Source organism: Peribacillus muralis, assembly GCF_001439925.1.
Classification (GTDB): domain Bacteria; phylum Bacillota; class Bacilli; order Bacillales; family DSM-1321; genus Peribacillus; species Peribacillus muralis.
Genome location: NZ_LMBV01000009.1, coordinates 1 through 115,343, shown reverse-complemented (window position 1 = coordinate 115,343; position 115,343 = coordinate 1). Strand labels below are relative to the sequence as shown.

Genomic DNA, 115,343 nt, shown 5'->3' with positions numbered 1-115,343 from the left:
AAGAACAAAGTTGAAGTAAAAATCACGATTGGTTCAAAAAGAAAAGAAATCTTTGTACCAACATAAAAAAGTAAAGATAATAATAGTAACTCTAACGTCCAAAAATGCAGTTTTTGTTTGAACAAATTATCTCCTCCACACTAGCCATTCTATATAACTCCTCATTTATATCGAAACAATATCATGACGAAAAACCTATGTATGATAATCGTTCATTGTTAGCAGTTTACCATACTTCCATATCTCGAATGTATATAACTACAATAATAAAAGAAAAAGCCTCATGATACAATTCCCTTTCCTTCTGTTAATTAAGCATGTTGAATCAATTATTTTTCAGGAAAAATGAGCTTAGAAGCACCGACGTAATCTTCCCTTTTTTTGCATAGCCACTTACTAACATTGTGCACCACGTCTATTACTTCTCACTTATTTTAACAGCTCGTTCGAAATTCTACCAGTAATACCCATATTCGTTTCGATTCGTTACAGGTTGAGCCATGAGGTTTAAACTGGACAATCGTATAAGTGGACACGAGGCCTGGCTCTTTCTCATCGACCAATGACTTCTTGAAACCTGGTAGGCGCATTTCTGGAGTTCCACTTTATCTTCCGTCATACTCACTTTTCATTACTTTGCGTGGACTTCTCTTTTGTTGTACCATTTGTTCATTAATCGTCGGGTGAATGTTCAAACTTCGCGTATAGTCATAGAAAAATTTCATTTTATCGTAGTCTTTGTTAAACTACTGACCCTTATAATAATTGTCTAACTTAGTGTAGCCAATTTAGAGTGGATTGAAACAGAGGGTGCGGTGCGACACTCCTGCGGGAAATGCACGTCTTCGTAAGAACTCGCAGGCTAAAGCCGAGGATACTTCAGGACCGCCTCTGGAAATCTAAGTGCCTGTAGTGCTATGAAACTTTCAATTTCCAAGTCCTCCAAAACTGTGAGCAATCTGGATTCAACTTTCGTTTTTACACAGAGTGGAATGAAACGGAAGGCGGCGACACTCCTGCGGGAAATGCGTGTCTTCGTAAGAACTCGCAGGCTAAAAGCCGAGGAGGCTCACGGACCGCCTCTGGATAAGGGAGCGCCTGCGGTGGAATGAAACGGTCTAATTACAAACCCTCCAAAAACTATGGGCAATGGAAATTCAACAAAAGTACCCTACAGGATAGACTTTTTTCAAAGTATCTATTCTATAGGGTACATTTTAAGCCTGGCTTTGACATTTATTTTCTAAACTTGAAGGACTGCTTCAAGCATCGTACCATTTTTCATTAGGTTCGTATGCCATGAGAATGCTTTTTCAAGAATATGCGGGGTTTGGTGTCCCCCAGTTAACGCGACGGCTTCCGTGAAATATGCACGAAGCTGCGGACGGTAGTCAGGATGTGCACAGTTTTCGATGATTAATTCCACGCGCTCTTTTGGTGCCAGACCGCGTAGGTCAGCGATGCCCTGCTCTGTCACTAATACATCCACATCATGCTCAGTGTGATCCACATGAGAAACGAAAGGAACGATACTGGATATATTTCCGCCTTTTGCATATGACTTCGTTACGAAAATACCGAGGCGTGAGTTTCGTGCAAAATCTCCTGAACCACCAATTCCATTCATCATTCTTGACCCAGAAACGTGCGTGGAGTTTACGTTGCCGTAAATGTCACACTCTAACGCTGTATTGATTGAAATCAAACCGAGACGACGGATAATTTCAGGATGATTGGATATTTCTTGCGGCCGCAGAACGAGTTTATCACGATATTTATCAAGATTACCGTAAACTTGTTTTCCTTTTTCTTCAGCTAAAGTAATGGAACACCCTGAAGCGAATTTAACTTTCCCAGCATCGATTAAATCGAATACCGCATCTTGCAGCACTTCTGAGTATACTTCCAAATCTGTAAATTCAGAATTCAAAAAACCGGCGAATACGGCATTTGCTACAGACCCGACACCTGATTGAAGCGGTGCAAGACTTTCCGATAAACGACCAGCCTTGATTTCTTCACGAAGGAAATTTATCAGATGATTGGCAATGGTTGCTGTTTCCTCATCAGGTGGCACAATTGTCGAAGGTGCATCAAGATCTGTTGAAACGACGATCCCCTTTACCTTTTCTGGGTCAACCGGGATGCCGATGGAGCCTAGGCGATCGCTTATGCCAGTCATCGGAATGGGTTCGCGTTCCCCTTGTCTAGCTGGTATATATATATCATGCATGCCCTCCAATCCTTCTGGATGAGACACGTTCAATTCAATGATTACATGTTTAGCTTCTTGAACGAAGATGGCCGAGTTACCTACAGAAGTTGTCGGGATGATTAACCCTTCCTCCGTAATAGCCAATGCTTCGATGATTGCAAAATCGATAGGTCCAACAATCCCTTGACGAACCTGTTCAGCTGTATGAGATAAATGCTGATCCACATACGTGACTTCATCGGCATTGATTTTATTTCGAATACCTTTATCCGCTTGAAACGGTAAGCGTTTATGGATGATACCGGCTTCCGCCATATGTTGGTCGACTTCCGGCCCCAACGATGCGCCCGTATAAACATCAACTTTAAACTTTTCAGTTTTAGCCCTTTCAACTAGAGCCATTGGGATTACTTTAGCATCACCAGCACGAGTGAATCCACTCATACCAAGCTTCATCCCATCTTTAATCCATGAAGCTGCTTCCTCCGCTGTAACAACCTTCCCCTTGAATTGTTCATTGCGGATTTTATTGAGAACGCTTTCTTTCATCTGAAAAACCCCCATTTCTTGCATTTCTTACACTCAATTTTATCAATCCAGTGTAATTGTCACATTCATTTCCGAATGAAATGCCTTAATTTGGGCATCAGACAGCATTTTCATCACATAAAGGAGAGCACTAAAAACCGAGTGCTCTCCTGAATTGACTTGCATATGTTTGACTGACTTGGATTTTGGAACTGTCCTTCATTATAAGTAAAAATGTTGAATGAAAATCAGGAAGGATTTCTTGAATATAATTGATATTGACGATATAAGAACGATGCACCCGAATGAATAAATCGCTCGGTAATATGAATTCCAAGTCACTTAAGTTCATTTTATGATATCCACTCACAACTTCGGACTGAATTTTCGTCTTCCTGTTTTGTGCTTCTAAATACATAATTTCATCATACGGAAGCGGAATCCAGCGGTCATCTATTTTAATGGTCAGGAATGATGTAGGTAAAATTAATGGCTTTGATGGCAAAATCGCCGTGACCGCCCCTAGAGGATTGCCCTCATTCATGATCGGTACACTCAACCCATAGTAAGGTACGCCAAATACATTACTCTCAACTTGCACCCCGATTTTTTTACGGACACTCAATGCCTTGTACGTAGCTGTATTTTCACTTATTAAATCACCCGGTTTTATCCTTAAATCGACTTGCTTGCTCGGCTGATAATAAATGTATTTCTCAGAATCAGCCACGGAAATTGAAGCATCCTTCGGTACAAACTCCCTGATGATATTTAAAACGGATTCGACCGTAAATTGGTCCATTTCCCTTCACCTCTTAATAAAACATATTAATAATTTCTCCATGTAAGAGAATCCTCGTAATAAATTGCACCGATTTTTAAAGACGTTACCCCTTCACTTTTTGCAAAATAAAGAAAAATGGAAGTAACTAAGCGAAAAGCGTCAAAAAAAGCAAAAAAATCGGATTAGAATTTATGTCCTTACCCATTATAGTTGGAAAACTCCCGGATTTCCATGGGTGATTCAAGAAAACGGTTCTTCAAACGATTATTTTCATCAATACATCATAACCAAAGCCGTTGATGTGATGGATGCAATAAGCAAAAAGAAGCCGCTCCAGGGGAACGGCTGATGCTTTATTTATTTAAACGGGGATTGCGGAAGGACGATTTAGTTCGAAGCGACAAAATTTCCTCTAGATTCTTTAATGGCAAATCCAATAAAAAAGATCGATCATCTGGTTGATAAATTCCTTCTGAAATGAGAGTAGCGGCAATCTTCTGTTTCTTCGCATTAACGATTCGGACCAGTCTCCCCATTTTTTTTGCTCCCTTTCTTCAATCTTCATTCTACTGAATCCTTCAAATAATGGTCTGTTTTCGCCTTAAAACTCGTTCTTCAGCGCATCATGTCCTTCTTTTCCGGTGCGGATATTCACCACATTCGCCAATTCATAAATGAAAATCTTACCGTCACCGGGTTTACCTGTGCTTAGGAATTTTCGTGCTACGTCCACAACTTCCTGAACTGGAACTTCACAAACGACGATTTCGATTTTCAAGCGGTCGTGCAAGAACATTTCCCGATTTTTGCCTCTGTACGATTCTACATAGCTTTTTTGAAGACCCGTTCCCTTCACTTCCGATACAGTCATGCCGCTTACCCCTATTTTTGCTAGTTCGGCTTTGAATTGCTCAAACTTGATTGGACGTGTAATGATTTCTATTTTCGTTAAAACCTCTGACATATAGCCACCCTCCTTTTATATTGATTCATGATAGGCTTTTTCTCCATGAAGTGTAAGATCCAATCCCATTGACTCATCTTCTTCACTGACACGTAATGGAACGAACACGTTAATGGCTTTAGCGATGACATAAGTGACCAAGGCAACGAAAATATATGTCGCAATGATTGCTACAAGCTGCTTCCACAGTAAGTTGAAATCCCCATAAAACAATCCATTTGCACCAGCTTCGTTAACGGAAGTCGTTGCGAATAAACCTGTAGCGATGCCGCCCCATGTTCCACCTATCCCGTGCAACCCGAAAGCGTCCAGTGCATCGTCGTAACCCAACTTATTCTTCAAGAAGAATACGCCCCAGAAGCAAATGGCTCCACCGACGACTCCTATAATGATGGAGGATGCAGGCGTCACGAATCCACAAGCTGGTGTAATGGCAACTAACCCGGAAATCGCTCCGGATACTGCTCCAAGCAATGTCGCCTTTTTATTAGCCATGTACTCAACGATCAGCCAGCCTATGATGCCAGCCGCTGCGGCAACGGCTGTATTGACGAATACCGTCATCGCCACTGCATTGATCGTCAAGGCGCTTCCAACGTTAAAACCGTACCAGCCGAACCAGATTAATGATCCTCCAAGGAACGTTAAGGGGAGATTATGCGGCGCACTGTCGCCCGATTCTTTCCTTTTCCCTATCATGATCGCTAAAACCAAACCGGCAACTCCTGAAGAAATATGAACAACGTTGCCCCCTGCAAAATCAAGCGTACCAAGCTGCGCAAGCCAGCCGCCTCCCCATACCCAGTGAGCAACCGGTGCGTATACCAATAAAGACCACAGGATCGTAAAAATTAAAAATGCTGAAAACTTCATCCGTTCGGCAATCCCACCTGCAATGATTGATACAGTTAAAACGGCAAAAGTCATTTGGAATAACATGAATAAGCTATGAGGAATAGTTTCGCTATATGGACCAGGTTCAAAGCCTACATCCTTTAATCCAACCCAATCCAGCCCTCCCATGAGCGTATTTCCCGGTGAAAACGATAACGAATATCCAATTAACACCCAAAGAATCGAAATGACAGCCAGCGGCATGTAACTATGCATGGCCGTATTCAGGACATTTTTACTTTTCACCATCCCCCCGTAAAACAGGGCAATCCCTGGTGTCATTAGCCAAACCATCATCGTAGCCAAAAACATAAAAACCGAATCCGCCATTTGCATATTATTTATCCCCCTTATTTTATATATGTTATGTTTTCTAACAATATATGTTATATTTTTTATCATATACTTAATATTCTATAAATTCAATATATTTTTTCCATTTAAATACCTCGGTGTAAGGTTACCTTACATCAATATAAATAAAGCGTGATAATACTGCTTACTTCCCACTACACTCATACGCAAAAAAAGGCCCCTCAAAATCGAGGAGCCTTCAAACGTATAATCAATTAACAGCATCTAGACACTTTGCCACCCTTTGCATTATAGCGTTCATCTTGCGCTTCACAGAAAAATTCCTTCCTGGTCTTTACGGGATCTTGTGGATGATGAACCTCCATGTGTGCCACATAGGTATCATAGCTGGGCACACCGACAAGTAAACTGACAAACTGTTTTCTGTAGCTGAGTATCTTGATCAATCTTTTCAACATTGCCACCCCTCCCTTATGATGTCTTTCTCGATACATAAGGCGATTCATGCAAATCTATTCTCTGGTTCTTCAGCACTTTTATCCACAGTTTTATTGCAGAAATAAGGACGGTGATTACAACGATCATGAAGATGGCACAAAGTGTAGCATCCACATAGTCATTGACGATGACCTGCTTCATCTCGGCTAAATCTTTTGCAGGGGCAAGGATTTCCCCTTTCTCATAGGCCGCTTTAAATTTATCCTTATGCGCTAAAAAGCCGATCGCCGGGTTTTCGTGAAACAGCTTTTGCCAACCAGCCGTCATAGTCACTATCAATATGAATGTAGTAGGTAAAAGCGTGACCCATGTGTACGCTTTTTTGCCCATCTTGAACAGGACTGTCGTCCCTAGCAGCAACGCAATGGCGGCAAGCATCTGATTGGCAATTCCAAACAACGGCCAAAGGGTATTGATTCCGCCAAGCGGGTCGATGACCCCTTGATAAAGGAAGTATCCCCAACCGATTACACAAATGGCCGTGGCAATAATATTAGGGAGCCATCTATTCGTTTCGGAAAATGGCTTGTAAAATGTGCCGATAATATCCTGGATCATGAAACGCCCCACCCTTGTTCCTGCATCAATGGTCGTCAATATGAACAACGCCTCGAACAGAATCGCAAAGTGATACCAAAACGCCATCAGCGAGGCTCCGCCGATAACTTGCGAGAAGATATGGGCCATCCCGATCGCAAAGGTCGGCGCCCCTCCAGTACGAGATAAAATGGTCTCTTCTCCTACATCATCTGCAAGATCTGTAATCATCTCAGGGGTCAAAATAAAACCCCAATCCGATATCGTCGCCGCAACTTGGGCCGGCTCCGTTCCGACAACCGCGCCTGGGCTGTTAATCGCAAAGTAAATCCCTGGAGTCAGTACGCAGGCTGCGATCATTGCCATGATGGCTACAAACGATTCAGTCAGCATCGCTCCGTACCCGATTGGACGTGCATGGGATTCGCGTTCAATCATTTTAGGAGTTGTACCAGATGAAACGAGTGCATGGAATCCCGATACCGCTCCACAAGCGATCGTAATGAATAGGAACGGGAATAAATTTCCGGCGAATACGGGTCCAGTTCCATCAACGAATTGAGTGACTGCAGGCATTTCAAGGCTTGGCATGACGATGAAGATACCAAGCGCCAAACCGATGATCGTTCCGATTTTCAAGAATGTACTTAAGTAATCACGCGGGGCCAATAACATCCATACCGGCAATACAGAAGCAACGAATCCGTAAACAATCAACATAATGGCAATCGTTTCGCCATTGAATGTGAACATCGGCGCCAATGTCGCGCTTTCCGCTACAAAACGACCGAAATACAAAGCAAGCATCAATAAGATGATGCCAATAATGGACCCTTCACCAACCCGGCCGGGCCTTATATAGCGCATGTAGATGCCCATAAGTACGGCAATCGGTATCGTCGCTGCAATCGTGAACATACCCCAAGGGCTCCCGACCAGTGCCTTTACGACAACGAGGGCAAGTACCGCCAATAAGATGATCATGATGCCAAGAATTCCAACCATGGCTATCAAGCCTGTAACGGGCCCAATTTCCTCTTTGATCATCTCTCCCAAGGATTTACCATTACGGCGCATCGAGCCGAAAAGAATGATGAAATCCTGGACGGCACCAGCCAACACAACTCCGACTACAAGCCATAGCGTCCCTGGTAAATATCCCATCTGGGCTGCGAGAATGGGGCCAACGAGAGGTCCCGCTCCAGCAATCGCTGCAAAATGGTGACCAAACAATACCCATTTATTCGTAGGCACGTAGTCCTTCCCATCATTATTCGCTTCTGATGGTGTCTGGCGATCATCATCCAGCTCAAACACTTTCTGTGCAATGAATTTACTATAAAAGCGATAGGCAATAGAATAAACACAAAGTGCTGCAGTGACAATCCACATGGCGTTAATGCTTTCCCCGCGATTTAAAGCGACGAAACCAAAGCTCACCGCACCGACAGCGGATATGATCCCCCAAAGAATGACCGATTTAAGCGCTTTCATTTTCCATCTCCTCTCATTGGAACGATTGATTTACTATAAAAATCTTCATTTCATATGGTGTCAGATCTCAACTCTCCTGCGACCATATAATTTAAAGAATTTTACGTATATTCTGAATTATATGTTACTACAAGGATTATTAGCAATATAAATTTAGTCAATTTGTAATGTATTTACAATTATTGTGTCGAAAAACCCTTTTTCTTCTACTTCGGATTTCTTGTGACTGAAATCATATTTCATTTTTTGAACGCAATGGTACGGAATCCTCACCATATATATGACAATCCTCGAGCATGAATGAGAGATGTCTTATATCTTGTCGGAAATTAGTGGATGAAAATGAGTGAAAATAAGTATAAGTATTTAATAGAGTGGATAGAATGATAAAAAAAGGAGTGGGAGATTATGGAGACTAAAACGAAAGATAGAATGCAAGAATTGTGGAGTGAAATTAATGAGTGCATCACTACAATAATCGATGAAAAGCATGATTTATCCTTCCAAAAGAAGAGCAACGATAATTATATGAATCTATATATCCAAACTGCTGTCTTACACACCTTATTCGGACTATCAGATGAGCTAAAGAAAATTGAAAGGAAGTATACCCGCTTGTGATGCATCCAACCCTTTTACCGTAAAAACTAGCATCACTATATCTTCCTGTCGATCATGCGAATATGTTTGATACGCTTCGCCATTTATCCAATACCGCTTAGTCAAAAGCAGAAAGCCCCCTTGCCATTTGGACAAGGGGGCTTTGTTTCAGGATAAAAAGAGATCGCACGAAAAGGACCGAATCATCGCGCTAAGCTTTCTGCCAATCGCTTTTCCTTCCAGATGACTGTAATGCCTAGACCAATCACGATAATGACCGCAGCAAAAAGATAAGGATAGTGGATGTTTATGTCAAACAGTATCCCGCCCATTGCCGGCCCGACTATATTCCCTAAACTCGTATAGGTTGAGTTCATACCCGCAACGAAACCTTGCTCTTTACCGCCCGCTTTTGATAAAAATGTCGTCAATGCCGGACGAAGCAAGTCAAAGGCAAGGAAGATAAAGCATGTCACCACCAACACGGCCATATAGCTCGAGATCAAGGTGGAGGCCACTGCAAATATGGCACCGACGATCAAGCATAATTGGATTAGTTTCTTTTCGCCGAGAATATCAACCATTTTTCCGAACATGAATACTTGGACAACCACTCCGAAGATTGAGCTAATTGTAATGATCGTTGCAATATCCTTCGGCGTGAAACCGAACTTATGATCAGAAAATAGGCTAAAAACAGTTTCATATGCCGATAATCCAAATGCTAGTACAAATACTAGAATGAAGGCAATAAAGTAAAGCGGATTTAGCGATTTTTTTAAATCGGTCATAAAATTCGTTTTCCCTACATCAGCAGAAACTGCTGCAAGCTGTTCTTTCGTCAGCGGCTCTTTTAAAATAAAAATGGATGTAAGGCAAGCTATAAAGGCAATCAGTGCCGCAAGGAAGAACGGCAAACGTATTCCGTATTCAGCAACGAACCCGCCGATGCCCGGTCCTATAATAAAGCCCAAGCTAATGGCGGCAGAAATATACCCCATCGCTTTTGGACGTTCCTGAACGGAAGTGATATCTGCAACATATGCAGTAACACCCGGCATAATGAAGGCTGCACTTATTCCTCCAAGAATCCTTGACAGATAAAACACGGAAACATTCGTGCCTAAACCAAAGATAAGCTCGGAAACACCAAAAAGGAATATGCCGATAATGATAATCTTCTTTCTGCCGTAACGATCGACCCAACGACCTGCGAACGGGGACATAACCAGTTGTGATACCGCAAATACAGCCACAAGATAGCCCATCGTACTTCCCGTTAAGTGCATAATGTTCATCAAGGATGGCATGACGGGGATAATGAGCCCGATTCCTAGAAAGGCAATGAAAATATTGCTTAGCAGTATGATCAATACCGCCTTTTGTTCTTTAATTGGTTTAACCATGTATTAACACCTCTTTCCCATGTAAATCATTTATGCGATACCCCTCTCCAAAAAACCGTCCAGGATGCTGCTATTTTATCATTCAGCCGTTTCTGATCATTGCCGTAAACAAGCTCCAGCATAATCGAATCGACTACTCCCAAGAAAGCGAATGTAGGCGTGATCACTTCCTCTTTGATAATTAACCCGTCATCGATCCAAGCCTGAAATTTTTCTTCAAGTATGACCTGGACCTTTTCCTCGATGTCCACGACTTCCTCAGTAATGGCTTTTTCCAAGTGAGCTGGCGGAAAAAAAGACATGCGCAGCCAAAACTTTACATGCTCATTTTTTTGGAAAAGATCGACGATCAGTTGTAAGAATCCGTATAAATCCTTTTCAGGATTCTCTGCATCGACTTTACTGAAATATTGAAGTTTGGAAGTTAGCTCCGTTTCTTTAGCATCACGCAAAACGTTCAGAAAAAGATCGTCCTTCCCTTTAAAATGAGCGTAAATTGATTGCTTTCTCATGCCGACTTCTTCAGCTATTTGCGAAAGGGATGCTCCTTCATAACCATGAATCGTAAAATATTTAAGAGCAGCTTCTTTAATTTCATTGCTTTTCAATACTATCACCTCTAATTTTTAACGAACGTTCGTCAGTTATATTAGCAAATAAATTACATATAAGCAAGTGAAAAATGTAATATATATAGTTAGTTTTCCATGTACATCGCAAAAAAATGCGCGCCTACCGGCGCACATTTCATCTATCATCCAGTCTTATTTTCCTTAATTGAACTGCGGTATAGCTCGTAATAAAAACCCTTTTGCCGCAGCAGCTCCTCGTGTGAACCTTTTTCGATGATCCTACCCTCATCAAGAACAAGGATCAAGTCACTTTGCTGAATCGTATTCAACCGATGAGCAATGACAAAACTCGTTCTTCCCTCCATCAAGCGCTGTAATGCTTCCTGGATTTTCAGCTCGGTGATCGTATCAATACTGCTTGTCGCCTCATCCAAGATCAAGAGGACGGGATCGGCTAAAATGGCCCTGGCAATCGATAAAAGCTGACGCTGCCCTTGACTGATCCCACCGCCATCTTGGCTCAGAATTGTTCCGTATCCATCTGGAAGCTTCATGATAAAGGAATGGGCATTAGCAAGTTTGGCTGCCGCCTCCACCTCTTCATCCCCCGCCTCCAAACAGCCATAGCGGATATTTTCACGAATCGTACCTTGAAACAAAAACGAGTCCTGCAAAACAAATCCCATATGCTTGCGGAGACTTGCCCGCGTTACCTCCTGAATATTCTGGCCGTCGATCAAGATCCGGCCGCTGTTCGGCTCGTAAAAACGGGCCAAAAGATTAATGATCGTCGTCTTACCTGCACCAGTCGGTCCTACAAGCGCGATGGTTTCTCCTTTTTCTGCATGAAAGCTAACATCGTAAATCGTTTGGTCCTCTTCATTATAGGAAAAGGATACCTCTTCAAAGTCCACCTCACCACGGACATCCTGAAGTTCAGAGGAATGTAACTCATCCACTTCTTCTTCTTTTTCATCCAAAATGGCGAAAACCCGTTCCGCACCGGCAACAGCCGATAGAAGTGTATTGAATTGATTAGCCAAATCATTGAGCGGACGGGTGAATTGCCTTGAATATTCGGTAAAGATGACAATCACCCCGATGGTGACCGTTCCTATCCCGCTCAATGCCAAAAAACCTCCGACTGCGGCTATCACCGTAAAACTTAAGTTGTTCAATAAATTCATTAGCTTCGGAATCAATCCAGAATAAGATTGCGATAAAAACCCGGCCTTCTTCAGGTTTTCACTTCTCGTGATAAAATCACGAATCACCTTATCTTCCTGGGAGAAAGCCTTTACGATCCGCTGACCGGATATCGTTTCCTCTATAAACCCATTCAGTTCCCCAAGGTTTTTCTGCTGCTCTTTAAAAAGCTTCCCAGTCCGGTTCGTTATCCATCTTAAGCCGAAGAACATGAGCGGAACGATGATTAAGGTTAAAAGGGTTAACAAGGGGCTCAAATAAAGCATGACACCGATTGTCCCGATGAGTGTAAGCATACTAGAAAAAATTTGGATGACAGAACTATTCAAAGTGGAACTTACATTCTCGATATCATTCGTGACCCGACTCATCAATTCCCCATGCTGACGGCGATCAAAGAAAGGAATGGACAGCTGGTGAAGCTTTTTGAATAATTGATTTCGCATAGCATAGACCGTATCCTGAGCAATCCCGATCATCCAATAATTCTGAAGCCACATCGATAGGGAATAGAATATATAAACCGCCAGCAGACCGATAAGAAGGCTAATTAGTCCTGTACTATCCCTCGTGACGATATAATCATCGATGGCCATGCCGACCATAAATGGGCCAAGCAAGCCCAGTACCGAGCTTACCAGCACCATGAATAGGACCCAAAATAGAAGGCCTTTATTTGTTGCCAGGTAAGGGATGATCCTTTTTATCGTACTCCATGAGTTGATTGGTTTTGGCTTATCGGGAGATATTCTTCGGCTCAAGAGAAATCCCCTCCTCCCCAAACTGTGAGTGAACGATTTTCCGATAAAGCCCACATGCTTGAATCAAATCATCATGTTTCCCTTCAGCAAGCACTTCACCATTTTCCAGCAATAGGATTTTATCCGCCTCCATGGCAGTACTGATTTTTTGTGTAATGATGATCGTCGTGCATGTATAGGACTTTAAAGCACTGAGTAATTTACTTTCCGTTTTCAAATCCAGTGCACTTGTACTATCGTCGAGAAGGAGAATCTTCGGTTTTCGCACCAATGCTCTCGCAATCGACAGCCGCTGCTTTTGCCCACCTGACAGATTCACTCCCTTTTGCCCCAACAGCGTTTCATATTGCTTCGGTAGCTTCATTACGGTCTCATGGACTTGGGCATGCATGGCCGCTGCCTTGATTTCCTCATCCGTGGCCCCTTCTTTCCCCCAAGCGATGTTATTTTTTATCGTTCCTGAAAATAGCAAGGCTTCCTGTGGTACATAGCCGATCCTTTTCCGCAGCGAATCCAAGGGAATATCCTTTACATCTTGTTCATCAATAAGGATGGAGCCGCCATCAACCTCATATAATCTCGGAATCAGCTGAAACAAGGATGTTTTCCCAGATCCCGTCGCTCCAATGATGGCAAGCGAACCACCGGGCTCGATAGAAAAGTTCAAATGCTTCAGTACGGCATGATCGGTACCAGGATAACGGAAAGATACATCGAGAAACTTGATCCCTCCTCCCTTGACTGAATCAGTGCCGCTTTCTGTCTTACCTTCGTCGATATCTATCGGCGTCTCGAATATTTCCGTTACACGTTCGGCTGAAGCCTTCGCTCGGGAAATGACCATGATCAGCCAGGAAAAAACCGAAAGAGATGCGGCAATCCTTGTTGCATAGTTAACAATTGCCACGACTTCCCCTACCTGGATATCACCAGATGCAATAAATTCGCTTCCAAACCAAAGAATGATCAAGATTGCCCCATTCATGACAAGCATCAGCACAGGCATGGTCGTTTCAATTAAACGAAGCGAAGTCACCGTCTTTCTTTTCAGTTCATCATTGGCGCCGTCAAACCGGGTTATCTCATGCTCCTTGCGAAGAAAAGCTTTGATCAAGCGCATGCCTGTCAAGTTTTCCCTCATAACGTTATTGACATCATCAAGCTTTTTTTGAACGAGCTTGAACAGCTTTGCTGCCCTTTTCATAACCCAAACGAGGAAGAAAACAAGAACTGGAATCGAAATCGCCAAAACGAGCGATAGCTTCAGATCAACCGTCATGGCCATGATCGCACCACCGATTACGATCAATGGTGCCCTTGCCATGATGCGCAAGCCCATGAACACCGTATTTTGAAGCTGGGTCACATCATTCGTCATCCTTGTAATCAACGAAGAAGTCGGGATATTGTTCAAATTGGCAAAAGAAAACGCTTGTATTTTACCAAATAGGCTTTTCCTCACATCATGCCCGAAACTTTGGCTTACATGTGAAGCAGTAAAGGAATTAACAATCCCGCCCAAAAATGAAAAAATGGAAAGCCCGACCATGATACTTCCCCATTTAATCACCACCGATAAATCTTTCTGTAAAATGCCATCATCGATTATCTTTGCAATGAATAGAGGCTGTAATAATTCTACACCAAGCTCGACAATCATTAAGAATAAAGCAAGAATGATCAGGAGCCAGTATGGCTTAAGGAATGAGGACAGTTTTTTCATCTATGACACCCTTCGATTCTTCATATGTAGGTAGCTTCTTTTTCATCTTTCCATTATACAATTTTATACAGAATTATTAAAAGATTTTAACTGATTTAAAGGATTGGTAAATTAATTGATTTTTTTCAACTAATACTCTTGACAAATAACAGGAAATAAGCGAAAATTCTAATTGATAATGATTTTCAATTTCATTATCGATCTCTGAAATTTGATAAACTTTTACGATATTCCCTTATCGTACCCTGTTGATGTTGTACATAGCTACAATGTCGCCCCGGCTTTCTCTGTGCCTAGAAAAATTTTATGCTCATTAGCGAATGCATGTCACTAGAATATTGCCCCCTCTTTATTCAAGTAATTTATTCACGTTGGAAGCATAAATTAGGCAGCCGGGGATTTTTTCTTTTTAAAACTTATAAACCTTACATATATATTAGAGGAGATTGATGAATATGAAACTGGAAGATATCATAAAAGCAAGGCGCAGCATTAAGCGCTTCAAGGACATCCCCGTTCCTCTCGATATCATCCGACCACTGTTGGAAACGTCTACATGGGCTCCGAACCACAAAATGACCCAGCCATGGCGCTTCGTCGTAGTGCACGGAGATAGCCGCCAAAAACTCGCAGAAGCAACCCGGGCTTTCATGGCTGGCAAGGAAAAGGATCCCGAAAAGAAGAAAGAAGCTGGACAGCGTGGATTCAATAAGCTGAGCGGTGTCCCGATGTTTATTGCAGTGATCATGGAAGAAAATCCGAACCTGATGGTACGGGAAGAAGATTATGCAGCTACAAGTGCCTTGATCCAGAATTTCAGCTTACTTGCCTGGGAACAAGGCATCGGGATGATATGGGAAACATATGGCATGATACATAGCACCGAATTCCGTGAAGCTTTAGGTGTGAAACCAGGAGAAAAAATCGTCGGCAGCCTTCACATTGGCTATCCCGATATGATTCCCACACCAAGATCAAGAAAACCTCTCGATCAATTACTTACAATCATGGACTAAAATAAAGTTAAGCCTCCAATTTTTAAAATTGGAGGCTTTTTTTGAGGTTCCATCGTCCTCGACAGCCGATAATGGTTGTAATAGCTCAGCTAACTTTTCACTTAGCGTTTCCAATCCTTATTTATAAAACGTCATATGGGATTTTTCCTGTTTATAATAATCCAGCCTTTCCTGCAGTGACCCAGTATGGAATTCAAACTTATGTCCATCTAAATCAGTAAAATAAATAGACTTTTTATCGCGCTCCTCTCTCTCCCTGCCTGTAAGGATATTCACCTTTAAGCTTTTCAATTTCGCATACATGTCATCATAGTCTTCTTCATCAATGGAAAACGCCACATGCGTATATGAGGCATTTATTTCGTTTCTTGAAATACCTTTTTCTAAATTCAAGGCGAGCCATATCCCATTCAAATCGAAGTAAGCTGTGGAATTCCCCTTTAAAAGCAGTTTGGCTCCAAAAACAGCTTCATAAAATTCGATGGATTTTTCCAGGTCGGATACTGAAAACAAAAAGTGATTCAAACCTTTTATTTGGATAATTCCCCTCTCCCTTCCAACATGTGGTCTCGGAACTGTCATTCTCAAAAAAACTCATGATATAAAGCCCGGATGGCCGTCTCCTCGCTGTGTTCTTTGACACCGAACATCATGCTTACCTCTGAAGAACCCTGGTTGATCATTTCAATATTGACCTTTGCATCAGCCAACGCTTTTGAGGCTCTTGCCGTCGTTCCGACATTATGCCGCATACCTTCGCCCACAACCATGATCAATGCCAAATTATGCTCCACAATCACTTCATCGGCATGAAGCTCTTGCTTGATGCGGGAGATGATTTTCTTCTCGGACTCACCATTCATCTGGTCCTGCCTCAGAATTAGTGTCACATCGTCAATTCCCGATGGAATATGCTCATATGCCACGCCGTAATCTTCAAGGATATGCAGCAGCTTCCGGCCAAAGCCGACTTCTCGGTTCATTAAATACTTACTAACGTAAATGCTGCAAAATCCTTTGTCGCTCGCAATCCCAATAACCGGTCCATTCGTATTATCACGGGCACTCACGATGCGGGTACCTTGTGCCGCCGGGTTATTCGTATTTTGGATATGGACGGGTATTCCCGCCCTGAATGCAGGGATAAGCGCCTCATCATGAAATACAGAGAAACCGGCATAAGAAAGCTCACGCATTTCGCGATAGGTTAATTCCCTGATTCCCTTCGGATTGGAAACCACGTTTGGATTAACCGCATAAACAGCATCCACATCGGTAAAGTTTTCATACAAATCGGCTTTGACGCCATTGGCAAGAATCGACCCCGTAATGTCAGAGCCGCTTCTCGAAAACGTTAAAACCTCACCATCTAACGTATATCCGAAAAAACCTGGAAATACGATGATTCCCGGCTCATCATGCAGAGCAAATAACCGATCATATGATTCTGGCAGCACTTGGGTATATCCACCTTCATCCGAAACGATCAAGCCTGCCCTCTTCGGATTGATATACTGTGCTTCGACACCGCGTTTTTGAAAATAAGCCGCAACCAGCTTCGCATTATTATCCTCGCCACTGGCCATTAAAGCATCCAAGTATCGCTTTGGGTTGGATTGATCTGCATGCAGCAGTGTTTGTAAATCTTCACGAATCGCAGCGATGACCTCCTCGGATATATCCAGCTCCTTAGCGATACTTCCGTAACGGGCGACTACATCTTCTATTAAAGGTTCGCCGTTGTCCCCACGCAGTTGCTGCTTTGCAGCCTCAATCAATAAATCCGTTACCTTTATATCATCGGAATTGCGTTTTCCGGGAGCCGAAACGACCACAAACTTCCTCTCCGGATCAGCTGCCACAATTTCGAATACCTTCTTTATCTGTTCACCTGACGCCAGTGAACTTCCGCCAAACTTCGCAACTTTCATCTCGACATCCCCTACTTTTAAAAAATTCTGTCAACATCAACTCACCCTATTATTACGTTTTTCAACGAAACAATCAAGCGATAATCCATTATAGGAGGACATTTGTATTTTTATAAAGGACAAAATAATAACAAAAGGAAAATAAAAAAAAGCGAATATGTAGGTTGTCTCCCTTTCCACGGGCAGTCCGTGAGCATCCTCAGCCTTTACGCTTGCCGGGTCTCACGTAGACGTGCATTTCCCGCAGGAGTCTCGCGCCTTCCGTTTCAATCCACTTTGCGGGCAAACAAAGTTATGGTATGGCCACAATAAACTAGACAGTTTTCTAAGATATATTAAATCTATGTATTCGTCGGTCATAATAAAATAGTTTTTCTTTGATAACGTTTCGAAATGGCATTTATCTTACAAACTCTGTCTTACTATTTTAAAAGGTTGCCTCTACCACTGGATTATGGGCAGACTTACATAATTAAAGAACGCTTAATTATAAGGGTTTCTAAGGCTTCATCTATTGATTAATTCTTGAATTCACTTCCAAGATCCGTGTGAAATAACTTGATCTTGAAGCGGTATGAAAAGATGCGATTAGCGGGTTTTCGTATATACAAATAAAGAACATGCAATTTAAAGGGGGACTAAGAAAAGCAAAAGGGCTTCGAAAGGAAAAGCCTTCGAAACCCTTTTGTCTGCGTTTATTAAACTTTAGCGATTATCGACGTTTTCAGGGTACAAGTCATGGTTCATCAAGCGGTAATCGGCCATTTCCTCGTACTTCGTCCCAGGTTTCCCGTAGTTCGTGTATGGATCGATGGAAATGCCGCCTCTAGGTGTGAACTTGCCCCACACTTCAATATATTTCGGATCCATCAATTCAATTAGATCGTTCATGATGATGTTCATGCAATCTTCATGGAAATCACCGTGGTTACGGAATGAGAATAAATACAGCTTCAAGGACTTGCTTTCGACCATCTTCACGCTTGGAATATAGCTGATGTATATGGAAGCAAAGTCTGGTTGTCCGGTTATTGGACATAAGCTAGTGAACTCGGGGCAATTGAATTTGACAAAATAATCCCGGTTAGGGTGCTTGTTATCGAACGACTCGAGAATTTCTGGTGCGTAGTCGAATGTATATGTTGTTCCTTGGTTCCCGAGCAATGTAATTTCCTTTAATTCCTCTTCTTTTCTTCCAGACATAAAAAGTCCTCCTCTTCCTCGCTTGTCGGGGAGATTCATAATTTGGGCCTCTATATAACAAAAACCATATCTCTAAAAAGATATGGTTGATTCGCAGAAAATAGCAAAGCCATAGTTTTTTTAAGAGGGTGATGCTATGAACCTCTCACGTTATCGGGAATATATATTTTAGAATAGTCATAGTAAATATAGAAAAAAATATTCAATCTGTCAATCCAACTCTTGTAAATTGAGTTTGATTCCTGCCTTTATTACGCTTAAAATGGAAATGCAGTTCATCCTAGTAGAAGGAAGAGATTATACAAATGTGGATTTTTGCAGCACTCATCACCAGCTTATGTTTCGGCATCAATAACAGCATTTTTAAATGGAGCAGCGGAAAAGGTTACTCCAAGATACAAATCCAATTTTTCTTTTATTTTACGGCCTTCATCATGGCACTATTGTATGGTGGAATTGTAGCTGGTTTGACAGTTAATTGGCTATCCATCTTGCTTGGTGCCGCAATCGGGATCCTTAATGCAAACGGGAATATCCAGATGGGCATTGCATTTGAAAAGGGTCCGGCAAGTTTGACATCACCGCTGATTGCAGCGAATGCCATATTCCCGATCCTGTGTGCTGCAATAATTTTTCATGAGCATATTTCTACGTTGCAGTGGGCCGGGATCGCCTGCATGCTCCTTGCTACCCTTGTCATACAGTACACCCCTAACGCCAAGGGCAATCATCAGTATTTGCCTTGGATGATGCATACATTATTTGCAATATTCTCATTTGGTGTGCTTGGAATCTTAATGACAACGACCACACGCCTGCATCTGAACTCACTTGACATCCTTGTATCGATGTATGGCGGTGGAACACTTTATTTGATGGCGGCATTGAGCATCAAAAAGGAAAAGCTAAAATTCAACGAAGTGAAAATCGGTTCCCTCGTAGGCTTATTGAGCATCATCGCCTATGTTTGTTACTTTTTCGCTTTAAATACCGGGATTGCCAGCATCATATTCCCCGTAGTGAGCCTGAACTGTTTAATCGTCGTTTTCGCTGGTTGTTACTTATTCAAGGAAAAGCTAAAGCCGTATCAAATTGCTGGTGTTTTAGCAGCCTTAATCGGAATTATCTTAACTAAAATATAAAGAAACGGCCTTGCTGCCAAAACAAAGCAAGGCCGTTTCTTTTTGATTTTTAATACTTAAATTTCACGTTTAATGCCGAAACCCTCATAAAAGGATTGACATTTTTCACTAAATATCTGATAATTAAGAATATTAAGTTATCATCCTCGTTACACTCGAAATGTTTGAAAAACCCACTCCCTTGGGTATGAATAAAACGTACAACCATCCTATTTAACTAAACATTCATGAATAAGAAAGGAACGATGATTGATGGTAAGTGTTACAGTGAAAGTCGATTATAAAGGGAAATCCTATCAAACGAACGTCCTCACAGATCCTAATGCAAATCAGGAACAGATTTTACAACAAGCGCTTCATCAAGTGCAGAAGCAATGGAGTGAATAATAAGAAGCAGGCATCGTTTTTAGATACCTGCTTTTTTTGTTGCCTTTAGGCTAAATTTACCAAATTATATGATCCGTGATTCTTTCTCATTTTATATATTAAAAAACAAATTAACCCCTTATAACCCTCATCTTAATGAATACCTTCAAAAGCAATATTATTCTAATGTAATTTTTTTGAATTTTTACCAATTCACGAACGGTTTTTTTGAGAACATATTTCAAATAAAAACAGCCTCAAATTCAGATAAACTAATACCCTATTATACTTCTTTTCTTATTATATATCCAACTAATAAGCTCATATCCCATTCTTTCACTATCTCTTCATGAACTTTTTGTGACATATGTCACTTTTGATTGTTTTTTTCCATATATGATACTAATATAGAGACGTCAGTTTGTGAACAATGTAACACTCACTCTGAATAACTTGTTATTTAGAATTTCCAATAAAGAAAGAAAGGGGTATCTATATGAAAATGAAATGGGCTTTATTAACTATAATTTTTTCCATCGCCACTGTACTAACTGGTTGCGACAACCCATTAGCTGTATTGGATCCAAAAGGACCTGTAGCAGCAAACCAAGCTAATGTGATCATGATTTCAATTTGGACGATGTTAATTATTGTCTTAGTCGTTGTCATTCTCTATGCAATTATGTTATTTAAATATCGCGCTTCCAAATCAAGCGATGACTATGTACCACCTCACGTGGAAGGAAGTCACGTTCTCGAAGCGATCTGGACAATTATCCCGATCCTTATCGTCATATTCCTTTCCGTTGTCAGTGTTCGCTCGACATATGAAGTTGAGGCTACACCAAAAGGATATGAAGATCAAGAACCATTAATCATTTATGCTGCATCTTCAAACTGGAAGTGGCATTTCAGTTATCCTGAAGAAGATATTGAAACAGTAAACTACTTGTTCATACCAACAAACCGACCAATCGAATTTAAGCTTTATTCTTACGGACCAATCTCAAGCTTCTGGATTCCGCAACTAGGTGGGCAAAAATATGCGATGAGTGACATGGTGAACACTTTACACTTATTAGCGGATACACCTGGTGATTATATGGGAAGAAACGCCAACTTCAGTGGTTCAGGTTTCGCTGAGCATACTTTCAATGTCAAGGCATTGCCTGAAGAAGAATACACGAAGTGGGTTGATGAAATTCACGGTACCGCTAAGAAATTGACGGAAAGTGAATTTGATGAACTATTGGAACCAGGTCATGTTGGACAATACACATTTAACGGAACACATCTTGACTTCAAACCTGCTCCTGAACATAATCATGGTGCTTCAGGCCAAGGTGAATCCAAACATTCAGAACATGAAGATTCAAAAGATGAAGCAGAAACAGAGCACCAACATTAAGACTTGACATTACAAACGGTTATATAGAATGACTTTTCGAAAGGAGTCACAAAGAGTATGGATTACTTTGATAGATTTGCCGTACCACACAGCTCCCCTATGATTGTCGGTTCACAGATCGCAATCGCGGTTACAGTCCTTGCGATACTAGTAGGCGTAACCTATTTTAAAAAGTGGGGCTACCTATGGCGCGAGTGGTTCACAACAGTTGACCATAAACGTATTGGTATCATGTACATTCTCGCTGCACTACTTATGCTTTTCCGTGGTGGTGCCGATGCACTATTGATGCGTGCCCAAACAGCAATACCTGATAATGGGTTGTTGGATGGTCAGCATTACAATGAAATTTTCACAACACACGGGGTCGTTATGATCCTGTTCATGGCCATGCCATTCATCATCGGTTTGATGAATATCGTCACTCCTTTACAAATTGGAGCACGTGACGTAGCTTTCCCTCGTTTGAACGCAGTTTCTTTCTGGTTGTTCTTCTGGGGAGCCATGCTATTCAACATCTCGTTCGTAGTCGGGGGTTCTCCTGATGCAGGTTGGACAGCTTACTTCCCGTTAGCGAGTGTCGAATTCAGTGAATCCGTTGGGATGAACTATTACGCGATTGCAATCCAAATCGCAGGTATCGGTACATTAATGACTGGTATCAACTTTATCGTAACAATTTTGAAAATGAGAGCACCTGGTATGACATTGATGAAAATGCCGATGTTCACATGGTCAATCCTTATCACGAACCTTATCATCGTTTTCGCTTTCCCTGTTTTGACAGTGGCATTGGCGTTAATGACAATGGATCGTATGTTTGGAACTAACTTCTTTACAATGGCTAACGGCGGATCTGATATGCTCTGGGCTAACTTGTTCTGGATCTGGGGACACCCTGAGGTTTATATCGTTATCTTGCCTGCCTTCGGTATATACAGTGAGATCATTTCTACTTTTGCACGTCGTAACCTTTATGGTTATAAATCAATGGTTGTCTCTATGGTTGCCATTTCCGTTCTATCATTCGTTGTATGGGCTCACCATTTCTTCACGATGGGTCACGGTGCAATGGTTAACGGTATCTTCTCGGTTACAACGATGGCGATTGCCGTTCCGACGGGAATTAAAATCTTTAACTGGCTGTTCACGCTTTGGAGAGGGAAAATCGAATTCACCGTTCCAATGCTTTACTCATTAGCTTTCATTCCGATCTTCACGATCGGTGGGGTAACGGGAGTCATGCTTGCAATGGCAAGTGCCGATTACCAATATCACAACACCATGTTCTTGGTGGCGCATTTCCACTACGTATTGATTCCGGGTACTGTATTCTCCGTACTTGCTGGGTTTACGTACTGGTGGCCAAAAATCTTCAACTTCCAATTGAGCGAAAGAATTGGGAAATGGGCTTTCTGGTTCATCGTAGTCGGATTTAACGTAACATTCTTCCCTATGTTCATCACAGGTTTGGATGGTCAAGCACGTCGTATGTACACATATTCGGAATCAACGGGATATGGTCCACTGAACATGCTTTCATTCGTCGGTGCACTTGGTTTATTGCTCGGTTTCGCCTTCCTTGTGTACAACATTTACTGGAGCACTCGTTATGCGCCAAGAAATGTTTCAAGCGATCCTTGGAATGCACGTTCATTGGAATGGGCTACTCACAGTCCAGTTCCGGAATACAACTTCGCTATCGTACCTGAAGTTGATTCTTCACAAGCATTCTGGGATTCAAAAAATAATGGTCCAGCATTGTTCAAAGGCAAGTACAAAGAAATTCATATGCCAAATAACAGCGGCGTTCCATTCATACTGGGTATCATCTTCTTCGTATGGGGGTTTGCAATGGTATTCAGCATGTGGATCTTCGCAATCATTGCAACGCTTGGAATCTTTGCTTGCATGGCCCATCGTTCATTCGAAAAAGATCACGGTCATCACATCACTGTTGAAGAGATAGAAGAAACAGAAAAAAAATTGCGAGGTGCTAACGCATGAAAATAGATAACTCGCTGCCACTTGAATATAGTACAGAAGAAAATCGACTAAAGATTTTAGGTTTCTGGATTTTCCTTGGAGCTGAAATCGCGCTTTTCGCAACACTGTTTGCAACGTACTTCACACTAGTTGACAGGACCGCCAATGGTCCTGTTGGTGGAGATATCTTCGAGGTTACACCAGTTCTAATTGAAACGATCCTGCTATTGACTAGTAGTTTCACCATCGGTCTTGGAATTAATGCAATGCGCCACGGCAGCAAGAATGCAATGATGATTTTCTTCATCATCACCCTTGCTCTTGGGGCAGGATTCCTTGGAACTGAGATCTACGAGTTCAAGCACTATGTTCATATCGGTGCAGGACTGCAAGTAAGTGCGTTCACATCCATCTTGCTAACATTGCTTGGAACGCATGGAGCTCACGTAACGCTCGGTTTATTCTGGGGAACATTCATCGTACTTCAAGTCAAGAAGCGCGGTTTGACACCGGAAACTACCAACAAAGCGTTCATCTACTCTCTATACTGGCATTTCCTAGACGTTGTTTGGATCTTCATCTTCAGCTTCGTCTATCTGAAAGGAATGATGTAATATGAATATGAAACAGCTATTCCCACGTGGACATGTTATGGGATTCATATTCTCCATGGTTCTTACAGCCGTTGCTCTTGGTGTAGTTGTATATGAACTTTCTTTTAAAACCGGGATGATCGTCCTTTTAGTGACAGCATTCATGCAAGCCGGCGTTCAGCTGGTCATGTTCATGCATGCTGGTGAATCCGAGGATAAGAAAGCCATCTACACAAACGTTTACTACGCTCTATTCATTGCTTTGGTTACCATATTCGGTACACTGCTTACAATGATTTGGGGCTATCAATAATAGTTTAAAAAAAGAAAGAAGGGTGTCATACTGACACCCTTCTTCTTTTTGTTTTCGCTTTTGTTTTTATTTTGATGATTTTGGTCGTCTCCGGTTCAACTCTTGCACCCTTATGTGTATTCATCACCATTTCTTCTGTCAGGACAAAAAATATACCAACTAGGAAAATGGCAGCTGCACTTAATGTGATGGCCATACCAACAGCGGTCAGTATATAATCTTTATTGTAATCGCTTACAAAAAAACTTAAACAAAAAATAAAAATTCCGATTACACAACCTGTGCCCGATATCCATCTCACTGCATCCAACATCTTCTGATTAGCTTCCATAATTTCATCCCCTTTCTTTCTATTTTATGACAATTCACAAATTTGTCAAATCTTTTCTAATTTTCAACATATAAACAATACAAACTCTTGACAAATAGACGAAGCCACTACTTGCCTTTAGGCATTCATGACTAGATGGGAGTTTCAGCAAAACAGGATAAATACCCTATCAATATTCCCGTTATCTTCCTCTTCTATTCAATCTATTAGGTTGGCTAAACTATTCAATAGAGGCCCCCTGAATGGTTCTTCAGGGGGCCTCAGCTCGTACTATGATTTTTGCAGCGTGATCGTTACCGTTTTCTCTTTCATGCCCCGATACACCTTGATTTTTACTTTTTCGCCGATTTTTTTATCATTGTATAAGTATTTCCTTAATTCTGCTGCCGTACTGATTTTCGTTCCGTCGATCTCCATGATAATATCCTGTTGCTTAAGTCCGCCCTTCTCGGCAGCTGATCCAGCTTCTATGCTCGTGATCATTACACCTGTTTTGGCAGCCTCTGGTACATTTTGAAGGTAATACTGAGGTAGCTCTTCGATACTGGCCAAGCTTACTCCCAAGTATGGACGGGTGATTTTTCCGGTGTCAATCAGTTCCGTTACGATCGGGATCACATCATTGCTTGGTATGGCGAATCCCAAGCCCTCCACGCCACTTTCGGATATCTTCAAACTGTTTATCCCGATAACCTCGCCAGCCGTATTGATCAATGCCCCACCGCTATTCCCGGGATTTATTGCGGCATCTGTTTGAATTACATCAAGTGCCCAAGCCCCATCCGATGTATCGACGGAAATGGAGCGCCCAGTCGCACTGACGATTCCCTGTGTAACCGAACGGGAAAAATCAAGGCCAAGTGGATTCCCGATGGCCAGCACCTCTTCACCTGGGCGCATGCTCTCCGAATTTCCAAACTTAATTCCATCCGGCGCCTTTGAAGCATCGATTGTCAAAACCGCTAAATCGGTCAATGCATCGGCTCCTACAACAACAGCTTTCGCCTTCTGTCCATCGTATAAGGAAATTTCTACTTCCTTGGCCCCTTCGATTACATGATTGTTCGTAATGATATAGGCCTTTCCATTTTCTTTTTTATAAATGACCCCTGACCCGGTTCCGGTCTCAACCTTTTCATTCTCCGTACTTTGCTGTTGGAATGGGTTTTGGTTCTGTGTTTCCTGTAAATTCACCACCCCTACAATCGATTTCGATGCAGACTCAACCATATTTGCCCGATCTTTTGAATCAGTGCTAGTCGACAACTTTTGCGGTGTGACCCCTCCATCCTTTTGCACGCTTGCCGTTTGAGCTGAATCATCCACTGAATTTTTTCCTTGATCGACGAAATCCCCACCAAACATAAATACAGAAGATGTAACCACGGAAGCAATCATGCCGGAAACAAGACTAGTCATCCAAAGCGATTTACCCTTTTTCCCATCTTGCTTCATCCGGACTTGCTCATTACTTTTATAATCCTCCATCTTAATTCCTCCTATGATTTTCCTTTGATTGGTTCCATCATAAAGGGCGATTATTAAAAAATTCTTAAGAAATTATAGGCTAGCGCAGTTTTTTCTAAAAAACTTGAAGATTCTTCACGTTTTATAGCGACGGCTGCAAAATAAAAAGGCCACATCAGCGGCCCTTTTTATTTTGCAGCCATTCATTTCTCCTTCATGACTTCATATACCTCCTTTGTCTCCGTATTCACACCATACCAGCCCCATGTCGCTCTGTGACCACTTCCCTTACTTCCTTGATCGCTTTCAAAAACTTGGAAAATAAAATCTCCCTTATTATCCTTATGAGTATATTTTATTTGTAAATGGGAGAAATTTTCCATGTCCACGTAATCTCTCACTAGCTTCTCCGCTTGAAGCTTACTCAACGTATTTACCTCACTTTCTTCTTTGTCTTCCTCCGGTTCAGCCGGCTGATCTTGGGCTTGTGGTTCATTTCTTCCTTGCAAGTCCGTTGTCGGCTCAGCAGCCCCTTCGGCTTCGCTCCCTTCACTTAGTTCTATGCTGGTGGTTCGCAATAAGGAAATCATGTCCTTTCCCTTTAAAACCAATTGTTTTCCTTCATCGGATTTTGCCTTATAGGATGATGCCAATTTAAATTCTACCTGGGCCGACTTAAAATCCTGTTCATCATATTTCTTCATTCCATTTGCAAGAAAGCCAGAAAGATCTCTTAACTCCTTCGCTTTTGTTGTTTGGGCTTCTTTATAGGCTGATTCAAATGCCTCGTGGGCTTCTAAGTAATTTTCCTCATGTAACTGGTCTTTTCCCAAATCCATATTCGAATCGAAATTTCTTGTTATGCAGCCTGAAGCAATCCAGGCCATCAAGACTATCATCACGAATGATTTCTTCACTGTATCACTCCCCATTTTTATTAATCTATAGACGATTGATCAGGATGAATTTTCTTTAATTTTTTTCGGAAATGTTCACTTTTATGATTAACTTTTACAAATAGTGGTACATCATAGATAAACGCTTGAAAGGATGATGAGCACAATGATGCAAGAAAGACAAACCTATCACGTCGATTTGGTCAGCGGCGATGTACTCGGACAAAAACTTGAAGAAAATCCAAGCTTCACGATACACGCAACAGATGAGGAACTGGCGGAATTGAAGCAATGCTTAGAGGAGCAACATAAAGATGATTCGGAAACATATGCACGTTCACATGTTCCCTATCTCCTCTATCATCATGACCGGGCAAATGATAAATACGATGCAGCCATGAAAAAACTTTATGCCATCATTTATCGATTAGGTGATGAAAATGCCCGCAATCATATAGAGGACATCGGCATATTGAAGGATAATAAATTCGAGGGCGATCAGGAAGTGCGAAATTTCAAATAGTACCATTGACAGAACCTGAAGTATAATCGGTTCTGTTTTTTTTATGACATGACACCCTTCTGCTTTCTTACCCTTCACATGCTTTAAAGGAAGGGGTCTTCTGGCGGGAAATGATGAAAATCCTTTAAGTTACCGCCTGATTTTATACCAACTTGACCATCAACCATTTTACAAGCAAACATACTATCATATATATCACACCAATTACCTTATATGGAAGTAATAGTTACTAACAAAGCCCCCTTGCTCGGGATGGCAAGGGGGCTTTACTATGACGTCTTGGATTACTTTTATTGTTTTTGTTTATAATAGGTAACTGCAAGCGCAAGGGCCAGCACTGTTCCTTTGACGATATCCATCGCATAATACGGGACGGACATCATGATCAGCCCATTTTGAAGGATTCCGATCAGGACCGCTCCAACAAAGGTTCCGAAAGCATTCGGCTTTCCAACCCCCAATACGGAGGAACCAATGAAGGCTGCTGCAACGGCATCCATTAAATACGGTGACCCTGAATTGATTTCGGACGTCATCACTCGTGAAGCCAGGACTATCCCTCCGATGGCGGCGAATAGCGCGGAAAGGAGATAGGCCAGCACCTTATATTTATTGACCGATATGCCGGAAAGTCTCGCCGCTTCCTTATTTCCCCCAATAATGTACATATAACGACCGTGCTTCGTATACGTCAAAAAAATATGCGTCGCCAACACTATGACTGCCATGATCAAGATAATCCATGGTACTTGGCCTACTTTGGCGAAAAGCGGGCTGATCGGTCCTGTTGCAAATGTCCCATCAGGCATGACCATATTTTGCGAAACCGTCGCTCCTTTTGTATAGGTTAGGGCAATGCCCTGAATAATGAACATCGTAGCCAAGGTCATCAGCATGTCGGGAATTCTCAATTTAACGATCATGAATGAATTCAAGGCCCCTACGACAAGTGAGGCGCCGATTGCAGCCAATATGGCAATCAGAGTATCCTGTGAAAACCAGACAAACATCGAAATGACGATTGCATTGGCCAATGAAGCGACAGAGCCGACTGATAGGTCGAATCCATCCACCGTTAAAGATATCGTTATGCCGATTGCAATGATGGTCACGATAGAAATCGAGCGCAGGATGTTAATCAGGTTGTTAGTTTGAATGAAAGATGGGTTGGATGCGGCAAAGACCCCAATCAAAAGGATAATCGTCAATATCGTGCCGTATTTATAGAAAAACTCGAACAACTCCACCTTTCGCTTTTTTGCGTCAGCTGTAACAGGAACGATTGTGCTCATCCTATTTTCCTCCTGTTGAATAGAATAATAGTTCTTCTTCATTGGTTTTGTTTGTTTGTAGTTCGATGACCGTTCTTCCATCGTATAACACGTATGTCCGATTGGTTATGCCCATGATTTCGGAAAGCTCGGAGGATGCATATATGATCGCTTTCCCATTGCTGGCAAGCTTCGCAATCAAGTCGAATATATCCTTCTTGGCACCAACATCGACACCTTTTGTCGGTTCATCGAATATGTATACATCCGCATCGGCTATCAGCCATTTCCCTATGGCGACCTTTTGCTGATTGCCGCCTGAAAGGTTTTCCACTTTTGCTTCACCCGAGGAGGTCTTGATGCCGAGACTCGCGATCATCTCATTCGCTGCTTCCTTTTCCGCGTTACGATCCACGAAACTGAAGGTCTTGCAGAACTTGCCGATACTAGCTGAAGTCAAGTTCGCCGTGACTGACTCCTGAATAAGGACTCCTTCTTTCCTGCGTTCCTCCGGTACCAGTGCCAAACCGCTTTTTACCGCATCATGCGGTGATTTCAAGGAAAGGCTTCTCCCATTCAGGATGACTTCGCCAGCACGTTTCGAAGTATGACCAAAAAGGACTTTACACAGCTCCGTTTTCCCAGCCCCGACCAAGCCTGCCAAGCCAATTACCTCTCCTGATTTCAAATGCAGACTGACATCCTTAATCTTCCCTGCATCTGTTAATCCCTTCACTTCCAGAACGACGTCACCAAATGCTGCATTCACTTCAGGGAACTGTTCATCCATCGTTTTTCCAAGCATGAGCTCAACCACTTCATTCTGGGTGATTTCACCCATTTTTCGATAAGTGACTCGCTCACCATTCCTCATGACCGTAATTTCCTCACAAATCTCAAAAATTTCAGGGAGACGGTGGGAGATGAAAATAATTCCCACGCCCTTTAGCTTTAATTCATTTACAATCCGAAAAAGTTCTGTCGTCTCCGTATGGCTTAACGGAGCAGTCGGTTCATCAAGAATCAATAATTTGCATTGAGTCGAAACGGCCCTTGCTATTAAAACCATCTGCTTTTGGGCCAAGGTGAGGTCCTTAACCAGTTTTTTCGAAGAAACCTCAATGTTCATATCTTTAAGAATAGTGTTGGCTGCATTGTGAAGATCTTTCCAATTTACTAGTTGTTTCTTCCCCATATTTTGGACCATTTCATTTAACATTACATTTTCACCTACGGTTAAATAAGGGATGAGTGCCGTATCCACTTCCTGATGCACGATTTGGATACCGTGATCCTGCGCCTCCTTAGGTGAACGGATTTCCCGCTTCGTTCCATCCAAGTAGATGTCACCTGTATAATGAACATGTGCCCCTGATAAAACTTTCATTAACGTCGATTTCCCAGCTCCGTTTGCACCGACCAATGCATGTGCTGTCCCTGAGCGTACCGAAAAATCCACTTCGCTAAGCGCCTTTACCCCGGGAAATTCAATCGATATTTTCTTCATTTCCAGTTGTGTACCCATGGCCATCCCCCCCAACCTGAACGGCCCCCTCATGAGAACGAGGGTGCCTCTTTTTACTTTTTGTAATGAGCCTTCAAGACTTTCATCCAGTCTTCTTCAAACTCGCTGGATTTGCCCCATCCATCGACAATGCCTGATAGGTTCGTCATGTTTACTGCTTCTTTTGAAGACTGGACTTGCTTCTGTGAAATAAGTGAAGCCTCTAAATCATATGTTTGCGGCGTTTCCTCGCCCGCTAATTTTTTGGCCAATATCCTCATATTCACTGCACCGATCAATTTGGGATCGACTGCGGCCGTGTAGGACCATGAACTATCAGCTGAGTGGATTTCCTGTAGATCTGCATTGGATACATCAATTCCGTATATCTTTACTTCATCCCGGCCAGCTTCTTTAATCGCGCGGGCTGCTCCAATCGCGAAGGCATCCCATGTTGCGAAAATGGCATCCAATTTACCTTTAGGATATTTATTCAGCATTGCGGCTACTGCATTTTGTGTCTGAACGGATGTATCGGCAGATGCCACCCCAAACCTTTCGACTTCTTTTATACCAGGGTTTTCTTTTAATTTTTCCTGATAGACGGCATTTCTTCTCACCATCGGGGGAAAACCATCCACCCACAGATAAGCGATTGCCGCTTTACCTTTCTGTTCTTCTATCAACTTATCCAAAGCAAGTGTTGCCAACGCCTCATCATCCTGTGAAGTCAATGTCACACCGTCTATCTTGGATAGATCTCCTATTGAATCGAAGGTGACAACGCTTTTTCCTGCATCAACCAGCTTCTGAACGTCATTGACTGTCGCTGCATCATCCCCATGGGAGATGATATAGCCGTCATAATCCTGCTGCATAGCCTGGGCTATCGCATCATGGAACTTGGCCGTATCACCGTTGGCAGTGTATGTATCCACTTGTAGCCCGAGCGATTCTCCTTCTTCCTTCGCTCCAGCCAGGTACTGGGCCGTATGATCGTCTCCGCCAATTTTACGGATCACTTTAATCTTCGCTCCCTGCCCATCGGCAAATCTTTCAGGAACATTTTCAAACGATACCTTTTCTTCTTTTTTCGATTCCGTGGAACTCTGTCCTGCAGAGCACCCGGTTAAAAGCAACGCCGAGGCGATAGCTGTAATGAATGCAGCTTTAATAGATTTTCTCATCCTGTTTTCCCCCTTAATATTTAATTATTCTTATCTGTTAAGTTGGTGTAAATCGTAAAATAAAAAACCTCTCTAGTAATAGAGAGGTTTAATCAGCTGTTTTGCAGACTTGTCCCTCTCTTATCTGTCAAAACATTTCTGTTTTGCAGGATTTAGCACCAATTCCTAATGGAACGGTTGCTGGGCATCTTAGGGCCAGTCCCTCCGCCACTCTTGATAAGAGATATATTGTGTTACGTTTTCGTAATTAACACTTTATCGGGATATAGTCGTAAAGTCAATAGATTTTTGAAAATTTGAAATGTTCATCATGACTATTTATTTTCTTTGCAGTTGGGCCAGGCGCTTTTTCTCTATTTTCTCAAGCCTTTCCAACTGTCTTAATTTCACTTCGAACAGCGTGATAGGATCTCGGTAAACTTCCGGATTTTCCTTCATATGCTCTAGTGCCGCTTGGTAGTCTTTAATTTCCGTCTGCGTTTGCTCTATCGTTTTTTGCAGTAAGGCAAACGAACTGCGATAGAAAAGTGAGATGTCCCGATCCAAGGATTTTTCAAACAATCCGAATTGGGTCAGGAAACGTTCCGTGATCATCTCCGCTACATCCAGGTAATCTTCACTCTCCAAGTATTTCTTATAACGATTGTACATATTGGCTTTATTTTGCGGTATCGCCCCAAACAGCTTTCCTGCTCCTTTAAGCAGCAGCTGCGAAGGTGTCCTGCGCAATAAGATATTGACGTTTTCGATGCGGATGCTGCTAGTCATCCGGTCCGCATCACGGCGCCAGTCATCCAATACCCGGAAGTCCCCGGCAAGCATGATCCGTTCTTCTTTGTATAATTCATTGAAACCTGAACTCATCTCATCCATAAACTGCTGGCTTTGTGAGAATTCCATTTGGGAGCTAGCAATCCAGTCTTGAAGAGAACGGTAATATTGCGGCATGATCTTATCAGAAATGAAATCTTGAATCCGGTCATTCATTTCCTGGTTTAACACGATATGAACCTGACTGAAATCACTGCTTTCCGTTAATGATTTAGAACAATCCCTCAGTAATTCGGGAATTTTAGAAAACAGCTGATTTTTCACTTCATCTTTAAGCGAACGGTACGCCCTTACGATATTTTCACTTTTTTCTTTTTCTAAATCCGCCAGCTGGTTGACCGCACCGTTCAGCTTGACCTCCATCTGTTCATTCCAAGAGATGGAATGCTCGCATTTCCGCTCGTTGGCTGCCCGTTTTTCCAACAGATAAGTTAATGTTTTGCGAATGAACACAAGGATTTTTTCAGATCTTCTCTCCATCCAATTGCCATCTTGATAATTCGCCTGAAGGAATGCTGAAAGGTCCTTCAACTGCTGCTTGTTATCATATAGCTTGGAGAAAGCAAATACTTTCGCATTCGGGAAGTACGCATTCACTTTATCCCACGTTTCGTCTTCCATCCTTACTGCCACTTGATCGCTGTATATCGTATCCATCTTATTCAATAAGAAATGGATTGGCTGCTTCGGAGCTAGCTTTTGAATCTCCAATAACAGATCTCGTTCACTGCCAGTAAAAGGAGCCCGGGCGTCAAGGACGAACAACAGGCCATCACTTCCATGCAAATAACTTTGGAAATCCGATTCCACGCTTTTTTCGCCATTGAATCCCGGTGTATCCATTAGCCGCAGACGATTATTCTTCAGATAGTCACTAATAAGGGTAACATCGATAATAGTCCCACGCTGGCGGCGAGTTTCATCCAACTCCGTCAATTCCAAAACAGCCTTGCGCTCTGCATCGGTGATTTCGAGGATTTCCAAATCATCTCCGTCTTTAACACTGACCAATGACGAATGATCTTCGGCGGCAATACTCTCGCCGACGATGGACTGGATGAAGGATGTTTTGCCATTGCCTGCACTCCCAACTAGCAGAAGATTGAAGTTCCCGGTTTCTTTAAGCCCCTCGACCATCCACTTCAGCTTATTGCCTACCTTTAAATCGTTCTCTTCAGCCCACTGGATTATCGCATTGAAAAGTTTTTCACCCGCTTCGAGCCCGCCTCCCATTTTAGGAGACTTCGCCAGCAGACTTTCGGCATCCTGGATGACCAATGCGTTGATGGTATCTGGAAAAATTTCATTCCACGACAACGCGGAAGCCGCTGCAAATAAAGAAAGCTCCCCATCTGCGATCTTCAGCCAGTTTTCCAGCAGCCTTGGCACGACAGGACTCAGATCCTTAATCAAATGTGTTCCTTCCAAAAGACCTGCATACGCATCCCGGTAATGGATGGTAAGCTCATCCCATACGTCACCTTGACTTAATTCAATCGAATCTATCAAGCTATTTATCACTTTTAGCCAATCGAAATAAGAATCGGTATATTTATAATTTTTCCAAAGGGTAACCGTCATCTTTTCAAAACGATCCTGGTCGAGCACATATAGCGAACCTAGTACCGTTGAAAAATAATCCGGAGCCATCGATTGAGCAACACCCTGCTGGATATATGTTTTCAGCACATCAAACCAGCCCATGGATTGCGTACGGATACTTTCATCCGACGCCAGCACCACCGCACTGTTCCAGTCCTTTTGTTCTTCAAAGAAGGCACGTGCGATTTCCGTAACATTCGGGTAATCTGGTTGAAACTCAACGGCTTCCTTCACGACTTTAGACGCCAAATCGTTTCTTGATTCCACTATGTAAAGGGAAAACAATTGCAAAAGAACTTCCGTTTTCAATACCGCTTCATCCGTATCGACGGATTTATAGATATCTTCTGCCGTTGAATACATTTCCAGTTCAAAATATGCATCAGCGATATTCTTCTTCGCCCACGAGCCTAGTTCTCCTTCTATGTTTTCCCATTTAAAAATGGCTGCTTCATAGTCATGGTGCTGAAAGTACACTTCACCTTGTGCATACCGGATTGCGGTTAAATCCGCTCTTTCCTTTTTTTGTTCCACGAGAAACATTTCACCCAACGCTTGAATTGGATGCTTCGATGCATCCTCGATCATCGTTTCATAATATTTTTTTTCGATTAGACGTTCGTCCATCTTTATTCCCCCGATATATTTCATATTTTCAATTAAAGGATGAACACTGATTTGCTTAAGCCTTCCTGAAGCTTCCCGAGCAAAGAGGTCTATACATTCCTTTAGTTAAGAAAATTATTGTTAAAACCTTAAAATATTATTTTAACAAAACAATATGGTAACAAGATGTCACCACTCTTACAATTTTAAAACAGAAGCCAACGGAATTGTAATGATTTTAACAAACAGTTATCAAGAGATCATTTCCATATTCGAGAGTAAATGTTTTATTTGGAATTCCTTCTCCAGCCCCTTACTCCTCCTTATACGAAAAAAGCAGCACCTTTTCATCATGAAAGGTCACTGCTCTTTAATAAGCTCCGAACAGTCGTTGTCCCTTGACGAATTAGGATTATACCCCTGTACGCTTACGTTGGTTATTCGGCTTTTTAGTCAATTGGCTTTTAAGCTGTTTCGTTTTCTTCACTACGCCGGTTTCCAGTTTATCTTTACTTGAACCTGCTTGCTTTTGAGCCAGTTTTTGTTTGACCGCATCCGCCAGGCTTAACTTTTTATTATCAGACATTGTGTTATCTCCTTTAGTGTTCTGCCTTCTATTATAATATAGTTGCGGTTAGAAAGATAATAGGGAGTTATTCCGGTTCCTTTATCCCTGAATAAATGAAATTTCGCCAACTGGTGACTATTTTCCTGCTCATCAGGGCAAAAAGTGAGGCGACTATTGTTTTTATCGTTTATTTTTATCGCGCTTCATATTGCTTTATTTTGGAAATTCCCATCTACTTTTTGTTATGATGAGTGAAAGGAGATGATAATCAGTATGTCAAAGCAAATCCGTATTGGCAAAACAGACTTATACGTTAATCCGATCGGCCTTGGCACGAATGCCATTGGCGGACATAACCTATTCCCCAATTTAAGCGAGGATACTGGAAGAGTTGTCTTAAGAACGGCACTTGAAGAGGGAATTAACTTTTGGGACACAGCTTTCATTTACGGGCCTGAGCGATCAGAGGAACTTATCGGAGAAATTCTGAAAGACACAGGCAAACGTGAAAACGTAGTCCTTGCCACTAAAGGAGCTCATAAATTCATCGATGGCAAAGTCGTCCTTGATAATTCTCCCGACTTCCTGAAAAGTGCCGTCGAATCGAGCTTAAAAAGGCTTCAAACCGATTATATTGACTTATTCTACATTCATTTCCCTGATGAAGATACACCAAAGGATGAAGCTGTAGGTGCCTTGAAGGAATTGAGGGATGCAGGGAAAATCAAGGCAATCGGCGTTTCCAACTTTTCGTTCGAGCAATTGATAGAAGCGAATAAGGACGGCTATGTCGATGTCCTGCAATCCGAGTACAACCTATTCAAACGGGAGGCAGAGCAAGACTTACTGCCATATACAGCCGAAAATAATATCTCTTTCATTCCCTATTTCCCTCTTGCTTCCGGTCTCCTTGGCGGCAAATATAATAAAGACTCGACATTCGAGGATGGACGGGCAAAAAGTCACCTGTTTCAAGGACAGGCCTTTGTAAGCAACCTGCAAAAAGTGGAAGAAGTCCGAGCGATCGCAAACAGGAAGAATGCCGATGTCGCCGATGTCGTCCTAGCTTGGTATTTAACGCGGCACTCGATCGATGTCCTCATTCCCGGAGCAAAAAAACCGGAACAGGTCACACGCAACTTAAAGGCATTGGAAGTCGAGCTTACTATGGATGAAATAGCCGAAATCAGCGCCATCTTCGCTTGAGACGCTTTTAACAGATAAGGAAGGGCTGCTCGGCTCAAGCTGGGCAGTTTTTTTCCATTCAAAGCTAGCCAAAAGCAATATTAATCAAATAAAAGAAGAGGCACACTGATGAAAACATCTACCACTACCTTATTTCTTATCTTGGCCAATTTATTTTGGGCAGGCAATTACGTTTTTGGTAAATACGTCGTATTGGAACTGCCCCCGATACAACTAACTTTCATGCGGTGGCTGATTGCCCTTTTCTTATTATTTCCTTTAGCACATTGGATTGAAAAGCCAAGCTGGAAGAGTGTATGGCAAGCCTGGAAACTACTATTAGTACTGGGACTGCTCGGTATCATCGGTTATAATTTTTTCCTTTATTGGGCGCTTACCTATACATCGTCCATGAACGCTGCCCTTGTCAATTCAATGAACCCTGCCTTAATCGCCCTTGTGTCCGCCTTGCTGTTAAAGGAGAAAATTTCATCCCATCATGCAATTGGACTTATCATATCCTTATGTGGCGTATTATTGGTCTTAACGAAGGGACACATCCTGGAGATCTTCCAGCTGCAGTTTAATAAAGGCGACCTTCTGATGCTCCTGGCAATTCTCGTTTGGACCTTATATTCAATAATCGCTAGAAAACTTAAAAACATCCCGGTCATTTCAGCCACTGCCGTCTCTGCATTTCTCGGGTTGGTTCTCGTCGCCCCATTTGCCGTTGGCTCTGGATTGAATATTCATTTAAGCGGGAGGGCCCTTGAAGGTCTATTATATATCGGGATTTTCCCATCCGTAGGCTCCTTCATTTTCTGGAATATATCGCTCCGTCATATCAAGGCCAGCCAGGCTGGAGTCTTTCTCAATCTGATTGCCGTCTTTACCGCCATTCTTAGCCTTATAGTAGGTCAATCGATCACCACCGTCCAAATCCTTGGCGGTCTTCTCGTCTTCATCGGTGTCTACTTGACAAGTAAAAAGAAAACGTCATCTCGCCCTGTTACGAAAACCATGTAATAAATACACGGAAATTCTCATCAACCCTTGTCTATCGAGCATGATTTACGTTATCCTTTAAAGAAGAAAATTCGAATGAAAAGGTGTGCTTTAGTTGAGGATCAATAAATATATTAGTGAATCAGGAATTACCTCGAGACGAGGCGCAGATAAATGGATAGCTGAAGGCCGGGTTACCATTAACGGAGTTTTAGCTGAGCTCGGCAGTCAAGCCCAACCAGGTGATGATGTTCGTGTAGACGGAAAACCGATAAAAGTGGAACAACAAAATGTCTACATTGCCTTGAACAAGCCGATTGGGATTACCAGTACGACGGAAAAACACATAAAAGGAAATATTGTGGATTTTGTCAATCACCCACTCCGCATTTTCCATATCGGACGGCTCGACAAAGACTCAAGTGGACTGATCCTGCTTACGAATGACGGAGATATCGTAAATGAAATCCTTCGCGCAGAAAACAAACATGAAAAAGAATACATCGTAACCGTCGATAAGCCTCTTACCGCATCATTCATTGAAGAAATGTCATCTGGCGTGGAGATTTTGGATACGAAAACACTTCCTTGTAAAGTTAAGCAATTGACCAAACATACCTTTAACATCACCCTGATGCAAGGACTGAACAGACAAATCCGCCGCATGTGCTCAGCATTAGGCTATGAAGTCCGTGATTTACACCGAATCAGAATCATGAACATCCATTTGGATGGCCTGGCACTCGGACAATGGCGTGACCTGACCGAGGATGAACGAATGGAACTGTTTTCGCAATTGGATTATACGCCTAGGCAAAGATAAAAAGCGGGATGCCCCCAAAATAGGAGGCATCTTTTATTTGCTTGAATGGTCTTATTTACCATGCAATATTCTCGCAATCTCTCGTGAATTCGTTCCTAACACATATTTTAGCGCGGTATCTACATAGTTTGATGCTTACTTTTGAGATCATGGTGAGTTTACCTCGCGAGTTTGGTCTTCGCACATCTTTTAGGCAATCATTCATTAAGACATAGATAAAAAGCAACCTGCTTGTGGTTGCTTGATATCGTGTATTATACCCACCATAAATCAGCGGGGCTTTCGTTGATGAGGACCGTTTTCAAATTGGTAACTGCGCGTTGGAATCCTTCTTCGATTGACATGAGCGGATCCTCGTGTTCGATGCTAACGACATAGTCGTATCCGTATGTACGGAGGGCGCTCATGATGTCGGACCACTCCTGCAGGCTGTGCCCGCATCCTACAGAGCGGAAGTTCCACGCACGGTCTTGGACTTTCCCGTATGGCTGCATGTCGGTTAATCCATACATATTTATATTATCCTGATCCAAGTATGTGTCTTTGGCGTGGAAGTGGTAGATGGCTCCCGCTTTGCCAAGAATCTTGATGGCCCCGACCGGATCGATCCCTTGCCACCAAAGATGGCTTGGGTCAAGGTTAGCACCGATTGCATCAGATGTAGCTTCGCGCAGTTTCAGCAAGGTATAAGGTGTGTGGACGAGAAAGCCACCATGCAGCTCAAGTCCGATTTTTATGTGATGTTCATCGGCAATGGCTGCAACTTTTTTCCAATAGGGAATCAGCTTTTCTTCCCACTGCCAATTCAGCACTTCTGTATACTCATTCGGCCAAGGTGCGACAGGCCAGTTTGGGTATTTTGCTCCTTCGTGATCACCAGCTGTACCAGAAAAGGTATTGACGACTGGGACGTTTAGTAAGGAAGCAAGCTTAATCGTTTTAATCAGTGTTTCGTCACTTTCTTTAGCGAATGATTCATCTGGTGAGATCGGGTTGCCATGGCAACTGAATGCACTGATTGACAATCCTCTTGATTCAACGGCTTCCAAATATTTTTGGCGTTTTTCTTCGCTTTCAAGCAGTTCATCAAGGGGACAGTGGACATTGCCTGGATACCCGCCTGTACCGATTTCGACTGTTTTCAAACCGGAATCTGCTACATAATCAAGCATATCCTCAAATGATTTTTGAGCAAATAATACCGTAAAAATTCCTAATTTCACAAGCTCCACCTCACCCTTTTTATTTAATTTATACTCATGACCTTCCCACTTGCAGAGCTTTGATAAATGGCTTCGATTATTTTCGAAACTTTCATGGCTTCCTCTGGTTTCACCAATGGTTCCGCCAGCCCTAAGCAGCTATTGATAAAGTTCTCCGCCTGTTGAAGATCTGGTGTATCCTCCCCTGGCATCCATACGGCCTCACTGTTTAAAAGCATGCCGTGCTTAGCCTGATTCAGGACTAATGGGAATACATCCAGTCCGCCTTGCGTTCCGGATAAACTCAAAACCGTTGCTTCTTCACGGATATTCGCGGCCCATGATGTTTCGAATAATAAAGATGCTCCATTGGCAAATTTGATATACGCCGTGGCATGATCATCGACTTCGAATACGGAGGCATCGAAATTGCCCCATAAATTGACCTGATCGACGCCTTTACTGACATAATTATATGTCGAGCCTACGATTTCAATCGGTTCTGGATCATCCATGAGCCATAAAGCCAAGTCAAGCAAATGGCAGCCGTAATCAATCACGCTTCCCCCGCCTTGCAGCTCCTTGCTCGTGAATACTCCCCAGCCAGGGACCTTGCGTCGTCTGATTGCCTGTACACGTGCTACATAGGGCTCTCCGATTTCCCCTGCCTGAATCATTTTCTTCGCGGCCTGTGCTTCCTTCATGAAACGGTAATGATACGCAGTCGATAGCACCTTACCCGATAGGTTGGCAGCCTCGGTTATTGCCTTACATTCCTCGGTCGTAATGGCCATTGGCTTTTCGCAGAGCACGTGTACCCCTGCTTGCAGGGCAGCAATCGAAATCTCCGCATGAAATTTGTTTGGCGTTGCAATCGTGACAGCATCGACCTCTGCAAACATTTCTTCATAATTGGTGAAAACCTTCTCGATATGATATTCGCGAGCGACATCTCTCGCCTTTGATTCATCAATATCGTGGATGGCGTATAATACTACTTTATCTTGAAATTTCTGAAAAGCAGGGATATGCCGTTTTTGGGCAATTCCTCCAGCACCGATAATACCCATTTTCAATTTATACATGATGATCGTTAACCCCTTTATAAGCGGATGATTTTTCGGGTTGCATTTGATTCCATCGCGCCAAGAATGACTTTTAAAGATTTCAATCCTTCAACACCTGAAATAAGAGGCTCCTCATTGTCCGCCACACATTTTACAAAGTGACTGATCACTTCCGAGTCATGCTGTCCTTCAGATTCATTGGTCTGGATACTTCCTATTTGGATGGTTTCCGTTTTTCCGTTATTGTGATGGATGATTAGTGAATATTTCGGATCGTCTTCAAGTCGCAAGACAGCTTTCTCCGCATAAATGACCGTCGCATTATCTTCCTTCGCATAAGACCAGCTGGCGGTAAGGGTACCAATGATACCGCTCTCCGTCCTGAGAATGCATGCCGCACCGTCATCTACGTCTGCATTTTCCTTTGCAGACGTTTCTACAAAGGCTCCCACTTCAACAAATTCTTCCCCAAGGATATACCTTAATAAATCAGCTTTATGAACACCTAAATCTCCCATCGCTCCAATGACAGCCTGATCCTTCTTGAAAAACCAGCTTTCTCGTCCGTCTATGCTCCATGTTTCTGGCCCGGAATGTCCAAAAGCAGTCCGGAAGCTATAGATTTTTCCTAACTCCCCGCTCTCAATAAGCTGTTTAGCCCTTTGATGTGAGGGAACGAATCGCTGATTATGCCCAATCATTAAGATTTTGCCGCTTTTCGCTGCGGCCTCATTCATTTTTTCCGCGTCCTCCAAAGAAGTAGCCATTGGTTTTTCACAAAGGACATGCTTACCTGCCTCCAATGCCGCAATGGTTATGCGTGCATGCAGGTAATTCGGTGTACATACACTGACTGCTTCAATCTCCTCATTTTTCAAAAGTTCTATATAATCAGTATATGCTCGCGCGCCATACCTTTGTGCTGCTGCATTCGCCCTGTCTGGCACAATATCACAAACGGCAATGATATCTGTTTCCTCATGTGCATCATACTCCGGGAAATGCCTGTTTTTTGCAATGCTTCCGCATCCAATGACTCCTACCTTCAATTTACCCATTACGCTCTCTCCCTCACTTCAACTCTTTGCCTAAGATGGTTTCCAACGGTTCGGCTTTGCCATAGTTCGTTACGATGCCAAGTTCCGGCTTGGCCCATTCAACGGCATTTTTAATAACGCGTTGTATCTCCGGATTATGGTATGTCGGATATGTTTCATGACCAGGACGGAAATAAAAAATCCTTCCTTTTCCACGTTGATACGTGCAACCGCTTCTAAATATCTCTCCGCCTTCAAACCAACTGACGAATAATAATTGATCTGGGGCTGGAATATCGAAGTGCTCCCCGTACATCTCTTCCTTTTCAAGCTCTATATATTCTCCAATCCCTTCAACGATCGGGTGACTGGGATCAACAATCCAGAGCCGTTCCTTTTCATCCGCGACCCGCCATTTCAAATCGCAAGTCGTGCCCATTAATTGTTTGAAGATTTTCGAGAAATGTCCGGAATGAAGGACAATGAGACCCATTCCCTCTAGCACTCGCTTGTGGACCCTTGCAACGATTTCATCTTGAACTTCTTCATGTGCGACATGCCCCCACCAAAGGAGGACATCGGTTCGTTTCAGTACTTCTTCGGTTAGCCCGTGCTCTTCTTCATCAAGGGTAGCGGTCATTACCTCAACTTCATCACTTTGTAAAAACCCGCCAATCGCTCCATGGATTCCATCTGGATATATTTCGGCGACCTCAGGCTTGGATTTCTCGTGGCGAAACTCATTCCATACTAGAACCCTCATGAACAATCTCCTCCCTTGTTTGCTTACCTACTACCTCATTATCGCGAACGCAAACGTTTGCGTTTCAATTGATCGATGCCAACTCCATATTTGAACATACTGATTTAAACAAAATAGTATGAATTATTAAAAATGATATTGATTATCTTTATTGTAAATTTAAGTTAATAAAAATCAAGCTTTTATTAGTAAAACATTTCTACATTTTTCTTTTTAATTCTTCTCCTACAGCAAAATGCGACTCTCGCTTAATGATTTTTGTAGGAATTCTAATGTTTTTTTCCATCATTTCGGGGTTTGCTATTAAATCGAATACACATTTTGCCGCCTCATACCCTAACTGATGCGTATGGATATCAACCGTTGTCAACGGCGTGCTTAAGAATTCAATGAATTCAGAGTGATTGAAGCAGACAACACTGATTTGCTGAGGTACTTTCATATTCTTTTCGGCTAACACCCCGAGCAGCAGAACACCCAATAAAAGATCCATGACCAAAAAAGCGGTCGGCGCTTCTTTTAATCCCAACAAATCGTCAATTGCCTTTAGTCCATCCGTTCGATTCAAAGGGATCAATTTGATATATTCCTGGGGTACATCCAACCCGGCCGCATCCATCGCTTGCTGGTATCCCATCAAACGGTCGGAAATCACCTCAAACTCCGGACTGCCTCCTAAAAAGGCGATCCGCTTATGTCCAAGACCTATCACAAATTCAGAAACTTCCATTGCCGCTTGAACATTATCGTTATCAATGAAGGTGATGCCACTCAAGTTCGTACTTGGCTTACCGATCAAAACAAACGGAAATCCCTGCTTTATTAAATATGGGACCACTTTATCGTCCTTCTTCGAATATAAAACAATCATGCCATCCACTCTTCTGCCTTGGACCATCTTCACGACATCCTCAAAAATGGCATCCTCCGTTTCACCGGTTGTCAAGGAAAGACTGTAGCCTTCTTTATTGCAGAAATCCCCGATTCCACGGATTACCTCCGGGAAGAAAGGATTGTACAGTGATTCCCTTGCTGAGCTTTTCATGACGATGCCAATGGCCTTTGTCGACTTCGTAACTAAGTTCCGGGCGTTTTCATTCATATGATAGCCCATTTCCTTTAAAACCTTGCGTACCTTACGCTTTGTCTTTTCACTGATTGTCGGGCTGTTATGGATTACACGCGATACAGTTGATGGAGCGACATTCGCTTTTTTGGCGACGTCCTTTATTGTTACAGACATCTTCATCACCACTCCCCGTTCACCGCATATGGTTTAATATTCCCTACATTTAAATAGTTATTTAACGGCTCCATCTGCAATCCCTTTAATAATTTGCCTCTGAGCAAAAAAGTACGCAATGATGACTGGAATGATCGATAAAGTTAAGCCAGCCAAGGCAAGGTGCCATTGTTTCGTATATTGCCCGAAAAAGAAGAACAGTTTAAGCGGAATGGTCTCTGACCCCGCGCCACCTATAACAAGCGATGGAAGCAAGTAGTCATTCCATATCCAGATGACATTCAAGATCCCAACTGTAATGGACATCGGCTTCAATAGCGGGAAAATGATATACCAAAATACTTGAAATCGGTTTGCACCATCTATTTTTGCCGCCTCATCAAGCGAGAGCGGAATTCCCTTCAAGGTACCATGATAAAGGAATATCGAGAGGCTGCAGCCAAAACCTAAATACATGAAAATCAACCCCGCCTTGTTCAACATCCCAAACTGTCCGAATTGGGCAACAAGCGGTATCATCACAGACTGAAACGGAATCAGCATCGCTGCCACAAACACAAAGAACAGCAAGGAGCTTATTTTACTTTTGTTTCGCGAAAGTGCATATGCTGCCATCGCCGAGAAGATAATGATGATGACGACGCTCACACCCGATATCAGTAATGAGTTGAATAAAGTCCTAAGGAAATCCAATTGCTCGTAAGCTTGCCTGAAGTTTTCGAATGTCCAGGTTTCAGGCAGCCCCAATGTATCAGCAAAAATATCCCGTTTCATTTTAAAGGCATTGACAAGCATTAAATAAAACGGAGTGAGCCATAGTAAGGCCAAAATGAATCCAACGAATCCAATCAACCATAATTTCCATTTTCCCCTCATTACAGCTCAACCTCCCTTTTCTTATTGATATAAACTTGTGTCAGCGAAACGACCGCCACAATTATGAAAAAGATAACGGCTTTTGCCTGTGCATAGGCCATGTCATTTTCCGTGAAAGCGGATCTCACAATATTCATCGCGACCATTTCAGTAGAATTATAAGGAGCACCGTTCGTCAAAGAGAGATTTTGATCATAGATTTTGAACGAATGGGACAGCGTCAAAAACAAACTGACGGTAAATGCCGGTGCCACAAGCGGAAAGGTTATATGACGGAAGCGCTGGAAGCTGTTTGCTCCATCAATCTTTGCCGCTTCAATCAAGTCTTCAGGAACAGCCTGTAGATAGGCGATGTAGATGATCATGATGTATCCGGCCATTTGCCAAGATGTTAATATAATCAATCCCCAAAAACCTGTATCAGTCGTTGAAAGCCAACCATTAAATGCTTCAATGCCTGTTAGATCTCCAATCGCACCGAAAACTTTAATGAATATGAACTGCCAAATAAAACCGAGAATCAAGCCGCCAATTAAATTAGGCATAAAGAAAACTGTCCGAAGTATATTGCTAGATTTGAGCTTGGATGTCACGATAAGGGCCAAACTCAAGCCAATGATATTGATGACTACAATTGCTGCAACGGAAAACTTAATCGTGAACCAAAATGTATCTAGGAATCCTTTATCGGTGAACAGATCCATATAATTCTTGAGCCCGATGAAGTCCGGGGTACCAAGACCGTTCCAATCCGTAAAGGAATAATAAAATCCGTAAATGAGCGGCACGATCACCACCAAAATGAGTGCTGCAAGAACAGGTGTTAAAAACAGCCAATATGCGGCATCCCGATTTCTCAACGAAACCGACCTCCTTATGAAAGAAATATTGTAGAAAAAAGGGTCTATAGCTTTAATGAAATTAGTGATAGAAAAGCTTATTGAAGCAATTCCCAAAGCGACTTGTCCTAAATCAGGAACAACCAATCGACATGGTTTTCATGTCGACTGGTCTTTTGCCAATGCTCCACAATTATTTACTTTGGATTTTCTCCCAATTTTCAATATTCTGTTGCACTAGTTCTTCCCACGTCAACTTACCAGTTACGTATTTTTGGACGCTTGCACCAAGATCATCATTCCAACCAACAGGATATCCGTTAAATACCCAACCAGTCGTGTTTCCATCTTGGGAATATTTATAGATTTCCTTAGAGATTGGATCGGCGATTTTTTCAACATCATATCCTTCATAAGCAGGAATGAACTTGAAGTCTTCCAAAACGGCTTTTTTACCTTTGTCAGATGTATACATCCAATCTAGGAACTTCTGCGCTTCTTTCTGTAACTTTTCATCCGCTTTTTTGTTCACTGCCCAATAGTTAGGTACCCCGACAGGCATGCCCATAGCTTTTTCGCCATTAGGAATCGGGATGATGCCAATTCCTTTTTCCGCTAGCTCAGGATCCATTTCATAGACGGTGTTATACACCCAGTTTCCTTGCTGAATGATTGCAACCTTTTCTAGGGAGAATAATTCCTCCACTTGTTGGGAGTAATCAAGACTTGCTGTCGGCTGGACGGAATATTTATTTTGGATATCAACAAGTTGTTTGAACTTATCACCATCCGTGAATTTAACCGTCGGGGACTTGCTTGCTTCCAATACATTTCCATCGAACTCCGGTGCTAAAAACACACTGGATAAATGATTTCCTGTCACCCACTTTTCCTTTGCCGGATAAGCGAAAACTGAATCAAGTTTCAATTTAGCCTTCTTGGAATCTATTTTCTTGACTGCTGCCTCCAGGGCTGAATAGCTTTTAATTTCTTCAGCCTTGATTCCAGCTTCTTTAAAGATCCGTTTGTTATAAATCAAGCCATAACCTTCTTGGTTGAATGGCAGTCCAAGAACTTGCCCGTCCTCTTTCACCCCATCCAAAGTACCATCAAGGGCTGCTCCCGCTGCCTTCGTATCCTTTAAATCTAATAATCTATCTTTATATTGTGCGACATCAACAGGCCCACCAATGTTAAAAACAGTTGGTTCTTCACCAGAAGCGAATTTTGCGGTAAGAGCTGATTTGTAATCATTTCCACCGCCGACTGTCGATACCTTGATCTTTACACCAGGATTTTCTTTTTCATACTGCTTGGCCAATGTTTCGAATTGAGACTTGAATTCTACCTTGAATTGAAATATATCAACTGTCAAATCATCCTTAGAGCCGCCGTCCCCACCGGTGGAAGAAGAACATCCAGCCAGAATCACACTAAATATCAATAAAACAGAAAAGATTCCCCCGTACCATTTTTTACGCTTCATACCTACCGACTCTCCCTTTTTCATAAAATTCATGCAATTTTAAGAAAACGTTTGCATAAAAAAAGAAAATAAAAATCTTTCAATTTACCATATTACAGTTCTATCACCACTCTTTTTCATCACCTCCTCACATAATCACTTTGCAAACGTTTTCAATTATGTGCTTTATATTACCACCTAATCCTATTCTTTACAACGAATTTGTAGTTTATTGTCAAAAAAGGTTTTGAGAAATCTTTCTCAAACTCATTATATGATTCAGAAGCCTGCAAATATTCCTATATGTGTGATAATTATAAATAATCTTTCATCCATTTGCATTATGTAGTTTCTACCAAAAAAAAAGGGCAACCAAATGGTCGCCCTCATTCACTTCAATACCATCTTCACATTGCTAGATCCATATTCATCTTTCAGTTCATAATATTTATCGCTCGCTTGTCCAAATTCTTCAAACACACCACTGATGATCAATTCATTCGTATCCTTATCAACTACACTGTACTTGATATTGCTTTTGCCCAGCTTCCTGTCGTCCACTTTGAAAAGGATCATCTTGGACACCTCCATATTTAATGGCTGCATTCCCCAGGATGTGACTTCTATCTTACATAATATAACAAATTATTCTGAATATATAGTTTTGCTGCAAAATATTATTATACTTTCAGACTGTAATAACCTCGAACGTGTGAAAAGCGAGCCAAACAGTTTGGTTCGATTCCATTATAGTTCCTAAAAAGCATGACTAGTAACAGCAGCAGATCCAATTAGAAAATCAAAAAGGGTTTCGGAAGGGAGATGATTCCGGAACCCTTTTAACTAGTTTCCATTCAGGACTTCGAAATATCGAGGAATCCTTCACCAAATACGTCACGAACATCGTGAATGGCAATAAAAGCATTGCTATCAGTAGCCTTCACGATTCTTTTTAGCTTGAGCACTTCCTGTTTGCTGATAACGATATATAAAATATCCTTGGATGCTTTTGTATAGTAGCCATGACCACTAAAAACGGTTACCCCTCTGTCCATCAATACGGTTACTTGACTCGCAATCTGGTCCGCTTCATTTGATATGATGGTAATCGCTTTTTTCGGGTTCAAGCCCTCAATGATGAACTCCATCGTTTTCGTTCCAATATAAAGCATTAGGATTGTAAGCATAAGACCTTCTGCGCCAATGATGAAATAAGATGAGAACGCAACGATTAAATCGAAAAACAGAAGTCCATAACTTAAGCTCCATCCTAAATATTTATTCGTGATTCTAGCCAAGATCGTTGTACCCGCTGTCGTGCCCCCAACCCGAATGATCATCCCAATTCCGGCGCCGGCAAACACTCCGCCAAATATCGCATTGATGACAATTTCATCGGAGGATATAGTCCAGCTCTCCGTTAAATGAAGAAAAAGTGAGTTGAATGCGACCGCAACAATTGTATAAATGGTCGTGATCTTCGACAAATATCTATAACCGACAACGAGCAGGAAAGCGTTAATGATCAAGCTTAAAAGCCCAGGTGACCATTCAAAAAGATAAAACAAAATGATGGTTATCCCCGTGACTCCTCCCTCACCGAGTTCATTGGGTATAACGAAAAGGTTTATTGCCAAGGCGAATATAAAGGCCCCTACTACTATAAAGAAAACATCTAAAGAAATCTTTTTCATGGTTATTACCTTCCTTTAAGTATGGTTAATGTGAAATGATAGGTTCTTTTCACTGCTCTATAGTACCATGGAAATCCACTTATTCCTTTAAAGATTTTTCTTTTCATTTGCATTTGACCCACCATCGGAGGTATCCATTCATAACGGAAATCATGCATGTACAAATAAGGCTGCCATCCTGCTGATTTAACGGGAATACACCCATATTTTTATCTTTACCAATCTACTTATCCAAGATTCACGCTTTTTTCAGGTCAGGATTTGCAAAAACCTGGACATCTTTAATATTGAACATTGCTGAACATTTGGTAAAAGGGGTTTTAAATATTCTGAATATAAACTATAATTGATTTATTTTTAAAACATCAAGGAGGTCAATATGGGTTTAGTAGAGAAAGTCAGCACATTTGCCGGTAAAACATTTACGATATGGGTCATGGTATTTGCCGTTATTGCGTATATCTTCCCTAATCACTTTACATGGCTCGGGGCATATATCATCCCTTTATTAGGGATTGTCATGTTTGGCATGGGGCTTACATTGTCCGCAGCGGATTTTAAAGAAGTTTTTCGGCGGCCGAAAGAGGTGGCCCTTGGGGTGGCAGGACACTTCATCATTATGCCGTTATTGGCTTTTGCCTTAGCAATCGGGTTCGATTTACCGAAAGAAGTCGCTGTTGGCGTCATTCTGGTCGGGTGCTGCCCTAGTGGGACAGCTTCTAATGTCATGGTGTTTCTTGCGCGAGGTAATGTTGCGCTTGCGGTTGCCATTGCTTCCGTTTCCACCATTCTGGCTCCTATCGTCACCCCGCTTCTCATTCTGCTCTTGGCAAGTAAGTGGGTTAACATTAGCGTTGGATCATTATTCCTTTCCATCATTCAAGTCGTCATTATCCCGCTCCTGCTTGGATTCATCGTTAAGAAGTTTTTCGGAAAACAGGCAGAGGCTGGTGCAAAGGCTTTGCCACTAGTATCCGTCATTTCCATCGTTTTGATCGTATCTGCCGTCGTGGCAGGCAGTCAAGCCCAACTGGCTAAAACGGGCTTAATGATTTTTGCAGTCGTTGTGCTTCATAATGTTCTTGGGTTTATTCTCGGCTTTTTCTTTGCTCGCTTGTGCGGGATGGATTTAGCGAAACAAAAAGCTGTTGCCATGGAGGTCGGCATGCAGAATTCCGGCTTGGGTGTAGCTATCGCAACAGCCCATTTCTCGCCATTGGCCGCTGTACCTAGTGCCATTTTCAGCGTTTGGCACAATATATCTGGTTCCGTTCTTGCCTATATTTTCAGTCGCATGAAAGATAGAAAAAAAGAAGAAAAAGATAACCCGCTAAAAATAGGCGTTTAATCACGGTGCACGAACATACTATTAATGGATCAAGCCGATTGCGTAAATCGGTTTTTTTTGTGTGGAAAACGTAATATTCAATCATGATATAGTGTTGCTAGTGGCGTTCGACTACGATTATTGGCGGCTGCTACATAATATTCGAGCTGCTTTTTTCCGCAATTCATGAACTTACTGCCTTTGTTGTGGGTATTTTTTTGAACTACCTGCTATACTACTAAATAAAAGTAAGTCATAAAACACGCTGATAATTCAATAATCGTAACGGAATATCATGTTAAGGATGAGGGAATATAATGTCACCAAAAACAAAATCGTCAAGAAAAATAGCTCGGTATTCATTAATGGTCATGGGAGTTGGATATATTGCAACGATTCCATTTCAAGGTTCCTTGCCGTTGGATTTGTTACACGGCGGGTTCGAGGCAGGACTTGTTGGGGGCTTGGCAGATTGGTTTGCCGTCACTGCACTATTCCGCCATCCACTTGGAATCCCAATCCCCCATACAGCTCTTTTGCCCAACAATCGGAACAGAATGACCGATGCACTGGTTTCAATGCTTAAAAATGATTGGCTTTCTAAGGAGAGCATACAAGACAAAGTCAAAAACATTCCTTTTACAGAAAAATTGATTCCCATTTTAGGAAAAGAGAGTCGAAGTGACACATTTAGAAAAGTCTTGATTAAACTGATTAAGCAAATGATACGTTATATAGATATAGCAAAGCTTACACCTTTCGTCGCAAAAAAACTGAAAACATCTCTTTCTACCATAGACATGAGCAAGATTCTACAGGCGGTAAGTTCACAATTGGTTAACGAAGAGTTCGATAAAAAGGCATTGGATCATGTTTTGCAAAAAGCTGAAGATTGGTTAAAGCAAAAACAAACCAGTCATAAACTAGGCGCGGTTTCCATGGATGTACTCAGCAAAATTGAACTAGAAGGCATGCTTCAATTTGCCGTTAAATCGATTCAAAGTTTGCTTAACGAAGAGAAACTCGGCAATATCATCCAAAACCTTCTGTTAAGTGTCGTAAATAATTTACAAAACGAGGCGGAACCGAATAGAGAAGCGTTAATCTTATACATCAGGAAAGAAATTCAAGGCATTACCCATAACAGGGAACTGTTACAAGGAATTGAAAAATGGAAGGAACAGCTTCTAACAAACTGGGAGCCTGAAGCAACCATAACGGGAAGTTTACAACAAATTCAACAAGAAGCATTGGATTTCGTCGAAGGTGAACATTTCATGGACGCTTATGTAACTCCTATCATTCAGCACGTCCTGGACAATATGAAAGAAAATAGCACAAACATTGATCAATGGGTCCAGAAACAAATTACTGTCCTCATTGAAAATAATCATACGCAAATCGGCAACCTTGTCCAGGAAAACCTCGACAAGCTAGACAACGAAACCTTGATTGATATGATGGAAAATGGTGTAGGAAAAGACTTGCAATGGATTCGGGTGAACGGAGCGGTCTGCGGGTTTATAATCGGAATTATCCTAACCGGTATCCAAGCCTTAGTTACGTTGATATAAAATAGGAGCCAGTGGCTCATTCATTACCTTAAAATATGCAGGGTTCTCTTCTTTAAAGAAAATGAGCCGCCCAAGGTTTTCATGAAACACCTTGGACGGCTTTTCCATTTTCATATTCACGTGTTTGCATCAATGATAGGTAGAACCTATTAATTAAAGCCCCACTTAAAGCAAAGATTCAATTAACTAAGCTTTGAACTATTGATCCCTAAGCCAGCCATCAATATGATCCAAATTAAAAATCAGCAAATTATTGATGGGTCTGAGATGAGGTATCTTTTTATTTAATATTAGATCATTGACTTCCTCTTCGGTAATTTGATAATTTACCGACTCAAGGTAAATTATTAAACTTTTTATACCATAGACTTTCCTCATTTAATCACCTCCCACCAAATTTTCCTTATTCAACATAAAGAAAACTTAGTGCTAGATATTAAATGAAAGAACGCTCAATACTTTATACCCGTTTTTTGAAGAAATAATCGCTTGTTTGCTTTTGGTTTTTGTAATGGAAAAATAAGGCCTTACACTTATAGGCGTATTAAATAAGGAATTATTCTATTGAATAATGTTTTCTCTCCTCGACTATCTCCACTTCATCCCATTCCACAGATTTGGAGTACATATATTTATCTGTTCGCTCAAAATCCATTTTTTTTGCAAGTTCAGTGTTAGTTGTATCCAAAAGCACTTTACCCGTTTTTCTTTCTTCTGATACTGGAAACAGCTCTCCCTTATATTTTGCCATTGAATTTATCTTAAATAAATTTTCTACATCTTCTACAGAGACATTTTTTATATAAATATTATTAAAATGTTTGAAACCTTGAGATAGATCAGGTTGTTTATTACTTATTAATCTTATTGATTTATCTTTCAGTAGCATAAAACTATACTCGCTACCATTATACATTGCATACTTTCCTTTTCTTATCATAGTTTCCTCCACCTAAATCTACATTTTTGTTATATCTATAAATCTTTTATAATCCACTTGATATCTTCCAACCAACACCTCTTGCCCATTTTAAACCTTATACAGTCCATTTACATTTTTAGGTAATCTTCTACCATTAAACTCAAAATCCAATACAACTATGCCGATTCTATATTCTGTAAAGTCATTTAGACGCTACGCCGAGCCGTTGGCGACACTCATTATTTTAAAAGGACCTTAACAACTTATGTTAAGGTCCTTTTATGCAAGAAATACTTTTGATAAAATCAAATGTCTCTTTTAAATTCTTTTAATAAGATATCTTTTATTTCATCTAATTCGTTATTAGCCACAATTCTCTTGTCATAGTTATCATGCCAAATAAAATAATCAGATAAACACACTCTAGGCTTATTTATATCACGATAGATGCTACTCAATTCCATCATAGTTTTACGATATTGTTCTGATGATTCACAATCCAATAAGCATGCATCAATCAACTCAATAGAGGCTTTAGCTTGACTTATTATAAATTCTAAATCATTCTTTTCCTTTGTCAATATTTTCACCAAACGAACATAAGCATCTTTAATAACTAATAATGTTTGCTCCAACTTTATCCCCCATATTACAGTCATTTTATAGGAACTTCATCCATCACTTATAAATCAGTAATTCCCCAAGGCTCTGACACATTTGATTCCCCACCTGAATACACTTCAGCTTGATAAGCCCGCAAAGTCCTATATAGTTATTCCTTTAGGAATTACTATATAAAAATATCCAGCTTCTTTATATACTCTCTAATTTCTCCCCTTGGTATAACCTTCCTGCATTCAGGTAAATCTTCAAATATTAATAGTGGTTTTTTTACCTCAATAATCGATTCTATGTCGTTAAGAGGCACGTCCTTTTTAAAAACAAATTGCTCTTGCTTTTCGAATTCATAGCAGTCTACATCATTACTATCCATACTAAATAACGAAATCTCATTTTCATCCAAGATATGCCTGCCTAATGAATATGGCTCAAACTCTTTACCTTTGTAAGCTACCAAAAACTTTAGTTCAAAAACTAAATCAACTTCTTCTTTAGTCACATCCTTGATAAATAGATTTGTCTTATTCCCTGTTTCATCAAAAAGTTCACGAAATCCTTGTTCAGGTTCATAGGTTCTTAGTCTTAACCTGTCGTTACGGATATTTAAGCGGTAATCCTTAAGATTATATATGGCATATTTCACCTTTAGCTTCACCTCAAGAAATATATAATCCGAGTTATCTTCTTACACGATACGGATATACACCTTTTTCTTTTTATCTTTGAAAATATAGTATGCTGATTCCTGCATCACATGACCTTGGATCATACCATTGTGTAATCTTACCCCATTCAAATACATTTTCAGACAATATACCATCTGGATACCCAATTTGCTCTGTAAGCCATTCACCATGCTGAGATAGTTTTTCTTCATAGTCCTATTGGTTAATGGATGGATCATTTACTTTCAAATTAATTCCCGATATTAAATTATTTTCAAATGATAATCGGACATTAAAATATTTGCTACCTAATTTAGGTGCCTTTAAAAACCTTAAAGAATTATTATGACTATCAAGGGTTATAGATTTAAACATACTTGAAGATTCTTTTGTTTTTATATCATCTAATTTACAGTTAGGAAAAATAAAAACACCATCTATTTCTAACTCTCCCTTTTTCAGATTACTCATCACTTAACCCCCTTCCGTTTCCTTCCAAAAATTCATAACTTATTTGATCTGTAACATTTTTCTTAAGTTAATTTAAATTTTTCATTTTGATAAACTTGTCTCCTGTATCTCTACGAAAGTCCTACTGATTGTTACGATATATATTTAATCTATCGAAAACAGTTTTCGTTCTTCTATTATTTCAACTTCATCTAAATTAACATTTTTAGAATAAAGATATTTATCTGTACGCTCAAAGCCATACTTTTCGGCGAGTTTTAAATAAGGAGTTGATAGAAGAATCTTTCCATTCTGCCCATTAGAAGCTCCAAACAACTCTCCTTTATATTTTGCAAAAGAATGAATTAAAAATAGCTTTTCTACTTCATTTAAGGAAATAACTTTAGTATAAATATTATCTTTATAATGGATAAATCCAAAATTCAAGTTTTCCTTATTATTACTTATTAGTACTATAAAGCCTTTACTTTCAGTTTCTATGAATCTATACTCTCTCCCTTTATAGATCGTATACTCACCTTTTCTTATCATTTTCCCACTCCATTATTTAATTTTCCATCACCAATAATAAACGGCTTCGCTTCCCATTTAACATAGCATAAACGCGGCTCAGGACATAAAAAAACCCTATAAAAGACTTTTATAGGGCGTTTCTTATGATTATATGGGGGGTTTTACATCAAGCGCCATACTCTTCTTTAATGGCTTTATCTGCACAAAAACTATGGAATTTCTCGATTAATTGATCAATATCTTCTTTTCTAGTTATTTTCTCAAGCCATTCTTTAGGAATATCATCCATTTTATAGTACATACCTGCCATTGTTCCTGTAATGGCACCTACTGTATCCGTATCATCCCCTAGATTCACTGCTTTTAAAACGGCTTCGCTAAATGAACCTGAATTTCCTAAACACCAAATCGCTGCTTCTAACGTGTGAACGACATAACCATCAGACTGAATTTCTTCTTGTGGTAATGAAAAGAAATCTTCCTCAAAGATTCTTGAATAGGATTGCAGTTCTTTTTGATAGATATGATCTTTATCAAAATTTTCATCAAAAAGTTTTTTTGTTTGTCTTATTACATCTTCAGGAGAATTATTATAATAAAGTCTAAGTAAAAACTCGACATAAATAATGGAACCTACCACAGAACGCGGATGTGCATGGGTTACTTCCGTATATTTTTTAATGGTTAAGATTTTTTCAATGAAATTAAAGTTATTAAAAAGGATAAATGCTACTGGAGCGATCCTCATCAACGCCCCATTCCCATTGTCAAACATGGCATTTCCGCCACATTCTGGTGCCGGAGTTCCATGTTTAAACCTGATTATAGCTTCACTGGTCGTTCTGCCAATATCGAACATTTCATGATGTGGTGTCCAATAGCCAGATTCCATATACTGAACGAATTTTTGCATTAGCTCCGCTGAATCGCCTTTTTCAATTAAGTTTTCAATTAAACATAAAGTTAATGAAGTGTCGTCCGACCAAGTGCCTGGAGGCTGATTATACGTTCCATATCCCGTTATATCATTAATAGCAAAGGTCCCTCTTTTTTTAAATTCAACCGGAACACCAAGCATGTCTCCAATAATACTGCCATACAGACTTGGTAACATTCTTTTTTTTAGATTAAATCTCAAAAAACTTTTACTATCGTCTTCCCATCTATCTACCATTCTTCTACCTGTCATTCTTTACACCTACTTTTTTAAAAGTACTATTTTGTCACCTTCAGTACTCCTTGATTATTTTAAATGTGTCTCAATACCAACATCTATACTTCAACCACTATAATATTTTCCATTTAATTACACAAAGGAAATCATTTCGTATTTCCTTACTCTTAGAAACCCTCCGTCCATACTCATTACATTTATTGAAACATAAAAAATCCCGAATAAGGGACACTTTTTTATGTGTTTCCGTTATCCGGGGTATAGTTCAAACATATGTTAAGGTCCTTTTATTTTCCACCCAATATTTTTAATAAAATACTATTTTGATTTTACAGCTTCTTTTATTTGTTCTACGACATTATTAAGCCACTGTATAGGAGTTAATCCAATTGCGGGAAAATAAATTTCAGCATTAGTTTGAATATAGTTTTCCTTTTCTTGTTCTGTTCTATTACTAGCTAGAAATTCGTCACAATACTTTACTGTAAAAAGCAAACATTCTTTATTAGCCTCGTTTATAAACTCAGCTAATGCTTGTTCAGGCGTACTAATATCCTGGTGGAATGTTCCACCTAAAAAATCTTCTAACTCTTCTAAGTAATCATAACTTTCGTCCATCTAAATTCCTCGCTTCATCATTTTTCTGGATATCCTGTTAGAATAAAATTACCGATTGAATCCTTTTTAAGTACAATCTTTGCATTTGTAACATTCTCTACAACTTCGGAGTTTCTTGATACACTTCTACCAATTATTTCTCCATCACCCTTGTATCTTAATGGTAATGTAGGTCTACTATTAGGATCAGAAAGCCACTTTTGTATTTTCTCAATATTTTTGGGATTGTTTAAGACTGTATAAGCAACTTTCTCAGCTGTAGGCCTATCTATAAAAGTAGAAGAACCAGTAATTCTTGGATTATTTCTTATCCTTTCTAATAATTCTTCATCAGTTTTCCCAACATGTCTTTCTATCAAATGCCCACCTCTTGACTCGTGTACAGCCAGTCCACCACCAGGTGCAAGAGAACTCTTATTTCCAGATTTAACATTATCTATCCCCTTATGCATACCCTCCCCTGAAACACCCTCTACTTTGCTATCCTTCACCGTGAATTTCTGATAGGCTTCCTTAATTGTCTGCTTTTCCATCATAACTTGGCGAAGGGTTGTTCCTCCTGCGAGGGATACTTGTTCCATACTTATCCGTTTAGGGATTTCTTTTTTACCGATTTCTTCACCTATATTTTTTAACGTGGCTTTTCCAGATCTCGCAATGTCTGTTATTGTAGCTTGAACCCTCTGTACCTGCTTTTGCGCAAATTCCTTACTGTAAGGAATGAACTTTGTACCACTTGCTACTTTATCTGCGACTTTGGCCGCACCAGCCACACCGCCAATCCCAAGTGCCATCAACAGCCCGTTCTGGCGCTGTTCCTCGGTCAGTTGGTTGCCGAACATGTCTTTGCCTGTGACGGCTTCTCCTAGGCCGTTGGCGGCGAGGAGTCCGTATATGCCGTATTCGGTTTTTGTGGAGGAGGCTAAAGCCTTTTGCCGAATTATAGGCATCGAGCGCGTGGTTCGCAGCGTTCAGTCCTTTGGCCGTTTTGTAGATCGCGCTGCCGCCTTGATGGCCCGTCCGGCCCAGCCGACGACGGGGATGAATCCAGCGGCGGCCATGGCTCCGGCGGCGATTCGTTCGGCATCGGACAGCTTGCGGCCCGTGACTGGATCGACTCTGTGGTTACTTTACTTTTCATGTCACCTTAAACTAACACTTTCATACACTCCCACATCGACTATCAAATAATTTATTAGAGCTGTACCGTTCCCCTAAACAATAAGAAGACCTTAACAAGAATTTGTTAAGGTCTTCTTAAGTAGATCAGTCTTTATAATAGCTTACTACATTGAATAAATAAATTTCAGCTCTAAACCGCATAATTAATTATCCAACTTCAATATATAATCTCTAATTGCTTCCTTTGGTATAACCTTCCTACTTTCAGGCATATCTCCAAATATTAATATTGGTTTTTTAACCTCAATAATTGATTCAATGTCGTCAAGAGGCACTTCCTTTTTAAAAACAAATTGCTCTTCCTTCTCGAATCCATAGCAGTCTACATCGTTACTATCCATACTAAATAATGAAATATCATTTTCATCCAAGATATGCCTGCCTAATGAATAAGGACTAAATTCTTTCCCTTTATAAGTCACTAAAAAATCTAGCTCATAAGCAAAGTTCACTTCTTCTATATGTACCACCTTGATATATAGATGAGGATGTTTATTCCCTGCTAAATCAATAAGTTCTTGAAATCCTGGATCTGGTGTATTACTTCTCAGCCTCAACATGTCATTTCGAATATTTAAATGATAATCCTTTTGATTATATGTTGCATATTTCATATTTAATTCACCTCATTTTCTAGGTAACCATTCCATAATATCTCCATCAAATATAAAACTCATTTGCTTTTCACCAGTAGCTGCATCCTTAATATCAAGGATATCACCATCTTCAAATTGTTTAGGTGGATGATAGTATTCTGGTAATACAATTTCTTTACTACCAGTAAACCCTCTACCTGTATATGGATAAGAGTCAGGAGTGGGATCCCAATTTGGGATTGAAACCTTACTTGGGTCATTTAACCGATATTCAAACACACCATAAAATCTATCTGGTCCTCCAATAGATTGGGAAACTCCATCTACACCATGTGTAACTTTATAGGCTGTATTGTTATAATCCAATCTTGCTCCTTCATATTGGTCATGTAAAGTCTTTAATTGTATAGAATCATCTTTAACTGCAGTAAACCCTCTAACACCATTATAATCAGGGTCATATAAGTATTTATAAATATCCTTTTGTGGAATAGTTTTAGCCATTATTGTCCCTTTAGTTGGAATGCCTATTTGCTTCCTAATTGAATCTACAATATCTTCTTCTGTTAAATTTAATACTTTATCGGGATGTAATAACTTTATAAAATCATCGACTTTATAACCATTTTCATTCACTACCTTTTTTATACCATCACTTGTTTTTGAAATTACTTTTGTGGTAGATAGGCTATTCTTCAATTTAAACTTGTGATCCACATACTTAGCCGCACCAGCCACACCGCCAATCCCAAGTGCCATCAACAGCCCGTTCTGGCGCTGTTCCTCGGTTAGCTGGTTGCCGAACATGTCTTTGCCTGTGACGGCTTCGCCTAGGCCGTTGGCGGCGAGGAGTCCGTATATGCCGTATTCGGTTTTGTGGAGGAGGCTAAAGCCTTTTGCCGATTTATAGGCATCAAGTGCGTGGTTCGCAGCGTTCAGTCCTTTGGCCGTTTTGTAGATCGCGCTGCCGCCTTTGATGGCCCGTCCGGCCCAGCCGACGACGGGGATGAATCCAGCTGCGGCCATGGCGCCGGCGGCGATTCGTTCGGCATCGGACAGCTTGCGGCCCGTGACTGGATCGACTCCGGTCGTTGCCCTGATTGAATCATAATATCCCGTGAATTCCCCTGTAAAGGTTTTTGTCGTATCCCAGGCTTTTTCGTACCATGGGCGGTTTTCGAGTTCTTCCATTTCTTGTTCGATTTCCTTGGCTTCGGCTTGTTCCTTTTTGAAGGTCTGATAGTCCTTCATCTGACCGGCGACTTCATCCTTCACTTGATACACATCACTACTCTTGAACGCGGATTGGTTGAAGGTCATCGGCGAAATGGTGCCGTCCTGTTTGGTGGCATCAAGCAAAGCACGGAAGAGGCCAACGGCCACGTTTTCCTGCCCGACAGACACTTCATATTCCTCGACCAATTGCCTGTCGACATTCTCTACCTTTGTCACGGTGTCATCCAGTCTATGCCCGGCGAGCGTGATCTTTTCATTAAAATCCTTTTGGTCGAACAAATCCAGAGGAAGGATATCATCAATGCTGTTCAGGATTCTTTGGAGATCGTTCGCTTGTTCCTCGACAAGCGACTTCGCTTGGTTAATGCCGGTAGAGACCTCGCCATCTAAAAAGGGAACCTCGATCACCGTATTTCCGGATAGATCCGCTTCTTCAAGACTGGCCGGTATGCCCTCCAAAAAACTGATTTGGGTCGTGAATAGTTCGATCCAGGCGTCTGCTACGTCGATTTGCGCTTCATAGAAGCTTTTGATGGCGGCCGCACCCGCTCCTTGAAACTCGTGATCGAGGCCAGTGATCCCCTGAAATTCCTTTTTCAGGTCAACGATTTGCTTCTTTAGCTCTTCATACTGCTTGGCCCGTGACTTGGTTGCGGTCGCCAATGTCTGGGCTTCATATATTTTCATCGCGTAGGATACCCATGTGAAGACGTACGGGCGATGGCTTCATCCTGCTCTTTTAATAAGTCGATGTTGGCACGGGTATCTTCGACATTTTTTTGGACGATTTTAATATATTGCTCGAAAACCTTCTCGAGGTTCATTTCCCGATCGATCCATTTCGAAGTGAATTCCAATTTATTGTTGCCCAGCTCGCCTGCCGGCAAATTACCAAGCGTGACTGTACCAAGTGCCGTCTTCACCTGATCGACTTGCTTCGTTACGGCAGAATGATTCAGTTTGATTGTCGTCATTAAAACAACCACCCTTTTAAATATGATATTTTATTTTCCAATTGATCAATGACGGCTTCTCCTTTTCCTAAAAGAGCATCCGCTTCATGGGCTATGGTGCCTGCTGCACTTAACCCCTTTTTCTCTATATTCAGCATCGTGATCTTTCCCTCAATTTTCTCTTGGTAATCGTCATAATCATCATGAAAGATTGTAGACATGGCCTTGTACGCATCACTGCGGGCAGCTTGGAAGTCATCAGCACGATTTCCCGTCCAGCTTCTTGCCAATTCCGGATGTTTAATTTTGCCGATTTCCCAGAGACATGTATTTTGTTCTTCTTTGATTTGTCGTTTTGCCTGCTCTAACTGATTGATTTTTTCACTCACGTCCGACATTCTACCCGAGATGACCGAGTGAATCTCACTTAATGAATTTGCCTGCACTTAGTAATCACCTCAAACAAACTATTTTCTTCCTGTCATATTTTTCATATTTTTTATTATAAGGATTATAGTCTTACAGTTAAATAGGGATAAATAAGCTATTTATGCTAGATACTCAGGTAATTTGTCTCATATGTTTTGAATGCTAAATAAAATTTGGCATTAACTACACAATACTATGATCCTGCAATCCTTTTTCCCGAGGTGGATGAAATCTTGTTTGCATATTAGAAAACGAATAGTTCACCCTATACATAGGAGGTGTCAAAAACATGGAACCATTTGAAAAAGCCTATGAATCCTATAAACAGCAGGGAACACCGCAAGCCAATCATCCCGATTCAACTGGAAAAGAAGAAATCATCGCAGTAAGGAAAAACGAAGATGATAATATTATTGCCATCAAGACGAACGCTGGCCGTGAACTCGACTATCCCACTGCCCTTTCAGAGGCCAAGGCAGGCCATCTTGCCAACGTTGATGTCTTCCATAAATACGGACGTGATATATTGCGGAGTGAGCCTGATGGAATTTCGGAAAATAATTTGGATCAACTACCGGAGTTTTGATTTTTCGGGGAAGCTGCCTATTACGGGCAGTTTCTTTCTGTCATATCGATGCAAGACCGAAAAAGAACCAGCATGATGGCCGGATTCTTATCTCTCATATTGATACGATTCTGAGATTTCGAGCAAATGACCACAGCACTCAACCACCTCTATGATTTCCATCCATGACATATCCAGCCCCAATTCATTCGCATGCGAAATTTTATCCCGTAATTTGCGGATGGCATTCGCATCCTTCCTGCCCTTACTTTTTGAAGGAATTTGGAAAAAGCGCCTCATTTCCTGATCTTTATGAATGATATCGAACTTATCACTAATTTGCAGACATTCTATTATATTGATATCTTCATTTTTATCGATTCTCCGCCGATATAATTCGTTTGCCTTTTCAAGACGGTCCTCGCTAATCATCGAGTGCCAGTTGCCATCGCCGAACCTATGCAAGATGATATCGCTCAGCCTCATCTCCAAAAGGGTGATATATCCGAATATCAACATCCTGATAGGCGGCTTTTGAAGGTCGGCATGGGTAATCAACTTTTTAATTGAATTATTCTCTAAAACGAACACCCTTGTTTTATTCTTAAAAATACGAAGAAGCTGAATCAAGGGGGTTGAATCCGAAACAAGTTCCCTTGGTGAAAAGTATTTCAAATACTTCGAAATCGTCCCTTCACCCAGTTCTTGCCTTTCAATATACCCGATGATTTCCCCTTGATCTTGTACGGCCATTATATCGAAGTTCTTTCTTTCCAACGCCTTCCGTATATCCATCGCTTCATCATTTTCATGGCAGAACTCAAGCTCCTGGGCTATGCTCTTAACCGTGATATTTTCTTCATAGAGAGTCTTAAGACTTAGGTAGCTGCTATTGTTTTTTTTATGACTTCCGTTTAACATCCTTCACCCTCCACTTATGCTCCTTATATGTAGCCTTCAATTACTGCTATGGATACTTTGAAGTGATTTAGAGTGTTCGGTAAGAGCCCTGATGCAAAAGCAGCTCCTACCCCTGCTCCTCATTCCCCCGCTTCTTCCCAACCTTTACACACATCGATCCAATCTTTAGCGGCGGAATATTCAAACAACTGTGCGAGTGTTAGCTTGATGGCAGAATTCGTACTGCCGCAAGCGGGAAATACTGACTCAAAGCGCTTCATCGATACATCCAAAAAAACATCTAGCTCGTTCGCCAGTCCAAATGGGCAAACACCGCCGATGGCATGTCCAGTCTGCTCGAGCACTTCATCGGGGGACAGCATCCTTGCCTTGAAACCGAACATTTGACGAAACTTTTTATTATCGACTTTTGCATCCCCAGCTGCAACAACCAATATCGCCTTGTCACCTTCCCCCCTGAAGGATAGAGTCTTAGCAATCCGCGCCGGAATCACGCCGATGGTATCCGCTGCCTCATACACCGTTGCACTTGATGTTTCGAACTCCATCACTTCATCTTCACGATTCCATTGTTTAAAATGATTTTTGACACTTTCGATTGACATATTTTCCTCACTCCTTTTCGTTCCATATAAAAATAATATCATCCTCGATCGTAATAAATCAAAAATACGTTCGGGCTTTCAAAACCCATTCTTTACAAATTGACGAAACAAGCTTATATGGGATACTATTAATCTTCAGGTAAAATACCTATACGTGGTTCGTAACCATCCCACGATAAAAAACTAGGAGAGAATTAAATGAATAATCGTACCCTCGTGATTAGCGGGATATTGGCTGCCTTATATGTGGCGGTCTCATTCGTATTTCAACCAATATCTTTTGGCGCGTACCAATTTCGGGTGCCGGAAATACTGAACCATCTGATTGTATTCAATAAAAAATATATGTATGGCATCGTCGGCGGTGTGTTCATTTCGAATTTGCTTTTTTCACCAATGGTTCCGTTTGACTTGATTTTCGGGGTCGGGCAATCGATAATCGCCTTGCTGCTTGTCATTTTTGTATCTCGGTTCATTAAAGGTGTCCAAGGACGGATGATCGCTACGATTATCTTTTTCACGTTCACGATGTTTTTGATCGCAATTGAACTGAACCTTGCCTTTGGTTTACCATTTTGGTTAGGGTGGGGCACCACTGCTGTCGGTGAATTCGTTGTCCTTTTGGTTGGTGCGCCAATCATTTATGCAATGAACAAAAGAATTCAGTTTGAAAAGTGGCTTTAAAGGAATCTTTGATTTCTAAACCTACTATACTGTAAAAGAGCTGTCTGCATTTTGCGACAGCTCTTTTTTCACCAATGAACCTGAAGCTGATAAACTATTAGAAAGAATGGTGGTGACCCTTTGAAAAAAATCCTGACCTTGATCGGTCTGTTGGTAATTGCAATATTTATTTTCACAAATGCAGAATTGTTCACGTTAATATGGAAAAGTGACTTGGATTCAGTTATTGGCACATTAAAAGAAAATCTTCCGCTCACCTTTATAGTCACATTCGTATTGATGTTTGTCCAAAACTCATTTACAATCATACCGTTAATTTTGCTTCTGACCATCAATGTCGCGATATTTGGTTTCTTATATGGCTATCTTTGGAGTTGGTTAACAAGTGTTGCTGCATCGGGATTAATCTTTTATGCAGCAAGGAACTGGTTTCAAGAGCTTCTTTCAAAGAAGCTAGGAAAAAAATGGGAAGACAATGTTGAGGAGCATGGTTTCATGTACGTCTTTACCGGAAGGATTTTCCCGCTTATCCCGACAAGTCTGATTAACTTGGCTGCCGGCGTCAGTTCGGTTACATTCAAGGATTTTTTATTAGCGACGGCACTCGGTAACCTTATATACTTCTTCTTTCTATCGCTAATTCCTTATGGGCTGCTAACTGTTGAGATGAACCAATATTCATTAGCTGCACTCGCACTGCTCTTTTTATTATTATTCATGATTTATAAACGGGTAAAAAAGAAAAAAAACTTACGCATCTTCAGAAAAAACAGGTGACCCGCGCTAGTCTTAACCCCATAAATGGGATTAAGAAAAAACACATTTATGCCGTAGCCAGCTCTCGATATTTAATTGGGGGCTGGTTATTTAGTTTTATTTGGATTCTTTCATTGTTATAATAATAAATATATTCTTCCACAATCTCAATGATTTTGGAGTTGGTCGCTGCGCAATCTTGAGAGTAGAAGGCTTCTTCCTTCAAATGTGAGAAGAATGATTCGATTTGAACATTATCGTAGCACACTCCTTTATGGGACATGCTTTGGATAATGTTCTTTTCCTTTACGTAAGCCTGGAACTTTGGAGAAGTATAGAGTCCACCTTGGTCTGAGTGTAAAATAAGATCATCAATCTTTCTCCCTTCTAGTGCTTGATCCACTGTGTCATACGCTAACTGAAGGTTGGGTGATTTACCTATAACTGCACTAACCACCTCGTTATTAAAACCATCAATAATGGCTGATAAATATAAATGACTTTCCCCGAATGTCAAAGTGGAAACATCCGTATACCACTTTTGATTTGGAGTCTCAGCTTTAAATTCTCTTTTTATTAGATCTTTATTCTTAACAATCTCAGAAGGTTTATAGTGAACAAACTTCTTCCTTCTAATCTTTGCCAACAGCCCATTTTCCCTCATAATTCGTCGTATCTTTTTATGGTTAACTGAAAGATTATGCGCCATCTTTAATTCTGCAGTTACACGTCGATAACCATATCTGCGTTTGTGCTTCGTACAAATGTCTTTAACTAAATGTAAGACATCTTTATCCCTTTCACTAGCTACTTGTTCTTTCCAACGATAATAATTACTTTTTGGGATCTCAAGAAATTCTAACATTTCTCGAATAGGAAACTTCTCCTTAAGTGACTCAATCACCTTTACAATATCAACTTTCCTTATTTTCTTGAGATCCCCTTTAACTTTCCCAACAATTCATTCTGCATTTCGAGTTGTTTAACCCTAAGCTTTAGCTCCTCTATTTCTGTGACTTCACCTATTCCTTTATTAGAAGTGTATGGTTTCCCCACAGGCTGTTCAAACCTGTGAGTTTCCCCATTTCTATACCACCGCATCCATATCCTAACTTGGCTACTATTTTTAATACCTAGTACATCACTAATTTCTGTAGATGAATGACCATTCTCAAACATTTTTATAGCTTCCCATTTTATTTCGGCTGGATAATGCATTTTTTTCCCCATATAAAATACACCCCTTATGTAATATAGATTTATCTATACGACATAAGAGGTGTTTTTTCCTTTGTCCCACTCTAAGGGTTCAGTTTACGCTGGTTCCTGTTTTTTTTATTTATGATTGTGCATATATTTTTCTTCAATAGTTTGTTAAAATGTGTATGTAATTTTACCATTGTAATGTCTTAAATTCAGGGAGAATCACCATGTCCAAGCGCTCCATTTTAAGTATATATATCCTTTGCGGGATTGTTATACTTGTCGTGTTCGACTATTTTTTAACGACAAATATTCAAAACAAAGAGGTCTTCATTCAGCTTCAAAGAGCCGAAGGCATTTTCTTTCTTTTATCGATAGGCTTGATTCTATACCTTTACTTGGCTAAACGAGCAGAATTCAAGCAATTAAAAGAAGCGGAGCAACGCCGGCGAACACTTATTAACTCGATGGTCGATTTTGTTAACTTCAAGGATGGCGATGGTCGATGGCTGGAATCCAATACCTTTGGTCTTAAATTGTTTCAATTGGAACATGTGGACTATAAGGGCAAAAGAGATAGCGAGCTCGCGGAATACACTGAATTTTACAAAGAGTCGTTGATCTACTGTGAAGCTTCCGATGAGGAAACGTGGATTCAAGGGGAGATCACAAGATGCGAAGAAATCATTCCCCTTCCAGACGGTAATCACAAGACCTTTGATACGATCAAAGTTCCATTGTTTTTTGAGGATGGATCCCGTAAAGGCTTAGTCGTCATCGGCAGGGATATATCTGAAAGAGTTGCTGCGGAAAAACAATTATTCGATAGTGAACAACGCTATAAATCTTTGTTCGAACACAACCCGTACCCGATGCTCATGCTTGATTTACATGGGATGATCACAACCGTAAATCCAAGATTTGAAACGGTTACCGGGTTTCAACAAGAAGAAATTCGCGGCTCCTCATTCGTGAAGCTGGACTTTTCGCCTGAAGATGCAGACCTTATCCGTACATCCTGTGAATATGTCGTGGAAAACCGGAAAGGAATTAAAAAAGGTAGAGATATACAATTCCTGACGAAATACGGGAAATCAATTCTTCTTTCATGTACGTTCGTCCCGATGATGATTGGTGAGGAATTGGTCGGAATCATTACTTATGCCAAAGAAGTCACGCAAATCCGGGAAACCGAAGCACGCTTAAGAAGAAGCGAGAAATTATCGATAGTCGGCGAGCTGGCCGCAAGCGTTGCCCATGAAGTACGTAACCCGCTGACATCATTAAAAGGTTTCGTACAATTACTTAAAAAGAGTGACCATCCCCATGAACAATATTATTCGATTATGCTAAGTGAATTGGATCGGATCAATCTTATCGTAAGCGAGTTACTCGTTCTGGCAAAACCACAGGAACTTCCTTTCAGCAAACAACAAATCGTCCAACTGATGAATGAAGTCAAGATTTTGTTGAAACCCGAGACGGACTCATTCTCCACCCAAATAACCATAACAGTTAAAAATGAAATACCGCTGCTTTCATGTGAGGGAAATCAACTAAAACAAGTATTCATAAACATGTTCAAAAATTCTATGGAGGCCGCCGCCGACCAAATTTGGATCGAGTTCGAGCAAATGGATAAAAACCTTTCGATTATCATTAAAGATAATGGAAGCGGAATAGAAAAAAAGCGCTTGAAGCATCTCGGAGAGCCTTTTTATTCATCGAAAGAAAGAGGAACCGGCTTAGGTTTGACGGTAAGCTGCAGGATCATTGAGGCGCATGGGGGGAAGGTTCGTTTTAACAGCGAGCTAAATCGTGGAACCGAGGTCGAAATCATCTTACCTAATAAAGCGTAGGACAAGCATTGGTACTTGTCCTTTTTTTTATTTTCTCCGTGTTTCCTCACGTCTCAGGCTCTGGCATCACCAACCCTACCCCTTTTAGAAAACAAGCACGTAAGTAGGTCACTTCCCTTCAAATCGTCAGCTTGATGCCATTCGTGAAAAGGGTAAATCCCTCGCGTGACGCCGGTTGTTTTATCAGCTTTAGCATCTGGAAGTAACCAGCCAAAATTACTTCTTCACACTTTTTCCCTTTTCGCCTTTCTTAAGCACCTATCCCCACTATGATTGCTGCCGGTATAATAAGGTCATAAAACTAATTATTATTCACATGTCTATAATAACGGAAGCTAGGCAAATCTAACATTATCGCCATTAAATCCATCGAGCCTAGTAAACTGCCTTTGGATGCTTCATTTATTTTCACTGTTTTTTCACATTTTCCTTTTATAATAAGCTTACATAACCTAATGAAAGGGTGATGGCATACTAAGATGAAGAATTACTTATGGCTGGTAATCAGCCTATTCAGCTTGCTTTTATACCCGGCAATGGCTTCCGGTCATGCTACAGTAATCAGCTCCAATCCTAGCCCTAATGAAGCGATCGATACTCTTCCTGAAAAAATCAGCATTCAATTCAGCGAGAATATACAACCGGCTTTCCATTCGCTTGAAGTCTTCAGCCAAGATGGACAGAAGGTTCCAGTTCAAAAAAGCGCAATTTCGGAACAAAGCGAGAGGATATTGGAAGCTAAGTGGAAAGGCACTGTCGATGAAGGCGTTTATTATATAAAATGGAGAGTGGTTTCGAGTGATGGACACCCGATTGAAGGGACAATCCCCTTTCAATTCGGAGAATCAGCTTCCCTATCCGACCAAGATCATTCACAAGTGAAAGCGGGTTTTCCGAATTCCATTAACGTTTTCTTGCAAAGCCTTCAATACATAAGCTTCGCGGCTCTTGCTGGTATTCTCTTTTTCCGCTTATCTTTAACGAAGGATTCTCGCCTTTTTCAAGCTAGCGGCAGAGCACGTCTATACCTTTGGATTTCATATGCAGGTTTAGCACTTTCCACCTTCTGCAGCCTGCCTTTAAAAGTGACGATTGATGCTGGAGTAGGATGGACGGATGCGTTCAATGGGACATATATCAGGGAAGTCCTGAATGGCACAAACTTCGGTACCATCTGGGTCATACAACTACTCATGTTGATTCTTCTATTTATGGCTCTTTATTTCATGCTTGAGAATCCCTTGAAAAGATCTCTTCCTGTGCTTTCTTTTCTCTTAACGACCCTTTTGATGGTCGGAAAGGCTTTAACTGGACATACGGCAGCTGTTCCTAATCACGTTCTCGCCGTATTGATGGATTTCCTGCACATATTGTCGATGGCATTATGGCTGGGCGGCCTTATGGCATTATTGGTAGTGTTGCCTGGACTTGCAGACCGGCAGGCAGTCCAAGAGGATAAGAAACTCTTTTATTGGACGATCATTCAAAGGTTTTCAAAATGGGCGTTCGTATTTGTAATCATCCTGATCGTTAGCGGCATATATAGCAGCCTCCAGCATGTACCGACCATCCATTCCTTGTTCAACACAACATATGGACAATTATTGATTGCGAAAATCGGTCTCATGTCAGTCATGATCGTTTTAGGAGCATGGCATTTCTTCAAAGGCAAAGCGCAAACGAAAAAACTGGGCTATAGCGCAGGTATGGAGCTTGGTATAGGAATTGTTGTGCTCCTTGTTGCGGCCCTGTTGACAAATGTCCAAACTGCAATGTCCTCCCCCGGGCCATTCGAAAAAATGATAAAGACAGACGAAAACTATGAGGTTACTTTAAAAGTCACCCCAAATGAAGTCGGAGATAACAGGATTCAAGTGGAACTGGAACAGGGAGGCAGGCCAATTGCTGATATTGAGCAGCTAACCATCACAATGCAGCCAGCAGATGGGCAGGCCGGTGCAATAAAGCTGCAATTGCAAGGGAAGACCAAAGGTACATTCACATCAAAGTCTATACTTACCCTGCCAGGAAAGTGGAACATTCAAGTTCACGGTTTAACGAAAAGTCTCGATTCAATCAATGCTGATTTCACAATTTTTATAGGGAATTCATAACAGGAGGGAATTATACTGATGAAAAACATTACAAAACTACTCATCACTACATTTGCAGCATTATTCATATTCGCTGGTTCGGCGAACGCACACGTTACGGTCAAACCTAGTACATCTGCGCCTGAGGCATGGGAAACTTACACAATTAAAGTACCAGTAGAAAAAGAAACCGCAACAACCAAGGTGACTTTAAAGGTTCCTGAAGGAATTACATTTGTAAGCTATCAGCCTGTACCAGGATGGAAAGTGACAACCGAAGGTGGTAAAGACGTTAAAACGGTAACTTGGGCAGCAACGGAAGAAGGCATATCCGCTGGACAATTCCAGGAATTCTCATTCATTGCCCAAAACCCTAAAGAAGAAACGAAGGTGGCATGGGATGCCTTTCAATATTACGAAGATGGTGAAATCGTCGAATGGAGCGGTGATGAAGGCTCGGCCCTGCCGCATTCGGTAACGCAAATTTCGCTAGCACCTAAGGCTGATGCCGAAACTTCCGACCACGGTCACGAAGATGAAGCTGCTACCGATGATTCCAAAGCAACCGACAATTCAAAGGCCGCGGCCACAGCAGATGATGATAATGATAATAATAATGAAACCCTAATCATCACCCTAGCTGTCATCGCACTGATTCTTTCTCTTGTAGCGCTTTTTGCGGCTCTAAGAAAAAATAAAAGATAATCATTGAGTAAGGTGTCCCGAAAAATCTTGGGACACCTTTTTTTTTGCTAATATTCCATGACAACAGATTTACTTGGTAATTGAAGGTTCTCTGACTCTATCGTAATCTTGATTGATTTTTCAACCCTTTGTTCTGCAATGGTTAAGTTGAGCATTCCATTTCCTTGTGCCTTTTTGCTTATCCCTAAATCTTCGGTGCTTTTCACTAACTGTGCATACAATTCAGCTTCAGTCAGCTTGCGGCCGAAGTCCTTTTCAGCAATCACTTTCAAAAGAGCTGCCGCACCGCTTACATGCGGAGTGGCCATTGATGTTCCACTCAGCCTGGCATATTTATTACCTGGATACGTAGAGAGTATATCGACCCCTGGCGCGACCAAGTCAATTTCATCATTTGTATTTGAAAAATCCGCTAAATTTCTGCTTAAATCCACAGCACCGACTTCGACTACCTCTGGATACGACCCTGGATAATCCATTTCATCGGTTTCATGACGCCCATCCCCACTATTCCCAGCCGCGCAAACAACGAGAATGTCTTTCTGAATCGCCCTTTGAATCAGCTTGTGTTCCGCCTCATCCGGAGGCCCCCCCAGTGACAATGAAATGACTGAAACCGTTTCTTCATTCGGCCCTTGCCAATTTATCGCATACTCTAAAGCTCCATTGATCCAATCTATCTCACCTTGTCCCTGACCATTTAACGCCTTCAACGCCAAGATGCTTGCTTTTGGAGCCACTCCCACTACACCAACTTTATTAATGGAAGCCAATATCGTACCGCTCACATGCGTTCCATGCCCGTTATCATCCTGAAAATCACCGGTATTGGTAAAATCCTTCCCGCCAATGATTCTCTCTTTGAGGTCTGGATGCCCCTTATCAATTCCTGTATCGATGACGGCTACTACAACACCCTCACCATAATTGCTTTTTTCCCAGACTGCCGGGGCTTTCACAAGCTCGACACCCTCAGGAACCTTTTCTTTCACCGTTTCCATTACTTCAAGAACTTTGTAAGGTATTAATCTTTTTTCTCTTGTCATTTGATTACCCCTTCCTTCGTTCAATGAGTTAAACTGCCATCAGTGCAGGGATTTGCATCCCGTCTGGTTGCCGTCTACCGCTGAAAGAGATGAGATCAAAAAACTCTTCTCTCTTATATATACCAGATTTTTGAAAATAAAAAAGAAGTTTTTTGAAATTTCGGTCTAAAATACTACTTTTTATTTCTTTATTTGTTAGTATCTGGCACTCTTAATTATAGAACAAACGTTCTTTTTTTACTACTGTTTTTTTCGCTTATTGCCAAAAAAAAGAAGGGACCCCCTATCGAGTCACCTTCCGAGATTGATCAAGCAGCACCGCAGCATTTTTTGTATTTTTTTCCGCTTCCACAAGGACAAGGTTCATTTCTTCCGATAATCGGTTCTGTGTGAACATGAGGCATTTTAGCGGCCTTGGCACTTTCCATGATGATTTCCGTTCCTTTTTCCTTCATTTTCTGGTACCGCTGTTTAAATAACGCCATGATGTCTTTACTGTGCTTTAACGTGTCTTCCGCAATATCCATCGCCTTTTGCTTGGAAATATTAAAGTCCTCTAACGTGAATTGATGATCGCTGAAAGAAACGCGAATCCCAAAATGCTGACCTGCATGGTCTTTGTTTTTGCGGGCTTCCACGAATTCAAGATACACTTCCTGACAATCACATGTCTGATGCATGCAATAATAATCGTATATCCAATACGTTTTATCTTCATATTTACTCTTTAATGCAATTCCGTCCTCAACACCAAAAACATCCAAAAATTTAATCGCTTTTCCATCGAGAATCTCAAATGGATCAATCGTTCTCATCTATAGACACATCCTAATTCATCAAAATTTATTCTTCCTATGTATTGTACAACCTAATTCCGCAATCGTCACTTGAAAGGGAACCTGTCACTGCCAAATCCCTTCATAAAAAAAAGCTGCAGCAGTATGTTGCCCTGCTGCAGCCACACATTTCATCCGATCCAAGTGGTCAATTGATCAATCGATGTTTTCTTGGCAGGCTTCGGCTCCATGTCAGGATAGCCCAAATAAATGAAAGCCAGAACTTCTCCTTTTGAGGATAATCGAAAGAAGTCACGCACCTTCTCATGATAAGTTATTTTCCCCGTTCTCCATACTGCGCCCAGGCCTAAACAATGTGCAGCAAGCAGCATATTTTGGATGGCACTGTTCACTGCGGCATATTCTTCGGCTGCAAGGACATTATTCTTATCACTAGGCTCTATGCCCACAGCGATGATGACCGGTGCCCTAAGAGGATTCTTCTTTTGCCTTTCGAGCTTGCTGATTAAATCTTCCGGCGTATCATCTGCATTTTCAATCCTTGTGATTTCCTCGAACACCTCGCCAAGTTTATTTCTGCCTTCGCCTGTCAATACAAAGAAACGCCACGGCTCCGTGCGATGATGGTTTGGTGCATATGTACCCGCCTCGATGATTTGCTCGATCATTTCCTTAGGTACAGGATCTTGCTTGACGATCCCAATGCTTCTTCTCGTTTTTATAGCTTCGATAGTTTCCATGCTTCTCCCCCTTATCCCTTTATCTCTAATAGTTTCTGCTTCAATTCATTTTCCATTGAAGCCAATTCCTGCTCCGCTTGTCGGCGTTTATGCCTGCCCTCTTCTTGAATCCTCATCGTTTCCTCGAGAGTCGAAATCAAGTTAGCTTGAGTATTTTTCAATGTTTCGATATCGACAAGTCCCCGCTCATTCTCTTTTGCCGTTTCAATCGTATTCACTTTCAGCATTTCAGAGTTCTTCAAGAGCAAGTCATTGGTAGTCTTGGAAACTTGCTTTTGCGCTTCTACAGCATGGCGCTGCCTAATCAGGGTCAAGGCAATCGCCACCTGATTCTTCCAAAGCGGAATGGCCGTCATGATCGAAGACTGTATTTTCTCGACTAGCGCCTGATTCGTGTTTTGGATCAGCCTGATCTGCGGTGCACTTTGGATCGTAATTTCACGACTTAATTTCAAATCATGCAGCCTTTTATCCAAGCGCTCAGCGAATTGGCGCATATCATTGACCTCTTGGAACTTCATTTGGTCATTGCTCTGTTCAGCGGATTTCTTCAATTCCGGAATCGTTTTCCCATGAAGTTCTTCCAGTTTTATTTCCCCGGCTGCAATGTAAACATTCAATGCCTGGAAATATTCCTTGTTCGTTTCATAAAGTTTTTCCAGGATCACAATATCGGAAAGCAGGATATTTTTGCTCCGATCAAGTTTAACACTGATCCGGTCAATTTGGGCGCCAGTTTTTTGGTATTTGGAAAGCACTTCCTGAACGGATCCGGAAAGCTTCCCAAACATACGCGCAAAAAATGAGGGTTTATCCTGCTTAAGCTCATCTGGGCTCAATTCATTTAACTTCTTCATTAGGTCACTGATGATGCCCCCCACTTCACCGACATCCTTTTTCTGTACATGCTCAAGCATCGAATTGGAAAAGGTCAGGAGCTTCGATTGGGCGGGCGTACCATAAGATATCATTGCCTGATGATTCGTCGGGTCGATTTGTTCGGCAAGCTGATACGCCTTTGCCCTGTTCTCCTCAGGGATGACATCAATCAATCTAACCGGCCTCGCCTCCTGGGAGGATGATGATGCCTTCTCCAGCTTCTGCACCTCATTGAATGGATTGGCTAGAAGATCATCGAGTAAATTGGCATTATCCGTTTTATTCAACAGGTTTGGATCGTTATTATTCATTTTAACCTCCTGCTTTCATCGATTACTTGTGATTCTTTTCTCGTTTTAATTGTATGCTTTGCTACATCCAATTCGAAGTTAAGGTTATCGATATCATCGGCAATCACATTATATAAGTCCTGTTCTATCGTTTTAGTGAGGTCCTTCAATGTTTTTCGGGTTTCCGCTAGGGATAGCTCGAGTTCCCTTGTCTTTCTTGGCTGCCGGGATAAAAAAACATATTTCTCGGCAAGCTCTGTGGCAGAATCGAGATGGGAATAATAAAATTGTTCAGCCTGATAAAACCGCTTCGGTTCTTTTTTTGTAAGACTATATATTTTCCTGATCATTTTAATCATATCCTTCCTTTGCTTAAAAGAAGAAATATGCCTGACCGAAATTAACGCCTTTTGCACCCTCCGAATTTTCGGTTTTGCTTCATTTATGTTTCTCTTTATATAATGATATTCTTTTCTCGTCAATCCATGATTTTTAAGGAAACGAGAGGAAAAGTAAGCCAAACTCAAACAGTACGCAAGTGCTCCTCCTGCTATGGAAAGGGCAACGGAGGCAACAAGCGGCATATTCAAGGTAAAATAGCTGATCAGCAACACCGGCAAAACGAATGGAAATGCAACCAATATAGAAATAAAATCAGTGAAAAATCGATTCATGATCATTACACTCCTGACTTACACGCTTTTTTATATATACGGATGATCCTTATGATTGGTTTCAATATGCGAAGATTTTCTCCTACCTTAAACGATATAGGAATAGAGGGCTTTCTGCAAATTTATTGAAATTTTTCTTATAAGTACATACCTCGTTATTAGCTCATATGGGCTATCGCCTAATCACTTCTCAGGAAATTACATAAGTTATAACGTATCCATCCTTAGTCAAAAAGGAGAGTTGACGATGAATTCATACGGATTTTATCCTTTTCCACAACAAAATGGAAACCATCAGTACTATCAGCAAAACTTTACCCCCTATTATCAACAGCCAGAACGATATGATTATGATTATGTTCCTCAACCAGATTGGAGCTCTTTTCAGAATCAAGAAAACCCATTCAATCCAGTAACAGATGCATTCGATTCCGACAGACAGCCACAATCTCAGCAACTTGAAAGAAGAGTAAGGGAACTCGAGCGGCAAAATGAGCGACAAACGCGGGAACTGACTCGCCTAAACCAAGAAATTACACGCGTAAACCGAGAAGTGAACCGCGTTAACCAAGAAATATCCAGGCTAAGCCAAACCGATCAACGCCATACGAATAGATTGAACAGGCTGAATCAACGCCTGCGCGCCGTCGAAAGAAACCTCAACATCCCCTTCAACGCAACAGATGAAGGCTTTTAAATCATGAAAAAAGGAGCTCATTATGGGCTCCTTTTTTTATCTATATTAAACGGTTAATCGTGATTTTTAGGCGTTTACTCGGGAGTCTGGCCGTTTTACTCGCGAATTTTCGTTCTACTAAGCAAACTTAATCAATCGATTGATTAAATGAAGGGGTCACTGCTCATACATAAAAAAAGAACGGGCTTCACTCCCGTTCCAGCGTGATCTTGTTCAATTTTTGGTTTCTTGATTCTTGTTCCTCCTTGGAGGATAAGTCATATTTCTTTAATAGATGAAAAAGTTTATTTAAGGTTTCCTGTGGATGGTCATTTTCAAGGAATAGATTTAATGTTTGGCTCAATGCTGTTGGTAAAAACTGCTGTTGCCCTTCGAGTTTCAGCCTGACATCTTGCTGTGTATGATTAAGGTTGCATGTGCTCATAAATTCTTCACCTCATATTTTTTTCTTCCACTAGTAAGTAAAGAGACTTACTTTTCCTGATTGATGTATTCCTCCACTTTTATGAACTCCGGTGAATTGTGTGTGGCCATGATTCCGTGATAGCTGATATCTAATCCATGTTCTTCCTCTTCATCCGTCGACCTTATAGGCACCCAAATGTTTATAATTTTAAAAACGATCCATGTCAATAAGAAGCCCCATATGCACAGCACCGCTAACCCTAACGATTGTACCCCAAGCAAATGCCAACCTCCTCCAGTAAGCAATCCGCCTTCGGTGGAGAAAAGGCCTAATGCTATCGTACCCCACATGCCTGAGGCCGCATGAACAGGAAAGGCGCCCACCGGGTCGTCGATCTTCCGGGCCTCCAGCCAATTCGTTGCCCCTAGCATTAGCATTCCGGAAATGGCTCCGATCAATATCGCAGCAAGATCACTAACGAATGCACAGCCTGCCGTAATTCCGACAAGGCCTGCAAGGGAGCCGTTGATGACGGAAGGTGCATCCGATCGTCCATATCTGAATAATGTATAAAGCAGTGTCATCGCCCCTCCAGATGCAGCAGAAAGCATCGTGACGATGGCGATATGGCCAATGCGTCCATCTGTAGCCTGCAAAGTGCTTCCTGCATTAAATCCAAACCATCCAAACCATAATAGAAAGGCTCCTACAGATGCCAAAGGGAGATTGCTTGGCAGCGAAATGGAGCTAGTTCCCACTGTGGTGAATTTACCTGCTCTCGGCCCAATAACAATCGCAGCCGCAAGTGCAGAAAAACCACCTAGAGCATGAATGACAGCAGACCCTGCAAAGTCCTGCATGCCTAATTCGCTTAACCAGCCACCACCCCAAATCCAATGTCCTGCTACCGGATAGATGAAGGCCGTCATCATGACGACAAAAATGAGGTATGCCCGAAAATTAATTCTTTCGGCAACCGCTCCTGAAACGATGGAGATTACAGCAATCACGAATGCCCCCTGAAATAACCAATAGGCATCGATGGAAATGGTAAGGTCGATATGCGATAAATCACCTTTGAGCAGAAATCCACTTCCTCCGACAATTCCAAATACATCGGCTCCATACATCAGTCCAAAACCAATGGCGAAATAACATAGTGTCCCGATCGTAATATCAGCAAAAACCTTCATGATGATATTCACATTATTCTTCGTACGGACGAAGCCAGCCTCCAATAAGGCAAAGCCCCCCTCCATCAGTAAGATCATCGCCGCTGTCAAAACGACCCAAATCGTATCCAAGCCCGCGTTTAACGTTTCTAATGTCATCTTGGTGGACCCTCATCTTTCTGACTGGCGATCATCTCTTTAATGATACCGGATGGCAAATGGAGTTCCCGTTTTTCCGGATCCGCTTCCAATATGCTGATGATCTCATCTAAACTAGCGATTTTTCGCTTTATCGTCTCGATTTTTATATATCTATCTTTAACATTCACCAAATGCTCCACTGCCTTGTGGTGGCTTGGGGCATGCCCTGTGAAAAAACGTTTCAACGGAGAAAGGGATTGATACCAAGCTTCTTCAGCACTTCGCTTTTTTTCGTATTTATGAATTTTGTATTTAATCGATTCAATTTCCGACTCCTGTTTGCTTTTAATGAATAGCAAGCCTTTTATCGCATCTTCAATTGACATCTCGTCGACCACCCTATTATATACATCATCGACAATCTCCATATGTTACATCACCTCACGTAACTACGTCATGTTTTCTAATAATTATATGCATAATTCTGAATTGAGTCAATATTTAAGTTGAATTCCTCTGCCATCCCATTGTTCTATCCATTAATCAAACGTTTGATTAATGGAAGTAGCGCATCGACTTAGTCTTTTTAATAATAATTAGAGAAAATCTGGAAGGTATATAAACCCGTTTTTTCCTTACGCTAAACATGCGATGCAATACAAGGGGGATTTATGAATGACTGTAATCAAAGATGTAAAAAATACATTAGCCGGACTTAAAAGTGCGCAAGCGAGCCTTGAAACCTTTGCCCTTTCCACTGATAATGAGGAAGCAAAACAGCTTTACCAGCAAGCAGCACTACAAACCCAAACGATTGTGGATAGCATCACTACTCGAATTAATGAGATTCAGAACGAGGAACCACAATATAAACAATATTGAACCAGAAAAGACGTTGGTTTTTGCGACCAACCTTTTTTTATACCTTGTTTCCATCCATCCTTTTATAATGTCCGCCTATCACCGGCAAAGTTCGTTTTAGGGATGTTTCAATTAATCCGGTAAAAAAATACTCATAAAACGAGGTGTTTTCATGCATACAGGGTACCGCACTTGGGTGTTTGATCATAAGCCCGTCATCGTCTCCACCGGAACCGTCGGCGGGCCATTCGAGGCGAACGGATTGCTTGCCGATGACTTCGACCTACTCCATTCGGACTTGTGGATAAATCAAGATACCTATGAAAAAGCTCATAAAGTTTTATTGGAAGAGGCGTGTACAAAAGCGATTGAAAAAGCCGGTCTCCAAAAAGAACAGATTCAGTTTTTTCTTGGAGGTGATCTTATCAACCAAATGACGCCTACGAGCTTCGCCTGTCGCAATCTAGGCACACCTTATCTCGGCTTATTTGGGGCCTGTTCCACATCCATGGAGGGTCTTGCTCTCGGCGCTTACCTGGTCAATACGAACGGAGCGGATTACTTATTGACAGGGGCATCGAGCCACAATGCCGCCGTTGAAAAGCAATTCCGTTACCCTACTGAGTACGGTGGGCAAAAGCCACCTACCGCCCAATGGACCGTTACTGGTGCAGGCGTGGCTTTATTAAGCAAGGCTGGTACTGGCCCAAGGGTCACTTCAGCTACGATCGGACGGGTCATCGACATGGGGTTAAGCGACCCATTCAATATGGGAGGCGCCATGGCCCCTGCAGCCGTGGATACGATTGAAGCCCACCTAAGGGAACGGAACCTGGACGCATCATATTATGATGTAATCGTGACTGGGGATTTAGGGAAGATAGGGCATGATGTTTCATTGGAGCTATTGGAAGGCCATGGCATCAAAATCAAGAAAGTTCAGTATATGGACTGTGGTACGATGATATATCGGGACGGGCAGCCTGTCCTCTCAGGGGCAAGCGGACCTGGATGTTCGGCAGTCGTTGTTTACGGCCATTTATTGAATCGGATGAAAAAAGGTGAATTCAAAAAGATGCTTGTCGTTGCCACCGGAGCCTTGTTATCCCCACTGTCCTTTCAGCAAGGTGAAAGTATACCGGCAATTGCACATGCTGTATCAATTGAATATGACGATGAGCCTTAATTGAATTTCTGAGTTAAAAGGAGGATGCAGCATGACGATAGCTTCTGACGTGAAACAATGCGTTTCTAGCCTAAAGGGTATTGAAGCCGGTTTATCCAGCTTAGCACTACGGACCCAAGATGATGAATCGAAGCGCATCTTGCATGAAACGATGCTGGTGGTGAACGAAGTTATGCAGGAGGTACAGCAGAGAGTGGGAGAACTGGAGCAGCAAGAACCACAATATGAAGGCTTTTAAGCAAGCAGGAGGTGTTAAATCATGCCCAATTGGGTAGAAATTGTACTGCGTTCACTGTTCTTTTTAATCGTTCTGTTCTTGATCACGAAAGTGTTAGGAAAAAAACAATTATCCCAACTTTCCTTTTTTGAATATGTAACGGGCATAACCATTGGTAATGTTGGGGCCGAATTGGCCACTAAAGTCGAAGGGAATATTATCCATGGGGTACTGTCCATTCTCGTTTTTGCCTTAGCGCCCTTCCTTGCAGGGGCAATTTCACTGAAAAGCAAAACGTTCCGTGATCTTGTAGAAGGGAAAGCATCCGTTTTCATCAAGGATGGTAAAGTCATGGAAGGTAATCTTAAAAAAGAGAAATACACAATCGATGAGTTGTTAGCCTTGCTCCGGAAAAAGGATGTCTTTGATGTCTCGGAAGTCGAGTTTGCCTTATTGGAAGCGAACGGGGATTTTTCAGTCATGTTAAAGAAGCAAAATCAGCCTTTGACACCTAAAGATCTTAACATCCGAGTCGCTGCTGTTAAAGAGCCACAAACCATCATCATGGACGGCCTCATACTCGATGAACCACTTTCAACGATTGGACTGAATCGGAATTGGCTCCATACCGAACTGGATAAGTTGGGAGTACTCCTCGAAAATGTTTTTCTTGCCCAAGCGAATTCCAATGGGCAATTAACGGTCGACCTTTTTGATGATAAGCTCAATGTCCCTTCATCCCAAGAAAAACCTTTAATGCTTGCAACCTTGAAAAAATGCCAAGCTGACTTAGAGTTGTTCGCCCTCGGAACGGATTCAAAAGAAGCTAAACAGATGTATAGCAAAAATAGCAAAAAGCTGCAAAAAGCAATAGATCAAGTAGTACATATTTTACAAAATTGATTATCGTACATTCACTCCCTCACTTTCATGAACGAGGTGGTCAGTCCAATGATGACGATCGTTACGCATGAAAACAAGAAAATTTCCACACCTAATGTGAAGACAGACGCTAAAATGATAAGTGTATCTATAATGATAATCGCTAAAGCGATATCCAATGACGATGATTTGGAGATGATTTTGGCTAACATATCCGTTCCCCCGCTGCTTGTCTCATATCGAAGCATGAGCCCTATGCCCATTCCTATGATAACTCCCCCAATCAATGAACTGGTTAGTATCGATAAAGAAAAGACCTCTTTCAGTGGGTTTAGCCAGTCCATGAAAAGGGATGTCAAAAGTAAACCGTGAACGCTGCTATAGAAAAAGGAACGTTCATAGTACCAGGCATATAAAAATATAGGCACACTAAGGATCAACATGGAAAGCCCCGTTTGAAACCCAAAGAAATAATGAAGGATGAGGGCAATTCCAATAACGCCGCCGTCTATTAGGTGATGAGGGACTAGGAAACCATTGATTCCCAAACCGACTAAAAAGCTACCAACTATTACAGCCACCACTTTTTGAAAATTAATAAAATCACCTTGCCTCCCATTTCATATTCCTTAATATATGTCCGAGTTAGGAAGTCGAGAATATACAAGCGAAAAAAAATCTTCCTATCCAACTGCCGAATATAAATAATCTGTACTTAGATCGTTTCATTCCACTGCAGGCACTCCCTTTCCGCGAGAGTCTCGTTGCCTTCTGTTTCATTCCACAAAGTTTTAGCAGTAAGAAAATTCGAATTCGATTGCTAATAGCATTGGAGAAATTCTTAGCCCTTTCTTCTATGCATGAATACAACAAATATATTTTTTTAAGACGCCTTGTCCCTAAAAGAAAAAGAGCCCTGTCACGAGGACAGCGCTCCTTTTAGGATTATGATTTAAGTTCTAGTAATACAACGTTTTCCACATGTGTCGTCATCGGGAACATATCCACTGGCTGGATATCGACTGCTTTATATCCACCAGCTTCCAAGATATGAAGATCACGAGCCAAAGTTCCTGGATTACATGATACATAGACCACTTTGTTCGGTTTCATCTCGATGATTGTGTTAAGGAGGGATTCCTCACAGCCTTTGCGAGGTGGATCGACGACGATGACATCAGCCGTGTTTCCTTTTTGGTACCATTCAGCAATAACGTTTCCTGCATCGCCCACGATGAATTCCGCATTCGAGATTTCATTTAATTCCGCGTTGCGGCGAGCATCTTCGATCGCTTCTTCCACCACTTCGACACCGATGACTTTTTTCGCTTTTTTAGCTAGGAATAAAGAGATTGTACCAATGCCGCAGTATGCATCAATCACTGTCTCTTCTCCTGTTAATCCCGCGTAATCAAGGGCTTTATCATAAAGGACCTTTGTTTGATCAGGATTGATTTGATAAAAGGATTTAGCAGAAATGGCAAATTTCACATCGCCAATCGTATCATGAATCACTTCGTCGCCCCATAATAAAGTCATGTTATCGCCTAAAATGACGTTTGTTTTCTTAGAATTCACGTTTTGTACGATGGATTTCACTTTTGGCAGACGCTCAACGATTTCCTTGACGATCGTTTCAATGAAAGGGATACTCTTCGTTCTTGTAACTAGGACGATCATCAATTCGCCCGTTTGCTTGCCGTAACGAGCCATTATGTGCCGCAACACACCTTTATGTGACTCCTCATCATAAGCAGGGATACCTAGCTTACTGAAGGTCTCCTTCACAACTTGGACAGCTTCACTGATCACTTCATGTTGAATGATGCTTTCTTTCGTTTCAACAATCTCATGTGTCCGTGGTTTGAAGAATCCCGCAATTAACTTTCCATCCTTTTCGCCGACAGGTACTTGCGCTTTATTTCGATAATGAGTTGGATTTTCCATACCGATGATCGGATGGACAACCGCGTCCTCTAATTTTCCGATGCGCGCCATCACTTCACGGACTTGCTTTTCCTTGAATTCCAACTGCCCTTCATAGCTCATATGCTGCAGCTGGCATCCACCGTATTTATGGTAGTCTTCCGCTTTGACCTCCACACGATATGGACTATTTTCAGTAATCTCCATCAAGCGGCCGAAGCCATACCCTTTATTCGCCTTCATCACTTTTATTTTCGCTTTTTCACCAGGCAAGGCATTCTGGACAAAGATTGGGTAGCCATCAACTTTAGCCACTCCTGCTCCTTCATGTGTTAAGTCCTCGAATAAAACCTCTATAATATCATTTTTAGCAACAGGTGCTGTTTTTTTCATATCATCTTCTCTTTTCTTTTTTATGCTAGCCTGTATTTTACCACAATCGGAGCCTTGCCACAAAACGACTCACCAAATTACCTTGGTTTTCATAAAAATATAGTGGAAGGAATTACGTGCTTTTTACAGTTCCATGCATAAAAGCACGAAAAAAAAAGAAAAATAAGGAAAAATAGATGAGGTGAGGAAATGGGTTTATTTAACTCTATATCGGCCTGGAATGCGACACGGCTAGAAAAACATCGAGCAAGTATGGAGGAAAAAGGCCTCTGTCCGGATTGTTACGGGCGTGGATACAGCTCCTTCGTACCGACAGAATATCATTTTTCCGATATACACGATTGTCCTGGTTGTAACGGCAGCGGAACTTATGCTGATTGGGCAGCCATGAATGGACAGCAAATGTAGGCATACAAGTCGAAAGCATATAAAAAGAACCTCCTCGTCAAGCAGGAGGTTCTTCTATTCATTTAACTAAATAGCCAAACTCATAGCCGCTAATCATAACCGTTTTGATTTCTTTATAGCCTAATTTGTTATAAAGACGACTAGCCCCTTCATTCACATTTTCCACGACTAAAGAGACTCTTGGATATCCCTTTTGCTTAGCATATTCCTCAACGTATTGAATCAATGCGCTCCCTATTCCTTTTCCTTGGAATTTCGGGTCGACCGATATAGTATCCAAGTAAAAGTCATTTACATCCGATTCTTTATCAAGTGTAATGCTCGCATCTTTCCTCTTACGCCTTAATTGTCCGACAATCGGCGCATCCAAGTCCTGTGCGTCCTTGCCATGATAAGCAATGACTAGTCCCGATATTTCTCCATCATGAACACTTACGAATGTATTTTCATAACTGATCCTATTTCCGCTTTTCTTGAAAAAATAGCTGAGAACAGAAAGGATCCTTTCTTCTTCCGTTTCTCCCGTCAATGTCTCTGCAATTTCCTTAATCGCTAACCGGATCAATACGGCTGCCTTGTCCGCATCTTCCGGTTTCGCATTCCTAATATACATATTCACGCATTCTCCTTGCAAAGTTTTACTGAAAAAGGCCACCGGCTTTCCGTGACCTTTTTTTTATTTATTTGTCGGATCATCCGGCAATATTCCTTGTGGGATGAATACATCAAAATGGCGATACTGATTTACGAATTCAGCTGGGGCCATCCCGCCAAATTCCCCATCCAAATTTAGCATCATGTCGTTTTTGGCTTGTACTTTTATCCGATTCGCTTTTTCATAAATGACGTTTTTATCATGAATATGTTCTCCACGCATTGCCAATGTTGCGACACGGACAATATCCGCGAGATTGGCTTTTTTCAAGATAAGCAGTGTGAACATTCCATCATTGAGGGAAGCATCAGGAGCCAATTTCTCAAATCCGCCGACTGAATTCGTGTTAGCAACCAAGAAAAGCATGATCTCTCCTTCAAAAAGCTTTCCATCATACTCAATGGAAACCTCCGTTGGTTTAATTGAAGGAAGCATTTCAATACCTTTTATATAATATGCCAGCTGCCCAAGCATCGTTTTCAGCTTAATCGGCACGTCGTAAGTCAATTCTGTCAATCGGCCACCGCCAGCAATATTAATGAAGTATTTATCATTCATTTTACCAATGTCTATCGGCATCGTATGCCCGCGGGCAATAATTTCGGCTGCCCCTTCAATTGATTTCGGTAAATGAAGCGCCCGAGCGAAATCATTCGTCGTCCCCGTTGGAATGATTCCTAGTTTCGGACGTTTTTCTGCAGTGGCCAGTCCATTAACAACCTCATAAATCGTACCGTCGCCCCCTGCTGCAATGACAATATCATAGCCTCGTTCAATTGCAATCTTAGCTGCATTCGTCGCATCACCAGCACCAGTCGTGGCATGTGCAGAGGCTTCGTAACCAGCTTCCTCAAGTTTGGCAAGTACTCCTGGCAGACTCTTCTTAATGGCTTCCCGGCCCGAAGTCGGGTTGTAAATCAACCTTGCTCTTTTCATTTCCCATCATCCTTATACATATTGATTCCATAATTTACATCTTAATCCTTCGTTACATGAAAAGCAATATTCGAAAAAAAGAGGACCAAACTTTCGGTCCATATCTTTATATGCATTTTCCACAATTGTTATCAGGGAAATTATAATGCTTTTTATCATTTTATTCTAGTAATTGATTTCATTCACGGATAATGAACGGTAACATTGAACGAATCCATGACTGTTAAACTATGATCCCCATTTCCCAACTTGAATATTCCGTTCTTTTTTGCAGGGTCAGTTTCACTCATTTGCACTCGCTTCCCTTCATTGAACTTCCAGCCGTCTTTAGGGCCTTCAATTTCATCGACCCCTCGTGCCTCTATTTCAATATCGCTATTTTCTTGAAGGAATACACTAAGGTTCCCGCTGTCCTTCACTTTCCAATCATTCAAAAGCTTCCTTGGCTTCAAGACAAGATCTGTACTTTTTCCATCTATCTCCAAGGCCAAGTCAGCAGGTATGACGAGAGTCGCCTCAAGGTTCATCCTGCCAGTGTCCAATAGCCTGTTTGTGATCGGCAAATCCTTGAAGCTGATATAAAGCGTATCACCATTTCTTTTAACCAGTAAATAATCTTCCGTTTGCTTCAACAAAGGCTTTGCATTCTCCATTCCCCGCTCATCATATGTTCCGAAAATGGAAACCGACTCCTCCGAACCACTTTCGATCGTCAAGGGATATGAACCCGAATCCAAGACGACTCTTTGTATTCCTTTGCCAGCCTTTTCGTTAAACCCAGGTAAATCGACGGTTTTTTCTTCGCTTTTCACCGCTGCCCTGACCTCATCCATCAGGCCGCTTGACGTTAGCAGTATGCACACAATTCCCATCATCCCCAGCACGCCCACGAAAACGATACTAAGAAAATCATATTTCACGAAGGAACTTTCTTTCCTGGAAAAAAAGACAAAGAAGAGAATCTCTGCGCCCAAAATGATGAACACTAACGGCCACCATGATAGCAGTATTGGCGTCAAATCCATATGCATGAATTGGGAAACGAGTAAAACCACACCTAAACCAACAAGCGCACCACCCATTGAAATCGTTCCGACTCTCCAAGTTCTCATTTTGTCTCCTCCTTCACCCTTGTTTTTTTACTTCCCGCCATCAGCTTGATACCCCCACCAATAAGAAGGATGCACACTAAGCCTTTTTGAAAGTAATCTCTAAACCAATATTCCAAGTTACTACCAATCCATTCATCTAAATGAGGAGCGATCGCCGGCACGATGAGATTGCTAGTCAAGAAATAGATCCCGAGCCCCACCAAGCCAAGGCCTATCCACTTTTGTTGGTTGACGATCCCTGAAATGATCGGTGTATCTTCAACAGGTCCTTCCTCCATTTTCGAGGCTTTTTGCAATCCATCAAAAAAGCTATAAAACCAGATGATCGGAATCAGGAAAAAGAAGAAGCCTAACCGGAGCAAATCCAATATGTAAATGGCGAATAAAAAGCCAGCCATCAATTGGATGCCGCGTTTTTGCAGGCCTAAATATAAGTGGCCGGCTCCAGGGAAAATTGCAAATAAAGACGCAACCGATTTACTCTTCTTCCCGGATTCCCGCCTTTCCTCGAAATCTTCCAGCACGGTCCGATCGATAAGGATCTCACCTCGTTGCTTTTTATTCAGCTGTTGAACGGAATCAAAAAAGCTGTAAACCCAGATAATCGGCAAAAGGGCCATGAAAATTAACAGACCTTCCATCTGCGTCGTCACACTGATGAATATCACCATAATGCCAAGGCCTAAAAAACCAATGAGAAAAATGAGTCCCCGGTTCATGAGGCCCAACTGAAAATGCCCTAACCCTGGGACGAATGAAAGGATGATTACATAAAACCTTTCCGCCTCCGGCTGATTTTCCGTTCCCTCTAAAGTTTTTTCACCTTGAGGATTTCTCAGCGAGGTAATTACCAAATCAAATATACTGATGAAATAAAAAATCATACCAATAATGGAAAAGCCCAGAAAAGCTTCCGATTGACTGAGCAAATATAGAAAAACCCCTCCAAGCCCCAATCCAGCCGTGGCAAGAAAATAAAAAAGCCCTTTATATTTTCTTCCTAGGTAAAAATGTCCGAAACCTGGCAGAAACGATAATAAAATAGCTAATACCGGACGTTTATTCATTTCTAAACCCCTCCTTATTTTTCTTTTCAATCGAGTCCATCCAATTAAATGTTTTTTCAATAAGTCCATCGGTTACGGACTGTGTTTCTACTGCACTGCTCGATTCCACAGAATCGACGTATTCTGTCAATGTTTGAAAAACTCCGCCTGCCATTAATAAAATCGTAAACCCTGCCGCAATCAGGTAATGTCTTGCGATCGTCCGCAGTGATTTCTCTTTTCGTTTTTGCGTAGCCTCCTCACCAGATTCGCCTTTCAATCGGTTAATCGAATTCATGACAGGACCTGCAATATCCATTCCTTCCATGTCCAGACTTGCTTCTTCTTTTTCCATCGCTTCCATATAGGCGGACAAACACTTGTCACAGGAGTATAGATGATTTTCATATTCAATTTTTAGAGTCTCTGGTATTTCATCTGCCAAATAGGCAACCCATCCTGCTTCAGGAACATGATTCATGAAAAATCCTCCTCTTTCCAATGTTTTCTCATCCAATTTCTTGCCCGATATAGCTTTACCTCCACAGATTTGACTTGAATCTGCTGTTCCTCTGCTATTTGCTTGAAGGTCTTTTCCTTTATGTAATAGTCATAGACAACGTCCCTATACCCCTCCGGGAGTTCATTCAGCTTCCGCAATACATGCCTTCTTCTTTCATTTTGAAAAAATAGAGCCTCGACATCATCCGATAGTCCTAATTGAGGATCCGATGAGTATTCCTCATGCGATTCTTCCTTTTGACGTTCCCTTTTTCTCTTTAAATCTATTGCATGATTGACCGCAATCCGGGTTATCCAAGTTTTAAAGCCTTGATTGTTATATTGAGGAAGAGAAGTATAGATTTTGATAAAGACTTCCTGGGTGACATCTTCTGCATCCTTTTGATTGCGCAAGACGGAATAGACCGTTCTGAAAATCGTCTGTTTATACGTTTCAATCAATATCCGGAATGCATGATCATTCCCAGCCCTGACCTTCTCCACTAGCTCATCCGACACTTCTCTTCCTCCCTTCTTGTACACATTCATATAATAGACGACATAAAAAGGAGTTACCCCTACAGATAACCCAAAAATTATTTTTCTCAGTAATCCCTTGCCTTAATCAAGAGAAAACCGTATCACTTTAAAAGTGATACGGTTCGTATTAACGTTTATTGATTTCTTCCACCAAAATCTTATTAACAAGCTGTGGATTTGCTTGTCCTTTTGTCGCTTTCATAATCTGCCCGACAAGGAAGCCGATTGCCTTTTGCTTACCGGCCTTAAAGTCTTCGATTGATTGAGGGTTATTATTCAACGCTTCTTCAACCGCTGTACGCAGCGCGCCTTCATCGGAAATTTGGACAAGTCCTTTTTCCTTGACGATCGTTTCTGCATCTCCACCGTTTTCAATCAATTCTTTGAATACTTTTTTCGCGATTTTAGAAGAAATCGTTCCATCTTCAATTAGCTTGATCATACCTGCCAATGATTCGGCAGTTAACGCCACATCATGCAGTTCTTTTCCTTCTGCATTTAAGAAAGCTGAAACCTCACCCATGATCCAGTTAGATGCTAGTTTTGCATCAGCGCCTGAAGCGACTGTTGCTTCAAAGAAATCTGCACTTTCTTTCGTTACCGTTAAAACGGCTGCATCATATTCCGGTAAGCCAAATTCTTCGATGTAGCGTTTTTTCCGAGCATCCGGAAGTTCCGGAATCTCGGCAGCGATGCGCGCTTTCCATTCTTCATCAATATGGATTGTCAATAAGTCCGGCTCCGGGAAGTAACGGTAATCATCGGAGCCTTCCTTAATTCGCATTAGTACCGTTCTGCCTGTAGCTTCATCGAACCGGCGTGTTTCCTGTTCGATTATGCCGCCTTCATTCAAGATTTCCGCTTGGCGGATTTCTTCATGCTCCAACCCTTTGCGGACGAAGTTGAATGAGTTCAAGTTTTTCAATTCGGTTTTCGTACCGAATTCTTTTTGGCCTACAGGTTTCAAGGAAATGTTAGCATCACAGCGAAGTGAGCCTTCTTCCATTTTACAATCGGAAACGCCGGTGTATTGAATGATCGATTTCAATTTTTCCAGATATGCATAAGCTTCTTCCGGGGAAGTGATATCCGGCTCGGATACGATTTCAACAAGAGGTGTACCCTGGCGGTTATAATCACAAAGTGAATAGTTCCCCTTATGTGTCAGCTTGCCTGCATCCTCTTCCATATGAATGCGGGTAATGCCGATTTTCTTTTTCTTGCCGCCAACCTCGATTTCAATCCAACCATGCTCCCCGATCGGTTGATCGAACTGAGAAATTTGGAATGCTTTAGGATTGTCCGGGTAAAAATAATTTTTCCGGTCGAATTTCGTAATCTCCGCCACTTCGCAATTCAGTGCGATGGCAGCCTTCATTGCAAAATCAACAGCCTTTTTATTGACGACAGGCAATACTCCAGGATAACCAAGGTCAATTACAGTCGTGTTGCTATTTGGAGCGGCACCAAAATGGTTCGGGCTCGCTGAGAAAATTTTCGAATCCGTCTTTAATTCTACGTGTACTTCTAAACCAATGACCGTTTCAAAGTCCATTTTATTCACCCCTTACAGCTTAGGAAATTGTTTATGAAAATCTGTTGCTTGCTCAAATGCGTGAGCCGCGCGGTAAATCGTGCTTTCATCAAAATGCTTACCAATCATTTGCAGGCCAAGCGGAAGCCCGTTCGATCCGAATCCACATGGTACGGATATACCTGGTACACCAGCAAGATTGACTGGAATCGTTAAAATATCGTTTGCATACATCGTTAACGGATCGTCTACTTTTTCACCGATCTTAAATGCCGGTGTAGGTGTAGTCGGCCCAACGATGAGATCGTATTTTTCAAAGACATCTTCAAAGTCTTTTTTAATCAATGTACGTACTTTTTGAGCTTTTTTATAATAAGCATCATAATAACCAGAACTTAAGGAGAAAGTTCCCAGCATGATACGGCGTTTCACTTCGTCACCGAATCCTTCTGCACGGGTTTGCTTATACATCTCTATAAGTGTTTCTGCATTATCTGTACGGTGTCCGTAACGTACACCGTCAAAACGTGAAAGGTTAGCCGAAGCTTCCGATGAAGATAGCAGGTAATACGCTGCTAAAGCATATTTGGAATGCGGCAGAGATACCTCTTCCCATTTTGCTCCAAGTCCTTCTAATACTTTTAACGCTTCAAGTACCGAATTACGTGCTTCTTCCCCAACGCCTTCGCCAAGATATTCTTTAGGAACTGCGATCTTCAATCCTCTGACATCGCCTGTTAACGAATTCACAAAACTTGGCACGTCAACGTTAGCTGAAGTGGAATCCATTGGATCAATACCTGAAATCGCTTCGAGTAAATAAGCATTATCTTCTACCGTTCTTGTAATCGGACCGATTTGGTCTAATGAAGACGCGAACGCAACGAGGCCAAAACGGGAAACCCGTCCATATGTAGGCTTTAAGCCGACAACTCCACAATATGCTGCTGGTTGGCGAATCGATCCACCCGTATCGGAGCCTAGAGAGAATAAGACTTCACCTGAAGCGACAGATGCAGCTGAACCACCAGAAGAACCACCTGGTACATAATCCGTATTCCAAGGGTTGCGTGTTGCCTGATAGGCGGAGTTCTCATTTGACGAACCCATTGCAAATTCATCCATATTCAATTTTCCGATCGTCACCGTTTCTGCCTGCTGTAGCTTTTGAACAACTGTTGCATCATAAATTGGATCAAAGTTCTCCAAAATTTTGCTTGCACATGTCGTCCGTAAATTTTTCGTGACAATATTATCTTTCACTCCAATTGGCATACCAAATAAAGCGCCTTTGTTCTCGCCTTTTACTATTTGATCATCCAATTGTTTTGCTTGATTACGCGCATTTTCTTCATCAAGTGTCAAAAATGCCTTCACCTTGTCCTCTACCTGTCCGATTCGCTTATACGATTCGTCAACAAGATCAGTGACACTGATCTCTTTCTTATGTAAGCGTTCATGAAGCTCAGAAACCTTTTGTTCGAACAACGACATCATTGTCCCTCCTTATTCAATTATGGATGGTACACGGATATATCCTTCTTTGCTATCCGGTGCATTTTTTACTACTTCCGCTACTGGCAATCCTGGTTTTGCGACATCTTCGCGCATAACATTCTTCATATCCAAAACGTGAGAAGTCGGATTCACTTGATCTGTATCAAGCTCATTCAACTGCTCCGCAAATGAGATCATTTGGTCAAGCTGATGTTGAAACTGTTGTGCTTCTTCTTCCGTAATGGCCAAACGAGCCAAATGAGCAACGTGTTTAACTTGTTCCATAGAAATACGTGACATTCTCTTCACCTCCGAAAAAATATCCAAATCGACTGAATTTCGCCGCTTTTATCCATAAAATCATCGTTTAAATCATAACAAACTATTACACAGTAAAGCAACAAGAGATGCCATGTCGAAATTGTAATATTTCATAAGGAAAAAGAGATATTTTCCGGGAAATATGGGAAAGTTGCCGAAATTTCCGGGGAAATGGCACAAAGGCGGTGAATTTCGACAAACCGTCCCTTTTAATGCGCAAACACCCCCTGAAATGGAAGTTTTTAACGTTTATTTGCTTTCAAAAAAAAGACGAAGCTGTTAAGCTTCATCTTTTATCACTCATATATATGCACGGTTGGTTCGTCCTGATTTGCTTCACGGACAATGAGGGCTTCGGGGCCATTTACCGAAGTAATCGATACTTGTACGGAAATATATTTAGGAAAGCGTTCCATCACAAGTCCGGCCACATACTGGGTAAAGCCAATCGCTTCCGAGTTCCCATAAAATTGAATCGGGATATCAATGTTCAAGCTCTGTAATTGATCATCCATATAAAATGCCCTGCCGATGACTCCGTTAAAGTTAGGGAAATATTCTTCAACATCTTCCTTGAAGTTCGTGAAGGTATTGACGTCATCTCGGTATTTTTTTTCAGCACCCACAGAAGGAAATAGGAAATACTCTTCGTCCAAGTTGTTCCATTTTCCAATACTATTAGAGTTTTGTCCGACATTGGTGTAAGAAATGAAATTTCCAGGCACTACGGAAGATTTTTCATTTTGCTCGAATAAGGCAATCGTGATCGGGACATTTTTCAGCTTGTCCATTTTACGCAGCCTTTTTAAAACCTCTGCAGCAATTTTTTCCCCTTCTTGCTTTAACTTTTCACTATTGATTTTGTTTTCATAGGTGGCACCGTACGCCTCTTTTTGATAGTAATGCACTGAATTCAACGCAAGACCAATGACGACTCCGCCAAGGCTGACTGAATTATCCTTTGTTTTGACTAGATAATTATGTTCTAAAATGTGAGCAAGATAAATCGGATTTTCTTCATTCCGCTTATCGATGTCACCTTTACCTGGATCAAGCGGGTTCAAGCCTTGGTTCTGTGTAGCTTTTAGGTCCTTTTCTTTCAGCTGGCTGCTCGTGAATTTTCTGTTAAGCCAGGAAGAAATGGTGGAACTATCAAGCATTTGCCCTTCTTGAAATAGGTAATCTTCCGGATCGAATTGGGTTTGGGCCAACCGCATAAGCCCATTTTCGAATTCTTCTATATCATAGCGGGTATTTAAATTCGATACGACCAAACCGCGGGCTTTTGATGGCTCAAACGGAAGGATTGTTTGATAATATTCTTCCGAAATTTTATACTTCGGAATGATTGCCGTTTCTTTTTTGTCTTTGGAGTCTTGAACTACCTCTTGCTTATCCTCAAAACTAGGTGCACACCCAGCAAGAAGCAGTATAAGAACCATCCCCAAAATAGAGTGTTTCCTCATAGCTACACCTCTTATTTTTTTAGTTCCTCAATCAGTTTCTCTTCATCCCAAACCATGACGCCTAGGCTTTCCGCTTTATCCAGTTTGGAACCGGCATCTTCCCCAGCCACGACCAAATCGGTTTTCTTGCTGACGCTTCCAGCTACGTTAGCCCCAAGCGACTCTAATTTTTCTTTAGCTTCATTACGTGTTAACTGATGCAATTTACCAGTTAATACGACCGTTTTCCCGGCAAAAAATGAATCAATTTCTTCAATGGGAACAGCTCTTGCCCCTTTATAAGCAAGATTCACACCGGCCGCTTCCAGCTCATTCAAAAGTGCATGGACTTCCTCCAATTCAAAATATGCGACAATGGAGTCCGCCATTTTATCGCCTATCTCATTTATGGACGTTAATTGTTCACGGCTTGCCTTACTTAAGGCTTCCATCGTGCCAAATTCCCGAGCCAGTGTTTTTGCCGCTTTCGAACCAACATGCCGAATCCCTAACCCAAATAGCAATTTTTCCAAAGAATTGGTTTTTGAAGCATCGATCGCCTGAAGGAGTTTATTCACCGATTTATCCCCCATCCGTTCCAATGCAATCACTTGATCATATGTAAGCTTATAAATATCAGCTACATCTTGTATCAGTTCTTCTTTAAATAGCAAGCTGATGACTTTCTCACCTAGACTATCTATATTCATGGCCGTCCGGGAAACAAAGTGAATCAAGCCCTCCCGAATTTGTGCAGGACACTTCGGATTGATGCAGCGTAAGGCAACCTCCCCGTCGAGCCGAACAAGTTCACTGCCGCATTCCGGGCACTCAGTCGGCATCTGGAACTCGACCTCATCCCCAGTGCGGCTCTCTGCCAGTACATTGACCACCTCTGGAATGATATCACCGGCTTTTTTCACAACCACTTGGTCTCCGATTCTAATGTCCTTTTCACGAATCAAGTCTTCGTTATGCAGGGAAGCGCGCTGAACAGTCGTACCCGCTACCCGAACGGGGTCCAAAACAGCTGTTGGCGTCAAGACACCCGTACGACCAACATTCAGCTCGATATCACGTAAGGTTGTGATGACTTCTTCAGCAGGGAATTTATAAGCAATGGCCCACCGCGGGCTTTTGGCAGTGTAACCTAATTCATCCTGTTGTTCAAGGGAATTCACCTTTACGACAATGCCATCGATATCATACGCTAAGTTTGGCCGCTGCTCCGTCCATTCTACTATATAGGCTAGCACTTCCTCTATATTGGTGCATGTTTTTCTTTCCCGATTCGTCTTGAATCCCAAACGATCCAATAGATCCATGCCTTCACTTTGGCTAATGACGCCCGTTTCACCTAAATCAGCAATCGCATAAAGGAAAATATCGAGGTTCCGTTTTGCAGCAAGCTTTGGGTCAAGCTGCCTTAACGAACCAGCTGCCGCATTCCGGGGGTTTGCAAACGGTTCTTCACCGCGTTCCTCCTTAACCTTATTCAGGGATTCGAATGATTTTTTCGGCATGAACGCCTCGCCGCGCACTTCTATCGAGATAGGCTCCCGCAGCTTCAATGGAATCGATTTGATCGTTTTAAGATTTGCCGTAATTTCTTCACCGATCGTCCCATCTCCCCGGGTTGCCCCTCTTGTAAAATATCCATTCTCATACTGCAGCGTGACGGCAAGTCCATCTATTTTCAATTCACATACATAGGAGTAATTATCCCCCACTGCTTGGCGGACCTTTCTGTCGAAATCACGTAAGTCACTTTCATTGAAAGCATTTCCCAAGCTAAGCATCGGGGTGGTGTGCTCGACTTTTTCAAACATATCCAAAATCGCTCCGCCAACACGCTGTGTCGGTGAATCTTGCGTTTGCAGCTCTGGAAATTTCTCTTCATACTCAATAAGATCACGGAGCAGTCGGTCATATTCAGCATCAGGCACTGATGGCTGGTCCATCACATGGTATTCATAACTGTATTGGTTCAATAATGTTTGCAGTTCTAGCACTTTCTTCTCTGCAGCTTTTAAGTCCATATGTTCAATCCTTTCTAAAGAAGACTGCACCGCACTTCTATATAGAAGAGCGGTGTCTAAAGTCAGATATCCCTATTCTTTACCAGTAGACGCATAATAATAGCTTAAGCTTTTTCAACTGGTGCAAATTTCGCCAATAGCCGCTTAATGCCAATGGGACTTGGAAATGCAATATCCAGTTCCTTTCCTTCGCCTTCCCCTTTAACGCTCACGACGGTTCCTACACCCCACTTCTTATGCGATGCACGATCACCGACTGCCCAGCCAATCTCTTCACCGCCCGTTGCAGATGGTGCAGAAACAGCTCTTCCAAATGCAGGGACTTTTCTTGTCGATGCCGTTGATGAGGTGCTGGTTCTCGCTGAAGAACTGAAAGGTGTTTGCCTTGCCCTTGGAGCCGGTTTCGGTTTCAGGTCTTCAAGAAGCTCCTCCGGTATTTCCGCGATGAAACGGGAAACTGGATTCATGCTCGTCCGTCCATACAATGTCCGCATTTGGGCATTGCTTATGAATAGCTCATTTTCAGCCCGTGTAATTCCGACATAAGCAAGTCGGCGTTCTTCTTCCATCTCCTCTTCATCCATGAGCGAACGACTATGAGGGAAAACACCTTCTTCAAGCCCCAGTAAAAAGACTACCGGATATTCCAACCCCTTCGCTGAATGCAGTGTCATCAACGTTACCGTATTTGTAGCTTCTTCGGAATTCTCGTCAAGTTGGTCTATATCGGCAACCAACGCCAGGTCAGTCAGAAAGCCCACCAATGATTTGTCCTCGCTATTATCTTCGAACGCTTTCGTCACTGATAAAAACTCATCTATATTTTCAAGCCTGCTTTGTGACTCGATCGTTTTTTCTGCCTGCAGCATCTCACGGTAACCGGTTTTCTTAATTACTTCCTCCACCAGCTCCGTCACCGATAAGTACTCCTGCTGATTTGTATAATTGGTGATTAACGTATGGAATTCCCTTGCTGCCTTGGTCGCCTTCCCGCTTATCCCGACCATTTCCACAGATTCAAGTGCTTTATATATGGAAACATCGTATTGATTCGCATAATCTGCGACTTTGTCCATGGAGGTGGCACCGATGCCGCGCTTTGGTACATTGATTACTCGACGCAGGCTGATGTCATCATCAGGATTGGCAATAAGGCGAAGATAGGCAAGCAAGTCCTTTATCTCTTTACGGTCATAGAACTTAGTGCCCCCAACGATCGCATAGTTTATATTGGATTTAAGCAGCACTTCCTCCATAACCCGGGATTGTGCGTTTGTTCTGTAAAGAATCGCTATATCGGAATATTTTCTGTTGCCATCCTGTACGAGCTCATTGATCTTACCGGCTACGAATTGCGCTTCCCCTTGTTCGTTATCTGCACGGTAATAGAATAGCTTGTTACCATCGGCATTCTCCGTCCAAAGATTCTTTGGTTTCCGGTTTTGATTGTTATCGATAACCTTATTCGCCGCTGCAAGAATCTTTTTTGTCGAGCGGTAGTTCTGCTCGAGGAATATCATGTTGGCATTCGGGTAATCTTTTTCGAATGAAAGGATATTGGCAATATCCGCACCGCGCCAGCGATAGATCGATTGATCTGAATCCCCGACAACACAGAGATTACGGAACCGTGAAGCTAGTAGTTTAACGAGCATATATTGAGCCCTGTTCGTATCTTGGTACTCATCGACATGAATGTATTGGAACTTACGCTGATAATATTCAAGCACTTCCGGTACAAGTTGGAACAATTGAATCGTCATCATGATCAAATCATCGAAATCGAGCGCTGAATTTTTGCGCAGCCGTTTTTGGTACTCCATATATACTTCAGCAGTTATTTTCGTGAAGAAATCTGATGCAGTCTTAAGATATTCTTCCGGATTGACCAATTCATTTTTCGCTGAACTGATGCTGCCTAAAATGGCCCGGTAATCATATTTCTTCGTATCCATATTCCGATCCTTCATGATCTGCTTGATGACCGACTGCTGGTCGGTCGTATCCAATATCGAGAAGTTCCTATTAAAGCCGATACGGTCAATATCTCTTCGTAAAATGCGGACACACATCGAGTGGAACGTCGAAATCCAGATATCCTCCGAGGCACCGCCAAGTATGGCACGGATCCTCTCCTTCATTTCACGTGCCGCTTTATTAGTGAACGTGATGGCAAGGATATTCCAAGGTGCCACTTCCTTCTCTACCATCAAGTAAGCTATTCGGTGAGTCAGCACACGCGTCTTACCACTTCCTGCTCCTGCCATGATTAAAAGTGGGCCATCTGTCGCTTTTACTGCTTTTTGTTGCTGTTCATTCAAACCTATTAGTAATTTTTCCGCTAAATATTGCATTATCACACCACCTATACGAACATTCGTTTCTGTTTTAGTATACTACATTTATTCCGTTTTTTCATTTCACTGCCGCAACTGTGGCAAGTGCCACCTTCAAATCCTGATAAATCACATTACCTACAACGATAACATCCGCAAACTCCGCCATCTCTTTGGCCTGTTCAACCGACTTTATCCCACCGCCATAAAATAAGACGGTATTCTCCAAGTTCTCTTTGGCCGCTTCCACCATCCTGACATCGCCAAACTCACCGCTGTATTCCAAATAAAAAATCGGCAGGTTGAACATCTTTTCTGCCATCATTGCATATGCACCCACATCATCCATATCAAGTTCAGTATTGGCTTTCGTCAATTGCGCCACCTTACAATCAGAATTGAGGATGCAATACCCCTCTACGAAAATCTCATCCCAATTTAACAAGTATCCATATTCTTTGACTGCCTGCTGATGCAGTTTCATCATCCAATCGGGATTGGAGCTATTGAGGACACTCGGAATGAAGTATAGATCGAAGCCAGGCGTCACCGTTTCAACAGAAGATATCTCCATCACGCAAGGGACGGAATACCGTCTGACCCGTGCCATCAGATGAAGCACATTCTCAAGCGTAATTCCATCCGTTCCCCCGACCATGATGGCATCTGTACCTGATTCACAGATCTTTTCCAGTGCCTCATCACTTATTTCTTTATTTGGATCGAGCTTGAAAACATGTTTCCACTCGCGAAAATCGTACATTATAATCCTCCATTCACACTTTCCATTACACCATTATAGCATTAAGATTTTTCATTAAAAAAGAGAAGTATCGATAAAATTCTTACCAAAAATAAATTGGCAATGTAAAACCCAGTATAAAACCGATACGACCAAAAGAAGGAGTACGGGAATGCACTAAACTCAAAAGAAAAAGCCGGGAATGGAATTCCTCGGCTTTTTCTGATTCACCATATAAAAAAACGATAGCATCAAGATTCTGTTGTTTCCTCAACGTTTTCCTTAATCCGGTTGAGAGCCATTGTATAAGCGTCATTCCCGTAATTCAAACAGCGTTTGACCCTGGAAATCGTAGCTGTGCTTGCTCCCGTTTCCGTTTCGATCTTATGATAGGTTTTACCTTCTTCAAGCATCCGGGCTACTTCTAGTCGCTGAGCTAAAGATGAAATTTCATTCACTGTACATAAATCATCAAAAAATCGATAACATTCGTCCAAATCACGCAAGGAAAGGATCGACTTAAACAGCTGATCGGTCTCTTTTCCTCTTAACTTATCAATTTGCATGTTACTCCCCCTCAATTTCTCGGGTATCAGAATGAGACATCTTTTACTAAACCAGGTTGATCCGGAATGATATTGATCCAGGTTTTCCCTGGAATCAACCCTACTTCCTCATCGCTTTTCACTGGTATGATCCTCCCACCCCTATTAACCCATTCCACTTCATTCAGTTTTCCTTTTTGAAGTAAATAACCTTTTCCACCACTGTTCAAATCTATTTTGCGACGGCCCTTTTCGTCAATCACTTTATGTGCGGCCTCAATGATCAATATATTATCAAGTAAAATCGGTTTATTCGATTTGTATTCGACTGCTTGCTCCCCATTCGAATACCGTTTATATTTCTTATCCGTGGCATCGTATTCATACTCAACATCATACTCTTTTAAACCATAGGATATCTCGACTTTTTGTGCCGATTCTCCTTGAAGGCCAGCTACATCTTCCTCTGTAAGGAAGGTGAATGGCTTTGGTGCACCCTTCATCTCATATCCCTTTTCCTTCGCTCCTTTTTGGATGCCGGCAAAAGAGATGTAAGAATTATGCGGAGCTTTTCGATCGTCCGAGCGTTGAAACAAAGTACCATCATAATATAATCCGTTCAAGTTATCAATATACCCTTTGTCCAGCATGGTTTTAGCCTCGGGGCTAAACCCATGGCACACGTAGATGCAATCGAGGCCTTTAGCCGTTTCGATATAGTAATCCCTTGCACTCCGAATCGGACCGATTTGGCTAGGCCTTTCGCTTTGGAAGATGGCTAAAAATCTGGTTATATCACCTTCTGCGAGCATTTCAAATACCAAATCGGCTTTAGAGAGGCCGGATTGCGGCCTTGCATTTGGATGGTTATTAATCATCACGGCTACGGCCCTTTGCTCGATACTTTCATCGGAGGAAACACCAGTAAGTGGAAACTTATTGCGAGGTTCATCTTTCACATCCGTGTTTTTTTTGTCAGCCTGATCTTTCGTCTTACTGTCATCCAATGCAGGTTCTTCTTTTGCCGAACAGCCTGCCAACAGTAAAATAGCCAAAACGATGAAAAGAACTCTCTTATAATTCATCCTTCCACTCCCCTGATTTATTAGCACTTTCTTCTCTTATATTTTAACGCATTATAGTAGGAAAGAGTATAGTTTTATTCATAACATCATACACGCCTCGCTGGGTTAGCCTTATATAAGGAAGATGTGTCGTCGAAAAGAACGAAAGGGTGTAAACAGGGTCGTCAAAGCGATAGCCCCTCTCGCACAGCAATCTTTTCAGCTCATTCTCTTCTTCAATCAGTTCAGGAACCTCCTTGGTGGACATGACTCCCTTTAACTTCAAGGGCAGTTCATGGATCACCTTACCTTGTTCTGTTAAAATGATTCCACCACCAATTTCCTTCAGGCGGTTAAATGCCAAGTGCATATCTTTTTTCCGCTTACCGATCAGAATGATGTCACCCGTATTGGTATAAGAGCCGGCAAAGCCACACAGCTTATTTGCAAAGCCTTTTAATATTGTATTAATTCGCCATTTTCCTTCCCGATCAATGAGCATGAAGAAGCATTCATCATTCTCAAAGGTCAGCTCTTCGTGCCCAACATCATTGGAAAGAGAATATGGCTTTGTAATTACGTTATTGACCAATTCAATTCCAAACGGCATTGAGAATTCAAAATCTTCCTTTAAACTAAGATCCCAATCAAGATCAAGTGGTTTAAAATCAAAATCACTCCACTCGATTTCCTGTTCATCGGGAATGATCTCACCCTCCCTTTTCACCCATTTCCCTTTTGCCATTACCGAAACCGGCGCAGGTTCCATTACATCGGTGAGGAAGTTAATGTTGGCTACCCTTCCTGTCGCAATATTGCCATGTAGATATTCAATATTATAATATCGTGCAATATTGATCGTTGCCATATTGTAAGCATCGATGACTGGAACGCCATGCTCTATTGCAATCTTTATTAAACAGTCTATGAAACCATCTTCATAAAAAGAAGGCGGTGATCCATCTGTCGTATAAAAGAATTTGTCATAATGGTCGATGCCGAGTTCATGGATTTCGGAAATCAGCTTAGGAAGATCCGGCCTGATTGAAGAATGTCTCAGCGACACATAATAGCCTTGCAGCAAGCGGGACATGACTTCATCTCCTGTCATTGCTTCATGATCACAGTCGGCGCCGAACAGGGTCATTTTTGCCAATGTCTTCTCTGAAGCCCCTGGAAAGTGTCCTTCTATTTTCTTCCTCATCCGCTTCGCTTCCTGAATCCAATGCAGCATCATGTCATCCCCATCCAGAAGCTTCGGCCAGCCGGTCAGTTCCCCGCCCTGTAATACGGCATCATGCTCCAGCCAGGATTTAACGGCTCCATGGGAAAACACCACATCTTCATCAATCAATTCCGTTTGCCCATCAAAACGGCTCCACCAGTACATTGTAACAGGAATGTTCCGTAATTCCTTCAAAAGAGAAAACGCTTTCTTTTTATCTAACTGCAAGAGAAACGGCAAGTTATCATTAATCAATGTCGTTGTGCCAAAATGAGATGCATAACGTGAAAAAGAAAGGGGATTATATAATTGAGAAGGATGGGAGTGAGGCTCAATATATCCCGGGACCAAATACTGGTTTGTGCAATCAACCATTTCACAATGATCTATATTATCAGGTAGCTTATCGCCAACATAGACGATCCGGTCCTCATATATCCATATATTCGCCTTCACCCATTTTCGTAGGGCTTGATTTAAATAAGTCGTATTTTTAAGCAGAATGTGTGGTGCCCTGTTGCCATCCAGCACATCTATATGTTCTCTAAGATGTTTATTTTTCCATCTATAGCGCTGTTCAAGCATAAACATTCCCCCATAATTTTTTAGAAACAAATGTATAAAAAAAAACCATTTTCAATCCAATTTTATTCCATAGTAACATACTTGCCTCATTAGAACAGTAATGTTACCCGGAATATTGTTAAATTTTTGTGAAGGGATGGACATAATTATGAAGTTTAAACAAAATATCAGTATAATTAATGCGTTAATGCGAATTACCTGCGGTTTAACCTTCCTTACATGGGCAGCGGCAAAAATGGTGAAAAAACCGTGGAAAAAACAATCTTATCTAATCGTGGTCATGCTTTCTGCCATGAAAATAGGCGAAGGAATCCTTCGCTATTGCCCTATCGTCGATGCTATGGAGAACGGGCAAACTTTAATGAAGAAGGAACACACTCAAGAAAACGAGCTGCTTCCATCAGATTCTAATTAATGATTGATCATAAAGAAGAAGCTGACTCTAGTTAGAGTCAGCTTCTTTGATTACTCATGAAAAATTGTATTGGATTGCACGATAACCGATATCCGTTCGCCAAAACAACCCTGCTTTTTCCACGTGACCTAACTCTTTATATACGTGAGCTTGTGCTGAGGCCAAATCTTTCCCTTTAGCTGCAACAAGAAGCACACGGCCGCCATTAGAGGTGAAGTTCCCTTCAGTATCAAGAGCCGTCCCGGCATGATAGATATGGGCATCGGCATCAATCTTTTCCAAGCCTTTAATGATAGATCCCTTTTTATATTCCCCTGGATATCCATCAGCTGCGACGACCACTCCAAGAACGGCTTCTTCATGCCACTCAAGCTGTAAATCTGCTCCAGAAAGAACTGCTTCAAGCGTATTAACGAAATCCGTTTTCAGGCGTGGTAAAACAACCTGCGTTTCCGGATCTCCAAAACGAGCATTGAACTCAATGACTTTCGTACCTTTTTCAGTAGCGATTAAACCTGCATATAATATGCCTGTGAAACTCCTGTTTTCTGAAATCATTGCATTCACCGTGGGTTGAAGAATGGTTTCGACCGCTGTCTGAACCATCTCATCGGAAATTTGCGGTACTGGTGAGTAAGCACCCATTCCACCTGTGTTCGGACCGTGATCTCCATCGAAAACGCGCTTGTGATCTTGGGCAATGACCATCGGATATACTTTATCGCCATTAACGAATGCCATCAACGAAAATTCCTCGCCGTCAAGGAATTCTTCGATGACGACCTTGGCAGAAGCTTCCCCGAACTTAGCTCCGACAAGCATATCATGGATGGCATCCAGCGCCTCTTCCATCGTCATCGCAACAACGACACCTTTGCCGGCAGCCAAGCCATCCGCTTTTATCACGATGGGTGCACCGATTTTTTCAATATATGCTTTTGCTGAATCATAATCAGAAAACGTTTCATATTCCGCAGTCGGTATGCTGTAATCCTTCATTAAATCTTTAGCAAAGGATTTGCTTCCTTCAATGACTGCAGCGCGACCATTAGGACCGAATGCCTTTAAGCCCGCTTCCGTAAAATCATCTACAATCCCGTTCAGCAATGGCGTTTCAGGTCCGACCACCGTCAATGAAATGTCATTTGCCTTGGCAAAAGCAATTAATTCCTCATGATTGCTTTCTTCGATCGGCACAAGAGTCGCTACATCCATCATGCCTGGATTTCCAGGTGCAGCAAAAACCGTCCCGACCCGTTCGCTTTCAAATAGTTTACGGGCTATAGCATGCTCCCTGCCGCCCCTGCCAATTACTAGTACATTCATTATCGCACCTCATCCTTTGATTAATGTTTAAAGTGACGAATTCCTGTAAACACCATCGTAATCCCATATTCATCAGCTTTCTTGATTGAATCCTCATCTTTAACAGATCCACCAGGCTGAATGATTGCCGTGACACCCGCTTTCGCAGCCGCTTCAACCGTATCATCCATTGGGAAGAAAGCATCCGATGCCAAAGCACTGCCTGCTGCTCTTTCACCAGCTTGCTCCAGAGCGATTTTTGCAGCTCCAACACGGTTCATTTGACCAGCACCAACGCCTAACGTCATTTGATCGTTACATACCACAATTGCATTCGATTTCACATGCTTCACGATTTTCCAGCCAAGCTCCATGGCCTTCCACTCAGCAGGTGTAGGCTCACGCTTCGTTGCGACCTTCACTTCTGCATCTTGTAGGCTATGTGCATCGCGGTCTTGAATGAGTAAGCCGCCTTCAATGGATGTCAATTTACGTTCCGGCTTTTTAACCGCGTCGAAATCGATCGTTAATAAACGAAGGTTTTTCTTGCTTGTCAACACTTCCACTGCCTCATCCGTAAATCCAGGGGCAATGATGATTTCAAGGAAAATTTCATGAAGTCTTTGTGCAGTCGCTTTATCGACTTCACGATTCAAAGCAATGATTCCACCAAAGATGGAAGTGGCATCTGCTTCATAAGCTTTTTCATATGCTTCTAAAATGGTTGCTCCGACACCGACGCCGCAAGGGTTCATATGTTTGACGGCAACTGCAGCGGGCTCATTGAATTCCTTAACGATTTGAAGTGCTGCATCTGCATCATTAATGTTGTTGTATGAAAGTTCTTTTCCATGTAATTGCTTCGCTTCTGCAATCGAGAAAACGGAACCGAGCGGTTTTTTATAGAATGCGGCTTTTTGATGAGGATTTTCCCCATAACGAAGCGACTGTTTTAATTCATAGGTAACAGTTAACGTTTCTGGATTCTCTTCTTCGGCAAGCTCTGTCATATATTCAGAAATGACAGCATCATATGCTGCTGTATGGCGGAAGACTTTTGCTGCCAAACGGCGATTCGTGGTTTTTGATACAGCACCTTTTTCCTTCAGCTCAGCCAATACGGTTGGATAGTCATTGGAATCGACGATAACCGTCACATATTCGTGGTTTTTGGCAGAAGAACGAAGCATCGTCGGTCCGCCGATATCGATGTTTTCAATGGCATCTTCCACAGTGACTTCCGGCTTGGAGATCGTCGCTTGGAATGGATATAAGTTCACACACACTAATTGGATCGGTTCAATATTATGCTCTGCAAGCTGCGCTGCATGATTTTCGTCATCATGTTTTGCCAATACTGCTCCATGAACATTCGGGTGAAGCGTTTTAACACGGCCATCGAGGATTTCCGGGAAACCAGTAACATCACTGATTCCAATCACATCAACGCCATTATCCTGCAGCGTTTTTTTCGTACCGCCGGTTGAAATGATTTCAAAGCCTGCCTCAAGTAAACCTTGAGCAAATTCGATGATACCTGTTTTATCCGATACACTAATTAAAGCACGTATTTTCATGTTATGTTGGTCCCTCCATTAAGTAAGTTGCTGTTGGCATAGCTCCTGTAAAACGGACGGATACAGATCATGCTCCGTTTCCTGAATTCTTTTTTGAAGAATATCTATCGTATCTCCATCAAGAATCGGTACCGTTTTTTGGACAATGATCGGTCCTGTGTCCATTCCTTCATCTACATAATGTATCGTGACTCCCGTTTCCATCACTCCGGCTTCAAAAGCCTGGCCAACTGCATCCTTGCCGGGAAAATCCGGCAGGAGCGAAGGATGGATGTTCACGATGGCTTGTGGATATTCTTGTAATAAGGTCGGACCTATCAAACGCATATAGCCAGCCAGAATAATCATTTCCACATCACATTGGCGAAGTTCCTCCAGGATTTCCGATTCAAACTCCGCCTTGTTAGCGTAATTCTTCGCTGAGAAGGAAAAAGAATGAACATTTTCAAGCCTCGCTCTCTCTAGCACATATGCGTCTTCACGATCGCAAACGACCAGACAGATTTCGGCCTTCACTTCTCCGCTTTTTATCGCATTTGCAATTGATTGAAAATTACTACCGTTACCTGATGCAAAGACAGCAAGACGCTTCATTATTTGAATGACACTCCATTTCCAGCCACAATCGTTCCGATAATTGATGCTTCCTCACCGCAAGACCGTAGATGGGCTAACACAGCAGCTGCATCTTCTTTTTTCACGACAGCTGTCATTCCAATACCCATATTGAAGATATTGAACATTTCCTCTTTTACAAGCTTTCCTTTTTCTTCAAGGAACGAGAATACAGGAGGAATTACCCAGCTTCCAAGCTCGATTTCCACACCGCATCCTTCAGGTAGGATACGTGGTATATTTTCGATGAACCCGCCACCGGTGATATGGGCAAGACCATTTATCTCGAATTTTTCCAAAGTAGACAACACGGACTTCACATAGATTTTCGTCGGTTTTAACAATTCCTCGCCTAATTTGCAATCTAACTGTGGTACGAAGTCATGAAGTCCCATACCCGCATCTTCTAGAAGGATTTTACGAACAAGGGAGTAACCATTACTATGAATACCGCTTGAAGCAAGGCCAATAACGACATCACCAGCTGTGATTGCCTCACCCGTAATTAAACGTGATTTTTCAACGGCCCCAACAGTAAAACCTGCCACATCATATTCTTCCAGCTCGTACATGCCTGGCATTTCCGCAGTTTCTCCGCCGATCAAAGCACAGCCTGCTTGCTCACAGCCATCCGCAATTCCTTTGACGATCATTTCAATCCGTTCTGGGTCCGCTTTACCACAGGCTATATAATCTAAAAAGTATAAAGGTGCAGCACCTTGAACGACAACATCGTTGACGCACATCGCTACACAATCCACTCCAATTGTATCGTGCTTATCCATCATGAAGGCCAATAAAAGTTTCGTACCCACTCCATCCGTACCTGAAATGAGCACAGGTTCTTTCAGGTTCAAGGAAGACAAATCGAACATGCCCCCGAAACCGCCCAGCCCATTCATTACTTCTGGACGAAATGTGCGCTTCACATGTTTTTTCATCCTATTTACCGCTTCATAACCAGCCTCAATATCCACACCAGCCTGTTTGTAGGCATTAGCCATTTGAAATCCCCCTCCGAAAATCGTTCTTCATTTCCGACATGATCAGCATTTAGTTTTTTCTCGTTCGTATTCAAAAATTTCAGTCGGATAATTTCCGGTGAAACAAGCTAGACATGACCCGCGCGTTTCTCCAGCAAATGGACGGCCAATTGCTTCGACCATGCCTTCAACACTTAAGAAAGTCAAGGAATCCGCACCAATGATTTCCCTAATTTCCTCGACCGATTTAGAGTTCGCTATCAGTTCATCTTTTTTAGATGTATCTATTCCGTAAAAACAAGGATTTTTGATTGGCGGCGAACTGATGACAACGTGCACTTCTTTCGCTCCTGCATCTTTCAGCATACCGACGATCCTTCTGCTTGTAGTTCCTCGGACAATGGAATCATCAACCATTATCACCCGCTTACCTTCTACGACCCCTCTTACAGGTGAAAGCTTCATCTTCACGCCTTGTTCACGCAAACTCTGCGATGGCTGAATGAATGTGCGTCCTACATAACGGTTTTTAATTAAGCCCATTTCATAAGGAATGCCTGCCGCCTCAGCATAGCCAATCGCTGCCGAGATGCTGGAGTCGGGTACACCCGTTACGACATCTGCTTCAATTTTGGTTTCCAGTGCCATTTGCTTCCCAAGGTTCTTTCGTGCCGTATGAACGTTGATTCCATCGATATTGCTATCGGGACGGGAAAAATACACATATTCCATCGTGCACATGGCCTGTTGACTGGAAAGGGAAAAGTACTCGGATGTGATTCCCTCATCATTAATGATAACGAGTTCACCCGGCTCTATATCGCGGATAAATTCTGCACCTACAATATCAAGAGCACATGTTTCGGATGCGGCAAAATAAGCATCGCCTATTTTACCTAACGAAAGCGGGCGGAAACCGTGCGGATCTCTCGCCATGATCATTTGGTTTTCGGTCATGATGACGAAAGCATACGCACCCTTCAGCATGCTTAAACTGCTTTTCACGGAATCCCTGACATCTGAGTAGCCCGACCGCTTAATCAAATGTGCCAGAACTTCCGTATCCGATGTCGTTTGAAAGATACTTCCCTGTCCTTCAAGTTGTGCTTTTAGCTGATTGGCATTGACGATATTCCCATTATGGGCAAGCGCCAGGCCACCTGTATGTGAATTAAACAAGAAAGGCTGAACGTTTTGGTACCCGCCGCCGCCTGCCGTTGTATAACGGACATGGCCGATTGCCGCTTTTCCTGTACCAGAAAGTGCTTGCATTTTTTCAGCCGTGAAGATCTCTGTGACGAGACCTTCACCTTTAGAGATGGACATCTGCTCACCGTCCGTGACGACGATGCCCGCTCCCTCTTGTCCACGGTGCTGCAAACTATGCAACCCGTAATAAGCAAGTTGTGCTGCATCTGGGTGTCCCCAGACGCCAACTACTCCACACTCTTCGTTTAGGCTTCTTATTTCAGCAAGCATGGTATAGCTCCCTTCCAAGCTGTTTGTAAAGCATCAACGTCCGCTTCCAATACGTTGCTTTCACTGCCTGCCTCGGTCACGACTAATTTATTATTTTCCGTTACTGAACCAATACAAATGGCATCTTCAACAAGTGCTTCAAATGCGTCTTTGTTTTCAGGTTTAATGGATAGTAAGAAGCGCGATTGCGTTTCACTGAAAAGCTCGGATACCAGTTCGCCGGAAATATTCACTTTAGCACCTAGCTTGTTTGCCCCGAATAAAGATTCAGCTAATGCGACGGCCAAACCACCTTCCGAAAGATCATGAGCTGATGCAACCAATCCTGCTTTGATTGCAGTGAGAATTTGCTGCTGACGCTTTTGTTCTACAGTCAAATCAAGTTCTGGTGCGCGCCCAAAGATTTTTCCATGAAGCATTTTTTGTAATTCACTGCCTCCAAATTCCACTTTTGCTTCACCGACCACATAAATCAAATCGGATTCATTTTTAAACGATTGCGTAGTGATATGTTGAAGATCGCTGACAAGACCGACCATCCCAACTACAGGTGTCGGATAAATCGCTTCACCATTCGTCTCATTGTAAAGCGAGACATTTCCGCCAATGACAGGAGTACTTAAGCTTCTGCAAGCTTCACTCATACCGTCTGCCGCTTTTTCCAGTTGCCAGAATATCTCTGGTTTTTCTGGGTTCCCAAAATTCAAGCAATCCGTAATGGCTAGAGGTTCCGCACCAGAGCAAATGATGTTACGTGCTGCTTCAGCAACTGCGATTTTTCCTCCTGTTTCAGGATCCAAATATATATAGCGAGAGTTGCAATCCGTCGTCATCGCAAGAGCTTTGTTTGTACCTCGTACACGTACTACCGCTGCATCCGATCCAGGTGAAACGACCGTATTCGTGCGGACCATGTAATCATATTGATCGTAGACCCATTCCTTGCTCGAAATCGTCGGCTGCTTCAATAGTGATACCAATGTTTCTTTATAATCTTCAATGACAGGCACTTCTGCCGTCATGCTTTGGAAGTCACGGAAATATTGCGGTTCTGCAGATGGCTTGTGATAAATCGGAGCTTCTTCAGCCAAAGCATCGACCGGAACCTCAGCAACGATTTCGCCTTGATGGGAAAGTGTTAGATTTTTATCATCCGTTACCACTCCGACAGCAACTGCTTCTAGGTCATATTTCGTAAACAAGTCAACGATTTCCTGTTCGCGTCCTTTTGTGACTACGATCAGCATCCGCTCTTGTGATTCAGAAAGCATCATTTCATAAGCCGTCATTCCCGTTTCACGCTGCGGTACCAAATCTAGGTTCATTTTTATTCCTGAACCAGCTTTACTGGCCATCTCGGCAGAAGAGCTTGTAAGACCAGCTGCTCCCATATCCTGAATGCCAACAAGGGCATCATTTTGAATCAATTCAAGGCATGCTTCCAAAAGCAACTTCTCCATGAATGGATCGCCGACTTGTACGGCAGGCCGTTTTTCTTCTGAAGACTCTGATAGTTCTTCAGATGCGAATGTTGCTCCATGAATACCATCACGTCCAGTTTTGGCACCCACATACATTACTGTGTTGCCAACTCCATGCGCTTGGCCCTTTTTAATGTCCTTATGATCGATCAAGCCGACACACATTGCATTGACCAGAGGATTTCCTTCATACGATGGATCGAATTGAATTTCTCCGCCGACAGTTGGAATTCCGATACAATTTCCGTAACCCGCAATCCCGGCAACGACTTCTTTGAATAGATATTTCACGCGGTCGTTATCTAGCTCACCGAAACGAAGCGAGTTCAACATTGCAATCGGACGGGCACCCATGGAGAAAACATCACGGATAATTCCGCCGACACCAGTAGCGGCACCTTGGTAAGGCTCGATAGCCGATGGATGGTTATGACTTTCTATCTTAAAAACGACAGCTTGATCGTCACCGATATCGACGATTCCTGCGCCTTCACCAGGACCTTGAAGCACTTTCTCTCCTGTAATCGGGAATTTCCTTAAGATGGGTTTTGAGTTTTTGTAGGAACAATGCTCTGACCACATAACCGAAAACAATCCTGTTTCCGTATAATTCGGCAGTCTGCCTAAGATTTTCTCCACCATGGCAAATTCTTTATCGGATAGTCCCATAGTTGCGTATAAGCGATCCGATTTAATTTTTTCCGGACTTGGTTCAAGCTGTAATAACATGTGATTCCCTCCAGTTTTTTACGATGGATTGAAAAATCTTTAAGCCGTCTTTACTGCCAAGCAGTGAATCAACAGCACGTTCGGGATGAGGCATCATTCCGAGGACATTTCCTTGTTCATTCGTAATTCCCGCTATCTGCTCCAAGCTTCCGTTTGGATTCTCACCATCATATGTGAACAAGATGCGGTTATCTCGTTTCAATTCAGCCAATGTTTCATTATCACAGTAGTAATTCCCTTCACCGTGAGCAATTGGAATTGTAATCGTTTCATCCACTTCATAACCTGTCGTAAACATGGATTGATTATTTTTAACCTTCAAACCTACATTGCGGCAAATGAACTTCAGCCCATCATTACGGCGCATCGCACCAGGTAGAAGTCCTGCTTCAAGTAAAATCTGAAAACCGTTGCAAACACCAAGAACAGGCTTTCCGGCCTGTGCCGCTTTTACGACTTCGGCCATTACATTCGAAAAACGGGCAATCGCTCCAGAGCGTAAATAGTCTCCATAAGAGAAGCCTCCAGGAAGGAGAATCCCATCATACTGATCTAGATTGTCTGTGGAATGCCACACATACTCCACTTCTTCCCCTAGTGCATCCTTAATCGCATGGTACATATCGATATCACAATTGGAACCAGGGAAAACTATGACAGCAAATTTCATTGGGTGATAACCTCCTCAACATCATAGCGGTAAGCTTCAATTACCGTATTGGCCAATAGTTTTTCACACATTTCCTTCACAAGCTGATCTAAATCACGATCCGTATCCTCTATTGTAAGTTCAATGTATTTCCCTACACGTACATCGCTTACTTCGTTATAGGTCATGCTATGAAGTGATTGTTGAACTGCTGCTCCTTGTGGATCTAGTACACTTTCGCGTAGTGTGATATATACTTTAACCTTATACATGTTGAGTGCCCTCCAACTTTGCTAGTATTTTTTCGTAAGCTTCTGTTAAACTGCCTAAATTACGACGGAATACATCTTTGTCTAATTTTTCGTTCGTGTTTACATCCCATAAACGGCACGTATCAGGTGAAATCTCATCAGCCAGCAGAATGTCTCCATTCGATGTTTTCCCGAACTCTAATTTAAAATCTATCAATCTAATATCCATCTCTTTGAAGAACGAGGTTAGGACTGTATTTATTTCCTGTGCCTTTTCTTTTAAAATTGCTACATCTTCCTTACTAGCAAGTGCCAATTCTTCAATATGGTCTTCCGTCAACAGAGGATCGCCGAGCTCATCATCTTTATAGTAAAACTCAACCAGCGTTTTCTTGAGCGGCTTGCCTTCTTCCATGCCTGTTCTTTTAGAAAAACTGCCAGCAGCCGTATTTCTGACAACCACTTCAAGCGGAATGATGGATACCCTCTTGACTAGCTGCTCCCGGTCGGAAAGCTTTTCAATAAAATGGGACGGAATATTCTCTTCGGCAAGCTTTGAAAATAGTAAGCTAGTAATTTGATTATTCAATTTACCTTTTCCGGCAATCTCTGATTTCTTCTCACCATTAAAGGCTGTTGCCGAGTCTTTGTATTCCACCCAAACTATTTCACTGTTGTCTGTTGCAAAAATTTGCTTAGCTTTTCCTTCATACAACAATTCTCGTTTTTCCATCTGTCCAGACCCCCACATTGTGAATATTATGAATCTTCCTGCCATTGATCAGGCTTGGCAAACATAACACCGCTTATTGGTGCCATGTTCGCCGCCTTCACTTTTTATAAACCTAAACGATCAAAGATTACATCAACATTTTTCAGGTGATGTGTCGGATCGAAACAATCATCAAGTTCTTCTTTCGTAAGCAAGCTTGTGATTTTATCATCCTTTTCGATCAGGCTTCTGAATGGAACCTGTTGCTCCCATGCTTCCATCGCTTTCGGCTGAACCGTATCATACGCTTCTTCACGGACAAGTCCTTTATCGATAAGGGATAGCAATACACGTTGTGAGAAAATCAATCCCAGTGTACGGTCCATATTGCGTTTCATATTTTCTGGATAAACGGTCAAGTTCTTAACGATATTGCTGAAACGGTTCAGCATATAATTTAAGGCGATCGTTGCATCCGGCAAGATGATGCGCTCAGCAGAAGAATGTGAAATGTCACGTTCATGCCATAAAGCTACATTCTCATATGCCGTCATCATGTAACCGCGGATAACACGAGCCATTCCCGTCATATTTTCAGAACCGATTGGGTTCCGTTTATGAGGCATTGCCGACGAACCTTTTTGTCCTTTTGCAAAGAACTCTTCCACTTCACGTGTTTCACTTTTTTGCAAGCCGCGAATTTCCACCGCGAACTTTTCAATCGATGTCGCAATCAACGCCAAAGTGCTCATGTAATGTGCATGACGGTCACGCTGCAATGTTTGTGTAGAAATTGGGGCTGCTTCAAGACCAAGTTTTTCACAAACGTATTTTTCAACGAACGGATCGATGTTTGCATAGGTCCCGACAGCGCCAGAAATCTTTCCAACTTCTATGTTCTTTCTCGCTTCATCAAAACGTTCAACATTACGTTTCATTTCTTGATACCAAAGCGCAAGCTTCAAGCCAAAAGTAGTCGGTTCTGCATGAACTCCATGCGTACGTCCCATCTGAACCGTGTATTTATGTTCTTTTGCCTTGTTTTTCAGGATCTCAACGAAGTTATTCAAATCCTTCGAAAGGATATCATTCGCTTGCTTAATCACATATGAAAGAGCTGTATCCACCACATCAGTAGATGTTAATCCGTAATGTACCCATTTCCGTTCGTCACCTAATGTTTCAGATACCGCACGAGTGAAAGCAACAACATCGTGGCGTGTATCTTTTTCGATTTCATTGATACGCTCCACATCGAATGTCGCATTTTCACGAAGAAGCTTCACATCTTCCTTTGGAATGACACCAAGTTCAGACCATGCTTCACAAGCTAAGATTTCTACTTCCAACCACGCATTAAAGCGGTTTGTTTCTGTCCAAATGTTCCCCATTTCTGGGCGGGTATAACGTTCAATCATTTTACTTCCTCCGTTTCAACCTGTTGATTCCATATTTTGCTTCGATCACTTTCCAAAAGAGCTTCCTCAGTCGTTGGACGTAAAATATTCACATGCCCCATTTTTCGCTTATGCTTGGCTTCTTTCTTACCGTAAAGGTGAACCTTCCAATCTGATAGCGTCGGAATTTCATTCATTAAGGGTTCGATATGCTCACCAAGTATGTTTATCATTACCACAGGCTTCAATAACGCCGTATTTCCAAGTGGCCAATTGCAGACAGCCCTTATATGCTGTTCAAACTGTGATGTCTCACATGCTTCCATTGTATAATGGCCGGAGTTATGAGGTCTTGGCGCTAATTCATTAATGATGATTTCATCTTGATCTGTTAAGAACATCTCGACTGCCAATGTCCCTACTAACTCAAGTTTTTCTGCTAGCTGCAAAGCTTCATCAATGGCTTTCCGTTCAGCTTTATGGCTAATACGAGCAGGAACAATACTTTTATGAAGAATGTTCTCGATGTGAATGTTTTCTGCAATCGGAAAATGACTTACCTCGCCATCTGCCTTGCGCGTCACGATAATGGAGATTTCTTTTACGAAAGGAATCCAGGCTTCCAGCACACATACACCTGTTTGGAGCAGGGATTCAGCCTTTTTGATATCGGCTTCTTTTTTAATTACCAACTGCCCTTTTCCATCATAACCGCCCCGCGTCGTTTTTAACACACTAGGGTACCCTAATTTCTCAATATGAAGGTAAATTTCCGAAATATCCTGTATTTCCTGATATGGAGCAACCGATGCTCCTGCTTCGGATATAGCTTTTTTTTCAGTTAGTCGATCTTGTGTAAGCTTTAATAATTCAGAGCCCTGGGGAAGAAATGCATGTTGCTTTAACCAATCCAAAGCTTTAGAACTAATATTTTCAAACTCATAAGTTATGACATCACTGACCTCTGCTAACCTTCTTAACGCATCGATGTCATCATAAGCTCCAATGACTTCAATATCCGCCACTTGCGCACAAGGACCATCTGCCGTTGGCTCAAGGACCGCTATCTTAAAGCCCGATGCCTTCGCCGACAAGGCCATCATCCTGCCCAATTGTCCACCGCCGATAATTCCAATGGTCTGTCCCGGTAAAATGATTGTATTATTTAAGTTGTTCACTGCTGCTTAACACCTTTTCTCTCGTTTCGTCTCGTAAAGCTTCCAATCTCCCGGCAATTTCAGGATTGAAAGCCGCTAACATTTGAGCCGCTAATAAACCAGCATTGACTGCACCTGCTTTTCCGATTGCGACTGTCGCAACCGGTACACCGCCAGGCATTTGAACAATCGATAATAATGAATCCATCCCGTTTAATGCCTTCGATTGTATCGGTACTCCAATCACTGGGACAATCGTTTTGGCCGCTGTCATACCTGGAAGATGTGCTGCCCCACCTGCCCCGGCAATGATCACTTTAATATCTCTATCTTTAGCATTCTCTGCATATTCAAATAGTAAATCCGGCGTCCTGTGGGCGGAAACGACTCTTTTTTCATAGGGAATCTCAAGCTGTTCCAATGATTCACAAGCGTATTTCATCGTTTCCCAATCTGAGACACTTCCCATTATAACCCCAACTTGCGGTTTCATATCATCATTCCCTCCAACACTCATATTATGGCGTGACGCTTCTCATTATATAAAAAAACCGGACAGAATGCCTCCTCATAGAGGAAGCATTCTGTCCGGAAAAGAAAGCCTTTACGTAAACACAAAAGGCCTAGAATATATTCCGAATTAGTTAGATGCTTCTCTCATAGTCCAATGATTTACGGTCATCAGGTAGAAACTTTTGGGCCATATCCCCATGATTATATGAGATGTATTAATGTACCTTCATCTTACCTTTCGGCTATTTCAATGTCAAGTTAAAATCGAATATTTTCACAAGTTACCAATCAATCGTTCGTGTTTTACTCGATTAATTTTGCTTCGAAGACGATTTTTCGACCAACTGGCACATAATGGACTTTCCCATTCTCCATTCTTTCGGCAAATATAGGTTCTTCCGTGCGCCTTACAGGAAAGTACCCCGCCGCCTTCATTCGATCTAGGCAAGCATCGATTGTCTCTCCCTCGATAACTTCAAACTTTTCCTTACTCTTTTTACTCACGACATCGTTTCCTTTCTTATTCTATATATGTCTACCTTCACATTTAATAATGAACATTAAATTCATTCTAGTATCATGGACAAGAACTTCTAATGGCAAGGTCATTAGATGTACATTCCAGTTCACTTGCATATTCCTAATATATCATAGATATAGACATGATTAGAAAGAGTTATCCTTACCATTATACCTATTCAAGCTACACCACTCCACCGTACTCTATGCTCTTTACATAAACCCCTTTTCTACTCGCCTTCCTTCGGTTTACGGTCTCTTTTCATTTGCGTATAAAACCGCTATAAGTAAGTCATTGTTTAGAAACGGTTTTCCAAAAATGTTGAATAGCTACTTAAGGATTTTCTCTGTAGGTTGAATTATGCTGAGTCCAGGTCGATTTACTTCTCTCTAGGTTGAATTATGTTGTGTCCAGGACGAATTATTTCTCGCTAGGCCGGATTAGCAGCTACCTTCCCTTCATTTCGTCATGATTATACGCAAAAAAAGACCAGCCGGTTGGCTGATCTTTATATTGGCTTGGCGGCGTCCTACTCTCACAAGGGGAGACCCCCAACTACCATCGGCGCTGAAGAGCTTAACTGCCGTGTTCGGAATGGGAACGGGTGTGA

Annotated in this window: 115 protein-coding genes, 1 rRNA gene, 2 pseudogenes and 3 riboswitches (1 of these 121 running past the window's edge); of the genes and pseudogenes, 27 read left to right on the top strand and 91 right to left on the bottom strand. The window is 41.9% G+C overall.

All coding sequences use genetic code 11. From position 1 onward, the window contains the following. The 8 genes from ASU00_RS13445 to ASU00_RS13410 all read right to left on the bottom strand — a co-directional run. Window positions 1-125: the beginning of an AI-2E family transporter gene (locus tag ASU00_RS13445; protein ID WP_057913986.1), read on the bottom strand. The gene continues 982 nt to the left of window position 1, outside the view; 125 of the gene's 1,107 nt are visible here — the first part of the coding sequence; it begins with the start codon at window positions 123-125; its stop codon lies off the left edge, out of view. 1,118 nt (window positions 126-1,243) lie between these two features. Beyond that, window positions 1,244-2,764: an acetyl-CoA hydrolase/transferase family protein gene (locus ASU00_RS13440; protein WP_057913985.1), complete on the bottom strand. Its 1,521-nt coding sequence runs from the start codon at window positions 2,762-2,764 to the stop codon at window positions 1,244-1,246. A 130-nt stretch (window positions 2,765-2,894) separates the two neighbouring features. Beyond that, window positions 2,895-3,545: a LytTR family DNA-binding domain-containing protein gene (locus ASU00_RS13435; RefSeq protein WP_057913984.1), complete on the bottom strand. Its 651-nt coding sequence runs from the start codon at window positions 3,543-3,545 to the stop codon at window positions 2,895-2,897. A gap of 335 nt (window positions 3,546-3,880) precedes the next feature. Further along, on the bottom strand, window positions 3,881-4,063 hold the full coding sequence (locus ASU00_RS13430) for a hypothetical protein (protein ID WP_057913983.1): 183 nt from the start codon (window positions 4,061-4,063) through the stop codon (window positions 3,881-3,883). 65 nt (window positions 4,064-4,128) lie between these two features. Next, on the bottom strand, window positions 4,129-4,491 hold the full coding sequence (locus ASU00_RS13425) for a P-II family nitrogen regulator (RefSeq protein WP_057913982.1): 363 nt from the start codon (window positions 4,489-4,491) through the stop codon (window positions 4,129-4,131). A gap of 15 nt (window positions 4,492-4,506) precedes the next feature. After that, window positions 4,507-5,721 carry an ammonium transporter gene (locus ASU00_RS13420; RefSeq protein ID WP_057913981.1) on the bottom strand — a complete coding sequence of 405 codons (1,215 nt, stop codon included), beginning with the start codon at window positions 5,719-5,721 and terminating at the stop codon, window positions 4,507-4,509. Between the two features lie 233 nt (window positions 5,722-5,954). After that, window positions 5,955-6,158: a YbdD/YjiX family protein gene (locus tag ASU00_RS13415; RefSeq protein WP_057913980.1), complete on the bottom strand. Its 204-nt coding sequence runs from the start codon at window positions 6,156-6,158 to the stop codon at window positions 5,955-5,957. 13 nt (window positions 6,159-6,171) lie between these two features. Next, entirely contained in the window at window positions 6,172-8,229 is a 2,058-nt protein-coding gene (locus ASU00_RS13410; RefSeq protein ID WP_057913979.1) for a carbon starvation CstA family protein, read from the bottom strand. A 408-nt stretch (window positions 8,230-8,637) separates the two neighbouring features. On the opposite strand from ASU00_RS13410, the gene ASU00_RS13405 reads away from it, so the two are divergent. Continuing rightward, the gene (locus tag ASU00_RS13405) at window positions 8,638-8,850 is read left to right on the top strand and encodes a hypothetical protein (RefSeq protein ID WP_057913978.1); all 213 of its coding nucleotides are present in this window, start codon (window positions 8,638-8,640) and stop codon (window positions 8,848-8,850) included. Between the two features lie 182 nt (window positions 8,851-9,032). Here the strand turns inward: ASU00_RS13405 and ASU00_RS13400 are convergent, their stop codons facing one another. From ASU00_RS13400 to ASU00_RS13385, 4 genes are all read right to left on the bottom strand, one after another. Continuing rightward, a complete protein-coding gene (locus ASU00_RS13400; RefSeq protein ID WP_057913977.1) occupies window positions 9,033-10,235 on the bottom strand; it encodes an MFS transporter in 1,203 nt (400 codons plus the stop codon). A 26-nt stretch (window positions 10,236-10,261) separates the two neighbouring features. Further along, window positions 10,262-10,852 carry a TetR/AcrR family transcriptional regulator gene (locus ASU00_RS13395; protein ID WP_269085319.1) on the bottom strand — a complete coding sequence of 197 codons (591 nt, stop codon included), beginning with the start codon at window positions 10,850-10,852 and terminating at the stop codon, window positions 10,262-10,264. Between the two features lie 137 nt (window positions 10,853-10,989). After that, entirely contained in the window at window positions 10,990-12,774 is a 1,785-nt protein-coding gene (locus tag ASU00_RS13390) for an ABC transporter ATP-binding protein (protein WP_236712725.1), read from the bottom strand. Further along, window positions 12,749-14,497, bottom strand: coding sequence for an ABC transporter ATP-binding protein (locus ASU00_RS13385; RefSeq protein ID WP_057913974.1), 1,749 nt, complete (start codon window positions 14,495-14,497; stop codon window positions 12,749-12,751). Before ASU00_RS13385 ends, ASU00_RS13390 begins: the two co-directional genes overlap by 26 nt. Window positions 14,498-14,952: 455 nt before the next feature. Between ASU00_RS13385 and ASU00_RS13380 the strand changes: the two genes are divergently transcribed. Next, window positions 14,953-15,513 carry a nitroreductase family protein gene (locus ASU00_RS13380; RefSeq protein WP_057913973.1) on the top strand — a complete coding sequence of 187 codons (561 nt, stop codon included), beginning with the start codon at window positions 14,953-14,955 and terminating at the stop codon, window positions 15,511-15,513. A gap of 117 nt (window positions 15,514-15,630) precedes the next feature. Here the strand turns inward: ASU00_RS13380 and fosB are convergent, their stop codons facing one another. The 3 genes from fosB to queF form a co-directional block, all read right to left on the bottom strand. Then, the gene (gene fosB, locus ASU00_RS13375; RefSeq protein WP_413783527.1) at window positions 15,631-16,095 is read right to left on the bottom strand and encodes a metallothiol transferase FosB; all 465 of its coding nucleotides are present in this window, start codon (window positions 16,093-16,095) and stop codon (window positions 15,631-15,633) included. 2 nt (window positions 16,096-16,097) lie between these two features. Beyond that, on the bottom strand, window positions 16,098-17,444 hold the full coding sequence (locus tag ASU00_RS13370) for an aspartate kinase (protein WP_057913972.1): 1,347 nt from the start codon (window positions 17,442-17,444) through the stop codon (window positions 16,098-16,100). A 705-nt stretch (window positions 17,445-18,149) separates the two neighbouring features. Then, a complete protein-coding gene (gene queF / locus ASU00_RS13365) occupies window positions 18,150-18,647 on the bottom strand; it encodes a preQ(1) synthase (RefSeq protein ID WP_057913971.1) in 498 nt (165 codons plus the stop codon). Window positions 18,648-18,952: 305 nt separating this feature from the next. On the opposite strand from queF, the gene ASU00_RS13360 reads away from it, so the two are divergent. From ASU00_RS13360 to qoxD, 6 genes are all read left to right on the top strand, one after another. Further along, window positions 18,953-19,789, top strand: coding sequence for an EamA family transporter (locus ASU00_RS13360; protein WP_057913970.1), 837 nt, complete (start codon window positions 18,953-18,955; stop codon window positions 19,787-19,789). Window positions 19,790-20,041: 252 nt separating this feature from the next. Beyond that, entirely contained in the window at window positions 20,042-20,176 is a 135-nt protein-coding gene (locus ASU00_RS25020; protein WP_152983755.1) for a BA3454 family stress response protein, read from the top strand. A 475-nt stretch (window positions 20,177-20,651) separates the two neighbouring features. After that, window positions 20,652-21,563 (top strand): cytochrome aa3 quinol oxidase subunit II, encoded by a 912-nt coding sequence (gene qoxA, locus ASU00_RS13355; protein WP_057913969.1) that lies wholly within the window; start codon window positions 20,652-20,654, stop codon window positions 21,561-21,563. A gap of 57 nt (window positions 21,564-21,620) precedes the next feature. Further along, entirely contained in the window at window positions 21,621-23,570 is a 1,950-nt protein-coding gene (gene qoxB / locus ASU00_RS13350) for a cytochrome aa3 quinol oxidase subunit I (RefSeq protein WP_057913968.1), read from the top strand. After that, window positions 23,567-24,163: a cytochrome aa3 quinol oxidase subunit III gene (qoxC, locus tag ASU00_RS13345; RefSeq protein WP_057913967.1), complete on the top strand. Its 597-nt coding sequence runs from the start codon at window positions 23,567-23,569 to the stop codon at window positions 24,161-24,163. The genes qoxB and qoxC overlap by 4 nt, the downstream gene beginning before the upstream one ends. A 7-nt stretch (window positions 24,164-24,170) precedes the next feature. After that, window positions 24,171-24,455 carry a cytochrome aa3 quinol oxidase subunit IV gene (gene qoxD, locus ASU00_RS13340; RefSeq protein WP_057914023.1) on the top strand — a complete coding sequence of 95 codons (285 nt, stop codon included), beginning with the start codon at window positions 24,171-24,173 and terminating at the stop codon, window positions 24,453-24,455. Window positions 24,456-24,480: 25 nt separating this feature from the next. Here qoxD and ASU00_RS13335 read toward each other — a convergent pair whose 3' ends face one another. The 3 genes from ASU00_RS13335 to ASU00_RS13325 form a co-directional block, all read right to left on the bottom strand. Continuing rightward, window positions 24,481-24,786, bottom strand: a complete 306-nt coding sequence (locus tag ASU00_RS13335; RefSeq protein WP_057913966.1) for a hypothetical protein — start codon at window positions 24,784-24,786, stop codon at window positions 24,481-24,483. A 270-nt stretch (window positions 24,787-25,056) separates the two neighbouring features. Beyond that, window positions 25,057-26,274, bottom strand: coding sequence for a S1C family serine protease (locus ASU00_RS13330; protein ID WP_057913965.1), 1,218 nt, complete (start codon window positions 26,272-26,274; stop codon window positions 25,057-25,059). A gap of 182 nt (window positions 26,275-26,456) precedes the next feature. Further along, entirely contained in the window at window positions 26,457-27,170 is a 714-nt protein-coding gene (locus ASU00_RS13325; RefSeq protein ID WP_057913964.1) for a hypothetical protein, read from the bottom strand. A gap of 145 nt (window positions 27,171-27,315) precedes the next feature. Between ASU00_RS13325 and ASU00_RS13320 the strand changes: the two genes are divergently transcribed. After that, the gene (locus ASU00_RS13320) at window positions 27,316-27,672 is read left to right on the top strand and encodes a hypothetical protein (RefSeq protein ID WP_057913963.1); all 357 of its coding nucleotides are present in this window, start codon (window positions 27,316-27,318) and stop codon (window positions 27,670-27,672) included. A gap of 290 nt (window positions 27,673-27,962) precedes the next feature. On the opposite strand, the gene ASU00_RS13315 is transcribed toward ASU00_RS13320, so the two are convergent. The 5 genes from ASU00_RS13315 to ASU00_RS25775 all read right to left on the bottom strand — a co-directional run bounded on the left by ASU00_RS13315 (window position 27,963) and on the right by ASU00_RS25775 (window position 35,259). Continuing rightward, complete coding sequence (locus tag ASU00_RS13315; RefSeq protein WP_057913962.1) at window positions 27,963-28,964, bottom strand: ABC transporter permease; 1,002 nt, start codon at window positions 28,962-28,964, stop codon at window positions 27,963-27,965. 1 nt (window position 28,965) lies between these two features. Beyond that, window positions 28,966-30,468: a sugar ABC transporter ATP-binding protein gene (locus ASU00_RS13310; protein WP_057914022.1), complete on the bottom strand. Its 1,503-nt coding sequence runs from the start codon at window positions 30,466-30,468 to the stop codon at window positions 28,966-28,968. A 53-nt stretch (window positions 30,469-30,521) separates the two neighbouring features. Then, entirely contained in the window at window positions 30,522-31,634 is a 1,113-nt protein-coding gene (locus tag ASU00_RS13305) for a sugar ABC transporter substrate-binding protein (protein WP_057913961.1), read from the bottom strand. 117 nt (window positions 31,635-31,751) lie between these two features. After that, window positions 31,752-31,857, bottom strand: a riboswitch (SAM riboswitch). 95 nt (window positions 31,858-31,952) lie between these two features. Then, on the bottom strand, window positions 31,953-34,694 hold the full coding sequence (locus ASU00_RS13300) for a GTPase domain-containing protein (protein WP_057913960.1): 2,742 nt from the start codon (window positions 34,692-34,694) through the stop codon (window positions 31,953-31,955). Window positions 34,695-35,085: 391 nt separating this feature from the next. Then, entirely contained in the window at window positions 35,086-35,259 is a 174-nt protein-coding gene (locus ASU00_RS25775; RefSeq protein WP_169792912.1) for a hypothetical protein, read from the bottom strand. A 255-nt stretch (window positions 35,260-35,514) separates the two neighbouring features. Between ASU00_RS25775 and ASU00_RS13295 the strand changes: the two genes are divergently transcribed. From ASU00_RS13295 to rluF, 3 genes are all read left to right on the top strand, one after another. Continuing rightward, window positions 35,515-36,447: an aldo/keto reductase gene (locus ASU00_RS13295; protein ID WP_057913959.1), complete on the top strand. Its 933-nt coding sequence runs from the start codon at window positions 35,515-35,517 to the stop codon at window positions 36,445-36,447. Window positions 36,448-36,555: 108 nt separating this feature from the next. Then, complete coding sequence (locus ASU00_RS13290) at window positions 36,556-37,452, top strand: DMT family transporter (protein ID WP_057913958.1); 897 nt, start codon at window positions 36,556-36,558, stop codon at window positions 37,450-37,452. 94 nt (window positions 37,453-37,546) lie between these two features. Then, window positions 37,547-38,254: a 23S rRNA pseudouridine(2604) synthase RluF gene (gene rluF, locus ASU00_RS13285; protein ID WP_057913957.1), complete on the top strand. Its 708-nt coding sequence runs from the start codon at window positions 37,547-37,549 to the stop codon at window positions 38,252-38,254. A 254-nt stretch (window positions 38,255-38,508) separates the two neighbouring features. Here the strand turns inward: rluF and ASU00_RS13280 are convergent, their stop codons facing one another. The 10 genes from ASU00_RS13280 to ASU00_RS13235 form a co-directional block, all read right to left on the bottom strand. Further along, entirely contained in the window at window positions 38,509-39,477 is a 969-nt protein-coding gene (locus ASU00_RS13280; RefSeq protein WP_057913956.1) for a sugar phosphate isomerase/epimerase family protein, read from the bottom strand. A gap of 23 nt (window positions 39,478-39,500) precedes the next feature. After that, entirely contained in the window at window positions 39,501-40,541 is a 1,041-nt protein-coding gene (locus ASU00_RS13275; protein WP_057913955.1) for a Gfo/Idh/MocA family protein, read from the bottom strand. Window positions 40,542-40,558: 17 nt separating this feature from the next. After that, on the bottom strand, window positions 40,559-41,581 hold the full coding sequence (locus tag ASU00_RS13270; RefSeq protein ID WP_057913954.1) for a Gfo/Idh/MocA family protein: 1,023 nt from the start codon (window positions 41,579-41,581) through the stop codon (window positions 40,559-40,561). Between the two features lie 13 nt (window positions 41,582-41,594). Continuing rightward, window positions 41,595-42,323 (bottom strand): ThuA domain-containing protein, encoded by a 729-nt coding sequence (locus tag ASU00_RS13265; RefSeq protein WP_057913953.1) that lies wholly within the window; start codon window positions 42,321-42,323, stop codon window positions 41,595-41,597. 199 nt (window positions 42,324-42,522) lie between these two features. Then, complete coding sequence (locus tag ASU00_RS13260; protein ID WP_057913952.1) at window positions 42,523-43,566, bottom strand: LacI family DNA-binding transcriptional regulator; 1,044 nt, start codon at window positions 43,564-43,566, stop codon at window positions 42,523-42,525. 57 nt (window positions 43,567-43,623) lie between these two features. Further along, window positions 43,624-44,442: a carbohydrate ABC transporter permease gene (locus ASU00_RS13255; protein ID WP_057913951.1), complete on the bottom strand. Its 819-nt coding sequence runs from the start codon at window positions 44,440-44,442 to the stop codon at window positions 43,624-43,626. Next, complete coding sequence (locus ASU00_RS13250; protein ID WP_057913950.1) at window positions 44,442-45,302, bottom strand: carbohydrate ABC transporter permease; 861 nt, start codon at window positions 45,300-45,302, stop codon at window positions 44,442-44,444. The genes ASU00_RS13255 and ASU00_RS13250 overlap by 1 nt, the downstream gene beginning before the upstream one ends. A gap of 172 nt (window positions 45,303-45,474) precedes the next feature. Beyond that, on the bottom strand, window positions 45,475-46,767 hold the full coding sequence (locus ASU00_RS13245) for an ABC transporter substrate-binding protein (RefSeq protein ID WP_057913949.1): 1,293 nt from the start codon (window positions 46,765-46,767) through the stop codon (window positions 45,475-45,477). A 369-nt stretch (window positions 46,768-47,136) separates the two neighbouring features. Next, entirely contained in the window at window positions 47,137-47,322 is a 186-nt protein-coding gene (locus ASU00_RS13240) for a hypothetical protein (protein ID WP_057913948.1), read from the bottom strand. Between the two features lie 278 nt (window positions 47,323-47,600). Further along, the gene (locus ASU00_RS13235) at window positions 47,601-48,440 is read right to left on the bottom strand and encodes a YitT family protein (protein ID WP_057913947.1); all 840 of its coding nucleotides are present in this window, start codon (window positions 48,438-48,440) and stop codon (window positions 47,601-47,603) included. Window positions 48,441-48,819: 379 nt separating this feature from the next. Here ASU00_RS13235 and ASU00_RS13230 point away from each other — a divergent pair, with 379 nt between their 5' ends. Both ASU00_RS13230 and ASU00_RS13225 read left to right on the top strand, forming a co-directional pair. Continuing rightward, window positions 48,820-49,788 (top strand): bile acid:sodium symporter family protein, encoded by a 969-nt coding sequence (locus tag ASU00_RS13230; protein ID WP_057913946.1) that lies wholly within the window; start codon window positions 48,820-48,822, stop codon window positions 49,786-49,788. 296 nt (window positions 49,789-50,084) lie between these two features. After that, on the top strand, window positions 50,085-51,341 hold the full coding sequence (locus ASU00_RS13225; protein WP_082630309.1) for a DUF445 domain-containing protein: 1,257 nt from the start codon (window positions 50,085-50,087) through the stop codon (window positions 51,339-51,341). Window positions 51,342-51,539: 198 nt separating this feature from the next. On the opposite strand, the gene ASU00_RS13220 is transcribed toward ASU00_RS13225, so the two are convergent. The 14 genes and pseudogenes from ASU00_RS13220 to ASU00_RS13155 all read right to left on the bottom strand — a co-directional run bounded on the left by ASU00_RS13220 (window position 51,540) and on the right by ASU00_RS13155 (window position 60,738). After that, window positions 51,540-51,719: a hypothetical protein gene (locus tag ASU00_RS13220; RefSeq protein WP_057913944.1), complete on the bottom strand. Its 180-nt coding sequence runs from the start codon at window positions 51,717-51,719 to the stop codon at window positions 51,540-51,542. A gap of 178 nt (window positions 51,720-51,897) precedes the next feature. Continuing rightward, window positions 51,898-52,281 (bottom strand): hypothetical protein, encoded by a 384-nt coding sequence (locus tag ASU00_RS13215; protein WP_057913943.1) that lies wholly within the window; start codon window positions 52,279-52,281, stop codon window positions 51,898-51,900. 287 nt (window positions 52,282-52,568) lie between these two features. Continuing rightward, window positions 52,569-52,898 (bottom strand): hypothetical protein, encoded by a 330-nt coding sequence (locus ASU00_RS13210; RefSeq protein ID WP_057913942.1) that lies wholly within the window; start codon window positions 52,896-52,898, stop codon window positions 52,569-52,571. A 155-nt stretch (window positions 52,899-53,053) separates the two neighbouring features. Further along, the gene (locus ASU00_RS13205) at window positions 53,054-53,527 is read right to left on the bottom strand and encodes a hypothetical protein (protein WP_057913941.1); all 474 of its coding nucleotides are present in this window, start codon (window positions 53,525-53,527) and stop codon (window positions 53,054-53,056) included. A gap of 238 nt (window positions 53,528-53,765) precedes the next feature. Beyond that, the gene (locus ASU00_RS26240) at window positions 53,766-54,020 is read right to left on the bottom strand and encodes a hypothetical protein (RefSeq protein WP_236712724.1); all 255 of its coding nucleotides are present in this window, start codon (window positions 54,018-54,020) and stop codon (window positions 53,766-53,768) included. A 144-nt stretch (window positions 54,021-54,164) separates the two neighbouring features. Next, window positions 54,165-54,551 carry a type 2 periplasmic-binding domain-containing protein gene (locus tag ASU00_RS13195; RefSeq protein WP_057913940.1) on the bottom strand — a complete coding sequence of 129 codons (387 nt, stop codon included), beginning with the start codon at window positions 54,549-54,551 and terminating at the stop codon, window positions 54,165-54,167. Window positions 54,552-54,699: 148 nt separating this feature from the next. Next, window positions 54,700-55,722, bottom strand: coding sequence for an ADP-ribosylglycohydrolase family protein (locus tag ASU00_RS13190; RefSeq protein WP_057913939.1), 1,023 nt, complete (start codon window positions 55,720-55,722; stop codon window positions 54,700-54,702). Window positions 55,723-56,025: 303 nt separating this feature from the next. Then, a complete protein-coding gene (locus tag ASU00_RS13185) occupies window positions 56,026-56,325 on the bottom strand; it encodes a contact-dependent growth inhibition system immunity protein (RefSeq protein WP_057913938.1) in 300 nt (99 codons plus the stop codon). Window positions 56,326-56,342: 17 nt separating this feature from the next. Continuing rightward, complete coding sequence (locus ASU00_RS27085; RefSeq protein WP_236712729.1) at window positions 56,343-56,777, bottom strand: RNase A-like domain-containing protein; 435 nt, start codon at window positions 56,775-56,777, stop codon at window positions 56,343-56,345. Window positions 56,778-57,071: 294 nt separating this feature from the next. Next, window positions 57,072-57,443, bottom strand: a pseudogene (locus ASU00_RS27080) (pre-toxin TG domain-containing protein); the annotation flags it as partial. Between the two features lie 207 nt (window positions 57,444-57,650). Further along, on the bottom strand, window positions 57,651-58,121 hold the full coding sequence (locus ASU00_RS13170; protein WP_057913935.1) for a hypothetical protein: 471 nt from the start codon (window positions 58,119-58,121) through the stop codon (window positions 57,651-57,653). A 12-nt stretch (window positions 58,122-58,133) separates the two neighbouring features. After that, a complete protein-coding gene (locus ASU00_RS13165) occupies window positions 58,134-60,026 on the bottom strand; it encodes a ribonuclease YeeF family protein (RefSeq protein ID WP_057913934.1) in 1,893 nt (630 codons plus the stop codon). Further along, window positions 60,023-60,313, bottom strand: coding sequence for a YwqI/YxiC family protein (locus ASU00_RS13160; protein ID WP_057913933.1), 291 nt, complete (start codon window positions 60,311-60,313; stop codon window positions 60,023-60,025). The genes ASU00_RS13165 and ASU00_RS13160 overlap by 4 nt, the downstream gene beginning before the upstream one ends. After that, window positions 60,313-60,738 carry a YwqH-like family protein gene (locus ASU00_RS13155; RefSeq protein ID WP_057913932.1) on the bottom strand — a complete coding sequence of 142 codons (426 nt, stop codon included), beginning with the start codon at window positions 60,736-60,738 and terminating at the stop codon, window positions 60,313-60,315. Before ASU00_RS13155 ends, ASU00_RS13160 begins: the two co-directional genes overlap by 1 nt. Before the next feature lie 272 nt (window positions 60,739-61,010). Here ASU00_RS13155 and ASU00_RS13150 point away from each other — a divergent pair, with 272 nt between their 5' ends. Further along, a complete protein-coding gene (locus ASU00_RS13150) occupies window positions 61,011-61,307 on the top strand; it encodes a DUF3892 domain-containing protein (protein ID WP_057913931.1) in 297 nt (98 codons plus the stop codon). Window positions 61,308-61,394: 87 nt separating this feature from the next. Here the strand turns inward: ASU00_RS13150 and ASU00_RS13145 are convergent, their stop codons facing one another. Together ASU00_RS13145 and ASU00_RS13140 are read right to left on the bottom strand one after the other, a co-directional pair. Next, window positions 61,395-62,207, bottom strand: coding sequence for a hypothetical protein (locus ASU00_RS13145; RefSeq protein ID WP_057913930.1), 813 nt, complete (start codon window positions 62,205-62,207; stop codon window positions 61,395-61,397). A gap of 119 nt (window positions 62,208-62,326) precedes the next feature. Beyond that, window positions 62,327-62,812, bottom strand: coding sequence for a YbaK/EbsC family protein (locus ASU00_RS13140; protein WP_057913929.1), 486 nt, complete (start codon window positions 62,810-62,812; stop codon window positions 62,327-62,329). A gap of 148 nt (window positions 62,813-62,960) precedes the next feature. Continuing rightward, a riboswitch (PreQ1 riboswitch) is annotated at window positions 62,961-63,005 on the top strand. A gap of 5 nt (window positions 63,006-63,010) precedes the next feature. Between ASU00_RS13140 and ASU00_RS13135 the strand changes: the two genes are divergently transcribed. Then, window positions 63,011-63,496: a QueT transporter family protein gene (locus tag ASU00_RS13135; RefSeq protein WP_057913928.1), complete on the top strand. Its 486-nt coding sequence runs from the start codon at window positions 63,011-63,013 to the stop codon at window positions 63,494-63,496. Between the two features lie 120 nt (window positions 63,497-63,616). Beyond that, the gene (locus tag ASU00_RS13130; RefSeq protein WP_057913927.1) at window positions 63,617-64,273 is read left to right on the top strand and encodes a TVP38/TMEM64 family protein; all 657 of its coding nucleotides are present in this window, start codon (window positions 63,617-63,619) and stop codon (window positions 64,271-64,273) included. Between the two features lie 46 nt (window positions 64,274-64,319). On the opposite strand, the gene ASU00_RS13125 is transcribed toward ASU00_RS13130, so the two are convergent. Together ASU00_RS13125 and ASU00_RS13120 are read right to left on the bottom strand one after the other, a co-directional pair. Then, window positions 64,320-65,165, bottom strand: coding sequence for an IS3 family transposase (locus tag ASU00_RS13125; RefSeq protein ID WP_269085320.1), 846 nt, complete (start codon window positions 65,163-65,165; stop codon window positions 64,320-64,322). 11 nt (window positions 65,166-65,176) lie between these two features. Beyond that, a complete protein-coding gene (locus ASU00_RS13120) occupies window positions 65,177-65,482 on the bottom strand; it encodes a helix-turn-helix domain-containing protein (RefSeq protein WP_057913926.1) in 306 nt (101 codons plus the stop codon). A 200-nt stretch (window positions 65,483-65,682) separates the two neighbouring features. On the opposite strand from ASU00_RS13120, the gene ASU00_RS13115 reads away from it, so the two are divergent. The 3 genes from ASU00_RS13115 (at window position 65,683) to ASU00_RS13105 (ending at window position 70,112) form a co-directional block, all read left to right on the top strand. After that, window positions 65,683-67,314 (top strand): PAS domain-containing sensor histidine kinase, encoded by a 1,632-nt coding sequence (locus tag ASU00_RS13115; protein ID WP_057913925.1) that lies wholly within the window; start codon window positions 65,683-65,685, stop codon window positions 67,312-67,314. A gap of 479 nt (window positions 67,315-67,793) precedes the next feature. After that, window positions 67,794-69,428, top strand: a complete 1,635-nt coding sequence (locus ASU00_RS13110; protein WP_057913924.1) for a copper resistance CopC/CopD family protein — start codon at window positions 67,794-67,796, stop codon at window positions 69,426-69,428. Window positions 69,429-69,446: 18 nt separating this feature from the next. Further along, window positions 69,447-70,112 (top strand): YcnI family copper-binding membrane protein, encoded by a 666-nt coding sequence (locus tag ASU00_RS13105; RefSeq protein ID WP_057913923.1) that lies wholly within the window; start codon window positions 69,447-69,449, stop codon window positions 70,110-70,112. A 47-nt stretch (window positions 70,113-70,159) separates the two neighbouring features. On the opposite strand, the gene ASU00_RS13100 is transcribed toward ASU00_RS13105, so the two are convergent. The 5 genes and pseudogenes from ASU00_RS13100 to ASU00_RS13080 form a co-directional block, all read right to left on the bottom strand. After that, on the bottom strand, window positions 70,160-71,158 hold the full coding sequence (locus ASU00_RS13100; protein WP_057913922.1) for a S8 family peptidase: 999 nt from the start codon (window positions 71,156-71,158) through the stop codon (window positions 70,160-70,162). Window positions 71,159-71,466: 308 nt separating this feature from the next. Further along, window positions 71,467-71,544 (bottom strand): annotated as a pseudogene (locus ASU00_RS26935) (SEC-C metal-binding domain-containing protein); the annotation flags it as partial. Window positions 71,545-72,125: 581 nt separating this feature from the next. Further along, entirely contained in the window at window positions 72,126-72,695 is a 570-nt protein-coding gene (locus tag ASU00_RS13090; RefSeq protein ID WP_057913920.1) for a nitroreductase family protein, read from the bottom strand. A gap of 11 nt (window positions 72,696-72,706) precedes the next feature. After that, entirely contained in the window at window positions 72,707-73,885 is a 1,179-nt protein-coding gene (locus ASU00_RS13085) for a toxic anion resistance protein (protein WP_057913919.1), read from the bottom strand. After that, entirely contained in the window at window positions 73,882-74,538 is a 657-nt protein-coding gene (locus ASU00_RS13080; RefSeq protein WP_057913918.1) for a 5-bromo-4-chloroindolyl phosphate hydrolysis family protein, read from the bottom strand. Before ASU00_RS13080 ends, ASU00_RS13085 begins: the two co-directional genes overlap by 4 nt. Window positions 74,539-74,785: 247 nt before the next feature. Here ASU00_RS13080 and ASU00_RS13075 point away from each other — a divergent pair, with 247 nt between their 5' ends. After that, window positions 74,786-75,235 (top strand): hypothetical protein, encoded by a 450-nt coding sequence (locus ASU00_RS13075; protein ID WP_057913917.1) that lies wholly within the window; start codon window positions 74,786-74,788, stop codon window positions 75,233-75,235. A 187-nt stretch (window positions 75,236-75,422) separates the two neighbouring features. Here the strand turns inward: ASU00_RS13075 and ASU00_RS13070 are convergent, their stop codons facing one another. Genes ASU00_RS13070 through ASU00_RS13060 form a run of 3 tightly spaced genes read right to left on the bottom strand, consistent with a single transcriptional unit; the run spans window position 75,423 to window position 77,382 of the window. Further along, on the bottom strand, window positions 75,423-75,659 hold the full coding sequence (locus ASU00_RS13070; RefSeq protein WP_057913916.1) for a hypothetical protein: 237 nt from the start codon (window positions 75,657-75,659) through the stop codon (window positions 75,423-75,425). Window positions 75,660-75,706: 47 nt separating this feature from the next. After that, window positions 75,707-76,972 carry an ammonium transporter gene (locus tag ASU00_RS13065; protein ID WP_057913915.1) on the bottom strand — a complete coding sequence of 422 codons (1,266 nt, stop codon included), beginning with the start codon at window positions 76,970-76,972 and terminating at the stop codon, window positions 75,707-75,709. Then, a complete protein-coding gene (locus tag ASU00_RS13060) occupies window positions 76,969-77,382 on the bottom strand; it encodes a hypothetical protein (RefSeq protein ID WP_057913914.1) in 414 nt (137 codons plus the stop codon). Before ASU00_RS13060 ends, ASU00_RS13065 begins: the two co-directional genes overlap by 4 nt. 247 nt (window positions 77,383-77,629) lie before the next feature. Between ASU00_RS13060 and ASU00_RS13055 the strand changes: the two genes are divergently transcribed. The 4 genes from ASU00_RS13055 (at window position 77,630) to ASU00_RS13040 (ending at window position 80,121) form a co-directional block, all read left to right on the top strand. Next, window positions 77,630-77,836, top strand: coding sequence for a DUF1657 domain-containing protein (locus tag ASU00_RS13055; protein ID WP_057913913.1), 207 nt, complete (start codon window positions 77,630-77,632; stop codon window positions 77,834-77,836). Between the two features lie 151 nt (window positions 77,837-77,987). Continuing rightward, complete coding sequence (spoVAD, locus tag ASU00_RS13050; RefSeq protein ID WP_057913912.1) at window positions 77,988-79,001, top strand: stage V sporulation protein AD; 1,014 nt, start codon at window positions 77,988-77,990, stop codon at window positions 78,999-79,001. 31 nt (window positions 79,002-79,032) lie between these two features. Continuing rightward, window positions 79,033-79,239: a DUF1657 domain-containing protein gene (locus ASU00_RS13045; RefSeq protein ID WP_057913911.1), complete on the top strand. Its 207-nt coding sequence runs from the start codon at window positions 79,033-79,035 to the stop codon at window positions 79,237-79,239. A 21-nt stretch (window positions 79,240-79,260) separates the two neighbouring features. After that, a complete protein-coding gene (locus ASU00_RS13040; protein ID WP_057913910.1) occupies window positions 79,261-80,121 on the top strand; it encodes a DUF421 domain-containing protein in 861 nt (286 codons plus the stop codon). A gap of 11 nt (window positions 80,122-80,132) precedes the next feature. Here ASU00_RS13040 and ASU00_RS13035 read toward each other — a convergent pair whose 3' ends face one another. Together ASU00_RS13035 and rlmD are read right to left on the bottom strand one after the other, a co-directional pair. Further along, window positions 80,133-80,681, bottom strand: coding sequence for a YitT family protein (locus ASU00_RS13035; RefSeq protein ID WP_330219538.1), 549 nt, complete (start codon window positions 80,679-80,681; stop codon window positions 80,133-80,135). A 364-nt stretch (window positions 80,682-81,045) separates the two neighbouring features. After that, window positions 81,046-82,419 carry a 23S rRNA (uracil(1939)-C(5))-methyltransferase RlmD gene (rlmD, locus tag ASU00_RS13030; protein ID WP_057914020.1) on the bottom strand — a complete coding sequence of 458 codons (1,374 nt, stop codon included), beginning with the start codon at window positions 82,417-82,419 and terminating at the stop codon, window positions 81,046-81,048. A 189-nt stretch (window positions 82,420-82,608) separates the two neighbouring features. Between rlmD and ASU00_RS13025 the strand changes: the two genes are divergently transcribed. Beyond that, on the top strand, window positions 82,609-82,827 hold the full coding sequence (locus ASU00_RS13025) for a hypothetical protein (RefSeq protein ID WP_057913908.1): 219 nt from the start codon (window positions 82,609-82,611) through the stop codon (window positions 82,825-82,827). Window positions 82,828-82,885: 58 nt separating this feature from the next. Here the strand turns inward: ASU00_RS13025 and ASU00_RS13020 are convergent, their stop codons facing one another. The 16 genes from ASU00_RS13020 to ASU00_RS12945 form a co-directional block, all read right to left on the bottom strand. Next, window positions 82,886-83,440, bottom strand: coding sequence for a GNAT family N-acetyltransferase (locus tag ASU00_RS13020; protein WP_057913907.1), 555 nt, complete (start codon window positions 83,438-83,440; stop codon window positions 82,886-82,888). Between the two features lie 63 nt (window positions 83,441-83,503). Beyond that, window positions 83,504-84,418, bottom strand: a complete 915-nt coding sequence (locus tag ASU00_RS13015) for a diacylglycerol kinase (protein WP_057913906.1) — start codon at window positions 84,416-84,418, stop codon at window positions 83,504-83,506. Window positions 84,419-84,600: 182 nt separating this feature from the next. Further along, entirely contained in the window at window positions 84,601-85,530 is a 930-nt protein-coding gene (locus ASU00_RS13010) for a LiaF transmembrane domain-containing protein (RefSeq protein WP_057913905.1), read from the bottom strand. Beyond that, window positions 85,527-86,597, bottom strand: coding sequence for a hypothetical protein (locus tag ASU00_RS13005; RefSeq protein WP_057913904.1), 1,071 nt, complete (start codon window positions 86,595-86,597; stop codon window positions 85,527-85,529). The genes ASU00_RS13010 and ASU00_RS13005 overlap by 4 nt, the downstream gene beginning before the upstream one ends. Further along, window positions 86,590-87,057 (bottom strand): hypothetical protein, encoded by a 468-nt coding sequence (locus ASU00_RS13000; RefSeq protein WP_057913903.1) that lies wholly within the window; start codon window positions 87,055-87,057, stop codon window positions 86,590-86,592. Before ASU00_RS13000 ends, ASU00_RS13005 begins: the two co-directional genes overlap by 8 nt. After that, window positions 87,054-87,596, bottom strand: a complete 543-nt coding sequence (locus tag ASU00_RS12995; protein ID WP_236712723.1) for an RNA polymerase sigma factor — start codon at window positions 87,594-87,596, stop codon at window positions 87,054-87,056. The genes ASU00_RS13000 and ASU00_RS12995 overlap by 4 nt, the downstream gene beginning before the upstream one ends. A 148-nt stretch (window positions 87,597-87,744) precedes the next feature. After that, window positions 87,745-89,172, bottom strand: a complete 1,428-nt coding sequence (gatB, locus tag ASU00_RS12990) for an Asp-tRNA(Asn)/Glu-tRNA(Gln) amidotransferase subunit GatB (RefSeq protein WP_057913901.1) — start codon at window positions 89,170-89,172, stop codon at window positions 87,745-87,747. A gap of 12 nt (window positions 89,173-89,184) precedes the next feature. Beyond that, complete coding sequence (gene gatA, locus ASU00_RS12985) at window positions 89,185-90,645, bottom strand: Asp-tRNA(Asn)/Glu-tRNA(Gln) amidotransferase subunit GatA (protein ID WP_057913900.1); 1,461 nt, start codon at window positions 90,643-90,645, stop codon at window positions 89,185-89,187. Window positions 90,646-90,657: 12 nt separating this feature from the next. Then, complete coding sequence (gatC, locus tag ASU00_RS12980; protein WP_057913899.1) at window positions 90,658-90,948, bottom strand: Asp-tRNA(Asn)/Glu-tRNA(Gln) amidotransferase subunit GatC; 291 nt, start codon at window positions 90,946-90,948, stop codon at window positions 90,658-90,660. 317 nt (window positions 90,949-91,265) lie between these two features. After that, window positions 91,266-92,435, bottom strand: a complete 1,170-nt coding sequence (locus ASU00_RS12975) for a CamS family sex pheromone protein (RefSeq protein WP_057913898.1) — start codon at window positions 92,433-92,435, stop codon at window positions 91,266-91,268. Between the two features lie 11 nt (window positions 92,436-92,446). Next, window positions 92,447-94,453 (bottom strand): NAD-dependent DNA ligase LigA, encoded by a 2,007-nt coding sequence (ligA, locus tag ASU00_RS12970; RefSeq protein WP_057913897.1) that lies wholly within the window; start codon window positions 94,451-94,453, stop codon window positions 92,447-92,449. A 104-nt stretch (window positions 94,454-94,557) separates the two neighbouring features. Then, entirely contained in the window at window positions 94,558-96,807 is a 2,250-nt protein-coding gene (gene pcrA / locus ASU00_RS12965) for a DNA helicase PcrA (RefSeq protein WP_057913896.1), read from the bottom strand. A gap of 61 nt (window positions 96,808-96,868) precedes the next feature. Then, the gene (gene pcrB, locus ASU00_RS12960; RefSeq protein WP_057913895.1) at window positions 96,869-97,552 is read right to left on the bottom strand and encodes a heptaprenylglyceryl phosphate synthase; all 684 of its coding nucleotides are present in this window, start codon (window positions 97,550-97,552) and stop codon (window positions 96,869-96,871) included. A 230-nt stretch (window positions 97,553-97,782) separates the two neighbouring features. Further along, entirely contained in the window at window positions 97,783-98,097 is a 315-nt protein-coding gene (locus ASU00_RS12955; RefSeq protein ID WP_057913894.1) for a YerC/YecD family TrpR-related protein, read from the bottom strand. A gap of 26 nt (window positions 98,098-98,123) precedes the next feature. Beyond that, the gene (locus ASU00_RS12950) at window positions 98,124-99,161 is read right to left on the bottom strand and encodes a DUF3048 domain-containing protein (protein ID WP_057913893.1); all 1,038 of its coding nucleotides are present in this window, start codon (window positions 99,159-99,161) and stop codon (window positions 98,124-98,126) included. Window positions 99,162-99,204: 43 nt separating this feature from the next. After that, on the bottom strand, window positions 99,205-100,950 hold the full coding sequence (locus tag ASU00_RS12945) for an adenine deaminase C-terminal domain-containing protein (protein WP_057913892.1): 1,746 nt from the start codon (window positions 100,948-100,950) through the stop codon (window positions 99,205-99,207). Window positions 100,951-101,098: 148 nt separating this feature from the next. On the opposite strand from ASU00_RS12945, the gene ASU00_RS12940 reads away from it, so the two are divergent. Beyond that, the gene (locus tag ASU00_RS12940; RefSeq protein WP_057913891.1) at window positions 101,099-101,365 is read left to right on the top strand and encodes a YgaP-like transmembrane domain; all 267 of its coding nucleotides are present in this window, start codon (window positions 101,099-101,101) and stop codon (window positions 101,363-101,365) included. A 54-nt stretch (window positions 101,366-101,419) separates the two neighbouring features. Here ASU00_RS12940 and purD read toward each other — a convergent pair whose 3' ends face one another. The 14 genes from purD to rrf all read right to left on the bottom strand — a co-directional run. Next, window positions 101,420-102,691 (bottom strand): phosphoribosylamine--glycine ligase, encoded by a 1,272-nt coding sequence (purD, locus tag ASU00_RS12935; RefSeq protein WP_057913890.1) that lies wholly within the window; start codon window positions 102,689-102,691, stop codon window positions 101,420-101,422. 20 nt (window positions 102,692-102,711) lie between these two features. After that, the gene (gene purH, locus ASU00_RS12930; protein ID WP_057913889.1) at window positions 102,712-104,247 is read right to left on the bottom strand and encodes a bifunctional phosphoribosylaminoimidazolecarboxamide formyltransferase/IMP cyclohydrolase; all 1,536 of its coding nucleotides are present in this window, start codon (window positions 104,245-104,247) and stop codon (window positions 102,712-102,714) included. An 18-nt stretch (window positions 104,248-104,265) separates the two neighbouring features. Then, on the bottom strand, window positions 104,266-104,841 hold the full coding sequence (gene purN / locus ASU00_RS12925; protein WP_057913888.1) for a phosphoribosylglycinamide formyltransferase: 576 nt from the start codon (window positions 104,839-104,841) through the stop codon (window positions 104,266-104,268). Beyond that, window positions 104,841-105,866: a phosphoribosylformylglycinamidine cyclo-ligase gene (gene purM, locus ASU00_RS12920; protein ID WP_057913887.1), complete on the bottom strand. Its 1,026-nt coding sequence runs from the start codon at window positions 105,864-105,866 to the stop codon at window positions 104,841-104,843. The genes purN and purM overlap by 1 nt, the downstream gene beginning before the upstream one ends. Before the next feature lie 42 nt (window positions 105,867-105,908). Beyond that, window positions 105,909-107,324, bottom strand: a complete 1,416-nt coding sequence (purF, locus tag ASU00_RS12915) for an amidophosphoribosyltransferase (RefSeq protein ID WP_057913886.1) — start codon at window positions 107,322-107,324, stop codon at window positions 105,909-105,911. Then, window positions 107,309-109,534 (bottom strand): phosphoribosylformylglycinamidine synthase subunit PurL, encoded by a 2,226-nt coding sequence (gene purL / locus ASU00_RS12910; protein ID WP_057913885.1) that lies wholly within the window; start codon window positions 109,532-109,534, stop codon window positions 107,309-107,311. The genes purF and purL overlap by 16 nt, the downstream gene beginning before the upstream one ends. Beyond that, window positions 109,518-110,204: a phosphoribosylformylglycinamidine synthase subunit PurQ gene (purQ, locus tag ASU00_RS12905; RefSeq protein WP_057913884.1), complete on the bottom strand. Its 687-nt coding sequence runs from the start codon at window positions 110,202-110,204 to the stop codon at window positions 109,518-109,520. Before purQ ends, purL begins: the two co-directional genes overlap by 17 nt. Beyond that, complete coding sequence (gene purS / locus ASU00_RS12900; RefSeq protein ID WP_057913883.1) at window positions 110,201-110,455, bottom strand: phosphoribosylformylglycinamidine synthase subunit PurS; 255 nt, start codon at window positions 110,453-110,455, stop codon at window positions 110,201-110,203. The genes purQ and purS overlap by 4 nt, the downstream gene beginning before the upstream one ends. Beyond that, window positions 110,448-111,167, bottom strand: a complete 720-nt coding sequence (gene purC / locus ASU00_RS12895; protein WP_057913882.1) for a phosphoribosylaminoimidazolesuccinocarboxamide synthase — start codon at window positions 111,165-111,167, stop codon at window positions 110,448-110,450. The genes purS and purC overlap by 8 nt, the downstream gene beginning before the upstream one ends. A gap of 104 nt (window positions 111,168-111,271) precedes the next feature. Beyond that, entirely contained in the window at window positions 111,272-112,564 is a 1,293-nt protein-coding gene (gene purB / locus ASU00_RS12890) for an adenylosuccinate lyase (protein WP_057913881.1), read from the bottom strand. After that, window positions 112,561-113,721 (bottom strand): 5-(carboxyamino)imidazole ribonucleotide synthase, encoded by a 1,161-nt coding sequence (purK, locus tag ASU00_RS12885; RefSeq protein WP_057913880.1) that lies wholly within the window; start codon window positions 113,719-113,721, stop codon window positions 112,561-112,563. Before purK ends, purB begins: the two co-directional genes overlap by 4 nt. Continuing rightward, window positions 113,705-114,193 carry a 5-(carboxyamino)imidazole ribonucleotide mutase gene (purE, locus tag ASU00_RS12880; protein ID WP_057913879.1) on the bottom strand — a complete coding sequence of 163 codons (489 nt, stop codon included), beginning with the start codon at window positions 114,191-114,193 and terminating at the stop codon, window positions 113,705-113,707. Before purE ends, purK begins: the two co-directional genes overlap by 17 nt. Before the next feature lie 147 nt (window positions 114,194-114,340). Further along, window positions 114,341-114,442, bottom strand: a riboswitch (purine riboswitch). A gap of 74 nt (window positions 114,443-114,516) precedes the next feature. Beyond that, window positions 114,517-114,717 (bottom strand): NETI motif-containing protein, encoded by a 201-nt coding sequence (locus ASU00_RS12875; RefSeq protein WP_057913878.1) that lies wholly within the window; start codon window positions 114,715-114,717, stop codon window positions 114,517-114,519. A 532-nt stretch (window positions 114,718-115,249) separates the two neighbouring features. Beyond that, window positions 115,250-115,343: ribosomal RNA gene (gene rrf, locus ASU00_RS12870) — 5S ribosomal RNA — on the bottom strand; the annotation flags it as partial.

What these genes read in the sequence shown, in the direction of transcription:
- qoxB (WP_057913968.1), top strand. Translation starts at nt 21,621, where the DNA reads ATGGATTACTTTGATAGATTTGCCGTACCACACAGCTCCCCTATGATT.
- ASU00_RS12950 (WP_057913893.1), bottom strand. Translation starts at nt 99,161, where the DNA reads ATGAATTATAAGAGAGTTCTTTTCATCGTTTTGGCTATTTTACTGTTG.
- purB (WP_057913881.1), bottom strand. Translation starts at nt 112,564, where the DNA reads ATGATTGAACGTTATACCCGCCCAGAAATGGGGAACATTTGGACAGAA.
- qoxC (WP_057913967.1), top strand. Translation starts at nt 23,567, where the DNA reads ATGAAAATAGATAACTCGCTGCCACTTGAATATAGTACAGAAGAAAAT.
- gatA (WP_057913900.1), bottom strand. Translation starts at nt 90,645, where the DNA reads ATGTCGTTGTTCGAACAAAAGGTTTCTGAGCTTCATGAACGCTTACAT.
- qoxA (WP_057913969.1), top strand. Translation starts at nt 20,652, where the DNA reads ATGAAAATGAAATGGGCTTTATTAACTATAATTTTTTCCATCGCCACT.
- ASU00_RS13385 (WP_057913974.1), bottom strand. Translation starts at nt 14,497, where the DNA reads ATGAAAAAACTGTCCTCATTCCTTAAGCCATACTGGCTCCTGATCATT.
- ASU00_RS13330 (WP_057913965.1), bottom strand. Translation starts at nt 26,274, where the DNA reads ATGGAGGATTATAAAAGTAATGAGCAAGTCCGGATGAAGCAAGATGGG.
- ligA (WP_057913897.1), bottom strand. Translation starts at nt 94,453, where the DNA reads ATGGACTTAAAAGCTGCAGAGAAGAAAGTGCTAGAACTGCAAACATTA.
- ASU00_RS25775 (WP_169792912.1), bottom strand. Translation starts at nt 35,259, where the DNA reads ATGTCTGATAATAAAAAGTTAAGCCTGGCGGATGCGGTCAAACAAAAA.
- ASU00_RS13040 (WP_057913910.1), top strand. Translation starts at nt 79,261, where the DNA reads ATGCCCAATTGGGTAGAAATTGTACTGCGTTCACTGTTCTTTTTAATC.
- ASU00_RS13380 (WP_057913973.1), top strand. Translation starts at nt 14,953, where the DNA reads ATGAAACTGGAAGATATCATAAAAGCAAGGCGCAGCATTAAGCGCTTC.
- ASU00_RS13305 (WP_057913961.1), bottom strand. Translation starts at nt 31,634, where the DNA reads ATGAGAAAATCTATTAAAGCTGCATTCATTACAGCTATCGCCTCGGCG.
- purQ (WP_057913884.1), bottom strand. Translation starts at nt 110,204, where the DNA reads ATGAAATTTGCTGTCATAGTTTTCCCTGGTTCCAATTGTGATATCGAT.
- ASU00_RS25020 (WP_152983755.1), top strand. Translation starts at nt 20,042, where the DNA reads ATGGTAAGTGTTACAGTGAAAGTCGATTATAAAGGGAAATCCTATCAA.
- ASU00_RS13430 (WP_057913983.1), bottom strand. Translation starts at nt 4,063, where the DNA reads ATGGGGAGACTGGTCCGAATCGTTAATGCGAAGAAACAGAAGATTGCC.
- ASU00_RS13055 (WP_057913913.1), top strand. Translation starts at nt 77,630, where the DNA reads ATGACTGTAATCAAAGATGTAAAAAATACATTAGCCGGACTTAAAAGT.
- purN (WP_057913888.1), bottom strand. Translation starts at nt 104,841, where the DNA reads ATGAAGCGTCTTGCTGTCTTTGCATCAGGTAACGGTAGTAATTTTCAA.
- ASU00_RS13120 (WP_057913926.1), bottom strand. Translation starts at nt 65,482, where the DNA reads ATGGGGAAAAAAATGCATTATCCAGCCGAAATAAAATGGGAAGCTATA.
- ASU00_RS13295 (WP_057913959.1), top strand. Translation starts at nt 35,515, where the DNA reads ATGTCAAAGCAAATCCGTATTGGCAAAACAGACTTATACGTTAATCCG.
- ASU00_RS13190 (WP_057913939.1), bottom strand. Translation starts at nt 55,722, where the DNA reads ATGACAGGTAGAAGAATGGTAGATAGATGGGAAGACGATAGTAAAAGT.
- ASU00_RS13255 (WP_057913951.1), bottom strand. Translation starts at nt 44,442, where the DNA reads ATGAGGGGAAAATGGAAATTATGGTTGATTGGATTCGTTGGATTCATT.
- ASU00_RS13045 (WP_057913911.1), top strand. Translation starts at nt 79,033, where the DNA reads ATGACGATAGCTTCTGACGTGAAACAATGCGTTTCTAGCCTAAAGGGT.
- ASU00_RS13440 (WP_057913985.1), bottom strand. Translation starts at nt 2,764, where the DNA reads ATGAAAGAAAGCGTTCTCAATAAAATCCGCAATGAACAATTCAAGGGG.
- ASU00_RS13160 (WP_057913933.1), bottom strand. Translation starts at nt 60,313, where the DNA reads ATGACGACAATCAAACTGAATCATTCTGCCGTAACGAAGCAAGTCGAT.
- ASU00_RS13170 (WP_057913935.1), bottom strand. Translation starts at nt 58,121, where the DNA reads ATGAAATATGCAACATATAATCAAAAGGATTATCATTTAAATATTCGA.
- ASU00_RS13145 (WP_057913930.1), bottom strand. Translation starts at nt 62,207, where the DNA reads ATGTTAAACGGAAGTCATAAAAAAAACAATAGCAGCTACCTAAGTCTT.
- ASU00_RS13275 (WP_057913955.1), bottom strand. Translation starts at nt 40,541, where the DNA reads ATGTATAAATTGAAAATGGGTATTATCGGTGCTGGAGGAATTGCCCAA.
- ASU00_RS13310 (WP_057914022.1), bottom strand. Translation starts at nt 30,468, where the DNA reads ATGGGTACACAACTGGAAATGAAGAAAATATCGATTGAATTTCCCGGG.
- ASU00_RS26240 (WP_236712724.1), bottom strand. Translation starts at nt 54,020, where the DNA reads ATGAGTAATCTGAAAAAGGGAGAGTTAGAAATAGATGGTGTTTTTATT.
- ASU00_RS13105 (WP_057913923.1), top strand. Translation starts at nt 69,447, where the DNA reads ATGAAAAACATTACAAAACTACTCATCACTACATTTGCAGCATTATTC.
- ASU00_RS13370 (WP_057913972.1), bottom strand. Translation starts at nt 17,444, where the DNA reads ATGAAAGTTGCGAAGTTTGGCGGAAGTTCACTGGCGTCAGGTGAACAG.
- ASU00_RS13185 (WP_057913938.1), bottom strand. Translation starts at nt 56,325, where the DNA reads ATGGACGAAAGTTATGATTACTTAGAAGAGTTAGAAGATTTTTTAGGT.
- ASU00_RS13005 (WP_057913904.1), bottom strand. Translation starts at nt 86,597, where the DNA reads ATGAATAAACGTCCGGTATTAGCTATTTTATTATCGTTTCTGCCAGGT.
- queF (WP_057913971.1), bottom strand. Translation starts at nt 18,647, where the DNA reads ATGTCTGGAAGAAAAGAAGAGGAATTAAAGGAAATTACATTGCTCGGG.
- ASU00_RS13320 (WP_057913963.1), top strand. Translation starts at nt 27,316, where the DNA reads ATGATGCAAGAAAGACAAACCTATCACGTCGATTTGGTCAGCGGCGAT.
- ASU00_RS13420 (WP_057913981.1), bottom strand. Translation starts at nt 5,721, where the DNA reads ATGCAAATGGCGGATTCGGTTTTTATGTTTTTGGCTACGATGATGGTT.
- gatC (WP_057913899.1), bottom strand. Translation starts at nt 90,948, where the DNA reads ATGTCACGTATTTCTATGGAACAAGTTAAACACGTTGCTCATTTGGCT.
- ASU00_RS13100 (WP_057913922.1), bottom strand. Translation starts at nt 71,158, where the DNA reads ATGACAAGAGAAAAAAGATTAATACCTTACAAAGTTCTTGAAGTAATG.
- qoxD (WP_057914023.1), top strand. Translation starts at nt 24,171, where the DNA reads ATGAAACAGCTATTCCCACGTGGACATGTTATGGGATTCATATTCTCC.
- ASU00_RS13240 (WP_057913948.1), bottom strand. Translation starts at nt 47,322, where the DNA reads ATGATCCTTTTCAAAGTGGACGACAGGAAGCTGGGCAAAAGCAATATC.
- ASU00_RS13260 (WP_057913952.1), bottom strand. Translation starts at nt 43,566, where the DNA reads ATGTCTGTAACAATAAAGGACGTCGCCAAAAAAGCGAATGTCGCTCCA.
- ASU00_RS13020 (WP_057913907.1), bottom strand. Translation starts at nt 83,440, where the DNA reads ATGTATATTAGGAATGCGAAACCGGAAGATGCGGACAAGGCAGCCGTA.
- ASU00_RS13070 (WP_057913916.1), bottom strand. Translation starts at nt 75,659, where the DNA reads ATGAGCACATGCAACCTTAATCATACACAGCAAGATGTCAGGCTGAAA.
- spoVAD (WP_057913912.1), top strand. Translation starts at nt 77,988, where the DNA reads ATGCATACAGGGTACCGCACTTGGGTGTTTGATCATAAGCCCGTCATC.
- ASU00_RS12975 (WP_057913898.1), bottom strand. Translation starts at nt 92,435, where the DNA reads ATGAGGAAACACTCTATTTTGGGGATGGTTCTTATACTGCTTCTTGCT.
- ASU00_RS13110 (WP_057913924.1), top strand. Translation starts at nt 67,794, where the DNA reads ATGAAGAATTACTTATGGCTGGTAATCAGCCTATTCAGCTTGCTTTTA.
- ASU00_RS13230 (WP_057913946.1), top strand. Translation starts at nt 48,820, where the DNA reads ATGGGTTTAGTAGAGAAAGTCAGCACATTTGCCGGTAAAACATTTACG.
- purM (WP_057913887.1), bottom strand. Translation starts at nt 105,866, where the DNA reads ATGGCTAATGCCTACAAACAGGCTGGTGTGGATATTGAGGCTGGTTAT.
- ASU00_RS13220 (WP_057913944.1), bottom strand. Translation starts at nt 51,719, where the DNA reads ATGAGGAAAGTCTATGGTATAAAAAGTTTAATAATTTACCTTGAGTCG.
- purF (WP_057913886.1), bottom strand. Translation starts at nt 107,324, where the DNA reads ATGCTTGCTGAAATAAGAAGCCTAAACGAAGAGTGTGGAGTAGTTGGC.
- ASU00_RS13090 (WP_057913920.1), bottom strand. Translation starts at nt 72,695, where the DNA reads ATGGAAACTATCGAAGCTATAAAAACGAGAAGAAGCATTGGGATCGTC.
- ASU00_RS13235 (WP_057913947.1), bottom strand. Translation starts at nt 48,440, where the DNA reads ATGAAAAAGATTTCTTTAGATGTTTTCTTTATAGTAGTAGGGGCCTTT.
- ASU00_RS13435 (WP_057913984.1), bottom strand. Translation starts at nt 3,545, where the DNA reads ATGGACCAATTTACGGTCGAATCCGTTTTAAATATCATCAGGGAGTTT.
- ASU00_RS13075 (WP_057913917.1), top strand. Translation starts at nt 74,786, where the DNA reads ATGAATTCATACGGATTTTATCCTTTTCCACAACAAAATGGAAACCAT.
- ASU00_RS13025 (WP_057913908.1), top strand. Translation starts at nt 82,609, where the DNA reads ATGGGTTTATTTAACTCTATATCGGCCTGGAATGCGACACGGCTAGAA.
- ASU00_RS13195 (WP_057913940.1), bottom strand. Translation starts at nt 54,551, where the DNA reads ATGATAAGAAAAGGTGAGTATACGATCTATAAAGGGAGAGAGTATAGA.
- ASU00_RS13215 (WP_057913943.1), bottom strand. Translation starts at nt 52,281, where the DNA reads ATGATAAGAAAAGGAAAGTATGCAATGTATAATGGTAGCGAGTATAGT.
- ASU00_RS13115 (WP_057913925.1), top strand. Translation starts at nt 65,683, where the DNA reads ATGTCCAAGCGCTCCATTTTAAGTATATATATCCTTTGCGGGATTGTT.
- ASU00_RS13245 (WP_057913949.1), bottom strand. Translation starts at nt 46,767, where the DNA reads ATGAAGCGTAAAAAATGGTACGGGGGAATCTTTTCTGTTTTATTGATA.
- ASU00_RS13000 (WP_057913903.1), bottom strand. Translation starts at nt 87,057, where the DNA reads ATGAATCATGTTCCTGAAGCAGGATGGGTTGCCTATTTGGCAGATGAA.
- ASU00_RS13290 (WP_057913958.1), top strand. Translation starts at nt 36,556, where the DNA reads ATGAAAACATCTACCACTACCTTATTTCTTATCTTGGCCAATTTATTT.
- fosB (WP_413783527.1), bottom strand. Translation starts at nt 16,095, where the DNA reads ATGACAGTTCCGAGACCACATGTTGGAAGGGAGAGGGGAATTATCCAA.
- ASU00_RS13140 (WP_057913929.1), bottom strand. Translation starts at nt 62,812, where the DNA reads ATGTCAATCGAAAGTGTCAAAAATCATTTTAAACAATGGAATCGTGAA.
- pcrB (WP_057913895.1), bottom strand. Translation starts at nt 97,552, where the DNA reads ATGTACGATTTTCGCGAGTGGAAACATGTTTTCAAGCTCGATCCAAAT.
- ASU00_RS13425 (WP_057913982.1), bottom strand. Translation starts at nt 4,491, where the DNA reads ATGTCAGAGGTTTTAACGAAAATAGAAATCATTACACGTCCAATCAAG.
- ASU00_RS12940 (WP_057913891.1), top strand. Translation starts at nt 101,099, where the DNA reads ATGAAGTTTAAACAAAATATCAGTATAATTAATGCGTTAATGCGAATT.
- gatB (WP_057913901.1), bottom strand. Translation starts at nt 89,172, where the DNA reads ATGGACTTTGAAACGGTCATTGGTTTAGAAGTACACGTAGAATTAAAG.
- ASU00_RS12955 (WP_057913894.1), bottom strand. Translation starts at nt 98,097, where the DNA reads ATGCAAATTGATAAGTTAAGAGGAAAAGAGACCGATCAGCTGTTTAAG.
- ASU00_RS13015 (WP_057913906.1), bottom strand. Translation starts at nt 84,418, where the DNA reads ATGAAAAGAGCAAGGTTGATTTACAACCCGACTTCGGGCCGGGAAGCC.
- ASU00_RS13415 (WP_057913980.1), bottom strand. Translation starts at nt 6,158, where the DNA reads ATGTTGAAAAGATTGATCAAGATACTCAGCTACAGAAAACAGTTTGTC.
- ASU00_RS13225 (WP_082630309.1), top strand. Translation starts at nt 50,085, where the DNA reads ATGTCACCAAAAACAAAATCGTCAAGAAAAATAGCTCGGTATTCATTA.
- ASU00_RS13150 (WP_057913931.1), top strand. Translation starts at nt 61,011, where the DNA reads ATGGAACCATTTGAAAAAGCCTATGAATCCTATAAACAGCAGGGAACA.
- ASU00_RS13270 (WP_057913954.1), bottom strand. Translation starts at nt 41,581, where the DNA reads ATGGGTAAATTGAAGGTAGGAGTCATTGGATGCGGAAGCATTGCAAAA.
- rlmD (WP_057914020.1), bottom strand. Translation starts at nt 82,419, where the DNA reads ATGAAAAAAACAGCACCTGTTGCTAAAAATGATATTATAGAGGTTTTA.
- ASU00_RS13335 (WP_057913966.1), bottom strand. Translation starts at nt 24,786, where the DNA reads ATGGAAGCTAATCAGAAGATGTTGGATGCAGTGAGATGGATATCGGGC.
- purL (WP_057913885.1), bottom strand. Translation starts at nt 109,534, where the DNA reads ATGTTATTACAGCTTGAACCAAGTCCGGAAAAAATTAAATCGGATCGC.
- purE (WP_057913879.1), bottom strand. Translation starts at nt 114,193, where the DNA reads ATGAAACCGCAAGTTGGGGTTATAATGGGAAGTGTCTCAGATTGGGAA.
- purH (WP_057913889.1), bottom strand. Translation starts at nt 104,247, where the DNA reads ATGAAAATACGTGCTTTAATTAGTGTATCGGATAAAACAGGTATCATC.
- pcrA (WP_057913896.1), bottom strand. Translation starts at nt 96,807, where the DNA reads ATGCAATATTTAGCGGAAAAATTACTAATAGGTTTGAATGAACAGCAA.
- ASU00_RS13300 (WP_057913960.1), bottom strand. Translation starts at nt 34,694, where the DNA reads ATGGACGAACGTCTAATCGAAAAAAAATATTATGAAACGATGATCGAG.
- purS (WP_057913883.1), bottom strand. Translation starts at nt 110,455, where the DNA reads ATGTATAAGGTTAAAGTATATATCACACTACGCGAAAGTGTACTAGAT.
- ASU00_RS13065 (WP_057913915.1), bottom strand. Translation starts at nt 76,972, where the DNA reads ATGACATTAGAAACGTTAAACGCGGGCTTGGATACGATTTGGGTCGTT.
- ASU00_RS13135 (WP_057913928.1), top strand. Translation starts at nt 63,011, where the DNA reads ATGAATAATCGTACCCTCGTGATTAGCGGGATATTGGCTGCCTTATAT.
- purD (WP_057913890.1), bottom strand. Translation starts at nt 102,691, where the DNA reads ATGAATGTACTAGTAATTGGCAGGGGCGGCAGGGAGCATGCTATAGCC.
- ASU00_RS13080 (WP_057913918.1), bottom strand. Translation starts at nt 74,538, where the DNA reads ATGAATCGATTTTTCACTGATTTTATTTCTATATTGGTTGCATTTCCA.
- ASU00_RS13400 (WP_057913977.1), bottom strand. Translation starts at nt 10,235, where the DNA reads ATGGTTAAACCAATTAAAGAACAAAAGGCGGTATTGATCATACTGCTA.
- ASU00_RS13060 (WP_057913914.1), bottom strand. Translation starts at nt 77,382, where the DNA reads ATGGAGATTGTCGATGATGTATATAATAGGGTGGTCGACGAGATGTCA.
- ASU00_RS13265 (WP_057913953.1), bottom strand. Translation starts at nt 42,323, where the DNA reads ATGAGGGTTCTAGTATGGAATGAGTTTCGCCACGAGAAATCCAAGCCT.
- ASU00_RS13315 (WP_057913962.1), bottom strand. Translation starts at nt 28,964, where the DNA reads ATGAGCACAATCGTTCCTGTTACAGCTGACGCAAAAAAGCGAAAGGTG.
- ASU00_RS27085 (WP_236712729.1), bottom strand. Translation starts at nt 56,777, where the DNA reads ATGCATAAGGGGATAGATAATGTTAAATCTGGAAATAAGAGTTCTCTT.
- ASU00_RS13165 (WP_057913934.1), bottom strand. Translation starts at nt 60,026, where the DNA reads ATGAAAATATATGAAGCCCAGACATTGGCGACCGCAACCAAGTCACGG.
- ASU00_RS12945 (WP_057913892.1), bottom strand. Translation starts at nt 100,950, where the DNA reads ATGCTTGAACAGCGCTATAGATGGAAAAATAAACATCTTAGAGAACAT.
- ASU00_RS13405 (WP_057913978.1), top strand. Translation starts at nt 8,638, where the DNA reads ATGGAGACTAAAACGAAAGATAGAATGCAAGAATTGTGGAGTGAAATT.
- ASU00_RS13360 (WP_057913970.1), top strand. Translation starts at nt 18,953, where the DNA reads ATGTGGATTTTTGCAGCACTCATCACCAGCTTATGTTTCGGCATCAAT.
- purC (WP_057913882.1), bottom strand. Translation starts at nt 111,167, where the DNA reads ATGGAAAAACGAGAATTGTTGTATGAAGGAAAAGCTAAGCAAATTTTT.
- ASU00_RS13410 (WP_057913979.1), bottom strand. Translation starts at nt 8,229, where the DNA reads ATGAAAGCGCTTAAATCGGTCATTCTTTGGGGGATCATATCCGCTGTC.
- ASU00_RS13010 (WP_057913905.1), bottom strand. Translation starts at nt 85,530, where the DNA reads ATGAGAACTTGGAGAGTCGGAACGATTTCAATGGGTGGTGCGCTTGTT.
- ASU00_RS13085 (WP_057913919.1), bottom strand. Translation starts at nt 73,885, where the DNA reads ATGAATAATAACGATCCAAACCTGTTGAATAAAACGGATAATGCCAAT.